108 protein-coding genes and 1 tRNA gene (1 of these 109 only partly in view) are annotated in these 111,949 nt (G+C 62.1%); 49 read left to right on the forward strand and 60 right to left on the reverse strand.

Annotated features, from left to right (window positions below):
- Nucleotides 1-62 precede the first annotated feature (62 nt).
- Nucleotides 63-962: a LysR family transcriptional regulator gene (locus J2X43_RS11315; protein WP_310294023.1), complete on the reverse strand. Its 900-nt coding sequence runs from the start codon at nt 960-962 to the stop codon at nt 63-65.
- A 107-nt stretch (nt 963-1,069) separates the two neighbouring features.
- Here J2X43_RS11315 and J2X43_RS11320 point away from each other — a divergent pair, with 107 nt between their 5' ends.
- Nucleotides 1,070-2,083, forward strand: coding sequence for an NAD(P)-dependent alcohol dehydrogenase (locus J2X43_RS11320; RefSeq protein ID WP_310294025.1), 1,014 nt, complete (start codon nt 1,070-1,072; stop codon nt 2,081-2,083).
- Nucleotides 2,084-2,120: 37 nt separating this feature from the next.
- Here the strand turns inward: J2X43_RS11320 and J2X43_RS11325 are convergent, their stop codons facing one another.
- Nucleotides 2,121-2,528, reverse strand: coding sequence for a rhodanese-like domain-containing protein (locus J2X43_RS11325; protein ID WP_310294027.1), 408 nt, complete (start codon nt 2,526-2,528; stop codon nt 2,121-2,123).
- Nucleotides 2,529-2,596: 68 nt separating this feature from the next.
- On the opposite strand from J2X43_RS11325, the gene ftrA reads away from it, so the two are divergent.
- Nucleotides 2,597-3,577, forward strand: a complete 981-nt coding sequence (gene ftrA / locus J2X43_RS11330; protein ID WP_310294029.1) for a transcriptional regulator FtrA — start codon at nt 2,597-2,599, stop codon at nt 3,575-3,577.
- 83 nt (nt 3,578-3,660) lie between these two features.
- Here the strand turns inward: ftrA and preA are convergent, their stop codons facing one another.
- From preA to J2X43_RS11350, 4 genes are all read right to left on the reverse strand, one after another.
- The gene (gene preA / locus J2X43_RS11335) at nt 3,661-4,974 is read right to left on the reverse strand and encodes an NAD-dependent dihydropyrimidine dehydrogenase subunit PreA (RefSeq protein ID WP_310294030.1); all 1,314 of its coding nucleotides are present in this window, start codon (nt 4,972-4,974) and stop codon (nt 3,661-3,663) included.
- Between the two features lie 15 nt (nt 4,975-4,989).
- The gene (locus J2X43_RS11340; protein ID WP_310294031.1) at nt 4,990-6,351 is read right to left on the reverse strand and encodes an NAD(P)-dependent oxidoreductase; all 1,362 of its coding nucleotides are present in this window, start codon (nt 6,349-6,351) and stop codon (nt 4,990-4,992) included.
- Between the two features lie 417 nt (nt 6,352-6,768).
- Complete coding sequence (locus J2X43_RS11345; RefSeq protein ID WP_310294888.1) at nt 6,769-7,764, reverse strand: HWE histidine kinase domain-containing protein; 996 nt, start codon at nt 7,762-7,764, stop codon at nt 6,769-6,771.
- A gap of 193 nt (nt 7,765-7,957) precedes the next feature.
- Nucleotides 7,958-8,752: a response regulator gene (locus J2X43_RS11350; protein ID WP_112390455.1), complete on the reverse strand. Its 795-nt coding sequence runs from the start codon at nt 8,750-8,752 to the stop codon at nt 7,958-7,960.
- Between the two features lie 36 nt (nt 8,753-8,788).
- Here J2X43_RS11350 and J2X43_RS11355 point away from each other — a divergent pair, with 36 nt between their 5' ends.
- From J2X43_RS11355 to J2X43_RS11365, 3 genes are read left to right on the forward strand one after another with little or no spacing between them, the layout of a single operon-like run.
- Nucleotides 8,789-9,019: a hypothetical protein gene (locus J2X43_RS11355; RefSeq protein ID WP_310294034.1), complete on the forward strand. Its 231-nt coding sequence runs from the start codon at nt 8,789-8,791 to the stop codon at nt 9,017-9,019.
- The gene (locus J2X43_RS11360) at nt 9,019-9,222 is read left to right on the forward strand and encodes a NepR family anti-sigma factor (protein ID WP_112390456.1); all 204 of its coding nucleotides are present in this window, start codon (nt 9,019-9,021) and stop codon (nt 9,220-9,222) included. Before J2X43_RS11355 ends, J2X43_RS11360 begins: the two co-directional genes overlap by 1 nt.
- Before the next feature lie 9 nt (nt 9,223-9,231).
- Nucleotides 9,232-9,786 (forward strand): RNA polymerase sigma factor, encoded by a 555-nt coding sequence (locus J2X43_RS11365; RefSeq protein WP_112390457.1) that lies wholly within the window; start codon nt 9,232-9,234, stop codon nt 9,784-9,786.
- A gap of 333 nt (nt 9,787-10,119) precedes the next feature.
- Here the strand turns inward: J2X43_RS11365 and J2X43_RS11370 are convergent, their stop codons facing one another.
- The 7 genes from J2X43_RS11370 to hemP form a co-directional block, all read right to left on the reverse strand.
- Nucleotides 10,120-10,521, reverse strand: coding sequence for a hypothetical protein (locus tag J2X43_RS11370; RefSeq protein ID WP_112390095.1), 402 nt, complete (start codon nt 10,519-10,521; stop codon nt 10,120-10,122).
- 8 nt (nt 10,522-10,529) lie between these two features.
- Nucleotides 10,530-10,880: a YqjD family protein gene (locus J2X43_RS11375; RefSeq protein WP_112390096.1), complete on the reverse strand. Its 351-nt coding sequence runs from the start codon at nt 10,878-10,880 to the stop codon at nt 10,530-10,532.
- A gap of 148 nt (nt 10,881-11,028) precedes the next feature.
- A complete protein-coding gene (locus J2X43_RS11380; RefSeq protein ID WP_310294038.1) occupies nt 11,029-11,814 on the reverse strand; it encodes a heme ABC transporter ATP-binding protein in 786 nt (261 codons plus the stop codon).
- A 10-nt stretch (nt 11,815-11,824) separates the two neighbouring features.
- Nucleotides 11,825-12,943: an iron ABC transporter permease gene (locus J2X43_RS11385; protein WP_310294039.1), complete on the reverse strand. Its 1,119-nt coding sequence runs from the start codon at nt 12,941-12,943 to the stop codon at nt 11,825-11,827.
- Between the two features lies 1 nt (nt 12,944).
- The gene (locus J2X43_RS11390) at nt 12,945-13,877 is read right to left on the reverse strand and encodes a hemin ABC transporter substrate-binding protein (protein WP_310294041.1); all 933 of its coding nucleotides are present in this window, start codon (nt 13,875-13,877) and stop codon (nt 12,945-12,947) included.
- 10 nt (nt 13,878-13,887) lie between these two features.
- A complete protein-coding gene (locus tag J2X43_RS11395; protein ID WP_310294043.1) occupies nt 13,888-14,937 on the reverse strand; it encodes a ChuX/HutX family heme-like substrate-binding protein in 1,050 nt (349 codons plus the stop codon).
- Nucleotides 14,938-14,946: 9 nt separating this feature from the next.
- Nucleotides 14,947-15,126 (reverse strand): hemin uptake protein HemP, encoded by a 180-nt coding sequence (gene hemP / locus J2X43_RS11400; protein ID WP_112390101.1) that lies wholly within the window; start codon nt 15,124-15,126, stop codon nt 14,947-14,949.
- Between the two features lie 144 nt (nt 15,127-15,270).
- Here hemP and J2X43_RS11405 point away from each other — a divergent pair, with 144 nt between their 5' ends.
- The 8 genes from J2X43_RS11405 to J2X43_RS11440 all read left to right on the forward strand — a co-directional run bounded on the left by J2X43_RS11405 (nt 15,271) and on the right by J2X43_RS11440 (nt 19,970).
- The gene (locus J2X43_RS11405) at nt 15,271-15,723 is read left to right on the forward strand and encodes a hypothetical protein (protein WP_310294045.1); all 453 of its coding nucleotides are present in this window, start codon (nt 15,271-15,273) and stop codon (nt 15,721-15,723) included.
- A gap of 61 nt (nt 15,724-15,784) precedes the next feature.
- Nucleotides 15,785-17,071, forward strand: a complete 1,287-nt coding sequence (locus tag J2X43_RS11410; RefSeq protein WP_310294047.1) for a TonB family protein — start codon at nt 15,785-15,787, stop codon at nt 17,069-17,071.
- Nucleotides 17,072-17,183: 112 nt separating this feature from the next.
- Nucleotides 17,184-17,594, forward strand: a complete 411-nt coding sequence (locus J2X43_RS11415) for a DUF2325 domain-containing protein (protein ID WP_112538962.1) — start codon at nt 17,184-17,186, stop codon at nt 17,592-17,594.
- The gene (locus tag J2X43_RS11420) at nt 17,591-17,851 is read left to right on the forward strand and encodes a hypothetical protein (RefSeq protein ID WP_112390105.1); all 261 of its coding nucleotides are present in this window, start codon (nt 17,591-17,593) and stop codon (nt 17,849-17,851) included. The genes J2X43_RS11415 and J2X43_RS11420 overlap by 4 nt, the downstream gene beginning before the upstream one ends.
- Nucleotides 17,852-17,861: 10 nt before the next feature.
- Nucleotides 17,862-18,176 carry an antibiotic biosynthesis monooxygenase gene (locus tag J2X43_RS11425; RefSeq protein WP_112390106.1) on the forward strand — a complete coding sequence of 105 codons (315 nt, stop codon included), beginning with the start codon at nt 17,862-17,864 and terminating at the stop codon, nt 18,174-18,176.
- Between the two features lie 3 nt (nt 18,177-18,179).
- Complete coding sequence (locus J2X43_RS11430) at nt 18,180-18,539, forward strand: VOC family protein (RefSeq protein WP_310294049.1); 360 nt, start codon at nt 18,180-18,182, stop codon at nt 18,537-18,539.
- 82 nt (nt 18,540-18,621) lie between these two features.
- Entirely contained in the window at nt 18,622-19,395 is a 774-nt protein-coding gene (locus J2X43_RS11435) for a sugar phosphate isomerase/epimerase (RefSeq protein ID WP_310294051.1), read from the forward strand.
- Nucleotides 19,396-19,592: 197 nt separating this feature from the next.
- Nucleotides 19,593-19,970: a pentapeptide repeat-containing protein gene (locus J2X43_RS11440; RefSeq protein WP_310294053.1), complete on the forward strand. Its 378-nt coding sequence runs from the start codon at nt 19,593-19,595 to the stop codon at nt 19,968-19,970.
- Between the two features lie 70 nt (nt 19,971-20,040).
- Here the strand turns inward: J2X43_RS11440 and J2X43_RS11445 are convergent, their stop codons facing one another.
- The 3 genes from J2X43_RS11445 to J2X43_RS11455 are packed head-to-tail and all read right to left on the reverse strand — an operon-like array spanning nt 20,041 to nt 21,333.
- Nucleotides 20,041-20,565 (reverse strand): GNAT family N-acetyltransferase, encoded by a 525-nt coding sequence (locus tag J2X43_RS11445; protein ID WP_310294055.1) that lies wholly within the window; start codon nt 20,563-20,565, stop codon nt 20,041-20,043.
- Entirely contained in the window at nt 20,562-20,936 is a 375-nt protein-coding gene (locus J2X43_RS11450) for a DUF423 domain-containing protein (protein ID WP_310294057.1), read from the reverse strand. Before J2X43_RS11450 ends, J2X43_RS11445 begins: the two co-directional genes overlap by 4 nt.
- A gap of 7 nt (nt 20,937-20,943) precedes the next feature.
- Nucleotides 20,944-21,333 (reverse strand): group II truncated hemoglobin, encoded by a 390-nt coding sequence (locus J2X43_RS11455; protein WP_310294060.1) that lies wholly within the window; start codon nt 21,331-21,333, stop codon nt 20,944-20,946.
- A gap of 158 nt (nt 21,334-21,491) precedes the next feature.
- Here J2X43_RS11455 and J2X43_RS11460 point away from each other — a divergent pair, with 158 nt between their 5' ends.
- From J2X43_RS11460 to J2X43_RS11475, 4 genes are all read left to right on the forward strand, one after another.
- The gene (locus tag J2X43_RS11460; protein WP_310294062.1) at nt 21,492-22,055 is read left to right on the forward strand and encodes a TetR/AcrR family transcriptional regulator; all 564 of its coding nucleotides are present in this window, start codon (nt 21,492-21,494) and stop codon (nt 22,053-22,055) included.
- Nucleotides 22,056-22,074: 19 nt separating this feature from the next.
- The gene (locus tag J2X43_RS11465; RefSeq protein ID WP_310294064.1) at nt 22,075-22,416 is read left to right on the forward strand and encodes an SMR family transporter; all 342 of its coding nucleotides are present in this window, start codon (nt 22,075-22,077) and stop codon (nt 22,414-22,416) included.
- Between the two features lie 198 nt (nt 22,417-22,614).
- Entirely contained in the window at nt 22,615-23,400 is a 786-nt protein-coding gene (locus tag J2X43_RS11470; protein WP_112390114.1) for a ThuA domain-containing protein, read from the forward strand.
- Between the two features lie 9 nt (nt 23,401-23,409).
- Entirely contained in the window at nt 23,410-24,453 is a 1,044-nt protein-coding gene (locus tag J2X43_RS11475; RefSeq protein ID WP_112390115.1) for a Gfo/Idh/MocA family protein, read from the forward strand.
- Nucleotides 24,454-24,526: 73 nt separating this feature from the next.
- Here the strand turns inward: J2X43_RS11475 and J2X43_RS11480 are convergent, their stop codons facing one another.
- The 6 genes from J2X43_RS11480 to J2X43_RS11505 form a co-directional block, all read right to left on the reverse strand.
- Nucleotides 24,527-24,922 carry a DUF1236 domain-containing protein gene (locus J2X43_RS11480; RefSeq protein ID WP_310294067.1) on the reverse strand — a complete coding sequence of 132 codons (396 nt, stop codon included), beginning with the start codon at nt 24,920-24,922 and terminating at the stop codon, nt 24,527-24,529.
- A 119-nt stretch (nt 24,923-25,041) separates the two neighbouring features.
- The gene (locus tag J2X43_RS11485) at nt 25,042-26,232 is read right to left on the reverse strand and encodes a glycosyltransferase (RefSeq protein ID WP_310294069.1); all 1,191 of its coding nucleotides are present in this window, start codon (nt 26,230-26,232) and stop codon (nt 25,042-25,044) included.
- A 218-nt stretch (nt 26,233-26,450) separates the two neighbouring features.
- Complete coding sequence (locus J2X43_RS11490; protein ID WP_310294071.1) at nt 26,451-27,092, reverse strand: response regulator transcription factor; 642 nt, start codon at nt 27,090-27,092, stop codon at nt 26,451-26,453.
- Between the two features lie 368 nt (nt 27,093-27,460).
- A complete protein-coding gene (locus tag J2X43_RS11495; RefSeq protein ID WP_405049592.1) occupies nt 27,461-28,138 on the reverse strand; it encodes a Crp/Fnr family transcriptional regulator in 678 nt (225 codons plus the stop codon).
- Between the two features lie 212 nt (nt 28,139-28,350).
- On the reverse strand, nt 28,351-29,577 hold the full coding sequence (locus tag J2X43_RS11500; RefSeq protein WP_310294074.1) for a polysaccharide pyruvyl transferase family protein: 1,227 nt from the start codon (nt 29,575-29,577) through the stop codon (nt 28,351-28,353).
- On the reverse strand, nt 29,574-31,004 hold the full coding sequence (locus J2X43_RS11505; RefSeq protein ID WP_310294076.1) for an O-antigen ligase family protein: 1,431 nt from the start codon (nt 31,002-31,004) through the stop codon (nt 29,574-29,576). The genes J2X43_RS11500 and J2X43_RS11505 overlap by 4 nt, the downstream gene beginning before the upstream one ends.
- Before the next feature lie 144 nt (nt 31,005-31,148).
- On the opposite strand from J2X43_RS11505, the gene J2X43_RS11510 reads away from it, so the two are divergent.
- The 5 genes from J2X43_RS11510 to J2X43_RS11530 all read left to right on the forward strand — a co-directional run bounded on the left by J2X43_RS11510 (nt 31,149) and on the right by J2X43_RS11530 (nt 46,703).
- Nucleotides 31,149-32,006: a glycoside hydrolase family 16 protein gene (locus J2X43_RS11510; RefSeq protein ID WP_310294078.1), complete on the forward strand. Its 858-nt coding sequence runs from the start codon at nt 31,149-31,151 to the stop codon at nt 32,004-32,006.
- 282 nt (nt 32,007-32,288) lie between these two features.
- Complete coding sequence (locus J2X43_RS11515) at nt 32,289-34,208, forward strand: non-ribosomal peptide synthetase (protein WP_310294080.1); 1,920 nt, start codon at nt 32,289-32,291, stop codon at nt 34,206-34,208.
- Nucleotides 34,205-42,286, forward strand: a complete 8,082-nt coding sequence (locus J2X43_RS11520; protein ID WP_310294082.1) for a non-ribosomal peptide synthetase/type I polyketide synthase — start codon at nt 34,205-34,207, stop codon at nt 42,284-42,286. The genes J2X43_RS11515 and J2X43_RS11520 overlap by 4 nt, the downstream gene beginning before the upstream one ends.
- Complete coding sequence (locus J2X43_RS11525; RefSeq protein ID WP_310294083.1) at nt 42,286-45,081, forward strand: condensation domain-containing protein; 2,796 nt, start codon at nt 42,286-42,288, stop codon at nt 45,079-45,081. The genes J2X43_RS11520 and J2X43_RS11525 overlap by 1 nt, the downstream gene beginning before the upstream one ends.
- Before the next feature lie 29 nt (nt 45,082-45,110).
- The gene (locus J2X43_RS11530; RefSeq protein WP_310294085.1) at nt 45,111-46,703 is read left to right on the forward strand and encodes a hypothetical protein; all 1,593 of its coding nucleotides are present in this window, start codon (nt 45,111-45,113) and stop codon (nt 46,701-46,703) included.
- Here the strand turns inward: J2X43_RS11530 and J2X43_RS11535 are convergent.
- Nucleotides 46,673-47,419, reverse strand: coding sequence for a 4'-phosphopantetheinyl transferase superfamily protein (locus J2X43_RS11535; RefSeq protein ID WP_310294087.1), 747 nt, complete (start codon nt 47,417-47,419; stop codon nt 46,673-46,675). The genes J2X43_RS11530 and J2X43_RS11535 overlap by 31 nt on opposite strands.
- Entirely contained in the window at nt 47,409-48,587 is a 1,179-nt protein-coding gene (locus J2X43_RS11540; RefSeq protein ID WP_310294089.1) for an aminotransferase class I/II-fold pyridoxal phosphate-dependent enzyme, read from the reverse strand. Before J2X43_RS11540 ends, J2X43_RS11535 begins: the two co-directional genes overlap by 11 nt.
- A gap of 232 nt (nt 48,588-48,819) precedes the next feature.
- On the opposite strand from J2X43_RS11540, the gene J2X43_RS11545 reads away from it, so the two are divergent.
- A complete protein-coding gene (locus tag J2X43_RS11545; RefSeq protein WP_310294091.1) occupies nt 48,820-50,517 on the forward strand; it encodes a GMC family oxidoreductase in 1,698 nt (565 codons plus the stop codon).
- Between the two features lie 69 nt (nt 50,518-50,586).
- On the opposite strand, the gene J2X43_RS11550 is transcribed toward J2X43_RS11545, so the two are convergent.
- Together J2X43_RS11550 and J2X43_RS11555 are read right to left on the reverse strand one after the other, a co-directional pair.
- Nucleotides 50,587-51,408 carry a methyltransferase, TIGR04325 family gene (locus tag J2X43_RS11550; protein WP_310294094.1) on the reverse strand — a complete coding sequence of 274 codons (822 nt, stop codon included), beginning with the start codon at nt 51,406-51,408 and terminating at the stop codon, nt 50,587-50,589.
- Nucleotides 51,409-51,438: 30 nt separating this feature from the next.
- Nucleotides 51,439-52,899, reverse strand: a complete 1,461-nt coding sequence (locus J2X43_RS11555; RefSeq protein ID WP_310294096.1) for an oligosaccharide flippase family protein — start codon at nt 52,897-52,899, stop codon at nt 51,439-51,441.
- A gap of 245 nt (nt 52,900-53,144) precedes the next feature.
- Here J2X43_RS11555 and J2X43_RS11560 point away from each other — a divergent pair, with 245 nt between their 5' ends.
- Nucleotides 53,145-53,342 carry a hypothetical protein gene (locus J2X43_RS11560; protein WP_112390127.1) on the forward strand — a complete coding sequence of 66 codons (198 nt, stop codon included), beginning with the start codon at nt 53,145-53,147 and terminating at the stop codon, nt 53,340-53,342.
- Here J2X43_RS11560 and J2X43_RS11565 read toward each other — a convergent pair.
- From J2X43_RS11565 to J2X43_RS11590, 6 genes are all read right to left on the reverse strand, one after another.
- Nucleotides 53,332-54,024: a sugar transferase gene (locus J2X43_RS11565; RefSeq protein ID WP_112516396.1), complete on the reverse strand. Its 693-nt coding sequence runs from the start codon at nt 54,022-54,024 to the stop codon at nt 53,332-53,334. The genes J2X43_RS11560 and J2X43_RS11565 overlap by 11 nt on opposite strands.
- 134 nt (nt 54,025-54,158) lie before the next feature.
- Nucleotides 54,159-55,415, reverse strand: a complete 1,257-nt coding sequence (locus J2X43_RS11570) for a glycosyltransferase family 4 protein (RefSeq protein WP_310294098.1) — start codon at nt 55,413-55,415, stop codon at nt 54,159-54,161.
- A gap of 3 nt (nt 55,416-55,418) precedes the next feature.
- Nucleotides 55,419-58,631, reverse strand: coding sequence for a glycosyltransferase (locus J2X43_RS11575; protein WP_310294100.1), 3,213 nt, complete (start codon nt 58,629-58,631; stop codon nt 55,419-55,421).
- An 18-nt stretch (nt 58,632-58,649) separates the two neighbouring features.
- Complete coding sequence (locus tag J2X43_RS11580) at nt 58,650-59,972, reverse strand: polysaccharide biosynthesis/export family protein (RefSeq protein ID WP_112516398.1); 1,323 nt, start codon at nt 59,970-59,972, stop codon at nt 58,650-58,652.
- A 535-nt stretch (nt 59,973-60,507) separates the two neighbouring features.
- Nucleotides 60,508-61,929, reverse strand: a complete 1,422-nt coding sequence (locus J2X43_RS11585) for an efflux transporter outer membrane subunit (RefSeq protein ID WP_310294103.1) — start codon at nt 61,927-61,929, stop codon at nt 60,508-60,510.
- Between the two features lie 121 nt (nt 61,930-62,050).
- Nucleotides 62,051-62,371, reverse strand: a complete 321-nt coding sequence (locus J2X43_RS11590; RefSeq protein WP_148194284.1) for a hypothetical protein — start codon at nt 62,369-62,371, stop codon at nt 62,051-62,053.
- A 237-nt stretch (nt 62,372-62,608) separates the two neighbouring features.
- Here J2X43_RS11590 and J2X43_RS11595 point away from each other — a divergent pair, with 237 nt between their 5' ends.
- Entirely contained in the window at nt 62,609-63,004 is a 396-nt protein-coding gene (locus J2X43_RS11595) for a hypothetical protein (protein WP_310294106.1), read from the forward strand.
- A gap of 6 nt (nt 63,005-63,010) precedes the next feature.
- Here J2X43_RS11595 and J2X43_RS11600 read toward each other — a convergent pair whose 3' ends face one another.
- Nucleotides 63,011-63,886, reverse strand: a complete 876-nt coding sequence (locus tag J2X43_RS11600; protein ID WP_310294108.1) for a LysR family transcriptional regulator — start codon at nt 63,884-63,886, stop codon at nt 63,011-63,013.
- Nucleotides 63,887-63,980: 94 nt separating this feature from the next.
- Between J2X43_RS11600 and J2X43_RS11605 the strand changes: the two genes are divergently transcribed.
- The 3 genes from J2X43_RS11605 to J2X43_RS11615 all read left to right on the forward strand — a co-directional run bounded on the left by J2X43_RS11605 (nt 63,981) and on the right by J2X43_RS11615 (nt 65,036).
- Nucleotides 63,981-64,196, forward strand: coding sequence for a DUF1127 domain-containing protein (locus tag J2X43_RS11605; RefSeq protein ID WP_310294109.1), 216 nt, complete (start codon nt 63,981-63,983; stop codon nt 64,194-64,196).
- Between the two features lie 83 nt (nt 64,197-64,279).
- Nucleotides 64,280-64,615, forward strand: coding sequence for a metalloregulator ArsR/SmtB family transcription factor (locus J2X43_RS11610; RefSeq protein ID WP_310294111.1), 336 nt, complete (start codon nt 64,280-64,282; stop codon nt 64,613-64,615).
- Nucleotides 64,608-65,036, forward strand: a complete 429-nt coding sequence (locus tag J2X43_RS11615; RefSeq protein WP_310294112.1) for an SRPBCC domain-containing protein — start codon at nt 64,608-64,610, stop codon at nt 65,034-65,036. The genes J2X43_RS11610 and J2X43_RS11615 overlap by 8 nt, the downstream gene beginning before the upstream one ends.
- A gap of 45 nt (nt 65,037-65,081) precedes the next feature.
- On the opposite strand, the gene J2X43_RS11620 is transcribed toward J2X43_RS11615, so the two are convergent.
- Entirely contained in the window at nt 65,082-65,912 is an 831-nt protein-coding gene (locus J2X43_RS11620; RefSeq protein ID WP_310294114.1) for an SDR family oxidoreductase, read from the reverse strand.
- 89 nt (nt 65,913-66,001) lie between these two features.
- Between J2X43_RS11620 and J2X43_RS11625 the strand changes: the two genes are divergently transcribed.
- On the forward strand, nt 66,002-66,925 hold the full coding sequence (locus J2X43_RS11625) for an AraC family transcriptional regulator (RefSeq protein WP_310294116.1): 924 nt from the start codon (nt 66,002-66,004) through the stop codon (nt 66,923-66,925).
- Here the strand turns inward: J2X43_RS11625 and J2X43_RS11630 are convergent.
- The 5 genes from J2X43_RS11630 to J2X43_RS11650 all read right to left on the reverse strand — a co-directional run bounded on the left by J2X43_RS11630 (nt 66,913) and on the right by J2X43_RS11650 (nt 71,708).
- Complete coding sequence (locus tag J2X43_RS11630) at nt 66,913-68,283, reverse strand: MFS transporter (protein ID WP_310294890.1); 1,371 nt, start codon at nt 68,281-68,283, stop codon at nt 66,913-66,915. The two genes, J2X43_RS11625 and J2X43_RS11630, sit on opposite strands and share 13 nt — an antisense overlap.
- Before the next feature lie 92 nt (nt 68,284-68,375).
- Complete coding sequence (locus J2X43_RS11635) at nt 68,376-69,392, reverse strand: amidohydrolase family protein (RefSeq protein WP_310294118.1); 1,017 nt, start codon at nt 69,390-69,392, stop codon at nt 68,376-68,378.
- Nucleotides 69,393-69,427: 35 nt separating this feature from the next.
- Nucleotides 69,428-70,213 carry a class II aldolase/adducin family protein gene (locus J2X43_RS11640; RefSeq protein ID WP_310294120.1) on the reverse strand — a complete coding sequence of 262 codons (786 nt, stop codon included), beginning with the start codon at nt 70,211-70,213 and terminating at the stop codon, nt 69,428-69,430.
- Nucleotides 70,206-70,799: a hypothetical protein gene (locus J2X43_RS11645; protein WP_310294122.1), complete on the reverse strand. Its 594-nt coding sequence runs from the start codon at nt 70,797-70,799 to the stop codon at nt 70,206-70,208. The genes J2X43_RS11640 and J2X43_RS11645 overlap by 8 nt, the downstream gene beginning before the upstream one ends.
- A 15-nt stretch (nt 70,800-70,814) precedes the next feature.
- Complete coding sequence (locus J2X43_RS11650) at nt 70,815-71,708, reverse strand: LysR substrate-binding domain-containing protein (RefSeq protein ID WP_310294124.1); 894 nt, start codon at nt 71,706-71,708, stop codon at nt 70,815-70,817.
- Between the two features lie 164 nt (nt 71,709-71,872).
- Here J2X43_RS11650 and J2X43_RS11655 point away from each other — a divergent pair, with 164 nt between their 5' ends.
- From J2X43_RS11655 to J2X43_RS11675, 5 genes are all read left to right on the forward strand, one after another.
- Nucleotides 71,873-72,649 (forward strand): methyltransferase domain-containing protein, encoded by a 777-nt coding sequence (locus J2X43_RS11655; RefSeq protein ID WP_310294125.1) that lies wholly within the window; start codon nt 71,873-71,875, stop codon nt 72,647-72,649.
- Nucleotides 72,650-73,002: 353 nt separating this feature from the next.
- Nucleotides 73,003-73,212: a cold-shock protein gene (locus tag J2X43_RS11660; RefSeq protein WP_112390220.1), complete on the forward strand. Its 210-nt coding sequence runs from the start codon at nt 73,003-73,005 to the stop codon at nt 73,210-73,212.
- Nucleotides 73,213-73,322: 110 nt separating this feature from the next.
- Nucleotides 73,323-73,607 carry a cold-shock protein gene (locus tag J2X43_RS11665; RefSeq protein ID WP_112390221.1) on the forward strand — a complete coding sequence of 95 codons (285 nt, stop codon included), beginning with the start codon at nt 73,323-73,325 and terminating at the stop codon, nt 73,605-73,607.
- Between the two features lie 27 nt (nt 73,608-73,634).
- Nucleotides 73,635-73,877, forward strand: coding sequence for a 30S ribosomal protein S21 (gene rpsU, locus J2X43_RS11670; RefSeq protein WP_112518562.1), 243 nt, complete (start codon nt 73,635-73,637; stop codon nt 73,875-73,877).
- Nucleotides 73,878-73,919: 42 nt separating this feature from the next.
- Nucleotides 73,920-74,129: a hypothetical protein gene (locus J2X43_RS11675; protein WP_112390223.1), complete on the forward strand. Its 210-nt coding sequence runs from the start codon at nt 73,920-73,922 to the stop codon at nt 74,127-74,129.
- A gap of 56 nt (nt 74,130-74,185) precedes the next feature.
- On the opposite strand, the gene J2X43_RS11680 is transcribed toward J2X43_RS11675, so the two are convergent.
- Entirely contained in the window at nt 74,186-74,626 is a 441-nt protein-coding gene (locus J2X43_RS11680; RefSeq protein ID WP_310294128.1) for a hypothetical protein, read from the reverse strand.
- Nucleotides 74,627-75,011: 385 nt separating this feature from the next.
- Between J2X43_RS11680 and J2X43_RS11685 the strand changes: the two genes are divergently transcribed.
- Together J2X43_RS11685 and J2X43_RS11690 are read left to right on the forward strand one after the other, a co-directional pair.
- Nucleotides 75,012-75,404, forward strand: a complete 393-nt coding sequence (locus J2X43_RS11685) for a FliM/FliN family flagellar motor switch protein (protein WP_310294130.1) — start codon at nt 75,012-75,014, stop codon at nt 75,402-75,404.
- A 103-nt stretch (nt 75,405-75,507) separates the two neighbouring features.
- Complete coding sequence (locus tag J2X43_RS11690; RefSeq protein ID WP_310294131.1) at nt 75,508-75,690, forward strand: hypothetical protein; 183 nt, start codon at nt 75,508-75,510, stop codon at nt 75,688-75,690.
- 33 nt (nt 75,691-75,723) lie between these two features.
- Here the strand turns inward: J2X43_RS11690 and J2X43_RS11695 are convergent, their stop codons facing one another.
- The gene (locus tag J2X43_RS11695) at nt 75,724-76,833 is read right to left on the reverse strand and encodes a helix-turn-helix transcriptional regulator (protein ID WP_310294133.1); all 1,110 of its coding nucleotides are present in this window, start codon (nt 76,831-76,833) and stop codon (nt 75,724-75,726) included.
- A gap of 260 nt (nt 76,834-77,093) precedes the next feature.
- Here J2X43_RS11695 and J2X43_RS11700 point away from each other — a divergent pair, with 260 nt between their 5' ends.
- Nucleotides 77,094-77,309 (forward strand): DUF6719 family protein, encoded by a 216-nt coding sequence (locus tag J2X43_RS11700; protein WP_112518557.1) that lies wholly within the window; start codon nt 77,094-77,096, stop codon nt 77,307-77,309.
- A 13-nt stretch (nt 77,310-77,322) separates the two neighbouring features.
- Here J2X43_RS11700 and J2X43_RS11705 read toward each other — a convergent pair.
- From J2X43_RS11705 to xylF, 4 genes are all read right to left on the reverse strand, one after another.
- A tRNA-Arg gene (locus tag J2X43_RS11705) sits at nt 77,323-77,399 on the reverse strand.
- Nucleotides 77,400-77,569: 170 nt separating this feature from the next.
- Complete coding sequence (locus tag J2X43_RS11710; RefSeq protein ID WP_112390230.1) at nt 77,570-78,352, reverse strand: ATP-binding cassette domain-containing protein; 783 nt, start codon at nt 78,350-78,352, stop codon at nt 77,570-77,572.
- 14 nt (nt 78,353-78,366) lie between these two features.
- Nucleotides 78,367-79,677 (reverse strand): sugar ABC transporter permease, encoded by a 1,311-nt coding sequence (locus tag J2X43_RS11715; protein ID WP_112515554.1) that lies wholly within the window; start codon nt 79,675-79,677, stop codon nt 78,367-78,369.
- Nucleotides 79,678-79,929: 252 nt separating this feature from the next.
- Entirely contained in the window at nt 79,930-80,970 is a 1,041-nt protein-coding gene (xylF, locus tag J2X43_RS11720; protein WP_310294136.1) for a D-xylose ABC transporter substrate-binding protein, read from the reverse strand.
- Nucleotides 80,971-81,195: 225 nt separating this feature from the next.
- Between xylF and J2X43_RS11725 the strand changes: the two genes are divergently transcribed.
- The 4 genes from J2X43_RS11725 (at nt 81,196) to J2X43_RS11740 (ending at nt 85,876) form a co-directional block, all read left to right on the forward strand.
- Nucleotides 81,196-82,431: an ROK family transcriptional regulator gene (locus J2X43_RS11725; protein WP_112515555.1), complete on the forward strand. Its 1,236-nt coding sequence runs from the start codon at nt 81,196-81,198 to the stop codon at nt 82,429-82,431.
- Between the two features lie 255 nt (nt 82,432-82,686).
- A complete protein-coding gene (locus J2X43_RS11730) occupies nt 82,687-84,096 on the forward strand; it encodes a circularly permuted type 2 ATP-grasp protein (RefSeq protein WP_310294138.1) in 1,410 nt (469 codons plus the stop codon).
- The gene (locus J2X43_RS11735) at nt 84,096-85,040 is read left to right on the forward strand and encodes an alpha-E domain-containing protein (RefSeq protein ID WP_310294140.1); all 945 of its coding nucleotides are present in this window, start codon (nt 84,096-84,098) and stop codon (nt 85,038-85,040) included. Before J2X43_RS11730 ends, J2X43_RS11735 begins: the two co-directional genes overlap by 1 nt.
- An 11-nt stretch (nt 85,041-85,051) precedes the next feature.
- Nucleotides 85,052-85,876 (forward strand): transglutaminase family protein, encoded by an 825-nt coding sequence (locus J2X43_RS11740; RefSeq protein WP_310294141.1) that lies wholly within the window; start codon nt 85,052-85,054, stop codon nt 85,874-85,876.
- Here the strand turns inward: J2X43_RS11740 and J2X43_RS11745 are convergent.
- From J2X43_RS11745 to chvE, 9 genes are all read right to left on the reverse strand, one after another.
- Entirely contained in the window at nt 85,824-86,717 is an 894-nt protein-coding gene (locus J2X43_RS11745; protein ID WP_112515561.1) for a transglutaminase family protein, read from the reverse strand. The two genes, J2X43_RS11740 and J2X43_RS11745, sit on opposite strands and share 53 nt — an antisense overlap.
- Before the next feature lie 89 nt (nt 86,718-86,806).
- On the reverse strand, nt 86,807-87,691 hold the full coding sequence (locus J2X43_RS11750) for a transglutaminase family protein (RefSeq protein WP_310294142.1): 885 nt from the start codon (nt 87,689-87,691) through the stop codon (nt 86,807-86,809).
- 43 nt (nt 87,692-87,734) lie between these two features.
- On the reverse strand, nt 87,735-87,977 hold the full coding sequence (locus J2X43_RS11755) for a hypothetical protein (RefSeq protein WP_112516086.1): 243 nt from the start codon (nt 87,975-87,977) through the stop codon (nt 87,735-87,737).
- Nucleotides 87,978-88,094: 117 nt separating this feature from the next.
- Nucleotides 88,095-89,834 (reverse strand): L-arabinonate dehydratase, encoded by a 1,740-nt coding sequence (gene araD / locus J2X43_RS11760; RefSeq protein ID WP_310294143.1) that lies wholly within the window; start codon nt 89,832-89,834, stop codon nt 88,095-88,097.
- A 60-nt stretch (nt 89,835-89,894) separates the two neighbouring features.
- Nucleotides 89,895-91,328 (reverse strand): aldehyde dehydrogenase family protein, encoded by a 1,434-nt coding sequence (locus J2X43_RS11765; protein WP_112537981.1) that lies wholly within the window; start codon nt 91,326-91,328, stop codon nt 89,895-89,897.
- A 69-nt stretch (nt 91,329-91,397) separates the two neighbouring features.
- Entirely contained in the window at nt 91,398-92,393 is a 996-nt protein-coding gene (gene araD1, locus J2X43_RS11770) for an AraD1 family protein (protein WP_310294147.1), read from the reverse strand.
- Nucleotides 92,394-92,512: 119 nt separating this feature from the next.
- Entirely contained in the window at nt 92,513-93,724 is a 1,212-nt protein-coding gene (gene mmsB / locus J2X43_RS11775) for a multiple monosaccharide ABC transporter permease (protein ID WP_112390243.1), read from the reverse strand.
- Entirely contained in the window at nt 93,721-95,259 is a 1,539-nt protein-coding gene (gene mmsA, locus J2X43_RS11780) for a multiple monosaccharide ABC transporter ATP-binding protein (RefSeq protein ID WP_310294149.1), read from the reverse strand. The genes mmsB and mmsA overlap by 4 nt, the downstream gene beginning before the upstream one ends.
- A 96-nt stretch (nt 95,260-95,355) precedes the next feature.
- Nucleotides 95,356-96,420, reverse strand: a complete 1,065-nt coding sequence (gene chvE, locus J2X43_RS11785; RefSeq protein ID WP_112390245.1) for a multiple monosaccharide ABC transporter substrate-binding protein — start codon at nt 96,418-96,420, stop codon at nt 95,356-95,358.
- A gap of 273 nt (nt 96,421-96,693) precedes the next feature.
- Here chvE and J2X43_RS11790 point away from each other — a divergent pair, with 273 nt between their 5' ends.
- A complete protein-coding gene (locus J2X43_RS11790; RefSeq protein ID WP_310294151.1) occupies nt 96,694-97,698 on the forward strand; it encodes a LysR family transcriptional regulator in 1,005 nt (334 codons plus the stop codon).
- Between the two features lie 60 nt (nt 97,699-97,758).
- Nucleotides 97,759-98,256: a hypothetical protein gene (locus J2X43_RS11795; protein WP_310294153.1), complete on the forward strand. Its 498-nt coding sequence runs from the start codon at nt 97,759-97,761 to the stop codon at nt 98,254-98,256.
- On the opposite strand, the gene J2X43_RS11800 is transcribed toward J2X43_RS11795, so the two are convergent.
- Nucleotides 98,257-98,502: a hypothetical protein gene (locus J2X43_RS11800; RefSeq protein ID WP_310294893.1), complete on the reverse strand. Its 246-nt coding sequence runs from the start codon at nt 98,500-98,502 to the stop codon at nt 98,257-98,259. It lies immediately after the preceding gene.
- A gap of 154 nt (nt 98,503-98,656) precedes the next feature.
- On the opposite strand from J2X43_RS11800, the gene iolG reads away from it, so the two are divergent.
- On the forward strand, nt 98,657-99,649 hold the full coding sequence (gene iolG, locus J2X43_RS11805; protein ID WP_112537975.1) for an inositol 2-dehydrogenase: 993 nt from the start codon (nt 98,657-98,659) through the stop codon (nt 99,647-99,649).
- A 171-nt stretch (nt 99,650-99,820) separates the two neighbouring features.
- On the forward strand, nt 99,821-100,711 hold the full coding sequence (locus J2X43_RS11810; RefSeq protein ID WP_310294155.1) for a DMT family transporter: 891 nt from the start codon (nt 99,821-99,823) through the stop codon (nt 100,709-100,711).
- Here the strand turns inward: J2X43_RS11810 and J2X43_RS11815 are convergent, their stop codons facing one another.
- The 3 genes from J2X43_RS11815 to dctP form a co-directional block, all read right to left on the reverse strand.
- Nucleotides 100,712-102,496, reverse strand: a complete 1,785-nt coding sequence (locus J2X43_RS11815; protein ID WP_310294157.1) for a radical SAM protein — start codon at nt 102,494-102,496, stop codon at nt 100,712-100,714.
- A 261-nt stretch (nt 102,497-102,757) separates the two neighbouring features.
- Nucleotides 102,758-104,413 (reverse strand): DEAD/DEAH box helicase, encoded by a 1,656-nt coding sequence (locus tag J2X43_RS11820; protein ID WP_112537972.1) that lies wholly within the window; start codon nt 104,411-104,413, stop codon nt 102,758-102,760.
- A gap of 365 nt (nt 104,414-104,778) precedes the next feature.
- A complete protein-coding gene (gene dctP, locus J2X43_RS11825) occupies nt 104,779-105,867 on the reverse strand; it encodes a TRAP transporter substrate-binding protein DctP (RefSeq protein ID WP_310294159.1) in 1,089 nt (362 codons plus the stop codon).
- Between the two features lie 108 nt (nt 105,868-105,975).
- Here dctP and J2X43_RS11830 point away from each other — a divergent pair, with 108 nt between their 5' ends.
- Together J2X43_RS11830 and J2X43_RS11835 are read left to right on the forward strand one after the other, a co-directional pair.
- Nucleotides 105,976-106,605 (forward strand): TetR/AcrR family transcriptional regulator, encoded by a 630-nt coding sequence (locus J2X43_RS11830; RefSeq protein WP_310294161.1) that lies wholly within the window; start codon nt 105,976-105,978, stop codon nt 106,603-106,605.
- A gap of 70 nt (nt 106,606-106,675) precedes the next feature.
- Nucleotides 106,676-107,077, forward strand: a complete 402-nt coding sequence (locus J2X43_RS11835) for a GFA family protein (protein WP_112515585.1) — start codon at nt 106,676-106,678, stop codon at nt 107,075-107,077.
- Nucleotides 107,078-107,120: 43 nt separating this feature from the next.
- Here the strand turns inward: J2X43_RS11835 and J2X43_RS11840 are convergent, their stop codons facing one another.
- Entirely contained in the window at nt 107,121-107,423 is a 303-nt protein-coding gene (locus J2X43_RS11840) for a hypothetical protein (RefSeq protein ID WP_310294166.1), read from the reverse strand.
- A gap of 322 nt (nt 107,424-107,745) precedes the next feature.
- On the opposite strand from J2X43_RS11840, the gene J2X43_RS11845 reads away from it, so the two are divergent.
- Nucleotides 107,746-111,126: a response regulator gene (locus tag J2X43_RS11845; protein ID WP_310294167.1), complete on the forward strand. Its 3,381-nt coding sequence runs from the start codon at nt 107,746-107,748 to the stop codon at nt 111,124-111,126.
- Here the strand turns inward: J2X43_RS11845 and mnmD are convergent.
- A complete protein-coding gene (gene mnmD, locus J2X43_RS11850) occupies nt 111,121-111,840 on the reverse strand; it encodes a tRNA (5-methylaminomethyl-2-thiouridine)(34)-methyltransferase MnmD (RefSeq protein ID WP_310294169.1) in 720 nt (239 codons plus the stop codon). The two genes, J2X43_RS11845 and mnmD, sit on opposite strands and share 6 nt — an antisense overlap.
- Between mnmD and J2X43_RS11855 the strand changes: the two genes are divergently transcribed.
- Nucleotides 111,839-111,949, forward strand: the beginning of a protein-coding gene (locus J2X43_RS11855; protein ID WP_310294171.1) for an FAD-binding oxidoreductase. It continues 1,065 nt past the right edge of the window; 111 of the gene's 1,176 nt are visible here — the first part of the coding sequence; it begins with the start codon at nt 111,839-111,841; its stop codon lies beyond the right edge, outside the window. The two genes, mnmD and J2X43_RS11855, sit on opposite strands and share 2 nt — an antisense overlap.

Consider the following 111,949-nt stretch of genomic DNA (forward strand, 5'->3'; position numbering starts at 1 on the left):
TGATTTCCAGTGAATACAATAAAAAATTCAGCCACTTCAGCGGCTTGGTAAATTTCAAAACGTCACTCCATCAGGCCGGGCAATCTCGCAACCAGCGCATCGATGGCGAGGCGGACTTTCGGCAGCATGACGGGCGAGCGCGGCCATATCGCATGCGACTGGAAAATGACCGGGCGCACGTCTTTCAGCACCCGCACCAGGCGCCCGGCGGCCACATGCTCGCGCACCATCCAGCAGGGCAGCCAGACGAGGCCGGCACCTTCGATCGCCACGTCGCAGATGGTGGCGAGATCGTCGAGCCGCATCCGCGATTTCGGCTGAACCTGCCGCCAGGGTTCGTCGTCGGTCGGGAACACCCAGGTGCGGTGCTTGTCCTGCCGGCCATAGATGATGCCGACGTGTTTGGGGATATCTTCCAGCGACTGCGGCGTGCCGTGTTTGGCGAGGTAATCGGGCGAGGCGCAGACGGTCAGCCGCTGGTGGGCGACGAGTCGCGCCATCATGTCCTGATCGTCTTTGAGCGGCCCGTTGCGGATCGCCAGATCGTAGCCGTCTTCAAGAAGATCGATGATCCGGTCGTTGAAGGACAGGTCGAGTTCCAGTTCGGGATGGTCGTCGAGCAGTGAAATCAGGATCGGCGCAATGCATTGCCGACCGAAGATAACTGGCATGGACACCCGCAGTTTGCCGCGCACGGTCTGCTTGCCGGCCTCCAGAAGCGCTTCGCCGATCTTGATCTCTTCCAGAGCCTTCAGGCAGCGCTCGTAAAAGAAGCGGCCTTCCTCCGTCAGGCTTTGCGAGCGGGTGGTGCGGTGGAAGAGACGGACGCCGAGGCGCTCTTCGAGCCTGGCGATCGTCTTGCCGACAGCGGATCGCGTCAGGTTCAGGCCGCTGGCGGCGGCTGAAAATCCGCCTGCTTCGACGACCTCGACGAAGACGGAGATACCACCAAGCTTTTCCATAATTGTATCCTCAAGGGAACCTATCTTGGGAATTTATATCGCAACTGCCGCCATCATTTCAACGATAGCATGGCTCTCTTCGCTGAATATGCAAAGGAGCACATGCGATGACCAAGATAAGGCGGTGGACGATCGACGGCATCGGTCCGCAGAACCTGACGATATCGGAAGGACGAATGGACGATCCCTCGGGGCGCGATGTCCTGGTGCGGACCGAGGCCGTCTCGCTGAATTATCGCGACAAGCTGGTGCTCGAAACCGGCATGGGGCTGCCGCTGCAATTTCCCTTCGTACCGGCCTCCGATATGGCGGGTGTCGTCGAAGCCGTCGGCCCCGGTGTGACGCGCTTCAAGCCGGGAGACCGGGTGATCTCGACCTTCTCTCCCGGCTGGATCGACGGCACGAATGCCGGGAATGCGCGCAACCCGCCCTACCGCACGCTCGGCGGCTTCTATCCCGGCGTGCTCTCCGACTATCTGACCTTTTCCGAAGACTGGTTCGCCAGGGCGCCGGACAGCCTCGATGCGGCCGAGGCCAGTACCTTGCCCTGCGCCGGCCTGACCGCCTGGTTCGCGCTGATCGAGCGCGGCCATCTCAAGGCCGGGCAGAAGGTGCTGATCCAGGGGACCGGCGGCGTTGCGCTGTTCGGCGTGCAGATCGCCAAGGCGCATGGCGCCGAGGTCTTCATCACCTCAGGCAGCAAGGACAAGCTCGAGCGTGCCCGGGCGATCGGCGCTGATCACGGCTTCGGACGTGAGAACTGGGTAGAGACGCTTTATGGCCTGACAGGCGACTACGGTGCGGATCACATTCTGGAAATTGCCGGTGGCGCCAATTTTGGCGAGGCGCTGAAGGCGGTTGCCGTCGGCGGGCATATCCATGTCATCGGCGTGCTCGACGGGTTCGAAGTGTCCGGCCCCGTCGGGCCGCTGCTTCTGAAATCACCGACGGTGCAGGGCATCAGCGTCGGCCATCGCCGGGCTCTCGAGGATCTCGTCCGCGCCGTCGATGTTTCAGGCATCAAGCCGGTCATCGATCATCGCTACGCTTTCGAGGAACTGCCGGAGGCGCTGGCGCATCTCGACCGCGGCCCGTTCGGCAAGCTCGTTATCGAATTCTGAAAACCGGCTCCCGCAATCGCGCGGGAGCCTTCCATCCTCACGCCGCGGCCGCTTCGCTCTCGAAGCGGAAGCCTTCATCGGCCCAGCCGGTCATGCCGCCGATCATCACCTTGACCTGCTTACCGAGCCGGGCGAGGCGGAGCGCTGCCTTGTCGGTGCCGTTGCAATGCGGCCCGGCGCAATAGACGACGAAGAGCGTATCCTCCGGCCATTCCGACATGCGATGCGCCGTCATCTTGCCATGCGGCAGGTTGATGGCGCCGGGGATGTGCGAGGCGGCAAACATTGCGGGCGAGCGGACGTCGAGCAGCACGAAATCGGCATTTCCTGCAGCAAGCGATGCGTGGACATCCCAGCAATCCGTCTCGAAAGCGAGCTTGCGGGCATAATAGGCGGTGGTGGCTTCCCGCGAGGCGGCTGGGGTTTCGCTGACGTGGCTTGGCATGGGCGGTTCCTTTCGTTCGGGTTGCCGCCCGTTATCGCCGATGCTATGGCTTGGCGAAATTGGCCAGGATGACGATGAGCGTAAAGATCATGCCAAAAGGACCCCATGTCGCAGTGCTGGCCTATGACGGGCTCTGCACCTTCGAATTCGGCATCGCCTACGAAGTCTTCGGCCTGCCGCGTCCGGAGATGGGTGAAGGCTGGTACCGCTATTCGGTCTGCGGCATCGAGCCGGGGCCGCTGCGGGCTGCCGGAGGCCTGACGGTCTCTACCGATCACAGCCTCGACGTGCTCGAACATGCAAACCTGATCGTCGTGCCCGGCTGGCGGGCGATCGATGCGCCGGTTCCTGCCGGTCTCGTTGCGGCACTGCGGGCTGCCCATCAGCGCGGCGCTCGCATCATGTCGCTCTGCTCCGGTGTCGCGGTGTTGGCGGCATCAGGGCTGCTGTCCGGGCGCCGGGCGACGACGCATTGGCGCTATGTTGCCGCGATTGCGGCGCGCTATCCCGATATCACCTTCGACGCCGGCGTTCTCTACATGGACGAGGGCAGCATTTTGACGGCGGCGGGAAGCGCGGCAGGCATCGATCTCTGCTTGCATGTGGTGCGGGGCGATTTCGGTGCGGAGGCGGCCAACAGTGTCGCCCGCCGCCTCGTCCTGCCGCCGCATCGCGAGGGCGGACAGGCGCAGTTCATCCATGCGCCGGTGCCGCAGGAGCGCGAAGGCATCCGGCTCGGGCCGCTGATCGAATGGATGCGCGAGAGGCTCGATACCGAACAGCCGATCACTCTGCTCGCCGAAAAAGCCGGCATGAGCCAGCGCACCTTCCAACGGCGTTTCGAAAAAACGACAGGCCTCAGCGTTGGCGAATGGCTGCTGAAGGAGCGCCTGCGTCACGCGCGCGAACTTCTGGAAAAACCGGCCGCAGTCTCACTCGACGACATCGCCGCCGCCAGCGGTTTCGGCACGCTGGCGACGATGCGGCATCATTTTCGCAGGCGGCTGGGAACGAGCCCGGGGGCGTACCGGAAGACGTTTGCGGGGTGAGCGCCTCCGCCCTGTGACGAGCACAGGAATGAGGGAAGGGGGTAGGCAGCGCCGCGGAGCAAAATTCTACGCGGCGCCAATCTCTATTCCGCGGCCTGTCTCGCCATCGGGTTGTTCGGATGCGTCGTCCAGTTCGCGTAGTTCGGATCGACGGTCTTGCCGGTGCGTTCGTCCAGCGCGCCGGCGGGCAGGGCTTCCATCGTGATGCAGTTCTCGACCGGACAGACGTTGACGCAGAGATTGCAGCCGACGCATTCGTCTTCCATCACCTCGAAGTGGCGGACGCCGTCAACGAACTGGGTGATCGCCTGGTGCGAGGTGTCCTCGCAGGCGATGTGGCAGCGGCCGCACTTGATGCAGGCGTCCTGGTCGATCTTCGCCTTGGCGATGTAGTTGAGGTTCAGATACTGCCAGTCGGAGACATTCGGAACGGCGCGGCCGGTGATGTCGTCGAGGTTGCGGTGGCCCTTGGCGTCCATCCAGTCGGAGAGGCCGGAGATCATCTCCTGGACGATCTTGAAGCCGTAGGTCATCGCTGCCGTGCAGACCTGCACGTTGCCGGCGCCGAGAACCAGGAACTCGGCGGCATCGCGCCAAGTCGTCACCCCGCCGATGCCAGATATCGGCAGGCCGTAGGTTTCAGGATCACGGGCGATTTCGGCAACCATGTTGAGGGCGATCGGCTTGACGGCCGGGCCGCAATAGCCGCCATGGCTGCCGCGTCCGTCGATCGAGGGTTCCGGCGAGAAGGTGTCGAGATTAACAGCGGTGATCGAGTTGATCGTATTTATCAGCGACACGGCGTCGGTGCCGCCTTGCTTTGCAGCGCGGGCCGGTTTGCGGATGTCGGTGATATTAGGCGTCAGCTTGGTGATGACGGGCATGCGGGTATATTGCTTGCACCAGCGCACCACCATCTCGATATATTCCGGCACCTGGCCGACCGCGGCGCCCATGCCGCGCTCGGACATGCCGTGCGGACAGCCGAAGTTGAGCTCGATGCCGTCGGCGCCGGTTTCTTCGACCAGCGGCAGGATCGCCTTCCAGCTCTCCTCCTCGCAGGGAACCATGATCGAGGCGATCAGCGCCCTGTCCGGCCAGTTCATCTTCACCTGCTTCATTTCGCGCAGGTTGGTGTAGAGGTCGCGGTCGGTGATCAGCTCGATATTGTTGAGGCCGAGCAGGCGGCGGTCGGCGCCCCAGATCGCGCCGTAGCGCGGGCCGTTGACGTTGACGACGGGCGGGCCTTCCTCGCCGAGCGTCTTCCAGACCACGCCGCCCCAGCCCGCCTTGAAGGCGCGCTCGACGTTATAAGCCTTGTCGGTCGGCGGAGCGGACGCCAGCCAGAACGGGTTCGGGGACTTGATGCCGACGAAATTATTGCGGAGATCAGCCATTGTTCATTCTCCCCTTCACGCGACGGCGACGGCCGGCTGCAAACCTGCAGTCAGCATGCGGTTGATCGATTCGGCGGCATCGCGGCCCTGCGCCACGGCCGAGACGGTGAGGTCGTCACCGCCGAGCACGCAGTCGCCCCCGGCCCAGACGCCTTCGATCGAGGTCTGGCCCTCGGCATCGATGGCGATGCGACCGTTTTCCATGCGCAGAGCGCCGAGGCCGGAGGCCTCGAAGGTCTGGCCGATAGCCTTGAAGATCTGATCGGCGGCGATGACGCCGGTTTCGCCTGTGGTCACCAGACGGCCCTCGGCGAGCGCGGTGTATTCGACTTCGATGCCGGCGACCTTGCCGTTGTTGGCGACGATCGATTTCGGCGCCAGCCAGTGGCGGATGATGACGCCCTTGGAGGCGGCCAGATCCTGCTCGAATTCCGAGGCGTTCATGTGTTCCTTGCCGCGGCGGTAGCAGATCGTCACTTCTTCGGCGCCGAGCAGCTTGGCCTGGACAGCCGCGTCGATCGCCGTCATGCCGCCGCCGAGAACGACGACGCGGCGGCCGATGGCGATCGCACCCTTGTCTGCAGACTGGCGCAGACCGGCGATGAAATCGACGGCGTCCTCGATACCCGGCAGGCTTTCGCCATCGACCTTCAGGGCGTTGACGCCCGCCAGGCCGAGGCCGAGGAAGACGGCGTCATATTGCTGCTGCAGATCGGAGAGCGAGAAGTCGCGGCCGAGCTGCTCGCCGTTCCTGACCTCGATACCGCCGATCGAAAGGACGTAATCGACTTCCTTCTGGGCGAAGTCGTCCACCGACTTGTAGGTGGCGATACCATATTCGTTGAGGCCGCCGGATTTCGGCTTAGCGTCGTACATGACGACGTCGTGGCCCTTGACCGCGAGGCGATGGGCGGCGGCAAGACCGGCCGGGCCGGCGCCGACGACGGCGATCTTCTTGCCGGTTGCGGCGGCGCGATCATAGAACTGGCGGCCGGCGTTCATCGCCGCATCGGTGGCGTAGCGCTGCAGGCGGCCGATTTCCACGGGCTTTTCTTCTGCCGTGTTGCGCACGCAGGCCTGTTCGCAGAGCTCTTCGGTGGGACAGACGCGGGCGCACATGCCGCCGAGGATATTCTGATCGAAGATGGTCTTCGCCGAACCCAGCGGGTTGCCTGTCGATATCTGCCGGATGAACAGCGGGATATCGATGGAGGTGGGACAGGCCGTCATGCACGGCGCGTCGTAGCAGAAATAACAGCGGTCGGAAGCAACCAGCGCCTCATGCTTGTCGAGGCGCGGATGAAGATCGGAAAAGTTTGCGTCATACTCGGCGGGCGAAAGCCGGCCGGCATGAATCCCAGTTTCCAGACGTTCCATTGAAGTTCCCTCATTATTGGTAAACGGCCTGTGAGGGAAAGCGTAACTCAGGTGTAAAAATTTATCAAATGGTAAAATTTTGGAATGTTTTGTAGCCTATCAGGCTGATTTCATGTTGTTTTTTGTTTTGGCATCGTGAGCTGAAATGCTGCCTGGGGCTGGGCGCTCAGGGCCAGGCAAAAAAAGATTCACAAAAGTCCACTTTTTTTCCGCAGCGTTGGAACCAAAGGTTAACGGCGCCGTTATTGGGATATCCAGATGATGACCGCATCGACCCAACATGCGCGCCCCCAACCCATCATCCGGATCTTACTCACGGTCCCCTCCCGGTGAGTAAAAACAGCCAGTGCGCCGCCCTCGCACTGGCTGTTTTACTTTGTCCGGTTTGCAGCGCTGTAACGGGAGACGGGCGCTATCTCACGCCCGCTTGAGGATTTCGAATTCGGTCTCGGGGACGAGCAGCGAGTATTCGATGCGGCCGGGGATCAGCTTCAGTTCTGCCTTGCCATTCATAGAGGAAGGCACCACGCGTTCCAGAACTGTCTTGCCGAAGCTGTTTTCGCTGAATTCATGTATCTCGGTCTTGTCGGGCAGCGCTTCCGCCCAGGTGACTTCTATCGCTCGCCTGCCGTTCAGTTCCGCCTCGCGGCAGTTCAGCGTGATCGACGCCGCGCCGCCGGCGATGGCGCCGAAGGAGGCGGAGTTGACGATCAGCTCGTGCAGCGCCAGTCCGAGATGGACGGCGGCGTTCGGCGTCATATGGGCGTTGATCCCATAGATCGGCAGCGAGCCAGCAGTCTCCGGCCAGTAGGGCGCGAACTGCTTTTGGGCGAGTTCGAACAGATAGGCGCCGCGCCAGCTGGAATCGGTGATCAGGTCCTGCGAATTTGAGAGAGATTGCAGGCGGCCGCGGAATTTTACCAGGAAACCATCGAGCGACAGCGTGTTGCGCGCCGTCTGCGTGGCGATGCCCTGGATGATTGCCAAGAGATTCTTGGAGCGGTGCGAGAGTTCCCGCAACAGCGACTTCAGCACCTTCTCGCGGTGGCGGGTTTCGGTCACTTCGGAAAGCACCGTCAGCACGCCATGGCTGTCGCGTTCGCTGGCGCGCTCGACCTTCAGCTCGTAGCTGCGCATCTCGCCGCCGACATTGACTTCGATCTCCGCGGTCGTGGCGAGCCCGGTGTCGAGCACCTTCATTTTCAATGCATGCAGATACTCGCCATAGGCGCTGCCGAACAGATCGGCGTCCGTCATGCCGGGTCTGAATAAATCCTGGAAATGAGCGGGGAGATTCTCGGCATAGGCCATCTCAAGCCTTGAGTCCTGGAAGACAATCGAGATTCCGGCGCTGCGCAGCGCCCGCTCCATCATTGCGGCCTTGCCATCGGTGCGGAACGGCTTGCCGGTCAATGGTTCTGTCGTATTCACCAAGCCGCCTTTCCTTCGATCCGTCTGGTGCAGCTGGATAGAAGTTGGCCCATCAGCCAACCCGCCGGTCAGTTTATAACCAAGCGTTGCAGAAACAGTTAAAGCCGCCGGAGCGCACCAGTCATGCTGGAACGCCCCGGCTATTGCTTTGTTCCGTCATCCGGAAACCCGGGTTTCAGGCTGCAACCTTGGTGGATTCATTGAAGAACAGCGCCTGGCTGATCAACGCCTTGACCATGTCGGGGTTGAAGGGTTTCGTGACAAGGAATGTCGGCTCCGGACGCTCGCCGGTGAGCAGGCGTTCGGGGAAGGCGGTGATGAAGATCACCGGCACGTTCGAGGTCTTCAGGATGTCGTTCACGGCATCAATGCCGGAGCTGCCGTCGGCAAGCTGGATATCGGCGAGAACCATGCTCGGCTTGGTCTTGTTGTAAAGCGCAACCGCCTCGGTATGCGTGCGGGCAATGCCGGTAACGCGGTGGCCGAGGCTTTCGACCATCTGCTCGATATCCATGGCGATCAGCGGTTCGTCTTCGATGATCATGATGTCGGTCGCCACCTGGCGGGAAATTTCCTGCGAGGCAGTGTCCAGAAGGCCCATCACGTCCTGTTCGGCGATCTCGAGGATCTCGGCGATTTCGCCGACGCGGAAGTTCTCGACCGATGCGAGAATGAAGGCTTGGCGGGCGCGGGGAGAAACCTTGGCAAGATTGACGGTCGCGCGCTGTTCCCAGGCGTAAGGAGACGCAGGTTCCGGAATCTGGACTGCCGTGGAACCAAACAGTTTGGTGAACAGTTTGTAGAGTGCAACACGGTCGTTCGCGGTATCCGGGAAAATGGATAGGTCGGCGATGATTGCCTCAAGCACGGCGGCTACGTAGGCGTCGCCAGAGGTCTGAGTGCCGGTAAGAGCCCGGGAATAGCGACGCAGATAAGGAAGGTGCGGCGCAATTCGAGTAGAAAGTGTCATTAAAAACTCCCGTCTGTAGGCCGGTAACTGGCGCTAATGAGGCAGAAACGTGAGACGGGTAAAAAAGTTCCGGAGCTTGCGGAACTTTTTTCAGACAGCCGCATTATCCTGCCGACGAATAAAGGGCGCACCAGCTTGAAGCAGGACTTAGGCAGCGTATCGGCATCAACTGCCCAACAGGCAGCTGGTGCTATCGGTGTCGATAGCCGCTTTCAACGGAAAAGCTGCCCGGTTTTTACAGACAACAGGCGAGAAGTGACGATTTGATGGCTACACAGCAGAATGAAGAAAGAGATCAGCAGCGGCTGGATGTAAGGGCGAGCGACATTCTCGATCCCAACAACCAGATCGGTGTGAAGCTTCGCTCGCTTTACGCGGCGGCGCAGGATGAGGCCATTCCAGACCGGTTCCTTGATTTGCTCGAAAAGCTCGACCAGGCCGAAATGGCCTCGGCGAAGCTGGCAGAATAGGGTGAGCTGATGGAAAAAGAGCAACCGAGCTTCAAGCGCGAGATGCTGGCAGCCCTGCCAAGCCTGCGTGCATTCGCCATCTCGCTGACCGGCCGCCACGACCGCGCTGACGATCTCGTTCAAGACACCATCATGAAGGCCTGGGCCAAGCAGGACCATTTCGAGATGGGCACCAACATGAAGGCCTGGCTGTTCACGATCCTGCGCAACGAGCTTTATAGCCAGATGCGCAAGAGCGGCCGCGAAATCCAGGACAGCGACGGCCTGTTTACCGAGTCCATGGCGATGCATCCGTCGCAATATGGCGCGCTCGATCTGCAGGATTTCAAGAAGGCGCTCGATCAGCTGCCGCCGGACCAGCGTGAAGCGATCATTCTCGTCGGCGCTTCGGGCTTTTCCTACGAAGAGGCCGCGGAAATCTGCGAATGCGCCGTCGGCACGATCAAGAGCCGCGTCAACCGCGCCCGCCAGCGGCTGCAGGAACTGCTGCAGATCACCGGCGAAGCAGACTTCGGCCCGGATGCAACATCGGCGCCACTGACATCGAAGGCCTTCGCTTTCTAACCAAGGGATACTTGGGAGGAAAAAGCCGGTCGCCTGAAAAGGCGCCGGCTTTTTTGTTTTGCGTCGATTTGGAAAGGTTTGCGCCCGGAGGCTCCTCATCCGGCTGCCGCAACCTTTCCCCGAGGGGAGAAGGTGCCCGAAGGACGGATGCGGGGGCCGGAGCCTTTATTTTTCCCTCATCCCTGTGCTCGTCACAGGGATCCAGCCAAGCCCAAGTCCTTGGGCTGAAAAGACTCTTCCTGCCGCGCCGACGCGCGGCAACTGGATTCCTGTGACGAGCACAGGAATGAGGGTGGAGAGGGGTGTGGCCGTCAACTAACCCCGCGCCCTGAACTAATCGTCCTTCTTGGACCCAACCAAATTCGATGCCACAAGCGCCATCAAGATCCCGGCCGTCAGAAGCGGCTGCGAGCGGATCAGGCCGATACCGGCGGCGGCTGCGGATTCGAGCGCTAGGCGCCGATCCCTGGCCTGACGTTTTTCCTGCGCATTCATGATCACCATGGCGATCAGCGCCACCACGGCTATGAAGACGGCGCAGGCGGCCAGGAACAGGGCTGCCCCGACCGGCCCATAGATACCCGCAAGCCAGATCGCGCCTGCGGTGACCGCAAGCGCATAGGCCGTCAGCAGGAACAGGGCTGCAATGGCAATGAAAATACCGTTGCGCTTGGTCCGCGCAACGGTACGGTGAACGCCGTTTCCTACCAGCATACTGAGTAGAGGAAAGAGCATCGAGCCTCCTAGCGGCGGGCGAGGAGAGCAAGGACGAGGCCGAATGCGGCCGCAGCCCCAATGGTCGCAACCGGATGCTTGCGCACCGTGTCGCGCACTTCGGATGCGCCGCGCAGGTAGCCGTCCTGCAGATCGCGCAGCAAGTCTTCACCACGGCCGACAATCTCGTCGTAGCCTGCGGAGGCCTGATAGCGCAGCTTGTCAGACTGGCGGCGAGAGCTCTTGGCGGCCAGCTTGGTCAGGGCGTCGATCTCGTCGCGGAGGTGCTCGATCTGATCTTCGATCGTGCTTTCGATGCTGTGAAGCGTGCCATTGCCCTTGCGGCTGCCGCGAACGGATTGGAGGATGGATGAAGCCATGATTTTCTCCATGTTTTTGGGCGTGCACATGCGCCGCCTGTTTGAAATCACAGGCCGTCACCGTTGCTGTCTTGAAGAAGCGCCCGGCAATGACCCAAATCATCGACACGGAGAACGCGAAAGACCGGGAAAGGTTCCCGGAAAAGCCTCAGAGCGCGCTGTGGGCAAGCACGAAGGGCGTGCCATCTGATGGCACCTGATTGATGCGCAGCGGGCAGCCGAAGACCGATTGCATGTTCTGATCCGTCAGGACCTCGCGCACGCTGCCTGCGGCTGCCAGCCGCCCGGATTTCATCAGGACGATCTGATCGGCAAAAAGCGCCGTCAGGTTGAGGTCATGCATGACGGCGATGACGCCGCCGCCGGCCTCACAGAACTGGCGGGCGAGCCGCATGATCGTCAGCTGATGGCTGATGTCGAGGCTTGAGACGGGTTCATCGAGCAGCAGCCAGCAGGGCTTGCCGTGAGCTACCGGTTCGGCGATCTGGCAGAGAACGCGGGCGAGCTGGACGCGCTGCTGCTCGCCGCCCGACAATTCCTGATAGTAGCGGCCTTCGAAGCCGTGGAGATCGACGGCGCCGAGCGCGCGGGCGGCGGTTTCCTCGGCGCGTTCCGGGTGGAGGTTGACGCCTGTCGTCAGGCCCATGCGGACGATCTCGCGGACGGTGAAGGGAAAGGAGATGGCGCTTGCCTGTGGAAGCACGCCGCGGATGGCCGCGAGCTTCCAGGGTGCCATATCGCTGACTTCGGCGCCGTTGATCTTCACCGATCCCTGGGCGGGCAATTCGCCCGATACCGCCTTCATCGTCGTCGTCTTGCCGGAGCCGTTCGGGCCTGCGATCGCCGTCAGCTCGCCGGCGCGGGCGGTGAAGCTGACGCCGTGGACGATGGTCTTGCCCGACAAATCGACGGAGACGTTGGAAAGCTCGATCATGGAAATGCTCTCAGAGGGCGAGCCGCGAGCGCTGGCGCAGCAGGATCCAGAGGAAGAAGGGACCGCCGACGGCCGCGGTGATGATGCCGATCGGCAGTTCGGCCGGGGCGACGATGGTGCGCGCCAGAACATCGGCGAAGATCAGCAGCGAGCCGCCGAGCAGGGCGGAGGCGGGCAGCAGATAGCGGTGGTCGGGGCCGATCACCATGCGCAGCACATGCGGTACGACGATGCCGACGAAGCCGATGCCGCCGCTGACGGCAACCGAGGCGCCGGTCGCGGCGGCCACGGTGACGATGGCGATATTCTTCAGCCGCTGGACCGGCACGCCCATGTGGAAGGCGGCTGCCTCGCCAAGCGTGATGGCGTTCAGGCCGCGGGCCATGAAGGGAAGCACGATGTAGGAGGCTAGGATGATCGGCGCGGCTGCGGCGATCTTCATCCAGGTGGCGCCCGCCAACGAGCCCATGCCCCAGAATGTAAGGTCGCGGAGTTGCTGGTCGTTGGCCATGTATGTCAGAAGGCCGGTCAGGGCGCCGGTGAGAGCGCCGAGCGCGATGCCGGCGAGCAGCATGGTGCCGATCGAGGTCTGGCCGTTGCTAGTGGCGACCCTGTAGAGCAGCAACGTCGTGACGAGGCCGCCGCCGAAGGCTGCGAGCGGTAGCGCATAGATGCCGAGCAGATTGAACACCGGCATGGCAATCGAGCCGCCGAGCACGATCATGATGACGGCGCCAAAGCCTGCGCCCGAGGAGACGCCGACGAGGCCGGGATCGGCCAGCGGATTGCGGAACAGGCCCTGCATGACCGCTCCGGATACGGCGAGCGATCCGCCGACCAGGAAGCCGAGGATGGCACGCGGCATGCGGATATCGAAGATGATGATCCGGTCGCGGGTGGTCAGCGCATCGGCCTGGCCGCCGAGATTGGCCAGCACGTCGAACATCGAAGCATCCGACGCGCCTGTGGTGACCGAGAACAGCAGCGAAAAGACGGAACCGATGACCAGCAGGGCGATGACGAGGGCGGCGATCCGGGTACGATCGCCAACCCGGTGGCTTTCGCGCAATGCGGCGATCGAAAACATGGAACGCTTGCCGTCCGTCGTCATCACATCCTGCACTGCCATGTCAGCCGCCGTAGATCGCCGTGTTGAGTTCGCGGACGGCGCTTGCCGTGCGCGGGCCGAAGCCCAGCAGATGCAGGCCGTCCATACGGATGACGGCCTTCTTCTCTGCCGCAGGTGTCAGCGCGATCGCAGGCTGCTTGAAGAGATCGTCATTGGCGGCCGCATGACCGCCTTCGCGGTCCATCATCAGGATGACGTCGGGCTTCGCCTCGATGATCGACTCGTCGGTCAGCGGCTTGTAGCCCGGGAAGGTGCCGACAGCATTGACGGCGCCGGCGAGCTTGATGATGCCATCGGCAGCCGTACCAGTGCCCGAAGCCATGATCTTGCCGCCCTGCATGCTGAGGATGAAGAGCACGCGTTTGCGCTCGCCCTCCGGACGCTTTTCGGCATCGGTGATCGCGGCATCGAGATCGGCGCCGACCTTGGCTTCCAGCGCCTTGGCCTTGTCCTCGACGCCGAGCAGGGAGCCGACGCGATCGATCTTCTTCAGGATGCCTTCGCGGTCGTAGGTGTTCGGCACCGTCTCGAAAGGAACACTGGCATTCTTCAGAACCGTCAGCGCTTCCGGCGGACCGGCGCCTTCGACGGCGATGATTGCCGACGGATTGACGGCGAGAATGCCTTCAGGCGACAGCGCCCGCATGTAGCCGACATCCGGCAGCTTCATTGCCGCTTCCGGATACATGCTGGTGGAATCGCGGGCGATGATGCGGCCTTCCTCACCAAGCGCGTAGATGATCTCGGTGACGTCGCCGCCGACCGAGACGACGCGCGAGGTGTCGAGCTTCTTCGGCTCGGCCGCATGGGCGGCGCGGACGAAGGAATAGCCGGGCGTGGCGACTGGTGAGGGGATCAGCGGCAGGGCCATGACAGCAGCCGTCAGCGCCAGTTCCCGGAGGCGGATGCGGCGCAGGCTTGAAGGCATTCTCATGATCGGCTCCTTATGCGGCGACGCTCGCCGCGCGCGGCAGGTTTTCCATGATCTCGCGCCAGTCGCCGCGCTCATCCGTGCCTTCCTTCCGTTTGCCGAAGAACTGGATGATCATCTCGCCATTGGCGTCATAGGCTTCGAGCGAGGTGACATGGCCGTCCTTGGTCGGCTTGCGCACCGCCCAGGTTTCGGCGATGTGGTCCTGGCGCAGATGCAGGTGGAAGGTTTCGTCGAGAACGTTGATCCACGGACCCATCGGCTGGACGTTGTGGATCGGGCCGGAATGGATCTGGACGATGCCGTTATTGGCGACGAAGCACATGATCGGCAGGCCGGCCTTGACCGAAGCATGCATCATGTCTGCGGTGGCGGTGTTGTCGAGCTTCCAGGCATAGTCGTCGCCGACGGTACGCACGGCGGCCTGGCGGCCGATCTTCAGGCGCTTCAGCATGCCGAAGAATTCGTGCGTGTCGGTCAGCTTGCTCCAGCTATCGCGCAGTTCGTTCTGGTTGACGTCGCCGGTTTCATCGGCACTGAAGCTTCCTTCCTGCTCGACGAATTCCTGCGACTGGTCTTCGAGCGTCAGCTCGGCGACGATAGCGTGATAGGCTTCGGCATTGGAGGCCGGGCGCAGGTGGATCTTGTGGACGGCATTGCCGGTCTTGTCGAAATACTGGAGGCTGAGGCGCTCGGTGTCGCCGTCCTTCTTGGTGACGGCGAAGGCGTGGGCCCAACGGCTCGGGAAGACGCGCAGGTCGATGTTTTCGCCGAGAACGATGGCATTGTGCTGGCCGACGCTGATGTTCTCGTAAACGCCGATCTTCTCGTGCACGGCGCTTTCGTTGCGCGACAGGGCCATGACCTCGCCGAGTGTCGCCACGCGCTCGAGAAGCTTGGCGGCGCTGGCATCGATGCGGGTGGCGGAAATGCCGACTTCGGCGGCAACGAGCGCTGCTTCCGAAATCTTCAGCTGAGCGGCGATATCGCGCTCGCGCATCTTCGGATTCTCGGCGCGGAACGCGCGAATTTCGGCCGGTGCCGGTCTGGTGTTCTCGGTCATGGTCTACCCTTACTTATTGAGAATGAGCTTGCCCTGGCGGGTAATTTTCATGCGATAGACCACGCCGTCATGCCGGATCATGATCTCGTTCGCGCCGCGGAAGATGTCTCCGCTTTCGATCGTGCGCACTTCCGCCGCGTCCTTGACGAACGGCGCATGCTTAAAGGTGTCAGGCTTTTCAACCATCATTTCGGTTGGCAATTTCCGCTTGTGCCGCGGCTTGTTTTCCGGCGGCCTAGATACATTTATCTTGACTTTCATAGTCACCATTTTTTAAAGACGCAATAGAAGAGTTATCAACTCAAGTTTTCGAAATCGCATGGAGAAGTGGTGATGGCGGCACGCAGTTTTGCAGCGTTTGTGGCGTGCGGATTGATGGTCGTTGGAAGCGTTCTTCCTGCCTATGCACAGGATGCCGCCGCTGCTGCTCCGGCCGCTCCGGCCAACGCTCTCGAAGTCGAGCTGAACGCGCTGGCGCCATCGCAGAAGGGCTGCATGATGACCTTCGTGGCGCTGAACAAGCTGGCTGCGCCCGTCAACAAGATCTCCTTCGAGCTGGCCTTCTTCAACGACAAGAACGCGGTCGACAAGATCACCGTTCTCGATTTTCGCGATCTGCCCGAGGGCAAGAAGCGCGTGCGCCAGTTCGACATGCCCAACATGAAATGCGAGGCGGTGACCCGCATCATCATCAACGACACGCCGGTTTGTGATGGCCCGGCTGCCGGTGCATGCATGAAGGGTCTCGTTACCCGCTCGCAGATTTCTGTGCCCTTCGAAGGGTAAGACAGACCGCCGGAGATGATTTCCGGCAGGCTTCAGTTTCAAACTGGCCGAGGCAAGGCAGATGGTAGTTTCAGCGAAATCCACATTGCGGCACGCGTTCCTTGCCGAGCAGGATGCCGGCACGTCGAACGATAATCTGCCGGGGCTGCATCCCGGACACGAGATGCCGGAACTGCGCAACGCGCCGCGCCAGCCGGCCGCCGAAACCGTCGTCCACTATGCCCGCTTCGCCCATATCGGCTCCTTTCCGGAACATGCGCAGGGACCGAAGGCCGGTGCCGCCGACGCTCCCGCGATGGACACGTCGGCGATCGAAAAGCAGGAGGCCGGCGCCAAGCCTGCCAAGCGCAACGTCGTCGTCGCCTGCCTGACGTCCTTTGCCTTCCATGCCATTCTCTTTACCGCTCTCGCCGTCGGCTTCGTCGTCGCGCCGCACGAGCCGGAAGAGGAAGCCGGCGAGGCGGTCAGTGTCATCATTCTTGGTGACTCCGAAGCCGACCAGGCTTCTGCCGGTGATCCCGATCTGCAGGTCGAGCCGCAGCCGGAGGAGGTGGTCGCCGAAAGCGTCCAGCCGGAAACCGTGCAGCCGACAGCGGTTCAGCCGACCGAAGTGCAGCCCGAGATGGCGCAGCCGGTTGAAGCGCAGCCTGTTCCGCCAACAGAGGAAGTCACACGCGTTTCGCCTGAAACGGTGACGGCCGCCGAGCCCGAGGTTCTGACCTCCAACGTTCCGGCCGAAACTTCCGTCGTCCAGCCGATGGCGACCGAGATCCCGGAAGAGGTGAAGCCGGTCGACCCCGTCGAGACGGCCGAGGCGCTGCCGGATCCGGTGCAGCCCGAGGAAGCGCCAACGCCGATCGCCAAGCCGAAGGCGGTGCAGCCGGTCGAGAAGCCCAAGGTCGAGAAGAAAGAGCCGCCGAAGAAGGTGGTGAAAAAGGCTGCGGGATCGCAGGGCGAGAACAAGCAGGATTCTCGCCGCGGCGCCAGCGACGGCGAAGAAGTCGCCAATGCCGACCGGAATTCGCGCTCGGCAGGAAGCTCGGGCGGGGCAGGCAGTGCGGCCGTCGCCAACTATCCGGGCAAGGTTCGATCGCGCATTCACCGCGCCGTGAAGGTGCCGTCCGAATACAAGCGGATGAGCGCGTCGATGAGTGTCAGGGTTCGCCTGACGATCGGCGGCGACGGCTCGCTGAGCGGCCTGTCAGTTGCCCGCAGTTCCGGAATTCCCGAGCTCGATCAGGCGGTTGTCTCCGGCGTTCAACGCGCTTCGCCATTCCCGCCGCTGCCGTCGGAATGGGGCAAGCCGAGCTGGACATTCACCCAGGAAGTCCAGGTTACCGGCCGCTGAAATAAATATGATCAAAAGAGTCAACTTTATACTTTACTCTAAAAATCAAGTTTAATAAGGTCCCGCTCGCACACTGGAATCGTGTGACGATCAACGAGCGAACGGGTGGTAAATGGCTCGGAAGGCGAAGAAGGGATCTAACCGGGACATCCGCGTCAGCGCGGATGCGGCAGCGCAGACGCAGCAGCCGTCCGGACGATCCAAATTGGACGGCCGCAGTTTTCTCTATGTCGGCGGCCGGGATTGCCAGGTGGCACATCTTCGCGAGATCGCCAGCAGCTTCGGCGCCGAGCTGATCCACCACGACGGGGGCTTGCGCGAAGCGGTCTCGCGCATCGACACCGTTCTGCCATCGGTCGACTGCGTGTTCTGCCCGATCGACTGTATCAGCCACGATGCCTGCGTGCGCGTGAAGACCGGCTGCAAGAAATTCGGCAAGGCCTTCATCCCGCTGCGCAGCGGCAGCAAGTCCAGCCTCGAGCGGGCCTTGAACACCATGAACGAACGAGACACCGCCCGATGAAAGACCAGCGCCCCGAGGGCTTCATGATGATCGGCCTGCACAAGCTGGCCGCACAGAACGGCGACGGCCTTGTGCCCGAACTCTATGAGCTTCTGATGAAGAATGCAGAACGCCAGGCCGACTACCCGAATGTCACCGAGTTCCCCTATTGGGAAACGCGGATGCCGGGCGTGGAGCCGGAAAAGCCGCTTGGCCGCGAAGCCGCCAACGGCAATAATGTCGTCGCTTTCCCAAGCGGCAAGCGTGCCAAGGGCTGAGGACGGCGCAATGTATATCGCAATGAACCGCTTCAAGGTGACCGAGGGATCGGAGAGCGAATTCGAGGATGTCTGGCGCAACCGCGATTCCAGTCTGTCCACGGTTCCCGGTTTCGTCGAGTTCCGCCTGCTGCGCGGCAAGGCGAATGTGGAAGAGGGCTATACGCTGTTTTCCTCGCATACGCTTTGGGCGAGCGAAGAGGACTTTCTGAACTGGACGAAGTCCGAGAGTTTTCGCGCTGCGCATCGCAATGCCGGTGACCGCAAGGCGATGTACAAGGGGCCGCCAGTTTTCGAAGGTTTTACCGTCGTCGAGGGTATCTGAGACATGGACGATCCGCAGCGCATCGAAGTTCTGCCGATCCTGCCGTCGCTTGATATTGCGGAAACGTTGGCCTTCTACCGCGACCAGCTGGGCTTTGCCGCGACCTATGAGACGGCAGACTATCTGATCGTTCGCCGGCAGGACATGGAGCTGCATTTCCGGCTGACCGGCAATCGTGCATTTTGCGAAAGCAGCGCCGTCTATCTCCGAGGCGGCCGGATCGGCGCGCTGCACCGGGAATATTCCGAAAAAGCCGTACCAACGCTGACGGCTCTCGATGTCCGGCCGTGGAACATGGAGGAATTCTTCGTCCATGATCCGCATGGCAACCTGCTGCGGTTCGCCCGTATCCCGGGGCGCTGAGGCGTAAAACCAGCCCTGCGGCATGTTTGTCCGGGCAAGGGTTCGCTATGGCCGAGCCCACTTGCCGTGCTATCCTGTCACAATGACCAAGCCGACCCTCTCCCTGCAACTTTTCTCGCTGCGTGAACTGGGATCGCTCGATGCCCAGCTTTCGGCAGCCGCCAGAGCGGGTTTCCAGTCGGTCGAGCCGCTCGGTCATCATCTGCGCGAAGCCGATGATCTCGGTGAGGCGCTTGCCCGGCACGCGCTGACGGCGCCGACAGCCCATATCGGCTTCGAATTCCTGCGCGACGAGCCCGGCCAGGTCACCGGGGCCTGTCAGGCCTGCGGCATCACCCAGCTCTTCGTGCCGCAATCCTCAAGTTTCCTGCCGCCGGAGACCACTGGCGGCTGGCAGCGGCTCGGCGCCGAACTCGGGCGGTTGGCGGAGCAATACAGGCCGCACGGCATTTCCATCGGCTATCACAACATGACGGCGGGCTTTGCGCTGCTGTCGACCGCCCGCTACGGCTTCGAGGTGATGTTCGAAGCGGCGCGCGGCAGCCCGCTCGTCTGGCAGGCCGATATCGCCTGGATGTCCCGCGCCGGCGTCGATCCGGCAGAATGGCTGCAGCGCTATGCCAAGGTGCTGGTCTCGGCGCATGTGAAGGACCGGGCGCCCGAAGGGGCAAACGCCGATGAGGACGGCTGGGCCGATGTCGGCGCCGGCACGCTGATGTGGCCTTCGCTCTGGCGGCTGGCGCTGGCGAAGGGCGCGCGGACACTGGTGGTCGAGCACGACAGTCCGCGCAAACCGTTCGAATTCGCGCAGACGAGTTTTGCCTATCTCAGCCGGTTCATGGCGCATTCGGGGTGAGGGGTTCGCGCGATTATCGAGAAGTTGCGTTGGCGGTTTTTCGTCGATTTCGGATACGCCTGTACTGCGAAACAGCGAGCTATGCGGCGTTGTAAAAAAAGTAGAACAACAAGTTTTGCTTTCATCGAGAGTGTTGAAGCTCCACCAAAAGTATGCACTCTCTGAATGGTCATCAGGATCGGCTGGAGGAGACGGCAATGACTGATCAGCAAGGAAGCAATCCCTTTGACGGCCCTCAAATGCAGGGGGTGCGCTACGAGCGGGCAGATATGTCGGGCGCCAATTTCGATGGCGTTTATCTCGCTGACGCACGATTTTATGCTGTTCTGACGAAAGCAAAATTCATCGACACCAATTTAGGCGAAGCTGATTTCGACGACGTCAACCTTCAAGCCGCGCGCTTTAATAACGTCAATCTGTCTGGAGCGGCTGTCACCAATGCAAACCTGTCACGATTGACCATAAGCGGTGCCACATTGGCGAATTCGGAGATCAGGGACGCCGATTTGACTGGGATGCGGATCAACGGGATTCTGGTAACCGATCTCTTCGACGCCTATGAAAAGGCGAAATGACGAAGGTCCGTTGTCAGGTCTGAGATGCGTGTAACTCGTTGCGCCGGGGATGAGGGGCGCCGAGTTAAAATCAAATACCCGGAAGCCGCAGCACCATACCCGCACGCCTCTCCGGATCCATGCCGTTCGCAACCTCAGCGTCAAGGATCGCCCGCAGATACGCGAGCATATCCTTAGTCTCAGGCTCCACGAAGCCCAACGACCGGTAGAACGGATAATTGAACACCACGAAGCGGTCTGTCGTCAGCGCCACAGCCGACAGTCCGCGGCTTCGCGCTGCATCGATCGCAGCCTGCATCAGCGATCGCCCGATGCCCTTGCCTTGCAGCCGCCTGATCACGTCGACCTCGGCGATGTAAAGCATGCCGCCGATCTCCTCCGCCGCAACGAAACCCACCGGCGTGTCCTCCGCGCCGGCGGCCACGATCAACAGACCATCCGCGAGATAGGCGGCAAGCTGTTCCGAGGATAACGGGTGCGGCTCGCCGGAAAAGGGGACACCGGCGTCGATAAGCGCGGCCACCGCGTCCATTTCGATGGCGCGCAGCGCTTCGAGCTCGCCGGCGCGGGCGTTGCGGATGGTGACGCCGTTCACCGGACCGGCCGGCGCAGGAAGCCGCCGACGGAAATGGCCAGCCAGCCGAGCATCATCGCCCAGCCGCCGGTTGGGGCAGCGTAAGGAAACAGGCCGTGGCCGGCGAAACGCAAGGAGACGAGATCGCCGGCGAAGAGGGCGGTGCCGATGATCATCAGCAAACCGGCCAGCCAGGCGGTTTTGAGCTTCTCGCCTGCGAGTGCGAGGCCGAGAAGGGCGGGTGCATGCGCCAGGCACATGGCAGACGCCGAGGCCGCGAGGCTGGCATCGCCGCCGCCATGGGCCGCGACTGCGGCCAAGCCGACGCCTGCGACGCCGAAGAGGCCGGCGAAAAGGAAGAAGAACGGCGCGATGCGTTCGTTGCTGATCATGGCGGCGCTAGTCCTTGTTCTGCATGTGGAAGGCCAGCCTTTCGATCGGCGGCCATATGAGGTCGCGAAGTTTGGGATTGGCGATGGTCTCGTCCATCGCCCAGCGGAAGCAGAGCAGCCACTCGTCACGCTCGGCGGGGCCGATTTCGGCGACGAAATGGCGGCTGCGCAGGCGGGGATGGCCGCGCTTGTCGGTATAAAGCGGCGGGCCGCCGAGATAGCCGGTCAGATATTCGTAGAACTTCTCCTCGCTGCCCGTCAGGCTCGGCGGGTGAACGGCGCGCACGTGCCTGGCCTCCGGCAGCGTATCCATCAGCTGGTAAAAGCGATGCGCCAAAGCCTTGACCGTCTCGTCGCCGCCGATCGCCTGATAAAGCGTGATCGCCTCTTCCGTCACTGACCCATCCCTCGATACCCGCAGTCTTCATGCACCGGCATGCATCAGCGCGCAACACGGCAAGTGCGTAGCGCGGCATTTCGTCCAAACGGCTGCGATACCAAGGGGCTGAAGCGATTTGGATTGACAAAACCGTCCAGACGGTATTTTTAGAACGCATGGCACTCGCACATCACCGCAGGAAACAACCCGAACTCGTCCGCCGGCAGCTGCTGGATGTCGCCGCACGTCTGGCAACAGAGAGCGGCATGGCGTCGGTAACGCTGGATGCGGTGTCTGGCGCCTCAGGCGTCAGCAAGGGCGGGTTGCTGCATCATTTCCCGACGAAGAATGCGCTGCTCGATGCGCTGTTCGAAAGTCTGCTGGAGCGGTTCGATGCCGATATCGAGGAGCTGATGCGCCGCGATGCGGTCTCGCATGGCCGCTTCACCCGCGCCTATCTTCTGGCCGTCGCCGATATCCAGAGCGATCGCGACGAATCACGGCACTGGGCGCAGGTGACGATTGCGATGCTGGCCGAGCCTCGGCTTCGCCAGCGCTGGCGCGAATGGGTGCAGGCGCGCGCCGACGAATATGTCGGAACCGACTCGTCCGTCGATGCGCAGATCGTCCGCTTTGCGGCCGATGGCCTCTGGCTCTCCGATACGACCGAGAGCCACGATCTCGGGCTTGCCGAGCGCCGGGCGCTGATTGCGCGCCTGACCGAACTGACCAAGCGATAATTCCAGGGGACAGAAGACCATGAGCCCGGCTGCCGTCTATGCGCTGCTTTTCTTTGCGATCGTGCTCGAAGTCATCGGCACGACGGCGCTGCAAATGTCGCAGCAATTCACCCGCCTTTTGCCAACGGCCGTGGTCGTCGTCTGCTATGCGGCGGCCTTCTATGTGCTGTCGCTGACGCTGAAATCGATCCCCGTCGGCATCGCCTATGCCATTTGGAGCGCTTTGGGAATCGTGCTGATTTCCGCCGTCGGGCTGATCTATTTCAAGCAGCGCCTCGACCTGCCGGCGATGATCGGGCTCGGCCTGATCATATCGGGCGTTCTCGTCGTCAACCTGTTCTCCAAGTCCGTTTCCCATTGATTTTTATAGGGTTGGTCCGACGTCCGGCGGCCTGTCGCAGGATCTAATTTTCCCCTTTGTCAAATTGCGGCCAAAGGTCTATGTCTTCTTGTAACTTGGAGGAGGCAAGGCGCAGATTTGTTCAATTTCCCAAAGCGCTTTGAATTCTTCTCGACCCGCCAGTTTTGACAACCCCCGAAGCCTAGAGGAGCACCGGCAATGGCCATTCGTACCGTCGTCTGGGGAGAGAATATCCACGAGAATACCAACGAGATCGTCAGGGGTATCTACCCGGAAGGCATGCACACGACGATTGCCAAGGCGCTGAACAGCGACCCGGCGATCAGCGCCACGACGGCGACGCTGCAGGAAGCCGAGCATGGGTTGCCGCAGTCGCGCCTCGACGAGACCGACGTGCTGCTCTGGTGGGGCCACAAGGATCACGGCGCGGTGTCCGACGAGGTGGTCGAGCGCGTTGCCAAGCGCGTCTGGGAGGGTATGGGTCTGCTCGTTTTGCATTCCGGCCATTTCTCGAAGATCTTCAAGCGGCTGATGGGCACGCCCTGCGCGCTGAAATGGCGCGAGGCGGGCGAGCGCGAACGCCTGTGGGTCATCAACCCGCGCCATCCGATCGCCGCCGGTCTGGATGAGAATTTCGTGCTTGAGAACGAGGAAATGTATGGCGAGCAGTTTTCCGTTCCGGAGCCACTGGAAACGGTGTTCATTTCCTGGTTCCAGGGCGGTGAAGTGTTCCGCTCCGGCATGACCTGGCGCCGCGGCGCCGGCAATATCTTCTATTTCCGCCCGGGCCACGAGACCTACCCCACCTATCACGACGCCAACGTCAAGAAGGTGCTGATCAATGGCGTAAAATGGGCGCATAACCCGGCTGGTGCGTTGACTGCCATCCACGATGCCCCAAATGTGCCGGTTGAGAAGGCCCTGGAGCCGATCGAAGAACGCGGCCCGAGACTGCACCAGGCCGGCGAAGCCGGTTACCGCTGAGGAAAATCCATGCGACTACTCGTTCTCGGAACGGGCGTGATGGCGAAAAACCAGCTCGACCACTTCACCCGCATTGACGGTGTGACGGTGGTCGGCGCTGTCGATACCGACACCGTCCGCCTTGCGGCCTTCGCCGACAAGTTCAATATCGAAAAGCGTTTCCTGACCCTCGACGAAGCGATCGCCTGGGGCGAATTCGACGCGGCGACCAATGTGACGCCTGACAGAATCCACCACCCGACGACCATGGCGCTGATCGCCGCCGGAAAGCACGTCTTCTGCGAAAAGCCGCTGGCGGAGAATTATCCGAAGGCGCTGGAGATGACCGAAGCTGCGGAAGCCGCCGGCGTCATCAACATGGTGAACCTCACCTACCGCAATGTCGCGCCGCTGCAGCGCGCCCGCGAAATGGTGCTGGCCGGTGAGCTCGGCACCATCAAGCATGTGGAAGCGTCCTATCTGCAGAGCTGGCTGGTGTCGCGCGCCTGGGGCGACTGGCGCACGGAATCGACCTGGCTCTGGCGCCTTTCGACCGGCCACGGCTCGAACGGCGTGCTCGGCGATGTCGGCATCCACATTCTCGACTTCGCGGCCTATGGTGCGGCAACCGATATCGACCATGTCTTCGCCCGCCTGAAGACCTTCAACAAGGCGCCGGGCGGCCAGATCGGCGAATATATGCTCGATGCCAACGACAGTTTCACCATGTCGGTCGATTTCGCCAACGGTGCGCTCGGCGTCGTCCATGCCAGCCGCTGGGCGACCGGGCATCTGAACGAGCTGAAGCTGCGCATCTATGGCGAACGCGGCAGCCTCGAGGTCAATCACAACCCGAACGGCTCGTCGCTGCGCGGCTGCTTCGGCGATGATGTCGAGACGGCCACTTGGAAGGATATCGAGGTTCCCGCGGTTCCGACCAACTATCAGCGCTTCGCGGAAGCGGTGATGACCGGCGTCCAGCCCGATCCAAACTTCCGTCATGCCGCCAACCTGCAGAAGGTGATCGACCTGTCAGTCGTCACCGAGCGCGAGCGGCGGGAATTGAAGGTCTGATTTCCGCGCCACAAACAAAAAAAGCCGCCCGGATTGAGGGCGGCTTTTCTGTTTCCAGCTTAGGTCTTCGCGATTACTGGATCACCTGCACGACGCGGTGCGTCTCGGGCTCGACGATCACACGCTGGTTGTTGACAACGGTATAGGCATATTTCGGGTTCTCCGGCACCGGAACGACCTGGACCTCGGCCGGAAGCGGCTTGCCGACGACGATCGGCTGCTGAACGATGACGGCCTGCGGCGGAGCGGGCTGGGCCTCGACATAAGTCACGACTTCGCGCGGCGGCGGATCGATCACGGCACCGGCGACGGCGCCTGCGACACCACCCACGGCAGCGCCGATCGGGCCGCCGACAATCGCACCTGTCACGGCACCACCGGCAGCGCCGGTGACCGCACCATCAGCCAGCGCATTCGTGGCCAGGGACGACAGCGCCAGTGCACTGGAGACAAGTAGAACCTTGTACATTGTATTTCTCCTTAGCTCGGTTTGCGGGGGAGAAACGGCGCATCCTATTTGTTGTTCCGCGCAGGGGGTCACGCTTTCCGTGCGGTGGTCATATGGCGTGAGGATCGGGATATGGGAGCCTAGTGCACCCGGTCGGTCTCCGGGGCAGGTACCGGGAAGACCGTGTCGAAGGGGAAGCGGCGGGCTTCGCCGTGGGGGGCGGGCTGCAGGGCGGCGGTCTTGCGGGCGCGCAGTTCCTCCTGGATGATCAGTTCCATGCTAAGCTTAAAATTGCGGGTGCTGAAGCGGGCGGCGTGGGCGCGGATGGCTTGCGGGTCGAACATCGCGGCCTGCGCCTCGAAGCTTTCCACGGCATCGATGATGGCTTCCGGTGTCTGTTCGTTAAAGAGCATGCCGCTCAGGCCCGGCACCACCGTTTCCAGCGCGCCGCCACTGCCGAAGGCGATGACCGGCCGCCCGCTGGCCATGGCTTCGACGGGAACGATGCCGAAATCCTCTTCGCCGGGGAAGATCAGGGCGCGGCAGCGGGCAAGTTTTTCCTTCATCACCGGGAAGGGCGTGCGGCCGAGGAAGGTGATGGTCGGACCAGCGATCGCCTTCAGTGCCGCAAGTTCCTTGCCTTCGCCGATGACGACGAGGTTGCGGCCCATCTTGGTGAAGGCGCGCACGGCAAGGTCTATGCGCTTGTAGGAAACGAGCTGTCCTGCGCAGAGGTAGAAGTCGCCGATGTCGTCAGAGACGGCATAGTCGTCGACGGCAACGGGGGGGTGGATGACCGTCGCCGAGCGGCCGTAATATTTGCCGATGCGCGCCTTGACGTGATGCGAGTTGGCGACGAAGCGGTCGACGCGCAGGCTGGTGCTGACATCCCAGGACCGGAGCAGCGGCGCCATGACGGGCAGCATCATCCGCGAGGCGAGACCTGCGCGGGCGCGATAGACATGATAGTGGTCCCAGATATAGCGCATCGGCGAATGGCAGTAGCAGACATGGGTCGAGTGCGGTGGCGCGATGATGCCCTTGGCGGGGCCCGACTCGCTGGAGATGATCAGGTCGTAGCCGCTGAGATCGAGGCTTTCGAGCGCAAAGGGCATCAGCGGCAGCAGCGACTGATAGTGCTTCACGGCGCCGGGGATCTTCTGCAGGAAGGAGGAGGTGACCTTGTGGCGCTTGATCGTTTCCGACATCCGGCTTTCATCATAGACAAGCGTGAAGATATCCGCGTCCGGATACATGTCGCAGAGCGCTTCGACGACCTTTTCGCCGCCGCGCATGGACACGAGCCAGTAATGTACGATCGCGACGCGCATAATTATCCCCTCAAGTGAAGCGGTGCCATCATCGTTGAGTTCGGTTGCGGGCCCTAGCGCCTTCATCGGCGCGGACCGGCGTCAATTGGGGGTAGGAGCCTAGCCGAAAGTCTTACGCGGCCGGGAAACTGGCTCCTCGTGCAGGAGGCCGGGTGGCAGGCATGCAAAAGAACCGGAGCGCGTTGGCGCTCCGGCTAGATCTTCGGAGGAATGGGAGATTATTGAGCGAACTCGCGGATCTTGTAGGCAACTTCCGTCCGGTTGGTCGCGTGCAGCTTCTTCATGATATTGCGAATATGCACTTTGACTGTGCTTTCGCAGAGGTTCATCTCGTAAGCGATGATCTTGTTCGACTTGCCGCGGCGAAGTGCATCCGCCACCGACATTTCGCGTGGCGTGAAAGAATGATCGCCGCATTTCGCTGCCGTGGTGCTTGAGGTGATCATCTCCTTGGCGGCGAGCAGACTGCTTGCCGGAACGAAAACACCACCGGCACGGGCCAGAGCGATTGCCTCGGCGGCAACGCCGATGCCGATATTCGCGGGGATGTAGCCCTTGGCGCCACATTCCAGTGCCTTCAGCACCTGCTGGATTTCGTCGCCCTCTGCGCCGACGATGACAGGTACGGACGGGAATTTCTGCGCCAGCTTGGCAATCTTGTCGCTGACATCCGGTTCGGAGACATGCTTTCCGCCGATCATGTAAAGGATCAATGCCGGTTCGAACCGCATGCGCTTGCGCTGCCACTCCTCGATCGAGGTCGCGGTGATGACCTTGAGATCCTCGTCGTATTCGGAAAGGCTTCTGGAAAGGCACTCGCTCTGCAGCGAGCGGGGATCCAGCAGCAGGACATAATCCATCAGCTCTTCCTGGGAATCTGCCCGGGAGGAAACCTGATAATGTCTCATGGAATCGGATGTGCGAAGAGAGATAAGGTGAGCTGTATCAGATCTGATCTGCTCACTCGATGTTGTTAGACCTTCCATTTCACGCCCCTACATTGGTTGAACTCAATACTAAACGTGTAAGAGAAGTAAGCCCGAGAATTATTACTTAGCACTAGGTGCTATGTCTGTTTGAATTCCATGGCTCCGGAATTGATCTCTTGTATGTAAATATGGAGGAAGCCAAATGAGGCGGCATTAACATAGGTTAATGTTCTGTTAAAATATCAGCGTCTGAAATAATTAGCCCAGAAATGGGCGACTAATTACTTTGAACTATCACTTTATCTCGGAATTATCTGCGGTTGTGTAGCAAGGTAACTATCGTCGAATTCAACAAGTTCTTCGAGCTTTCTACGATTGAGAAACTCGACGGTCCCGTTTCTAAACGACAGTAGTCCATTGACCCGGAGATCTTTCAGGACACGGTTGATATGCACCGTGGAGAGGCCGACGGCATCGCCGATGTCGGATTGGGTCAGGGGGCACAGGAAGCCATCGAGGCCCGGCCGTTTGCGGTCCGGCCCGATACGCGCTGCGAGCTCGAGAAGAAGGTGTCCGGTGCGGGCCAGCGCGTCGCGGCGGCCGACATTGGCGAGACGCTCGGACATGCGGGCATGACAGCGCATCATCTCGGAGAGAATGATGTTCTGGCCGGTGTTGCTGTCGAGATAGCGGGCCAGAACATGGCCGCTGAGCTCATAGAATTGGACATGGGAAATGGCTTCGATCGTTTCCCGGGCGGTCGCTACCGATGGCGTCCAGATGATGTCGCCGGGAAGGATGAATTCGAGCACGACGCGGGTGCCGTTCGGCAGCGATTTGCAGGACACGGCCCAGCCGCTTACAAGAATAAGCAGCGCCGCCTTCCGGGCTTCGGGGTCGAATACAATATCGCCGTCATCATACGCGCGGTGAGAACCGCCCGATAACGTGAATCTTTGCCCCTGTATTCTGACCAGCCCAAGATTTTCGTGGTCCGACCCTTCGTATATCGCCACGCCCCGCCTCCAGCAAACTTCGTGGTTTTATTTCCCCTTAGACACCTGTTAACCATTAAATATGAGCACATCGTAACATGAATATTTCATGTTGTCTCGGAATCGGGATTGTTGAAGAGGATAGATTTGCCGGAATGGTTATTTTCAATATTGGTGCAGAATAAATCTCATTTTTATACGTTATGTACCAATTTATTACGTTTTTTGGAGCGGGAAATCGTGTCTGGCCGGTTCAGCCCAAATAAAGTCGAGCACACATTCGTTAGTGCGGACCTGGCCGCAGTCACTTGTTCGTGATGGACCTCGGAAGAGAGCCCTTCCTGATCTGCGCGCATGACCATTGCGGCAATCCCGGCGGGGCTGGTTCCAGCGGCGGCGAAGGCGCCGGAGCGGTTCATCTCACGGAAGAAACCCTCGACCTTGCCATCCCAGGCAAGGCCCACCGCCGGGATACGCATGGCGTGTGCGGCGATGCAGGCATGCAGCCTGTGGGCGGCGATGACACTGTTTTGCCTGAGGATCGCCAGCAGCTGCTGCGGATCGCGCGGGCGGTCGGCCAGGCGTAGCGTCTCCGCGGTGCCGATACCGGCAGCCCTGCAGGACGACAGCACGGTTTCTGCCAGCTTCTGGTCTTCACCGGCCCCATTCGAAAACAGCGTGACGCGGTAACCGGCGCCGATCAGATGGCTGATAAGGTCGCGGTAATCGGAGACCGTGGTCAATGGAATGGAGAGCGCCGGGCGCGAAGCGTGTCGTGCCAGGATCTTCGGCTCGGTGACGCAGAGGCCAACGGATTTATGGACGGCAGGAAGATCCCTGGAAAAGAGGCTTGCGGCGAGCAGGCCGGGGTCGGGCTCGATCTGCGGCACCGGGCCTGAGGGGAAATATTCGAGCCAGTTGCGATAGGCAAAGCCGTCACGGACGGAGAGATGTGCGAGCCGGGTGTCCTGCAGCCGCCGGAACAGGCGTTTTGCCGATTCTGACCAGTGCGGGCCGACGCCGACGGCATAGATGGCAAGGGGCTTTCCCTGCCGTGCGGCGCAATCGAGCAGCGTGCCGACCTTCAGCGGAAAGTTCAGGTCGTCGTCCTGAAACAGATTGCCGCCGCCGAGAATGACGGCATCGGCGGCCGCGATCTTCGCGTCCCAGATGCGGCTGCTTTCGCGCAACTGTTTGGCCAGTGCCTTCGTGACGACGGCGCGTCGCAGCCGTGCGGGGAGGTGGCGCAGGATATTGAGGATCAGGCTGCGGTTCCTGCTGGTGCCGACGGCGGTGCGGCCGGCCAGATCGAGCGTCTCGACCTCTATGCCTTCGGCGCGCAACGTGGTTTCGATGCAGTCGGCCAGCAGGCCGTCTCCAAGGTTCTCGCTGTATTTGACGTTGAAGACGACGATTTTCATGAGTGAGCCTGTGCTGCGTCCTGGCTGCTTCGGAAGCGGAAGGCCGGTGCGGCCTGTGCCGGGCGGCTGACCGCCCGCGGCAGCGTCAGGGCTGCGACGCTGCCTGCGAGGATATAGAAGGTGAGGCCGAGATCGTAGACGGTGCCCGAGATGGTGGCCGTCACCAGCACCGCGAAGAAGCCGAGCTTGGCGGCGCGTACGGCGGCGATATCTTCCGGACGTTCGGCATCATGCTGCGGCAGGCGCGCCAGGACGACGGCGAGCGAGAAGATCACGAAGATCGCCGTCCCGGCAACGCCGAGGTTCGACAACAGCACGAGCACGAAGCTCGATGCGCGGGCGCTGCCCAGTCCGGCGCCGAAGCCATAGGTATTGACGAAGCTTTCGTAGGCGACCGAATTCCACATGAACCGCTCGCGGCCTGACTGGCTGTCGGCCTTTGAGAGGACCATTTCGTCGAGGAAGTCATGCAGGCCGGTGGCGAGATCGGGAAGCGCGACAACAACAATGACCGCCAGAAGCGGCAGGGCCGCAGCACCAAGGGTGATCGCCAGTGCGTGGCGGCCGCGGATCGCCCGGATCAGCAGGAACGGCATGATTGCCGCGACGCCGACGAGGGCGGTTGCCGATGTCGAGAGCAGCAGCGAGGTAAGCAGCGCCAGGGAGAGGATGCCGGTGATCTTCTTGCGCACGCCATCCAGCCAGAGGCTGGAGACGGCGGCAAATAGCACCAGCGTATAGTCGGCAAAGGCGGATGCTTCCGGGAAGGTTCCGGAAATACGCTTCAGTCCGCCTTTTTCCGAGGCTGTCAGAAGCGCGTAGTTGGCGGTATGCACGAAGCTCATCAGCCATTCGGTATGCGAGTAATAGGTGATGATGTCGGCGACAGCGAAGGAGAGATCGACCACGGTCGTGACGATCAGCGCGGTAACCAGCGAGGTGGCGATGCCTTCGCGGCGGAACCAGGCAAAGGTGCAGGCAAAGCAGAGCAGCCCACCGACGGCATAGACTGACTGGGTGATATTGTTGGACGAGAAGCGCAGCGGCTGCAGCGCGATGAAGCTGCGCGCGCCGACCTGGCGCTCGACGATCATCGTCTCGGCCATGCCTTGGAACAGCCGTGGGAAGAAGACGGCGGTGACCAGTCCGAAGACGGTCAGCGCCAGGAGATAGAAGCCGATCCTGGAGGGTGCGAAGGCCGCCAGTATCCGGCCTTCGCCGCAGCTCATCAGCACGCGGATGAAGAAGAAGACCAGGAAGAGATTAGGAACCAGAACCGATGCGCCGCCGAGACCCGACAGGTTGAAGGCGGCGGCAGAACCGAAAACCGTCGAAACGAAGATCAGCAGGAACGACCAGACCGGCGGCATGTAAAGTGCCGCCGCGCCCAATACCAACGTCAGAAATCCCATGATCTGAAAGTGCATGGAAGTCGTTGCCCAGCCCTATTTTCAGAAACAGTAGCATGCAGGAAAGCACCGCGTATTTACGCCCGCGGCTACTTCTTTCGGGCAGGGGCTCGGCCGAACGTGGTTCTTCACCCGGTTTCAGGGTCTGCCTATCGTTGCGCCATGTTCAATATATTCAAGACATCTCGCAACGAGCATCTGACCGGCGGGCGGCGTCCGTTGCTGCTGGCCATGTGCGCGGCCGCCCTCGCTGCAACCACCGCGGCACCGATCTTTGCAGACGACGCGGCGTCCGGCGATACGGGCGACGCTCTCGACCTCGACAAGATGAAGATCACCTTCGCCGACGAGTTCGACGATCTCAGCGTCTCGGCCTGGGGGCCGGGAACGCGCTGGATTGCGCATACGCCGTGGTCGGGAGATTTTGGCGGCGCGCGCTTTGCCAATCCCAAGGATGGCTTCCCATTCACCATCGATGATGGTGTGCTGCGCATCGAGTCCTCGAAGGACGGTGAGGGCGAATGGCGCTCGGGGCTGCTTGCCTCGGTTGATCCAAAAGGCAACGGCTTTGCGCAGCAATACGGCTATTTCGAAACGCGCGCCCAGCTGCCGACCGGTCCGGGTCTGTGGCCGGCCTTCTGGCTGATCGGCAAGGACCGCTCGAAATCGACGGCCGAGATCGACGTCATGGAGTATTACGGCGACAAGCCGGACGGTTATTCGTCGACCGTGCATGTCTGGTACAAGACCGGCGAGCACTATTCGAAATTCTCGCGGATCAACGCCTTCCTGAAGGCCAAGCCTGGAGACTTCCATACCTATGGCGTGAAGATCGACCCGAAATACATCCGCATGTATTTCGACAGGAAACTGGTCTGGAAGACCGAGACGCGGCCCGAGCATCAACAGCCGATGTATGTGCTGCTCAACCTCGGCCTCGTCGATAATGTGACGAAAGCCAGTGCACCCGATCCGTCGCATATGTTCGTCGATTACGTGCATGTCTACGGGCTGCCCTGAGCGGCAGCTTGGAAAGCAGGTCAACAGCACCAGAAATGGATAGCGGGAGCGGCAGAGATGCCGCTCCCGCTGCGTTTTGCCACCAGCGGCAAACCTAATTCTTTCGGCTAGGTCCGGTGCGGCCGCCTAGCCCTTTGCGGCCACTCCTCTACGCCCTCTACCGCCAGATAGCGCCGATTTCATCCCAATGATCATCTGGCGGAATCCCTGTGAAATGGGAAGGTCGGCTCACGGATGCCGCTCAGCAGACACCCGCCAGCGGGGTATGAAGGGGAAAAGGCGATGACGGGCCTTGCTTACACAGAAACGGCCGAGACGCAGGACATCGGCCACTACGACAGGGATCGCGGACTGCCGGCGATCGTCCACGGTCATGCGCTCAGAAATCCGGCCGCTACCGCGCTGGTTTTCGGCAACAGCCAGCTGAGCTATGGCGAGCTCGATACCATTTCGGATGCGCTCGCCGTCATGCTCCAGGAGCGCGGCGTGGTCCGCGGCGATGTCGTCGGGCTGCTGCTTCCCCGCAGCCTCGAAACCGTGGTCTGCATGCTGGCCATTCTCAAGGCGGGTGCCGCCTATCTGCCGCTCGATCCGGCCTATCCGGCCGAACACCTCGATTATGTGATTGCCGAATGCGCGCCGAAGATCATCTTCGCCGAGACGTCCTCTGTTCCGAAGCTGGCGCTGATCCCGGGTCTCGAGACCAAGACGCTGGATGCCCGCGCGGCGATTGCCGACGCTTCGGCCGCGCGCCCGGCTGTTCAGCCGGCCGGCCAACCCTGCGGCTGCGATGCCGCCTATGTCATGTTTACCTCCGGCTCGACCGGCCGGCCAAAGGGCGTCGTCGTCCCGCATCGTGGCCTCAGCAATCTGATCCTCGACCAGCGCCACAATATCCTCACCACCAAGGATGTGGTGCTGCATGCGCTGACGATCTCCTTCGATGCGTCGATGCTGGAAATCTGGAGCGCGTTGCTGAACGGCTGCAAGCTGGTGGGCATGCTGGATGTCAATTTCTCGGTCAGCCGCCTCTGCGAGCTGATCGAAGAGCACGGCGTCACCTTCCACGCCTCGACGCCGGGTCTCTTCAATCTCATGGCCGACTATGGGCAAGAGCGCATGCAGTCGCTGCGCCATGTCATCTATGGCGGCGATGTCGGCTCGGTCACCCATTCGCTGCGCTTCATGCAGTCGCATCCGAACTGCCGCGTCTCGAATGTCTATGGACCGACCGAAGCGACCGTTCTCGTCACCGCCTATTCGATCCCTGCCGATTTCAAGGGCTCGGAGCTGCCGATCGGCAAGGCGATCGCCCATACCGAGATCCGCATTCTCGATGACGAGCTCCGCGAAGTCGCTTACGGAACGGAAGGGCAGATCGCGATTGGCGGCGATGGCCTGGCGCTCGGCTATTTCAACCGCCCTGAGCTGACACGCGAGCGTTTCGTCATCGTCGATACGCGCGACGGCCCGGTGCGCTGCTATCTGACCGGCGATCTCGGCACGATGGACGCCGATGGGATGGTCTATTTCCGCGGCCGCCGCGACCGGCAGGTCAAGATCAACGGCAAGCGCATCGAGCTCGACGAGATCGAGACCGCGCTGCGCAGCGACACCCGGCTCGCCGAGGCGGCCGTTGTCTGCCAGGTGATGGGGCCGGAACTGAAGCAGATGATCGCCTATCTCTGCCCGCGCGAGGATCTGCGGGGCAGGGACCAGGAGCTGACTCGGGACGTGATGGCGGCTTTACGCGGCCGGCTGCCTGCCTTCATGATCCCGAATTCTATTGTCGTCATCGATGAGATGCCGCTCACCCGCTCGGGCAAGATCGACCGTTCGAAGCTGCTTGCACCGCCACCCGAAGCCGTCCCCGGCAGTCTCGACCTGACCGCCAAGAGCGGCGGCGAGGCGATGCTGACGCGGCTGTGGCGTGAGGCGCTTGGCAACAAGCCGGTCGATGCCGACACCAATTTCTTCGATCTCGGCGGCACCTCGCTGCAGCTGATGCAGGTGCACGCGCGGATCGAGGCCGAACTCGGCCGGGCGATCCCGGTCGTCCTGCTCTTCAAACATTCGACGATCCGGGAACTGTCCCGGTTCCTGGACGGCAAACTCGACAGTTCGGCCCGGGGAACCGCCGCAGCCCAGCGCGCCGAGCAACAGCGCAACAATATGGCTCGCTTCCGGAGGAATACGAAATGATGGGGGATCGCGGGGGCGATGCTGACGAAGCCTTGCAGGACGCAGGGCAGATCGCAATTGTCGGGATGTCGGGACGGTTTCCAGGGGCCAAGAACGTCGATGCGTTGTGGCAGCTGGTAACATCGGGCCGGAATGCCTTTTCCAAATTCACGCCGGAAGAACTCGAGGATTCGTTCACGGATGAAGAGCGGGCTCTTCCGAATTTCGTTCCGGCACGGCCGAACCTGACCGATGTCGACATGTTCGATGCCGAGTTCTTCGGGATGTTTCCGAAGGAGGCGGCGGTCACCGACCCGCAGCACCGGATCTTCCTGGAAATCTGCTGGGAAGCGCTCGAGGATGCGGCCTATGATCCGGCCGCCTATGACGGCCTGATCGGCGTTTTTGCCGGCGCTTCGATGCCGACCTATCTGATCAACAACATTCTCCGCGACCGGGCGACGGCCGAGGAAATGACCTCGAACTACCAGATCGGCTTCTACCAGCAGATCGTCGGTTCGCTGAACGATGCGCTGGCAACACGCATCGCCTACAAGCTCGACCTGCATGGCCCGGCCTTCTCGCTGCAATCGGCCTGCTCGACCTCGCTGCTCGCCGTATCCCAGGCCTGCCAGAACCTTCTGACCTATAGCTGCGACATGGCGCTGGCCGGCGGCGTGTCGATCACGCTGCCACAGAAGCGCGGCTACATCTACCAGGAAGGCGGCATGGTTTCCGCCGACGGCGTTTGCCGCCCGTTCGATGCCGATGCCACCGGCACCGTATTCGGCAGCGGCGCCGGTGTCGTGGTGCTGAAGCGTCTGGAAGATGCCCAACGTGACGGCGACGACATCTATGCTGTCATCCGCGGCTATGCCGTCAATAATGACGGCTCGGAGAAGGTCGGCTTCACGGCACCGAGCATTGCCGGTCAGGCGAATGTCATCTCCTCAGCCATCGCCAATGCCGGCGTCGATCCGGAGACGATCGGCTATATCGAATGCCACGGCACGGCGACACCGCTCGGCGATCCGATCGAATTTGGCGGCCTCAGCGAAGCCTTTTCCGGCATTGCCGGGCACCGGCGCAATGTTGCGCTCGGATCGGTCAAGGGAACGGTCGGCCATCTCGATGCGGCCGCCGGTGTCTGCGGCCTGATCAAGACGGCTCTGGCGCTGAAGAATGCCAAGATCCCGGCGATGCCGAATTTCCGGGCGCCGAACCCGCGCATCGATCTTGCCAATAGCCCGTTCTATATCCTGAGCGAGACCGCCGACTGGCCGGTCTCCGAGACGCCGCGTCGCGCCGGTGTCAGCGCCTTCGGCGTCGGCGGCACCAATGTTCACGTCGTGCTGCAGGAAGCCCCGGTTGCCGAGACGGTGCCGGCTGAGGGCCCCTTCATTATCCCGCTGTCGGCCCGTTCGCCGGAGGCGCTTTCGGCGATGCGCGGCAAGCTTCACGCGCATCTTGAAACCCATCCGGACACTGCGCTCGCCGATGTCGCTCACACGCTGCAGAGCGGCCGCCGCACCTTCAATCACCGCAGCGCTTTTGCTGCCGGCAGCCGCGACGATGCGATCGAGCGGCTGAAGTCGGAGCGCTATACCTCGATGGTGGCCGAGGACGCGGCACCGCCGATCGCCTTCATGTTTCCGGGGCAGGGCGCGCAATATGTCGGCATGGGTGCGGCGCTCTACAGCCGCGAGCCCGAATTCACCCGCTGGATCGACCGCGGCGCCGAGCTATTGAAGATGTCGCTGAATGCGGATCTGCGCGAATATATCTGCCATTCCGGCGCGGTGACGCAGGCGATGATGGACGAGCAGCGCGAGACGCAGATCGCCCAGCCTTGCCTTTATCTCGTCGAACATGCGCTGGCGCGCCTCTGGATGAGCCGAGGCGTACGCCCCTTCGCGATGATTGGCCACAGCGTCGGCGAGTTCGTCGCTGCAACACTTGCCAATGTCATATCCTTCGAGGACGGGCTGCGCCTGGTCGCCACCCGCGGGCGGCTGATGCAGAACCAGCCGCATGGCGCCATGGTTTCGGTCCGCTCCGATGTCGATACGGTCTCGGCCTATCTTCGCGAAGGCGTCGAGATCGCTGCCGTCAATGCGCCGAAGCTCTGCGTCATCTCCGGCACCTTCACGGCCGTCGATGCCGTCTGCGCCTCGCTCGACGGGGCCGGGATCGCCTATAGCCGCCTTCACACCTCGCATGCCTTCCATTCGGCGATGATGGACAATGCCGCCGATGCGCTGCGTGACGAGACGGCGCGGGTGACCTACGGCACGGCGACGCTGCCTTACATCTCCTGCGTCACCGGCGACTGGCAGACCGGCGAACGCGGCACGTCCCCGGACTATTGGGCACGCCACTGCCGCGAAACCGTTCGCTTCTCGGCCGGCCTCGAAACGCTGTGCCGCGGCGTCAAGCCGGTGCTGATGGAAATCGGCCCCGGCCGGGCGCTCTCGACCTTCGCATCGCAGACGCTGCCCAAGGAAGGCGTTGCGACGATCATCCAGTCGCTGCCGGAACATGACCGTGCCGACGCTGCCGCCGAAACGCTCGGCGAAGCCGTCGGCAAGCTGTGGATGGCCGGCTGCAATATCGACTGGCAGGCATGGTCGCATGGCGGCAGCAAAACGCACCTGCCGACTTATCCCTTCCAGCGCAAGCGCCATTGGGTCGATGCACCTCCTTCCACGCGGCGGGCAGCAACAACTGCCCCCGTACAAGCCCAACCAGCAACCGTATCAGCCCCCGCTGCGGTGACGGCATCCGTCGCCGGAGTTCAAGAACTGCAAACGCAACCTACCGGTGAGAGTAAATCCATGACCGTTTCTTCCGTTGTCGATCGTGTTCCTGTTCTCGAAGCCTCGCTGCTTCGGATTTTGAGCGACATCTCGGGTGAGTCGCTCAGTGCGAACGAGACTGCTGCGACCTTCCTCGAACTTGGCTTCGATTCACTGCTGATCGGCCAGTTCGCTCAGAAGGTGGAGCGCGAATACAAGGTCAAGATCTCGTTCCGCGAGTTGCTGAGCAACATCCCGTCGATCGCCGATCTTGCCCGCCATCTGGACCGCGAAATGCCGGTGCAGGCCGCACCTGTTGCCGCTGTTGCTGCAGCCCCTGCCGCAGTAGCCGCACCGGCACCGGTTCAGGCTACCGCACAGCCGGTGATGATCAGCGCTCCGCCGCTTGCCAATCCACTCTCTGCCGCACCCGGTACCCTCGAAGCCCTGATGCAGTCCCAGCTGCAGGTCATGCAGTCGCTGTTTGCGCAGCAGATGAGCCTGATGCAGGGCGGCACGGCGCTGGCCGCACCGGCGCCGGTCCAGAGTTTCGCGCCAGCCGCTGCCGCAGCACCACAGCCGGTCGAGGCCGCACCGGCACCTTCAGCGGCACCCGCTGGCGAAGGCGCGCCCGCCGATGCACCGGTGGAATCCCGGCGCATGAAGCTCTACAAGCCGGGCACGAAGAGCACCGTCAACGAGCTCTCGCCCGAGAAGCGCCAGTTCATCACCGATCTGATCGCCGCATACGAAACCAAGACACGCCGCTCCAAGTCCTCGACCGCCCGCTATCGCCGCCGCCTCGCCGATCCGCGCACCGCCTCCGGCTTCCGTCCTGAATGGAAGGAAATGGTGTTCCCGCTGGTCTGCGACCGGTCCAAGGGTTCGCGCATCTGGGATATCGACGGCAACGAATATATCGATCTGGTCAACGGCTTCGGCCAGACGGCCTTCGGTCACGCTCCCGATTTCGTCGTCCGTGCCGTCAAGGACCAGGCCGACGATGGCTTTGCGATCGGACCGCAGACGCCGCTTGCCGGCGAAGTGGCCGACATGATCGCCACGCTGACCGGCCATGAGCGCGTCACCTTCTGCAATACCGGCTCGGAAGCCGTGATGGCGGCCATGCGTCTTGCCAGAGCGGTCACCGGCCGCGACAAGATCGTGGTGTTCTCGAATGACTATCATGGCCAGTTCGATGAAGTGCTGGTCAAGGGCCGCAACCGCGCCGACAATCCGACGGCAATTCCGGTTGCCTCGGGCATTCCGGCGGCGTCGGTTTCGAACATGATCGTGCTGCGCTACGGCGCCGCCGAGAGCCTCGAATATATCCGCTCCAACGCAGACGATATCGCTGCCGTCATCATCGAGCCGGTGCAGAGCCGCCATCCGGAACTGCGCCCGGTCGAATTTGTCCGCTCGCTTCGCCAGATCGCCACCGATGCCGAATTCGCGCTTGTCTTCGACGAAGTCGTCACCGGCTTCCGCGTCGATCCGGGCGGCATGCAGGCCATCTGGGGCATCAAGGGCGATATGGCCACCTATGGCAAGGTCATCGGCGGCGGCATGCCGATCGGTATCCTGACCGGCAGCAGCCGCTTCATGGACGCGCTCGACGGCGGCAACTGGAATTATGGCGATGACTCGGTTCCGATGACGGCACCGACCTTCTTCGCCGGCACCTTCGTCCGCCATCCTCTGGTTCTGGCCGCTATGCGTGCGGTCATCGACCATATCAAGGGCGATGGTGCCATTCTTTATGATTGGGTTGCCGAACGCACCCAGGCGCTGATCGCCGAAATGAACGCCGACCTTGCCAAGCGCGGCATCGGCATTGTCATCCAGGGCTACAAGAGCTGGTTCATCACCGATTTCGGCAGCGAGGATCCGCTCGGTTCGCTGATCTATGCCCATATGCGCCTCAACGGCATCCATATCCAGGAGGGTTATCCCTGCTTCCTGACCACGGCGCATGTCGAAGAGGACTTCAACGCCATTGCCGCCGCCTTCCGCAAGAGCCTCGATGCCCTGCAGGGTGTCGGCATCCTTGCACCGGCGGAGCGCAAGACCAACGGCGCTTCCAACCCGTTCTACAAGTCGGAGACCGAAAGCCAGCCGAAGCTGCAGTCCGCACCGCTGACGGAAGCACAGAAGGAAGTCTGGCTCGCCGCCCAGGCCGGTGACGAAGCCTCCTGCGCTTTCAACGAATCCTTCCTGCTGACGCTGGAAGGCGAGTTCGACCATGCGATCTTCCAGCAGGCGGTCGATCGTGTCACGGCACGCCATGACGCGCTCAGCATCCGCTTTGCCCGCAGCGGCGAAAGCTTCGAATTCATCCCGAACTTCCGCCTCGAAGTGCCGCTGATCGACATGTCCGGCGACAGCGATCCGGACGCGCGGCTGCAGGAAATTCTCGACGGTGAGGCGCGCACGCCCTTCGATCTGGTCGAGGGCTATCTTGCCCGGGCCGCCATCATCAAGCTTGCCAAGGACAAGCATGTCTTCGTCTTCACCGGCCACCACATCATCTGCGACGGCTGGTCGCTGAATATCTTCGTCGGCGAGCTGTCGACCGTCTATTCGGCAATCAAGGAAGGCACGGACGTGGCTCTGCCGAAGGCCATGTCCTTCGCCACTTATGCGACGCAATATGCGCCGACCACGGAAAGCTCGGCTGCGACGGAAGCCTTCTGGCTCGATCAGTTCAAGACCATTCCGGGCCTGCCGGAACTGCCGCTCGACCGTCCACGCCAGGAGCCGCGCACCTTTGCGGGCGGTACCTGCACAGGCTTCATCAACACCAAGCACTACAAGGCGCTGAAGAAGGCCGGCGCGAAGTCGGGGGCGACATTGTTCTCGACGCTGCTTGCCACGCTTCAGGTCATGGTCTCCCGCCTCTCGGGCGAGCAGGATATCGTCATCGCCATCCCATCCGCGGGCCAGACGCTTGCCGGCGACGACGTGCTCTTCGGCCATTGCGTCAACCTTCTGCCGCTTCGCCAGATCGTCGATGCGCATGAAAGCTTTCTGACGCATCTGAAGGCCACCCAGCAGCTGGTGTTCCAGGCTTTCGAAAACCAGGGCTACACCTACGGCACGCTGGTCCGGAAGCTCGGCGTCAAGCGTGACGCCCGCCGCCTGCCGCTGACCGAAATCCAGTTCAACCTGGAGCGTGTCGCCGGCGGCGAGAGCTTCGGCGATCTTAAGGCGCAGATGGCGCCGAATGCCAAGGCCTTCTCCAACTTCGACCTGTTCTTCAATATGATCGAAGGCCGCGACGGCGTGCGCATCGACGTCGACTACAATGCCGATGTCTTCGACCGCGAAACGGTCGAGCGCTGGATCGGCCATTTCGATACGATGGTCAGCGCGCTGGCCGACGATCTCACGCTGTCGATCGAGAACGTGCCGATGCTGACGGCTGCCGAACGCTCCTGGCTGATCGGCGGGCTCAACGACACGGCCACACCCTACGACCAGGAAGAGCTTGCGGTCTCGCTGTTTGCCAAGCGCGCTGCCGAGCAGCCCGATGCAACGGCGGTCCAGTATGGCGCCGAGACGATCAGCTACCGCGACCTCGAGGCCCGCTCCAACGCTCTGGCGCTGGATATCCAGATGGCTGTTCCGCAGCCCGGCCAGCGGGTGGCGCTGCTCTGCGAACGCTCGATCGGCATGGTCGTCGCCCTGCTTGCGATCATGAAATCGGGACATGCCTATGTACCGATGGATCCCGGCCATCCCGTCGAGCGCCTGCGCCAGACGATCGATGCAGCCCGGATCGGCGGCATGGTCTGCGACAGCGACGAGCTGGCGGCCCTGGCATCCGGTGTCCCGGTCATCCGCCTCGACAAGCCGCAGACTGCGTCTATGACGGAGGCGGTCCTAAAAAACTCCGTTGAGGCCGGCGCGGCCGCCTATGTGATCTTCACATCGGGTTCGACCGGCGTGCCGAAGGGCGTCGAAGTCTCGCATGGCGCTCTGGTCAACTTCCTCTTGTCGATGCAGCGCGAGCCTGGCTTCACGGCCGATGACAGCATCGTTGCCGTTACGACGATCTCCTTCGATATCGCCGCGCTGGAGCTTTACCTGCCGTTGATTTCGGGCGGCAAGGTCATCATCGCCGATCGCCAGACGGTTCAGGACGGCTTTGCGCTGGTCGATCTCGTCAACAAGAGCGGCGCGAATGTTCTGCAGGCAACGCCAACCCTCTGGCAGATGCTTGTCGAGGCGGGGCTGAAGAACAAGCCTGCTCTCAAGATGCTTTGCGGTGGCGAACCGCTGCCGAAGGATCTGGCGAAGTCGCTGCTGTCGATCGGTGGTGAGCTCTGGAACATGTACGGCCCGACCGAAACCACCATCTGGTCGTCCGTCCAGCAGGTCGCCGACGCGGCAAAGCCAATCACCATCGGCCATCCGATCGCCAATACGCAGCTCTACATCCTCGACGATACCGACCAGATCGCACCCATCGGAGTTACCGGTGAGCTCTGCATCGGTGGTGACGGCCTGGCAAACGGCTACTTTGACCGTCTCGATCTGACCGAGAAAGCCTTCGTCCCGGTTGCCTTCGATCAGGGCAAGCCACAGCGTCTCTACAAGACGGGGGATGTCGGCAGGCGTCTGGTGGATGGTTCGCTGCAGCTGCTCGGCCGCCGCGACCAGCAGGTCAAGCTGCGTGGCTTCCGCATCGAGCTCGGCGACATCGAATCCGTCGTCGGCCAGGTCCCGGGGATTGCGCAATGCGCGGTGGTGGTTGCCGAGAACGACAAGGGCGACAAGTCGCTGGTTGCCTATGTGGTGCCGGCAGCAGGTGCAGGCGAGCCGTCTCCGGCAGAGCTTGCAGCCCATGCCAAGGCCAAGCTGCCGGGCTACATGGTGCCGTCCTTCTGGGTGCCTGAGGCTCAGCTGCCGCAGACGGCCAACGGCAAGCTCGACCGCAAGACACTGAAGCTGCGGGGCGTGCCGAAGCGTGAGGCGCAGATCATCACCGTGCAGCCGCGCACCGAGATGGAGCGCAAGCTGCTCGCCATCTGGCAGGATGTTCTCAACCTTCCGGATGTCGGCGTCGAGGACAACCTCTATGCGCTCGGCACCGACTCGCTCGCCATCTTCCGCATTGCGGCCCGCATGCTGGATGCCGGCCTGCCGCTCGAAGCCAAGCACCTGCTGCGCCACCCGTCGATTGCCGAACTTGCGGCTTTCGCCGAGCAGCAGGACGTGATGAGCCAGACGGCGGCGCAGTACCACGTCCCTTCACTGAAGGATTTCCGTAATGGCGCACGCCGCGGCTTGGGGAGAGCATGATGAGCGCATTCGAAAAGACACCTGCGCAGCCTGAGGACGGCCAGCAGATCATCGGTGAGTTTCCGTGCACGCAAACGCAGCTGCGCTGCTGGATCCTGAACCAGCTCAATCCCGGCAATCCGGGGCTGAACGTCGCGGTGCGCTGGGAAATCCGCGGCAACTTCAAGGCGGCAACACTGGAAGCGGCATTCCGCAAGATCATCCAGCGCCATGAAGTGCTGCGCACAAGGATTGTCGAAAAGGACGGTCGCCCCTATCAGCAGGTCGTCGACAGCGTCGACTTCAAGATGCCTGTGATCGATCTGCGCAACATGCCGCCGGAAACCCGCAAGAGCCGCGTGCCGTCGATCGGCGAGGAAACCGCGCGGGTGCCCTTCGATCTCAGCAAGGCGGGGCTCTTCCGCGTCACCCTGCTGATGATGGAAAACGATGTCGGCGTTCTCCTGATCACCGCGCATCAGAGCTGCTTCGACGGCTGGTCGATCCGCGTGCTCGGCCGCGAACTGGGCGAGATCGCCTCGGCAATCGATGCCGGACGCCAGCCCGACGTGCCGGAGCTTGCCCTGCAATATGGCGACTACGCGCTGTGGCAGACCGAATATCTGGCGAGCTACGGCTTCGAGACGGAAAGCACCTTCTGGCGCGAGAAGCTGACGGATGCGCCGTATTTCGAAGTCTCTCCCGACCGGCCGCGCGGCCCGGTCAAGACCACCAGCGCCGATCTGATCTCGGTCTTGCAGCCGATGGATTTCGGCGACAAGATCGATGCCGCCGCGCGCAAGGCACGCGTCTCGCTCTACAGCTACGGCACCGCGGTGATCAGCGCCATGCTGCAGCGGCTGACCGGGGAAAACTGCGTTCTGTTCGGCTCGAACGTCGCGGGACGCGAGGATACCGACCTTGAAAACCTGATCGGCGTCTTCATCAACACGCTGGTCCTGAAATACGACATGGGCGGCGATCCGACCTTCGCCGAACATATCCGTTCGTCGAACGAGATGCTGGAAGGGGTTCTCAACCACCAGCGCATGCCGTTCAACGAACTGGTCGGGATGATCAATCCGCCGCGCGATCCGTCGCGCAATCCGCTGATTTCGGTCAATTTCAACCTGTCCAAGGCTTTCCTCGAAGACCGCCGCTATGGCGAATTCGAGCTGATCAGTGCTCCGTCGCAATCGCCCGGTGTCATCTACGACCTGAGCTTCATGATGGTCGGCCGTCCGAGTGGCTGGCGCATGTCGATCGAATACAACACCGATCTGTTTGACAAGGAAACCATCGAGCTCTTCCTGCGCTACTGGAAGGAGACCTACGATGCGGTGCTTGCCAATCCCGACATGCCGCTTTCGGCACTGACGGTGCCGCGCCGCGGGGCTGCTCCGGTTGCGGTTCACCGCTTCGATCCGCATGATGTCGAGGGCGTGCTGCGCGCGCATCCTTCCGTCGGCGAGGCTGCCGTCGTTTCCGGTGGCGGGCAGATCGGCTCGCAGGCCTTCGTCGTTCCGTCGCCGAGCTGCGAGGATGCGCTCGACCGGCTGCCGGCGATCCTGATGCGCCATCTGGAAGCGCATGTCCCCGGTGACAAGCTGCCGAAGGAAATCAGCGTGCTGATGCGGCTTCCGAAGTCGGCCGATGGATCGATCGACCGTTCGGCGGTGCGTCTACCGGCGTCCGCTCCGGCCAAGGCTGTCCAGGCCGTTGCCACCGGTGGTGCCGCTATGAAGGCCGATCCGGAAAAGATGGCGGCGGTTGCCGCCCTCTGGAAGCAGATCCTCAATGTTCCCGCAGTGACGCCTGAGAGCGATTTCTTCGCGCTTGGCGGTCATTCGTTGCTGGCGCTGCGGATGCTCGCCGCCGTGCGCGAAAAGTTCAACGAAAAGCCGAACCTCGAGCTGCTGTTCCGCGAACCGACGCTCGAGCGGTTTACCGCATCGGTGTTCGGCGTCTCGACGGCGCCTGTGAAGGCAGAGGTTCAAGCTCCTGAAAATCCTTGGGAAATGATCACCTGCAAGCCGGGAACGGGAACGGAAGCGGTCTATACGCTGAATCACCCGTTCCTCTACTACCGGCTGGCAAGCGAGCTGCCGGAGACCGTTGCGGTCTACAACGTCAACATGTTCAACGCGCGGCTCGATGATGCGCTTGACAGCAAGTCGTTCGAGGAGATTGCCGCCCTTGCCATCGACGCGATGCAGATCCCGCCGCAGGTCACCTCGGTTTCCATCGTCGGCCTTTGCGTCAACGGCGTTCTCGCCTTCGAGATCGCCAGGCAGCTGCGCGAAGCGGGCAAGAACGTGCAGTTCACGGCGATGATCGACGCCTGGGCGCCGGGCTATTTCCGCTCGCAGCCGAAGTTCCGCCAGAAGCGCTGGACGATAGAGCGGCGCGTCAAGCGGTCGATCTACTTCACGCAGAAGGTGCTCGGTGGCCGCATGCCTGTCATCGATTACCTGAAGGAGTTCAACGTCACGCTCGGTCTGCTGCGTCTCTTCGGCGTCCGCAAGGGCGAATATTCGCCGGAAGAAGTCGCCAATGAGGCGGTGACCGGCCTGCTGGTGCGCGCATCCAGGCAGTACAAGCCGGCGCAGACGCAGGATCCGTCGATCGTCTTCCTGCGTAGCCAGGCACATCACCCGCGCGCCCGCAAGTTGCGGTTCGGCTGGGGCGAGGCGGTTGCCAAGGATACGGCATGCGTCGATCTCAGCGGCTGGCATGAGGACTCGCTCAGCAGCGACGGCATCCGCGAACTGGCCTCGGCAATCTCGAGGAAACTGCAGTCAGCAGATCAGAAATGACCCGCAACCCGTTGAAACGGAGCGACATCATGGGGCAAGACAGACCGCTGAGGATCGGCGTTCTGGCCGGAAGCAAGGACGGGCTGGAAAGCTGGCAGCTGGCCGTGCTCGACCGGATCAAGGCCGACAGCCGTTTCGTGCTCGAGACCGTCATCGTCCACGATCGTCCCGACGGCACGGCGAGGGCATCGCGCCTGTTCCGGCTGCAATGGCAGATCGAGAACCGGCTTTTTGCCCGCCAGCCCGCCTATCTGCCCGGCAGCTTCCAGGCTGCCGAGCAGCGCTTCGACGTCATGCATGCGATGTCCGACGATGCGGCGCGGGGCAATTATGTCGCGCGGCTCGCGGTCGAACTCGGGCTGGATCTGATCATCCGGATGACACCGGCATCGCTGCCGGCAACGGTGGCGAACCTTCTGCCGTTCGGCGTCTGGTCGTTCAATTTCTCCGACGAATGCTCGGCGGACGGCAGCTGGTTCGGATACCGGGATCTGCTGTCGAAGGCACCGGCGACTGAGCTTATCCTGTCGGCCGACCGCGGCGGGGCGGGCAAATCGACGATTGCCGCCTGCAGTTTTAACATCAAGATTTCAGCGGCCCGCAACACCGCCTTCATCAAGGAGCGTTCGGTGACGCTGTTGATGCGCGAGCTGCGCAAGGCGGCTGCCGGCGAGCTCAACATCGAGCCCGCCCGGGTGCGCAAACCTGCGACACCACCGAAGCTTGCGACTGTGCTGCATTATGGCGCGGCTCTCGGCCTGCATCTCCTCGAACGCGCGGCGAGTGCGGCCGGCCGGCGCATGCATCTGCGCGCCGCCGTCTGGACGCTCTATACCGGCCGGGGAAAGATCGACGATTTCGATCCGTCGCAATCGATCGAGGTGCCGCCGACCAAGGACGACATCAAGGCCGACCCCTTTCTCTTCGAGCATGATGGCAACTGCTATCTGTTCTACGAATCCTATTCGACCGGCGGTCACAAGGCGCATATCTCGGTGGGGCGCTTCGAGGGCGACAAGCTCATTCCTGTCGGCATCGCGCTGAATTGCGAGCACCATCTCTCCTATCCCTACGTCTTTCGCGATGGCGACGACATCTTCATGATGCCGGAGACGCATGCCACCAAGCGCATCGAGATCTGGCGCTGCGTCGAGTTTCCGCTGAAATGGGAGCTGCATTCGACGGCGCTCGAAGGGCGGTCCGCAGCGGACAACATGCTGGTCCAGCATGGCGGCAAGTGGTGGCTGTTCAGCAATCTTTCCGACTATCACGCCTATGAGGATCACTGCAGCGAGCTCTATATCTACGAGGTCGATGGCCCGGATCTGAAGGGTCTGAAGCCGCACCGGCACAATCCCGTAGTGATCGGCAGCGTCGCGGCCCGCAATGGCGGGCGGATGTTCGAGCGCGGCGGGCATCTCTACCGGCCGTCGCAGCGCAACACCAACGGCGTCTACGGCTATGGCCTGAATATCATGGAGATCGATGAGCTCAGCGAAGATGCTTATCGCGAGCGGTGCGTCCGGGTGATCACGCCTGATTTCAAGGCCGGCCTGCACGGCTGCCATCATTTCGACGAGGCAGGCGGGCGCTACATACTGGATGCGCGGCTGACGGCGTAAAGCTCCTCCAGGCTGCGCCATTGCAGCCGGGAGTTCCTGCCGCCCGTCAACACTGCCAGGGCGCCGGCAAAGCCTGGCGCCGGGGCGAGATTGAAAAGCTTCCAGTTCCGAAGGCCTGATGGATCGGAGTCCAGCCTCTTGAGAAGAGGCGCGGCTTCCGTGCCGATAGAGACGTCGAAGGATTGCAGCGGCAGCGACAGGCCTTCGCCATGCGCCTTGACGAAAGCCTCCTTGCGCGTCCAGCAGCGATAGAAGCCGTCCAGATATTCGCCCGGCCGCAGGGCTGCGAGATCGCTGCGCTCGGCATCGGAGAAGCAATAGGCGGCCACATCTTCCTTGAGCGGCGCCACCTGTTCTATATCGGCGCCGAGAGAATAGCGGTCCGAAACCGCCAGCAGCGCCAGCCCGGCGCTGTGGCTCAGATTGAAATGCAGAACGCCGTGAAGCCCGGCGTCGAGACCGGGCTTTCCGTATGCGTTGTAGGTAAAGCGGATGTCCTGCGGCGGCAGGCCGAGATAGTGCGCCAGGATTTCGCGCAGCCGGCCGCGCCCGGCGATGTAGCGGTTGCGGTCCTCGTCGAAGACGAAGGCGGCGGCGCGGGTCCGCTCGTCGCCGCTGAGCAGCCGTTCGAGATCGTGGACGTCAGGCAGCGCCGGCTCGAGATCGAACAGCCAGAGGTCGATGATGCCGTCGCTGCCAGCCGTCTCAGGTCGCATAGGCGAGCTGTCCGCCGGCCGGACGCTGCTGCACCATCCGCTTGGCAAGATGGGCCATCAGCATCAGCGGATAGTTTTCGCCGAGGCTGATGCGGCAGGTGCGCTTCAGGATGTCGAGCGACTGGGTGCAGGTGTCGCCGCCGTAATCGACGCTCTTGTCGGCCCACTTGTAGGGGTTCATGCCCGGATGGGCTGTACGTTTCTGCAGGATTGGCTGCCAGTTGGTGAAGACGTGGCGGCTGGAATCGTAGAGGCGGTAAACGCCGCGCTTATGTTCGGCGGCAAAGCGCTTGGCGTCGTCCTCGGTGTCGAACATGACATGCAGACCGGCGGCGTTATTGACGTCGTTATGGGGGCCGACGCGCAGCACGTCGCTATGCGACAGGATGTCGGTCATCACATCATAGCGCCGGCGCATCTTGGCGATCATCGGATCAAGCTTCTTCAGCTGCACGTTCAGCATCGCGCCCTGGATCTGGTTGGCCTTGAAATTGACGCCGAGGATCGGCGGCTCCTTGATGAATTCGAGATGGCCGCGGAACAGCGCGCCGATATCGTGATACATGCGGGCGCGGGCGAACAGGGTGGCGTCATTGGTGGCGAGCGCCCCGCCTTCGCCGATATTGATGTTCTTGAACTGGTTGAAGCTGTAGGCCGCCGCATCACCGAACGAGCCGGTGCGCTTGCCCTTGTAGGTCAGGCCGACCGCCTGGCAGGCATCCTCGATGACCAGAAGATTGTGTTCGCGGGCGATCCGCATGATGGCGTCCATGTCGCAGACCATGTTGGCCATGTGAACCGGAATGATCGCCTTGGTCCGCGGCGTGATCTTGCGCACGATATCGGCCGGATCCATGGTCAGCGTATGGTCGATGTCGACAAGCACGGGAACGGCACCGGCAGCCAGCGGAGCGGCCGCCGTCGCGATCCAGGTATAGGCTGGTACCAGCACCTCGTCGCCGGGGCCGATGCCGGCGGCGGCGATCGCCGAAATCAGCGCTGCGGTGCCGTTGCACATCGTCAGCGCGTGTGACAGGCCGAACTTCTCGCAGAAGTCGGTTTCGAAACGCTTCAGCGGCCCGCCAGTGTCATCGCTGTAGCGGGCGAGCTTGCCTGATAGCATTACCGGCGCAAGCGCCAGCCATTCACGAACTCCGACACGGGCCATCTGCTGAAATCTCCTGCGCTCCCAATTCGCGGCGCTTATAGCCACGCGACACCGAACCTTAAAACGGAGCGCCGGGCCGTTCAGCATATCCTTCCGGCTTAGGAGAGGGTGGCCGGGGGTGGGAGCCTAGCCGAAGTCGGTAGGCGATCTAATCCGCGGGACCTCATTGGACGATTTATGTCGCGGGCGCGGTCTTGCTATCAAAGGGGACGCTATCGAAGGGGAAAAGGCCTTGAGCATTCTCGATCTCAGATCCATGCCCGTGCACACCTTGCTGCAGGTCGATGTCGCCGTCGTCGGCGGCGGGCCTGCCGGGCTTACGATCGCGCGCGAGCTGACCGGGAAGGCGGATGTGCTGGTGCTCGACAGTGGCGGCCCGTCCTACGAACCGGGCCCGCAGGCGCTGAATGCGGTCGAGAATACCGGTGAACCATCCGGCGGCCGTCAGGCGCCCGAAGGACGGGGCTATAACGGCTCTCTTTCCTGGCTGAACGCCATTCCGGCTTTCGAACTTCGCAACCGCATGCTCGGCGGCAGCACCCATACCTGGATCGGCAAATGCGCTGCCTTCGACGATATGGATTTCGCATTGCGGCCGTGGCTCCGGCTGTCCGGCTGGCCTTTCGAGCGCAATGAATTGATGCCGCATCTCGGCCGTGCCGCTGAACTGCTCAATCTCGGGCCCAACGTCTATGACGAGAAGCTGCACGATCTGCTGCGCACGGCGCCGGAAGAGCTGAGGCTCGACGCCAAGAGCCTGCGCTATTTCTTCTGGCAGTTCAGCCATGAGCGGAAGAAGCGCGGCGAGCCGATGCGCTTTGCCAATGTGGCCCGCGGGCTGGCGCAATCGGGCACGAAGTTCCTGACCAATGCCAATGTCACCGAAATCCGTGCCGAACAGCGCGGTTATCATTCGCTGAGCGTCGCCAGCGCCGAGGGCAACACGGCGACGGTGCGGGCGAAGATGGTGGTGCTCTGCTGCGGCGGCGTCGAGAATGCGCGGCTGCTTCTGGCGTCGAATTCGCTGTCGCCCGCGGGTCTCGGCAACAGCCGCGGCACGGTCGGCCGCTATCTCGCCGATCATCCGCGCACGACGCTGATGCGCTTCCGCAAGAGCCGGGATATCGACGCGGTGACGCGTCACTTCAACTTCTACGGCCTGAAGCATGGCGGCGCGCCGCATTTTTATCTTCGCGGCCTGTCTCTGAGCCCGGCGATCCAGGCGCGGGAAGGGTTGACGAACTGTGCCGCCTATCCGGTGCAGATCCACGCTGCCGACGATCCCTGGGCGGCGCTCAAGCGGCTGGCAAAGGGCGGCGGCAAGCGCGCGCTCGGCGATCTGCTGACGGTCGCCGGTTCTGCCGGCATGGTCGCATCGGGCACCTATCAGCGACTCGTCAAGATGCGCGGACTGCCGCATCGCTCCGCCGAGTTGCGCTTCGACGTGATGGCCGAGCAGCAGCTGGATCCGGAAAGCCGCGTGACGCTGTCCGAGAAGCTCGACCGCTTCGGCAAGCCGATTGCCCGGGTTAACTGGAAGATCGGCGAGACGGAAGTCGAGAGCATCGCGCGGCTGGCGCAGACCATTGCCGGCGAGTTCCAGCGGCTCGGATTGCCGGAGCCGGAGCTTGCCGAATGGATCGCCTCCGGTGACCGGTCGGCCGCGGCCTTCATGGACATGGCCCATCCATCCTGCACGACGCGCATGGGCAGCGATCCGGCGACAAGCGTCGTCGATCGCAACGCGATGGTGCATGGCGTCGATGGTCTCTATGTCGCGGGCAGCTCGGTGTTTCCGACAGCAGGGCACGCGAACCCGACGCTGATGCTGGTGGCACTATCGATGCGGCTTGCCGATCATCTGAGCGAACGCCTTGCCGGCGAGCGGCGGCCGGCCTCAGGCGCGGAACAATCGCGCCAGGTGGTCTGAGGTTCCATTTCGATCTGGAAATGAAGACGCCGCGCAATGCGCGGCGTCTTGGATTCGTGGCGATCCCGTTCACATCTTGCGGAAGTAGAAGCCGGCACTTTCGCTGGCGCCGAGTTCCGGATGGGTGTCGATCCGGGACGAGAGCGAGGGGATCGCCCAGCGGTCCACCAGCTCGTATCCGAGGCCCGTGACATGATGCATGAACTCGGCTTCGTTGCGGATCTGGTAGGGCACCTTGGCAGGCCCGATCTGCTCCAGCGTCACGACGGTCGGCCCCTTGCGCAGGGCGACCTTGTTGAGCAGCAGATGTTTCGGGGCTTGCGGCATGTCGCCGATCAGCTTGCCGAGCGGGATGTCGAGATATTGCATCAGCCCGGAACCGAGAAACAGCGGCGCGGGACCGGCGTCGGCCATGCGGTCGACGAAGGAAAGCCGCGTCAGTTTGTCCTTCTCGGCGAGACGCTGCCCGGCACGGATGATCGACGGCAGGTCGTAGACCACCCAGCGGAAATCGGGGCCGAGCGGCAGGTGCGAGCGGAAGGCCCGGTATTTGGTGCCCATATGGCCGCCTGCATCGACCAGGCTGCCGGTCTCGCGGACCAGATCACGCATCCAGAAGAGGACCGGATAATCCCAGGCGGCGATCTTGCACATCTGCTCGAAGGCAACAGGGGCGATCTCGTCGTGATCGTAGCCGGCAAGCGGGCCGGTGCTGGCTGCGGCCAGCGCTTCGGCATAGCTGGAATAGGCGCCGGTGAAGCGGCGCGGGATCGGAAGGAAATATCGCAGGCGCCCGCTGAGGGCTTGCAATGGCACAATAAGCTTTTCAGCACGCCGCCTTGCTTCGCGCAAAGTCGATGTGCGGCCTTTCAGCGTCACAGTCGTCGTCATCGGCTTTTCCCCGGCCTTGATGGATGGTCACTAAGTCTTGTGTTGATCTTTCACCTCCCAGATCGGAACGACGCCGCCGTGGAACCGATGCATCACCCCCAGTGCTGCAAAATAGGTCACGGCGCCTGACAGCACCTGAAAGGCAATCATCTCGATGCGGGTCATCGCCGTCGCTTCGCCGATATAGCCGAAGGCATAGACGATGGCCGACATCGCGAGGATCGCGATGAAGACATAGCCGCAATCGCGGAACACCCGCTTCCAGTCGAGGCCGCCGTAGCGGCCTTGCAGATGGGCGGAGATTTTCAGGCTGATCAGCGCGGCGATGCACTGGCCGAAGGCGGCGGCCTCGACCCCGAAGGGTGCTGCGGCGACTATCAGGGCGATCGCCACGACGCCGTTCAGCAGCATCAGGCGCGGCATCCGGGCAATATTGCCGGTGATCGACAGCAGCGGCTCGGTGACATAACCCGGGATCAGCAGAACCTGCTTGATGGCGAGGATGGAGACGAGTGCCGCGGTCGGCGCCCAGCTGTCGCCGAGCGCGATATCGACGAGAGCGGGAGAGACTAGCGCCAGGCCGATATAGACGGGGGCCGAGACGATCATCAGCGCCGTCATGAAATGCGTTGCGGTGCGGCCAAGCTCCTCGAATTTCTGCGGGTCTGCCGGCTGCCCCTTGATCTTGCGGAAGGCCGTCCAGGCCAGCATGCGGGCCGGTTCGCCGAGCAGCTCGGAAATGGCGCCGACGATCCGTTCGGCAGCGCGGTAGTAACCGGCTTCGGCTAGGCCCAGGAAGCTGCCGAGCGCCAGCGTGCCGGAATAGGAGCGCAGGTAGAAGATGATCCGGTTGGAGAGGATGTGCCGCGAGAATTCGAGGATATCGAAGAGGAAAGCGCGGGTGAGATGGAAGCGCGGATACCAGCGCACGACGATGAAGGAGCCGACCAGGCAGGTGGTCTGCATCACCAGCCGGCCGATGATCAGCGAGGCGACGTGGAAGCCGGCATGCAGACCGGCGATGGTGACGGCGAGCCCGAAGCCCTCGGCGACGATGCGGATGATCGATTGCTGCTTCAACTGCCCGCGATTGACGAGGAGGCCGTCATAGACGACCGACAGCGAGGAGGGCAGGAACCAGCAGCTGTAGAGTGCGATCAGAATGCCGAGCCATTGTTCGTTCCAGACATGCAGGGCGCCGGAAATCAGGAAGCCGACCCCGGTGCAGAGAACGCCAGACATCACCGCAATCGTACCGATCTGGTCGAGCTCGCGGCCGGTGCTGTGGGACTTCATCACATACTCGCCCCAGCCGCCCTCGGCACAAAGCACCAGCAGGATGGCGATCGCCGAACTGTAGGCGTAAAAGCCGAATTGCGCCGATTCGAGGATGCGGGCGGCGAGCAGGAATGCCAGCAGCTGGGCGAGCTGCGAGACGATCTTGGCAGAGAGCGTCCAGAGCCCCGCACCGACGAAGGCGGGCATCTTCATGCGCCTGGCTTTCTGCTGCGGATTCTGGCTGTCCGGTCTTTCCTCCCGCTCCTTCATCTCACCGAACCTCGCGGCGGATTGAACAACAAGGCGGCTGCGGTGTTATTACTGCAGCCCGGAAAGATGCGGCGCTGCTTTGCCAAGCAAAGAAACAATCGTTGGACAAGGTTTGCGCGGTATGCGATTTCCGGCAGGACGGAGAGCTTGTACTGAGTCGGCTGCCGAATAGGTAGGGAGACAATGTCATGATCACAGAGTCAAAGGCGGCACGTAAATCTGCATATGCGCAGAGCGCGGCCAGCTTCAGTGATCTTTCCAAGGATGCCGGTCCCGGCCAGGCGCCGGATGGCCGCCCGTCTTTCCTGAAATACAAGCTCCGCTGGGGCTTGGCGCTGTTCTGCCTCGCCTGCTGGGTCATTCTCGCCGCCATTTTCATTTGGTGAGCCGCTCTTTCTCGTTGTGAGCGAGAAAAACCACCCCGACCGTTTTCCAGAGAATGCTGATATCCGTTGTGAATGAACACGAGCGGTAGTAATCCACGTCATACTGGACGCGTTCCTCGTAGGAGGTGTCCTGGCGGCGGCTGACCTGCCACATGCCGGTCAGGCCAGGGGTCATCGCCAGATAGACATGGGCGTTGGCGCCGTAGCGCTCGATTTCCTCGGCAATGATGGGGCGCGGGCCGACAAGGCTCATCTCGCCGCGCAGCACGTTGATCAGCTGCGGCAATTCGTCGGCGCTGGTCATTCTCAAGAGCTTGCCGAGCCAGTGGACGCGCGGGTCATTCATCAGCTTCTGGGTTTCCTGCCATTCGGCCCGGCGCACCGGATCGGTCGCCAGGATTTCGGCCAGGCGCTCGGCGGAATCGGTGCGCATCGAGCGGAATTTCAGGCAGCGAAACGGGCGGCCGTATTTGCCGACACGGGTATGGCTGAAGGAGATGGGACGGCCATCGACGATCAAAAGGGCGATGACGATCAGGATCAGGGCGGGGGCCAGAAACAGCAGGCCGAGGCTAGCGAAAACGATGTCGAGGGTACGCTTGAGCCGGTAGCCGGCTGCAACGACACGGATCTCCGGCGTGACCTGGTCACCGCGGGCAAAGCCGTCGAAAGCAGATAACATATCAAACCCCATTTACCCTTGAACCCATGATCAGGTTGCCAGCGCCTCTGGCCATTTACAATTCATCCTGAGGGTAGTCGGCTAGTCACATAGAGGTAATCGGGCGCGTCCAATCGTTGCCTTGCGATGCGGGATTACCCAGCAAGTGCAGCTTCTTGGCCAGCATGTGCCCGTTCGAGGATCTCATCGTAGAGTTCGAACAGGGCCTCAGCCCAGGAGAGGGAGGTATGTGCCATGCCGGAGCGCTGGCGCAGGCAGTTTGCACTCATGGTGCGAATGAGGGCGTCATCATCGGCAAGCCGCCGCATGGCGGCTGCCAAGGTTTCGATATTGCCGTTCTCGAAGGTCAATCCGCAGCCGAGATCGGCGATCTCGCGGGCGAGCAGTGCGGCTTGTGGAATGATCACGGGAATGCCGCTGGCGACCGCCTCGACCGCGGCAAGACCGAAGGGTTCCGGCACGCGCGAGGAGATGACGATGCAGCGTGCGTCGGTGACGAGGCCCGCGATCTCTTCCTTGCTCTTCCAGCCGTGCAGGACGGCTTCGGGGTAATCGCGTTCCAGCATCGCGCGGCCGGCGCCATCGCCGATGACATGCAGCGGGACATTGGCGAGACGCGCTGCGCGCGCCGCATCCTCGAAGCCCTTTTCCGGCTCCAGCCTGCCGATGAAGAAGAATTTCTTCGTCTCCGCCGGACTGGGCGGCAGGTGCAGGAAGGGCTCCACCGGGTTGCGGATGGTGCGGATGAATTCGGCATTGATGCCGGCGCGAGTGAAATATTCATGCATGTGCTGGTGCACGATGACGATATTGGCCGGAACGTAGCGCGTCGGGAAGAAGTGCTGGCGGATCAGATGGCGGGTCGAGCGCCAGACTTTCTCGTGATAGCCGCGTTTGTCGCATTGTGTCGTCAGGCACCGCGCCGACATCGGCGTCAGGTTGCAGACACGGTGGCTCTGATAGTTGGCATAGCCGCCGTTCGGGCAGGAGAGGAAATAGTCGTGGGCGTGCAGTACCACCCGCGAGCGGACGCGCCAGAGCGCCCGGAAGATCGACGGCGAGAGGATCTTCGACCAGCCATGAACGTGATAGATCGTGCCGGGTGAATCGGTGCGGGCGATGACGCCGCGCAGGCTGTCGTAGGCGGCCTGATTGTAGAGACCGCCGATCGTTGCCGCCAGCTTGTGCTGGTTGACGAGCGGCATGCCGCCGACGCCGACCATCTCGGCCGAAGCGATACCGTGCTCGACGCCGTCTCCGGCGAAGTAGGTGACCGGGATACCCCGGTCGCGGATCAGTTCGGCGGAGAGGACCGCGAGATTGGAAGCGCCGCCGACCCGTTCGGAACGGTCATTGATGATCACGACGCGATCGGGCCGACGGTGCCGCATCCGCTATTCCAGACTTTCGATCCGGCGCGGGGTCAACCGGCCGCGGAAAAGGTCGAGCATCGCAAGCATGTTGCCCTTCAGCCGGCCGCGGCGATCGACCCAGGGTTCCGGCCGCAGGCATTTGGCGAAGTTCGCCGCGACGTTGCGGCCGATCTGGACTGTGCCGTAACGCGTACCCATCGTCTGCTTTCGCATCAGATAGATCGGGTTGGCGATCTGCGAGTAGCCGAGCTTCAGACCCGCTGTGCGGGCGACCTTGACGCCGAGATGGACGCCTTCGAGGCTATCGGCGGAAACGACGCTGCCATATTCGGCGATGCGGCGGCTGAAATCGACGTCCTCGAGCCAGCCGTAAGCCGGCAGGTTTTCGTCAAAGCGGATATCGCCTGCCTTCACCGCCGACATGCGAATTGCCATGTTGCAGCCGTATGCGTTGTAGATCGGGCTGATGGTCATCGGCAGGTTCGACGATTGCCGGGCGCGGTCGCTGACCAGCTTCAACCCGTCGTGGACGGAGATGCCGGGGCCGATGATGCCATCGGCCAATACCCGGCCGGTGCACATGGCGACATCCGGATGGGTCTGGAAGATGGTTTCCAGCCGCTCGATATAGTTCGGCACCATGATGAAGTCGTCGTCGAGGAAGAGCACCACACCGGCGTTTCCGGCATTGGCGACGATCTCGTTTCGCTGTCTGCAGAGGCCGCGCTCGGAAATGATGATGCGGACGGGGCAGGCAAGCGAGGAGAGCGACACCTGGTCGATATCGGTGGTCGAGGTGACGCAGACGATGACCTCGTCGGGTTGGCGCGTCTGCTTCGAGATCTGCGGCAGAATGGCCGAGAGGATGTCGCGGCGCCCCGAGCTGGCGATCCCAACCACCATGTTCAGCGGTGATGCCGTGGTGCGGTTGATGATTGCCGGTACCGAGGCGGTCCGGGCGGCCCCGGTTGGTTTCAGGAGCTTGTGGCGGCCGCCCGATACTTTCGGCTTTGCGGCGCTGATCTGTGTCGTGACGACGCCGAGAAGATTGATGCGGCCGCTGCTGAATTCGCTGAGGGCGTTCTGGATACGGTCGTTGGTCACGTCGCTGCCATTGTCGAGGACCAGCAGCACGCCGTCCATGAAGCTGCAGATCTGGCGCGTATCAGCCGACCCCTCGAAGGGCGACATATCGACGATGACGATCTTGAACTTGCGGCGCAACGCCTCGATTTCCTGGCGCAAGGCCATCAGGTGGCCGAAGCGCTGATGCGCGCCTGCCGAGCGCATGATGTCGGGTACGGTAACGGTCGCGAGCGCGCCCTCGTTATCCACCACCGGCTCGAGATCGTTCGGACGCTGGTTGTTCTTGCGGGCGGCGTGATCGGAGCCGAGCAGCTTCAGGCCGAAGGCCGGGCCGGAGTCGGCTGCGACTGCGCTCAGGCGTGCGTTGATGAAGTCGGCATCGACGAGAACGACATTGCTGCCTTCATGCTGGTAGACCTGAGCCAGATTGACGCTGAGCGTCGTCTTTCCGGCGCCAGGCGTGATCGAGGTGATGCCGATGACGGTCGAATTGTTGGAGCGGAATGCAGCGTCGATGGCGCCGCGTATGCTGCGCAAGGATTCCGTGAAGCGTGAATAGGGTGCATCGAGAACCCGCCGGTAGGCGACGTCGATGCTGACAGGCGAGACGCTGGCGGCGAGATTGCCATCGCGGCCGATCAACGGGATGGTCCCGAGCGAATTGATGCCGAGCTCGCTGCGCAGCCGCCCGAGGACATTGAGGCGGCGGCGGTAACCGTCGTTGAACAGCGCCATGCCGAGGCCACCGGCAAGGCCGAGCATGGCGGTCAGCGGAATGATGAGGCTGGGTTTCGGCCAGTTCTTGGAAAGCGGAGCGGTGGCCGCCGTGACGATACGGGCGTTGCCGATCGGGAAGGACTGGCGCTGGATGGCGCCGGTCACCTGCTGCAGGATGGTTTCGTAAATCCGGCGGTAGGTGGTGGCCTGGCTTTCCATCTCGGTCAGTTCGACACGCGCAAGGTTCTTGTCGGTCCCGGCGGCGGTCAGCGTTTCCAGCTGGTTCTTCAGCAGCTGCTCGCGGTTCTTGGCGACTTCCAGATTGGTGGCGTAGAGTGACTGGATGCGGGTATATTCGTCGTCGATCGCCTTCTTCAGCCCGGCGACCTCGTCCTGTGCCGCAACGACGGCTGGATTGCCGGCGTCGTAACGGCCGGTCAGATTGTTGAGCTTCGACACGGCGATGCTCAGGTCCTCCTGAAGCTTCTGGATACGCGGATTGTTGACGGCTTCCTGCACCGTCGCATCGGGCTCCCCGCCGTTCTTCAGGCGGGCGAGTGCGTCGTATTTTGCGGCTTCAGCCGCCGTCTGGGTACGGGCGCTGAGTTCCTGGGTGCTGATTTCGGAAAGCTGCTGCTGGTCGAGCGAGGAGGTGGCATTGATCTCCATGATGCCGTTCTTGGCGCGGAATTCTTCCGCCTGCATCGCCGTCTCGCGGGCTTTCCGGCCAACTTCGATCAACCGGCTTTCGAGCCACTTGGCGCCGCTCTGCGCGGCGGCGGCGCGCTCGGCAAGGCCTGAGCGGATATAGGCGTCGGCAATGGCATTGGCGACGCGGGCCGCCTTTTCCGGATCGGTGGAGCTGTAGCCGATTTCGAGAATATAGGACTGGCCGACGCGGGTCACCGTGACGCGGGAGAGGAAAGACGCCATCGTGCGGCGCATCAGGGCTTCTTCAGCCGTCTCGGTTGGGGATTGCGGCGCAGTCTCCGGCTTGTGCATGCCCGGGATGATGCTCTTGATGGCGCCCGTTATCATGCCGCGCCAGGATTCGCCGCCGATGATCTCAGGGTCATGATCGAGCTTCAGCTTGGCGATGACGTCGCGGGCGATCGATTCCGACTTGACGATTTCCACCTGGCTGGCGATTTCGGCGGCTTCGATGATGATGGTGCCGGTGAAGGCGTCCTGCGAGGCGATGCGGCCCTGTTCGGGGTCCATGACCAGGCGGGTCGTTGCCGAGAAGATCGGCTCGGTGCTGAAGATATAGAGCCCGCCGACCGACACGCCGAGTGCCGTGCAGATCGCCAGATGCGCGGCGTGGCGCTTCAGGAATGCCCAGATGTCACGGAAGGATATGTATTCGCGCTGCGTCTCATCGAAAGCGTGATGATTGCCGGGAACGATTTTGCCGATCTCCTGAATGACCATGTCTATCCTCGCAGCTCCCTAGGGCGTTTGTTTTTGTTCAGGTTCCAGGGCGGAAATGACCGTTCCCTGGAAGCTGGTGGATACGTTGTAGCGAACATCGAGAACGTCACCGGGCTGCAGTTCCTCGGTGTCCTGAACTTCGCTCGTCGTCGGAATGTCGCTTGCGGTGCGCGTCACCCAGAATTCCAGCGGTTGGAGATCGACGGCCTTGAGGCTCTGGTAGCGGGACACCGTTGCACCGGCGATCTGCAGGAGCTGGAGCGTGGTTGCCCGCTTCAGCTTGGTATCCTCGATGTCGGACTCGGTGGTCTGCAGCTCCTGGCCGGCTTCGGTGGTGCGCTGGCTCTTCAGGGTTTCGGCGTCTCGCTTGGTTTCGCTGAGCTTCTGCTTGGCCTGCATCGAGGCGACGACGAGGTCGAGCTTGCTGCCCTGCATTTCGGCGACCGTGCGCTCGAGGGCTGTCTTGCGCGAGGTGGTCAGGATCTTGGTATCGACGAGCTTGGAGATGTCGCTCAACTCGTCCTGGGCGATGGTGACCTGCCGGTCCTGCGTCGACATCTTCTCGTCGAGGACGCTGATTTCGCTGGTCAGCAGGGTTTCGAGCTCGGTTGCTGATTGCAGCGCGCGGCTCAGCGCATCGGCACGGGCCTTGAATAGGGCGGTCTCGCTCTGGATGATCTGGCCGATGATCGGATCCTGGCTGGCCGCAGCGATCTCGGGCGGAAATTCGATTGAATCCTTGCCGGAAAACTCGGCCATCAGCCGGGCGCGCTTTGCCATATATTGCTTGAGCTGCAGTTCGAGGCGGCCGAGATCGCCAGCATAGCGGATCTGTTCGGCGTCGGAATATTCGCCCTGCGGGCTGCTGCGGCGTTCCTTGCCGCCGGCCATGGCCATTGCCTGCTTGACGGTCAGTCCGGGGCGGAATTCGAACTCGCCGGAGCGTTCGACGGCACCGCTGACATACACCATGGGGTATTTGACCACCTCGACAGAGGCGGTCGGCGCGGTCGCCAGTCCGGTGATGCGCTTCAGGTTGGCGCCGATCAGCTGCGAGATCTCGTCGACCGTCTTGTCCTCGACATTCATCTGGCCGATCATCGGGATGAAGATGTTGCCGGCCGGCGTGACGGTGAATTCGCCGTTGAGCGCGGTCCATTCCTTGTAGTCGCCGGTCGAGGCCACCCATTCGACCACGGTGACCTTCAGCTTGGTTTCGGGACGGACCTGGTAGCCACTTTCATCAGCCAGAACGCCTGACGGGGCGGCTGCAAGCAAGAGTAGGGCGGCGCCCGCAACCTTCGCGGAGAAACGTCCGCGTCCTTTTGCGCCAATGGTCATCTGACAGCCTCATGGTTCGCATCGTCCTGGCGGAGGGCCGCCGGGCATACTGGCACGGATGATCAGGCGAAACGCCCGCGAGCGAAATCCCCTGGAGGCGGTAGGCGCAGCTAGTTCTTTTGGCCGCTGGGGTAGCTCGCGCGCATGGGACGCACTGAAGCGTCCGCGCGGCGGGCCCCGGAATGCTTCATTCGGATTAGCGTGAAAAAGGAGAGGCGGACAGCATCACGAAGCGGGCCCAAACCGCACCCGCCGCGCAAGATTCCTGGATATCAACGAAACCGGGCTCGCTCCGTGTTCCGAAGCGAGCCCTTCCGCAAGGAGCCAGGTCGCGGCTCTATAGTCCGCGAGTATTAGCTGCCGCATTTGGAATAGGTTCTACTCGCTACTTTCCCCAATCCCGAGGTCAGGATGCCATATCGATGGTCGAAATCAACTAATCCCTTTGGGTTAAGGGCTTAAACTGGGGCGAAATAGCCGGTTTTCGGGCAGATAAGGCGCTTTTTAGCGCCTTCTGTTGCACGCTTGCCGCGGTTCAGCTTCCCTTTGGCGGGGCGATTGTTTCCACCTTCGCGACAGCACTCGGCTTTGCGCCATCGGGCGCATAGCCGCCGCCGACGGCGACGTTGAGCGAGACGTAGTCCTTGGCCATCTGCTGGACGGCAGCGGCCAGGCTTGCCTGGGCCGTCGAGACGTTGCGCTGGGCATCGAGAACGTCGAGCAGCGAGGACGCGCCGTCCTTGTAGCTGGCGGTCGAGAGCTCAAGCGATTCCTGGGTGGTCTTCACCTGGGCACGCAGAGCCTGAACCGTCTGCGCATCGCGGCGGACCGCCGAGAGTGCGTTCTCGACCTGCTCGACGGCGCTCAGCACCGCAGACTTCCAGGCGAGATAGGCAGCCTTGGCATCCGACTTGGTGATGTCGACATTGGCGCGCAGGCGGCCGCCGTCGAAGATCGGCAGGTTCAGCGTCGGGCCGAAGGACCAGGTGGTCAGGCCGCCATTGCCGCCGACCGGGCGGACATAGGAGGGCGAGATCGAGCCGGACAGCGAGATCGACGGATAGAGCTGTGCCTCGGCCACGCCGATATTGGCGGTGGCGGCGGCCAGATCCCGTTCGGCCTTGCGGATATCGGGACGGTTGCGGATCAGGTCAGCCGGCATGCCGGCCTGCAGGCCACCACGGAACACCGGCTGATGCGAGCCCTTCTGCAGATCGCTGACCAGCGAGGAGGCGGGCAGGCCGAGCAGGGTGGCGATGTGATGGGCGGCAACCCGGAAGTTGGTTTCGAGACCGGGGATTTCGGCCTGGGTCGACTGCACCAGACCTTCGGCCTGGACGACGTCGAGGCGCGAGGCGGCACCGGCTTCGAGCTGGAACTTGGTGAGGTCGAAGGTTTCGCGGCGCGACTTCAGGTTTGCCTGGGAGAGCGCGATGCGTTCCTGGTAGTAGCGGGCGTCGATATAGCTGTTGACCAGATCCTGGAGGAAGGTGAGCTTGGCGACATCGGCGGTGGCATAGGCCGAATCCAGCGATGCCAGCGCACTTTCCTTCGAACGGCGGTATTCGCCGAACAGATCGAGCAGCCAGGAGACATTGGCTTCACCGGCGGTGGTGTTGGTGGCGCCGGAGCGGGTGCGAAGGTTGCCCATCTGGCCGCTGACGGTATGGGAAGCACCGACGACGAGGCTGGGCAGCGCGCCTGCACCGGCGACCGTCACCTGGGCTTCGGCAGCGTTGATGCGCTCCAGCGCCTGCAGCACGTCGAGGTTCTGGCCGATGCCCTGGGCCACCAGCGAATTCAGCCGCTGGTCGCGATAGGCCGTCCACCACTGGGCGGTCGCAACATCACCATTGCTCTTGACCCCGCCTTCACCGAACTTCGCGGGAAGCGGCATCTCCGGGGGGACATGATCCGGACCGCTCACGCAGCCGGCCAGTGCGGAAGACATCAGCATGCATGCTGCAACCCGCGCGATTATCGTCTGATGCTTCAACGGCCCTCTCCGTGTTTATATCGACGATGCCTAATTATGGTTAATGGATGGTTGATTTTGCGCGATGCAGCCGAACGCGGCGTCACAGCGCCTTCTCCTCATGACGCCCGGTTCTGCCGTCGAGCTCGAGCGGCGGCTGTGGAGGAACGGCATGCATATCGGCCGACGGGAAGCGTGCTGCCAGCAGATCGGCAAGGCTTTCGGAGGATGCATAGGCGGCGCATTCGGTCGGCGCCACGCAGCTTTGGCGGACGCGGAATGTCTTTGCTGTCGTCTTTGGAGCGAGGTTGACTGTGCCGGTTGCGGACAGTCTGGTTACCGGGTCGAGCGGCGGCGCGAAAAATGGATAGATGACGAACCCCGTTGCCAGGCTCACCGTTACGCACGCTACGATATAAATCAACACAAACCTCATGAGCCTATAACGTCAGCCGCATCACCCCATATCAACCTGCCAATTAGGATTAGAATCCACTGCCGGATGTAGGCCGCGCGCCTCCGCAGGTGCCAAGCGGGGTAGAAAAACAGCCGGATTTCGCTGAAAAGCGGTGAGCGCCCGATCTTCGCGAAACTTTTCGCCTGTCCGGGAGTTTCCGTCTTCAGCAGCAGTGGGTTGAGACCGCAAACGCAGGAGAGACAGATGCCAGACAGATCACGGCCCGGAGCAGACGCAACCGAAGCGGACCTTCAGGCGCATCTGGCCGAGATGGAAGCGGAGGCGATGGCCGATGATTTCGTCCGGGACAATCCGGAGGAGGATGCGGCCCTTGAGGCCGATCTCCACCGGCTGCAGGCAGAGCTCGAAGCACTACGGGCGCGCCTTTCGGTGATCAAGGAGCAGAGTGCTGCCGTAGTGCGCAACAATCTGGAATGGGCCGACAGAAGCGCCCATGACCAGCTCGGCGACTACCCGTGGCTGAAGCTCGCGGGCGCGATGGGCGGAACCTATGTGTTCGGCCGCATGCTGCGCAACGCACCGGTCGCCGCCATCCTGACGGCGGTCGTACCGTTCGTTCTCTCCAAAGCCGAGAAATAGCCGCCATCAGTCCTTGAAGTCGCGCAGGCATTTGACGATTTCGCGCAGGCCGCGGGTCAGGTGCTTGTCGCGGCGCATGACGATGCCGAGCTGGCGGACCAGACGCGGTTTCACCGGCGACGTTGCGAGATAGCCGGCGCGGTCGCGGCGCAGCGCCAGCGACGGCAGCACCGACCAGCCGAGACCGGCCGCCACCAGTTCCTTGATCGCCTCGACGCTGCCGAATTCCATGACCGGCTGGGCACGGATGCCTGCATCGGCAAACCATTTGTCCGTCGCCTGGCGGGTATTACCGCCGTCATAAAGCATCATCACCTTCTGCTGCAGGAAAGCAGCATCGGGGCCGCCTTCCGGCATGTCGCTGCCGCGCGGGGCGACGGCCAGAAGCTCGTCCTCGTAGAAGATCTCGACCTCCAGCGACCTTGCTGCGGCGGGAAGGGTGACGACGGCGAGGTCGAGCGCGTTGGATTCCAGATCGCGGAGGATCTCGTCGGTATTGCCGATCTTCACGGTGATCTCGAGACCCGGCATGCGCTTCTTGGCGGCGGCGATGGCGCGAGGCAGCAGATGGATGGAGGCTGTGCCGCCGCTGCCGATCCGCACACGGCCCGCAGCCCCTTCCTTATAGGGCGCCATGGCATCGAGCGCCGTATCGCATTGCTCGATGATCTTTCGCGCATGGGCGAGGAACTCGACGCCGGCGGCCGAAGGCTGGGCACGGCGTCCCACGCGTTCGATCAGCCGCACGCCCAATCGCTGTTCCAGCAGCTTGATCTGCAGGCTGACTGCCGGCTGCGTGACCCCGGCGCGGTCAGCGGCCGCCGTGAAGCTGCCGAGTTCGGCGACGCTGACGAAGGCCGCCAGCTGATCGAGATTGATCATCAAAGAAATCCTTATGCATTGCATAACAATGATAAGCTTCTTTCACTGCTCCTGCCAGGCCATCCTCGCGCCTTCAAAACGGCAGGAGACTGGCATGACGATCGAGACTGAAGAGAGCGCCGGACGCAGGGCAGACGCGGGGCGATGGAGGCTGGCGTCAGGCGGGCTGGTAGCGGCGTTGAAACATTGGCTGGAAAAGCGCCGCACGCGCAGAAACCTGCTTGAGCTTTCGGTTAGTGAGCTCAGCGATATCGGCATGACTCGCGAAGCCGCCCGCGCCGAGGTGCGAAAGTCGTGGTTCTGGGACTGATGCTCTTGCCTCGTGCGAAAACATTCATCCATATGGTTGACTATCGATTCGAATTTTGTATATTCAACCATACGGGTGAATAAATGGACGACGACGCTCTGTCACGTATTCTGAAGGCCGCGGGTGACACCACGCGGCGGCAGATCCTTACGCTTCTTGTTCAGGAAGGGGCGCTGAGAGTGACTTCGCTTGCCGCTCATTTCGACATGTCCCTGAATGCCGTTTCTAAGCACATCAAGGTGCTGGAGGAGGCGGGACTTGTGACCCGCAGGACTGTCGGCCGTGAGCATTTCATGGCCGCGGAGCTCGAACCACTAAAGCTGACTGAGGGCTGGTTCGCGCAACTGAAGTCCATCTGGGACCTGCGCCTTTCGGCGCTGGAGGCTATTCTCGTTTCAAAGGATGACGGACATGAGTGAACTGGAACTAACAATCAACCGCAAGATCGCAGCGCCCCGCCAGACGGTCTTCAACGCCTGGCTCTCGCCGGAAATCCTGGCGCAGTTCATGCGCACGCCGACCGGCGGCAGCGATGTATCGAAGGTGTCGAACGACCCGGTGAAGGGCGGCCGCTTCTCGATCGTGATGAAGACCGCCGAGCGCGAAATCCCGCATGCCGGCACCTATCTGGAGATCGATCCGCACGCGCGCCTCGCCTTCACCTGGGAGTCGCCCTATTCGCTCGACGACAGCGTCGTGACGATCGATCTCGCCGAGGTCGATGCGAACACGACCGAAATCACCCTGAAGCAGGTGAAATTCCGCAGCGAAGAGGCCCGCGACGGCCATCGCGGCGGCTGGAATGCGATCCTCGACAACCTGCAGGGCATCATCGCCTGATGTTCATGGCCGCCGCGCTGGTCGGCTGCGGCGGCCATGCTTTTGCTACTCGCCGCCCTGCGGGCTGAAGGTTTTCCGCATCGTCTCAGTGTAGTGGGCGTCTGATGTCGTCCAGCGGAGATCGGCGACCATCCTGGTATCGGCTCCAGCCAGGTAGCGCACTTGCCTTGCCTCGTCCGTCGCCGCCGCGAAGATCGCCTCGGCCACTTCCTGCTCGTTGCAGTAGGGCGTCGGGTAGTTTGCCATCTTCTGGAAATAGGTCTGCGCATATGTGCCGTAGTCATCCGGGATCAGGCCGTTCATGCGGTCGCCGCTATTGGCCGTGAAGCTAGTTGTCGGCGCATAGCCGGGCTCGACGAGGCGAGCCTTGATGCCGAAGGGTTCGAGTTCGTAGGCAAGCGATTCCGTGAAACCCTCGACGGCCCATTTGCTGGCGCAGTAGACGGCGACCATCGGCATTGGGCCGATGCCGGCGCTCGATGTGACGTTGATGATGGTGCCGCCGCCCTGTCTGCGCATCACCGGAATGATCGCCCGGCAGGCGGTGAAGACGCCGAAGCTATTGGTTTCGAAGATTTCACGGGTGACCGCATCGGGTGTTGCCTCGAAGGCTGAGGCGAGGCCGATCCCGGCATTGTTGACGAAGGCGTCTATCGTGCCGAAGGCTTCGATGCCGGAGGCGATCGCCGCGCGGATGCTGTCGTCGCTGGTAATATCGAGCGGCAGGACCTTGAGGCGGCCGGTTTTATCCGCGAAGGCCGCCTTCTCCGGCTGTCGCATCGTCGCCAGCACGTTCCACCCCTTGTCGAGGAAGAACTCTGCTGCTGCCTTTCCGTATCCTGTCGAGCTTCCTGTGATCATCATCGTCTTGGCCATGTCGGGCTCCTTTCGTTGTCAGGGAGCATAGACAAGTCTCAAAGACGATCTATAATCAGAAATCCATAAAACATTGTAGATCGTCCATCATGGATCCTTTCAGCGACCTCATTGGCCTGCTTCGGCCGCATGCCGCCGTCTCCAAGCCGATCACCGGCCGCGGCAAATGGGGCGCGCGCTACCGTCCCTATGGGGCGCCTGGATTTGCCATTGTACTCGAGGGTGCCTGCTTCCTTCAGTTTGACGAGGAAGCGCCGATCCGGCTTGCAGCCGGCGATTTCATTCTCATTCCATCGACGCCGGCGTTCTCGCTGTTCAGTCATGCCGAGGCAGAGCGGCTGCCGCGCGAACCCACCGATCAGCCGGTGCGGCATGGCGAGGCGGAAGGCGAGGCGGATTTCCGGATGCTCGGCGGCGGCTTCCAGATCGAGCCGGTCAATGCAGGGCTGCTGCTGGCACTGCTGCCCGGGATCATCCATATCCGTGCCGATGAGGGCGAGGCCGACCGGCTGAAGCGCATCATCGCGCTGATCATGGAAGAGAGCGTGGCCGACCGGCCGGGCCGCGAACCGGTGGTCGAGCGGCTGCTGGAGGTGATGCTGGTCGAGGCGCTGCGCTGGGGCGGCGGTATGGATGCCGGGCCGGTGACATCGGGCATGCTGCGTTCGATGCGTGATCCCTCGCTCGCCCGTGCTTTGCGGGCGATGCATGCCGATGTCTGTGCGCGCTGGACCGTCGAGGGGCTGGCGAAGCTGGCGGGCATGTCGCGCTCGGCCTTTGCCGCCCGCTTTGCCGAGGCTCTTGGCACGACGCCGATCGACTATCTCGCGCAGTGGCGGATGGCGCTGGCGCGCGATGCGCTGAGCCGTGGCGATATCAGCCTCGAGCGTCTTGCCGGCGACATCGGTTATGACTCTGCCAGCGCGTTCAGTACCGCGTTTCGCCGCCACAACGGCTGTTCACCGCGCGAGTTCGGCCGTGCGCTAGGGGATAGATCAGCTCAATCGGCGTGACGCGGACGGCGGCGGACGAGGTCGTCGCCGGCCTGTGGCGGCAGGCGCCAGAAGGTGATGACGCTGGAGGCGGAGACCAGACCGACGACGGCGAAGGCGATGTGGAAATCCGAGAGCAGCAGCCCGCCGCCATGCAGGCTGCTGGTGATATCGAGCGAGGCGCCCGCTACCGCCACGCCCATGGCCATCGAGACGCGCTGGGCCACCGCATTGATCGCCGTCGCCTGGCCGGTATCGGCCTCGTCGACATCGCCGAAGGACATGGCGCTGATGCCGGAGAAGGCCATCGAGCGCAGGATGCCGCCGATCAGCAGGCAGCCCATGATTAGCCACATCGGCGTGCCCGGATGGAAGAGCGCGTTGATGCCGAGCAGAATGGCGGAGATGAAGGTGGTGACGATCAGGATGCGGCGGAAGCCGAAGAGCGCGAAGGTGCGGGCGGCGCCGAATTTCGAGCTCAGCGATCCCACCGCGGTGATGAAGGTCACCATGCCCGACTGGAAGGGTGTCAGCCCGAAGCCGAGCTGCAGCATCAGTGGCATCAGGAAGGGCAGGGCGCCGAGCCCCATGCGGAAATTCGAGGCGCCGATGATGGAAGCGCGGAAGATCGGATAGCGGAACATCCGCGGGTCGAGCAGCGGATGCTCGGTGCGCTTGGCATGCCAGAGATAGGCAATGCCCATGAGTATGCCGATCGCGATCGTCGTATAGCCGTAATACATCGGCAGCGCCGGCAGGCTGACGACGGAAATGCCGAAGACGAAGGCGCTGAAGCCGATCCCCGAGAGAAAGAAGCCGGTAAAATCGAGCGGCTTCGGTTCACGCGGCTCGACGGGTGGCAATAGCTTCGTGACGAGAATGGTGCCGGCTATGCCGATCGGCACATTGATCCAGAAGATCCAGTGCCAGCTGAGATAGGTGGTGAAGAAGCCGCCGACGGGCGGGCCGAGGATCGGGCCGACGAGAGCGGGGATGGTGAGCCAGGCGAGCGCATCGACCAGCTGGTGTTTCGGCGTTCCGCGTACCAGCAGAAGGCGGCTGACGGGCGTCATCATCGAGCCGCCGGCACCCTGCACCAGCCGCCAGAAGACGAAGGCGCCGATCGAGCCCGAGAAGGCGCAGCCGATCGAACCGATCATGAAGACGCCGATGGCGGTGCGGAAGATGTTGAGAGCGCCGAAGCGATCCGCCATCCAGCCGCTGATCGGAATGAAGACGGCGAGTGCTACAAGGTAGCTGGTGACGGCCAGTTTCAGGGCGATCGGCGAGGTGCCGATATCGGCGGCGATTGCCGGCAGGCTCGTCGCGATGATCGTCGAATCCATGCGCTCCATGAACAGGGCGATGGCGAGAATGATCGGCGTAAGGCGGGGCAAGGATATGTCCGGTCAATGATGCGCGGCCGTTATAGGACGCATTGCGGCCGCGCACCAGTTCAACTTCTCGCAGGTTATCTGCCCTTCAGCCCGAACAGGGCCTCGGCATTGCGGAAGCAGATCTTTTCCATGTCTTCCTTGGGAAGGTCGAGCGAATTCAGGATCTTCAGCGTGTCACGGATATAGCCCGGACCCTTTTCGGGATCGAAGGGCGAATCCGAGGCGAAGAGGATGCGGTCGCTGCCGTAGAATTCCAGGCCGCAGATGGTGGCTGCCTTCGAGCCAAAGACGGCGGTGTCGGCGTAGAAATCCTTGAAGTAATCGAGCGGGCGCTTCTTCAGGCGCTTCAGCACCAGCGTCAGGTCCTCATCCGTGGTGCGCTTGCCGAGCTGGTCCCAGCCCGGGCCGACGCGTCCTTCGAAATAGGGCACCATGGCGCCCATGTGGTGGGCGAGAACCTTCAGGTTGGGCAGGCGGTCCATGAAGCCGGAGAAGACCAGACGGGCCATGGCGGCGCTGGTCTCGTAGGGCCAGCCGAAGGTCCACCAGATCTCGTATTTCGATTTGTCCTCGGTGGCGTAGTCGGTCATCGAGGCATTGCGCGAGGGGTGCAGCAGCACCGGCTTGTTGTGCTTGGCGGCGACTTCGAAGATCGGGAAGAAGCGCTCCTCGTCAAGCGGCGCGCCGTTAACGTTGGTGTGGATCTGCAAGCCGTTGGCGCCGAGTTCGGTGAAGGCGCGTTCGGCCTCGCGAACGGCAGCGTCGGGCGCGTTCATCGGCAGCGCGGCGACGAAGCCGGCGAAGCGCTCGGGATATTTCTCGACGAGTTCGGCCTGGCCGTCATTGGCGATGCGGGCAAATTCGGTGGCGAGTTCCGGACCGCCCATGGCTTCCAGCGGCGGCATGCCGAGCGAGATGATCTGCCGGTAGTCAGGAAACTCGTCCATGACGCGGAAGCGGGTTTCGAGATCGTAGATGCAGGGTACGCCCTGCATGCGACGGCCGATATCCTTGCCGGCGCCTTCGAGCTTCTGGATGCGCTCCCAGAGCGCCTTCGGGAAGAAATGGTTGAACGCGTCGATATAATACATGGGGACTCCTCCTCAGTCGTCTATGTCTGGCCGCTTCAGCCGCGCTTCAGGCGGCGGACGAGATAGGCGAAGGTCGCCTTGAACATCTCGTCGCGGAACATGTGCTTGCGCTTGGCCTTGATATCCTCGGGCTTGCCGAGCGCCTTGGCGCCGCCGGCAGCCTCGACCCACAGCTGCATCATGCAGGCGTTTTCGAGCGACAGCGCCAGATAGATCGCCTGCTCGATGCTGGCGGCGGCGGTGACGATGCCGTGGTTCTGCAAGAGCATGGCGCCATGCTCGCCGAGGCAGGCGGCAACCGCCTTGCCGCGCTCGGCGGTGGTGATCAACTCCGTGGTTTCCGAGAAGACCGGCAGGCCCTCGGCGAAGATCGAGCCCGGGTGGCCGACCGGCTGCAGCGGCTTGCCGAGCGCCGAGAAGGCGGTGGCATAGGGCGCGTGGGTATGAACGACAGCGTTCAGATCCGGCCGGGCGCGCAGCACCTCGGAATGAATATAGACCTCGTTGTGGCGGCCGAACTCGCCATCGACCTTCTCGCCGTCGAGATCGACGGTGATGATGTTGTCGAGGGTGATCTCCTCGAGGCCGAATTTCGACGGCTTCATGTAGAAGCGATCGGGCTGATCGGGGACGCGGATTGAGACGTGGCCACGGGTCCAGTCGCCCTGGCCGGCGGCTTCCAGAATGCGGCCTGCCTCGATCATCCGCTGCTTCAGGTCTTCATGCATCGTCTTGTTCTCCGAGGAATTGTCGCAGCGGATGCCGCTGCCGGACCAGGCCGGTTCGAATGCGGTGCTGCTGTCGTCGCAGGCGCTACACACGGTGCTTGTCGCCGCGTTTGCGGCCCTGCGAGATGTCGAGGAAGAGATCGGTGGGGGCCACCTTGTGGTCGATCAGACCCTGCTGGTGCGCGTAGCCGATCACGGTTTCCAGCGTCCTGGCGTTCTGGCCGTCGAGGCCGTAGGCCCAGGGATCGTCGCCCATGATCGCCTGCTGTTCCTCCCAGGCCTCGCGATACCAGGCGAGCGGCACGATGCGCGGGTTTTCCATGCGCTTCATGGCGATCTGCTTGGCTTCCTCGAAGGCGATGTAGAGATTGATCGGCACCCAGGGGTGGCGGGCGACAATCTCCGGGCGGATGCCCATGACATGCATAATCGGGAAGATGCCGGTGCGCTCGTAATAGGCGATCTCCTCGGCCTTGTAGTCGGGGAAGAGACGGCCGACGCGCGGGTCGCGCTTCTTGATCGGGGCAATCAGATCAGGGTGTAGCAGGGCGTCGATCTCGCCGTCGACAAGCATCTGCTCGATCGACTTGTCCTCGCCGATCTTGTGCAGCTTCAGGCCTGAGGGAAGCTTGAAATCGACGTCCTCATCGAGCTCCGAATACCAGGTGTTTCCGGACAAGAAGCTCGGCAGCGGCTAGGAACCCGGCGCATCCCGCCTCGGGGCGGGATGTGTCGAGACGAAGGCTTCGGCCTCGGCCCGCAACCACTCGCAGAAGATGACGGATTTGCGGTTCCGCCTCGCGCGGCGCAGCGCCACATATTCGTGGCCGCTGTCGAGAAAGCCGAAGGGGGCCGCCAGCCTGTTGTCGCGGATGTCGTCCGTGACGTAGGGCCAGGGCGCGACGCAGACGCCGAGCCCTGCGCCTGCCGCTTCCAGCATGAAATAGAAGTGTTCGTATTCGACGCGCGGTCCGCTCTCGATGTTTAAACCCGAGCGCGCCAGCCAGTCGCCCCAGGCGCGGAGCCGGGTCTTGGTGTGCAGCTGCGGCAGGCCGCCGATCTGTGCCGACAGGGCCGGAGAGACCACCGGTCCGGTCTGTTCGGGAAAGAGCGGGATGACATCGGCGCCCTCAGGCCAGGGTGCCGTGCCGACACGGATCGCCACGTCGAAGCCGTCGCGGGCAAAATCGACCGGCCGGGACGAGGCCGTCAGCCGTACGTCGATACTGGGATGTTCGGCCTGGAAGCGATAAAGCCGCGGGATCAGCCAGCGCATCGTGAAGGTGCCGGGGCAGGAGACATCGAGCGGGCCATCGCCGGTATCGGCAACGGCGCGCACCGACATGTCGATCTGATCGAAGGCAGCGACCAGCCCCGGCAGCAGCGTCTGGCCAGCCTCCGTCAGCCGCATCCTGTTTTTCGGTCCTTCGAACAACGCTACGCCGAGAACCTCCTCCAGATGCTGGATCTGGCGGCTGATGGCGCTGTGCGTCACGTTCAGCTCTTCGGCCGCCAGCGTCATGCGGCCGTGGCGGCCTGCGGCTTCGAAGGCGCGGAGCGCATTGAGGGAGGGCAGACGTCTTGCCATGTGCGTTTTAGGAACAATCTGTGTTCGAGCTTATCGGTTTTCATCCCGGAGAATATGATGTTTTCTCCAGTTGCAACACTAAGGCAAAGCCGCTGAGCGCACAACAGGTGCTGGATGCCCAGGCATTCGGCAGGGCGAAGCTTTGCCTGCCAAAGGATGGAATCATGAACAGCAGACATGTAGACGGAAGTGCCGGCGACGCCAATTACGGCGTGATCGGCACCAATTATACCCGGTACCGGCAGCCCGATCCCCATATCGCCGCCTTCATCTGGAGCGCGCTGGGGGATGCCCGGACGGTGCTCAATGTCGGCGCCGGCGCCGGTTCCTACGAGCCGACCGATCGCGCGGTGACCGCCGTCGAGCCTTCGGCCTCGATGCGCGCGCAGCGTCCGGCGCATCTGCCGGTGGCGATCGACGCGGTGGCGGAAAAGCTGCCCTTCGCCGATGACAGCTTCGATGCCAGCATGACGACCTTCTCTGTTCACCAATGGTCTGACCTCAAGGCCGGCCTTGCCGCGATGCGCCGTGTGACGCGCGGACCTGTCGCGGTGCTGAGCTGCGACCCGGACGAGCTGCATCGCTCGTGGCTGCACGCCTACGCCCCTGAAATGATCGCAGTCGAGGCCAGCCGTTATCCGCCGCTTGCGGCCATCTCCGGCGCCTTGGGTGGGATGATCGAGATCAAGCCAGTGCCGATCCCGCTTCACTGCACCGACGGCTTCAGCGAAGGCTATTACGGCCGCCCCGAGCGGCTGCTTGATCCCGGCGCACGGCTTGCCAACTCGGCCTGGAGCTTCGTCGATGCTTCCGTTGGCGAGCGCTTCGCCGAAGAGCTCGGCCGCGATCTGAACGATGGCAGCTGGGACAGACGCTATGGCGAACTTCGCTCGCAGCCGTTCTTCGAGGGATCGCTGCGGCTGATCGTTTCGACGCCGTGAACGGATAGCGGCTTACAACTCACAGCTTTCAGGCAGTCCCGTCGCCTATGCAGCGAAGGGGCTGCCTTGCCGGATGGCGATAAAACCGATAGAAGTTTCTTTCAGCTTTCGGATTTTATCGGAAACGAAATTCAACGAAATCAGCAAACTGCGGGATAAAATTTTAAAACCGGCGAAGTTTCTTGCCGTTGCCCGTTGCTAAATTTCAAATTGATCCTATATTGGGTTCATCGACCATTGCTTGTGACGTCGCTCAAGAGCGCTTTTGCCTCTTCAGATTTCCTTCCAAATAATCGATCTAGGTCCGCAAAGTATCGCGGAAAAAACAACGGTTGCTTTGAAAGGAGATCGTTATGAATACAGGTACAGTCAAGTGGTTCAACGCCACCAAGGGTTTCGGCTTTATCCAGGCTGACAACGGCGGCGCAGACGTTTTCGTCCACATTTCTGCAGTTGAACGCGCAGGCCTGCGCTCGCTCGCAGACGGACAGAAGATCCGTTTCGACATCGTGCAGGACCGCAAGTCCGGCAAGAACTCGGCGGACAACCTGCAGGCTGAATGAATTTGTCACGGCTCGCGCGACCACGGATGTACTGGCGCGCTGAGACGATGACGGAGGAAGGTCGGGATTAGTCCCGGCCTTTTGTTTTTTCATCTGATACGGAGAACGGCATGACGAACCGCCACTACCGGCCGGGCGATAGCATCGTTCTGAAGCCGGGAATTCTTGGAAGCGTCCAGCCGGGCGGCGCCGGCCGCGTCGTGTCTGTCATGCCGGCAGCACAGGGCTTCGTCCATTACCGCGTCAGATTCCAGAACGAGAATTGCGAGCGAAGCGTCCGCCAGGACGATATCGACGTTCTGGCATCGTCAGGCCGCCCCGCCGCCGAGGTCAAGGTGACGGAAAGCCCGAAATCGAGCTGGATCAATTCGAACACGATCCGCATCAAGAAATAACGGCCGTTGGCCGATTAAGGAGACGTCTTGCAGGTACTCGTCCGGGATAACAACGTCGATCAGGCTCTTCGCGTCTTGAAGAAGAAGATGCAGCGCGAGGGTGTGTTTCGCGAAATGAAGGCGCGCAGCGCCTATGAAAAGCCTTCTGAAAAGCGCGCTCGCGAAAAGGGCGAAGCGATCCGCCGCGCCCGCAAGCTTGCTCGCAAGCAGGCTCAGCGCGAAGGCCTCCTGCCGGCTCCGAAGAAGAAGATCCTGGCGCGCGCCCGCTAACCGACCGTCATACCGGGACAGGCACTCCTGAAGGAGGAAAGCATGACCAAGACGAAAGACAATCTCTTCAAGCCCGAAAAGCTTTCGGCGCAGGCGAAGGCGGAAAACACCGCCTCGATGGCCAAAGAGATCATGGCCGGCGAGCTCATCGAGCGGCAGAAGAAGACCGAGAGACTGCGGGCGCTGCGTTTGGCGCAGCCCGTAGCCGAGCCGCCCGCGAAGAAAACACGCGCGGCCAGCAAGAAATCCTGAGTTCATTCTCATCTTGAGAACGCCGCCGTCAGGCGGCGTTTTCGCGTCTGGGCATATCAGCCCCGGGCTGTTGTTTTCGGCCGGTGAATGCGCGCCTCAATGGCGCGGGCCGATTGTCCACGCAGCGTCTGCAGCGTGGTCATCGGGAAGGTGATCTCCGCCAAGGCGCGGATGAAGGCGCTCTCCTCAGGCTTCGAAAAACGCACGAAGACGCTGCCTTCCTGCTGCCGGATCTGCGCGCAGGTGATGAAAATTTCCGATGTTCCGAGACAGAGATAGAAGTGCGCGGTCAGCTGCTCGATGCCGCGCGCCTGCAATATGGCGCCGGTCTCGCTGATGCTGACGATGCGCACCTGCCGGGCCGTGAAGGACTTCACGCCCTTGACCGGGCAGAGCGCCCGGGCAGCCAGATTGACCCGATGATAGGCAGGCTCGGCGCTATCGCCCGCAAAGGCAAGCCGCGACAGGTAGTTGCGGTGGGTGTTCGAATTCAACATGAAATGACTGCGAAAAAGATATTAACGAATTTTTAACCATGTAGCCGCCGCAAGCCGGAAAGGCAACGCGCATTGCGTGTGCCCCGATGCAAAGATGTTGATGATTTCCTGCCCGGAGAGCTGCCGGCCGCGGGCAGGGTGAGTCGGGCAGCGGTTCGCCCGAACGCGGCTGCGGTGGGTCGCCGGCGATGGCCGCTGGCCATGCCCGGACAGGTATTCTGTATCGAAACGGAAAGGCTGCAACGTGGCCGCTGTGGACCGTAACCCTTCGTTAAGGTTGATCGCCTGGCAATTGGAATTTCCGGCCCGTGCCAGGGCTCAAGCACCCTAAAATGGCTGGGCGGCTTTTGGCCGACCCTGATGATTTTCCTTAAGATGGTGTTTTATGTCTAATATTTCCGATGACCTGCCGCCGATCGGACCAGATAGCGCCGGTGACGGCGTGGCCAGAACCGGAGCTGCCTGGCAACGCCTGCGTCAGCATGAGGCAGATCTGCTGTTCTCCGCCGTACCGCCGGAAGTTGTGGAGGCGCAGCGTCCGGAGCTGCGCAAAAAGGTAAACGACATTCCTGTCGAAATCGAGGTGGTGATCGGGCGGGCGCGTGTTTCGGTTGCCGAGTTGATGCGGGTCGATCCGGGTCACAGCTTCCGGCTGGATAGCCGTTTCGGCGAACCGGTCGAGCTGCTGGTCAATGGCCGGCTGATCGGCCACGGCGAAATCGTTGCCGATGCCGATGACAATGTCGTCGGCGTGCGGATCGTTCGTCTCGCAGGTTGAGAGCGTTTTCATTGGGGGCAAGTGCATGGGCCATCAGGCCCGCAACGGCGCCGGTCAGGATTGCGGGGGCATCCGGCACGAAGGAAACTGCAAGGAAGACATCATGACGATGAGAGCCTGCATAATGACCGAAAGCCATCTGAAGACTGTGCTCGAAATGCTGCGCGACAAGCCGGAGCTGGGTGCTGCGCGACAGCTGGTGGAAGCGGCGCTCACGGAGGTCGAAACTGTACGGAGGAGCCATGCCGCGGCCTTTCAACAGGCCGGACGGCGGAGGGCGAGGTGAGGTGGCGGCGGGGAACCGAAGGGGCTTGCCCGCTCAACTCCCCAGCAGCAATGCGGCGAGTGCCACCTGCGAATTGACGCCGAGTTTGGAGTAGATATTCCGAAGATGCGTCCGGACCGTCTCGTAGCTGATCTGATAGGCCGTCGCGACTTCCCGTGGCGTGTTTCCCGAGGCGACGCTGAGAGCGACCTTGATTTCGGTCACCGTCAGTTTCGAGGTTTCCATGAGGGCGTTCTGCCGGTCTTTCAACGGGGCGGCCACGATCGGCTCGGCAATGACAGCAACAGTCGGCCCTTCCAGAAATTCCGTGAATGCGCTCGACTGAAGCCTGACGATGGTCAGGCGATAGCTGCCTTCCTTTCCGTCGCCCTGGACGATGGCGGTATAGGGCCCCCTCTGTCCGTCGTGGCGGGATGCGAGCCACTCGAAGGCTGCCGCCGACTTCTGGCATCGAATGCTGATCCGCCCATCGGCGGCGACGCGAAACGGAAACCCGGCGGCGATGATGTTTTCAGCCGTGCGGTTCGACCAGCGCACCTTGCGTTTGTCCGACACGTAGATGAGGCCGGCACCGATGCTGTCGAACAACGTTCGCAGCGCCTGATTGTCAGGCGCAAGCAGGTCGCGCTTGCGGATGAAATCAAACGCGCGCTTCAGGTGAGGGGCAAGCAGGGTGTAGCGCTCGGCGGCCTTCCTGTTGCGCTCGGGATCGGAGGAGGAGGTCGCTGTCGAAAGAATGAAGGTGCGGGCTTCTTCACGGATGATGGAGACGCCGATACTGGTTTCGCAGCCCGCCTGTCGCTTCAGCCAGTCATTGTAGAATTCGGTCTTGACGAGGTTCTTTCGGGCAAAGATATCCTCGCCGCACAACCCGCGGCCGACCGGCACAAGGCCCATGCGCGGGATCCACGGATTGACCGACGCGAAGTGATTGCTGAACTGATCGACCTCGTCCTTGGTGAACCCTGAAATATAGGGAACGTGGGCAACCGGCGAGGCAAGATCGTGGTAGTGCAGAGCAGCCTTGCCGTCGGGAGAAGTCTTGGCGACGGCATCCAGAAAGCCCTGCCAGCTGCATTCGCCGAACAGGCTTCCGTAAATCATATCGATCAGATGAATGGCGGCATCGGCAGGCTGCGGCATTTCTCAGGCTCGCAAAACACAAGAACACGTCTTGGTTGTCGCAAATCGGCACGGGATTGACCAGCCCTTCAAAAGAAGATGGTCACATGGCCGTCCGGTCATCGGATGGCCGCACGGCGCCAGGTGCGCCGCCCATACTCCAGGTGGAGCATGCCCTGCACGCGAAGGCGCTGTAGACCGACAAACGGGCGGGGTTTGCGAACGGACGGGTCTGTCCGGACGCTTCCCTTGCGCCCGTTTATCAAGGGGAAGGGGATACAATGAAACTCAGATATTCGCTCGCCGTTCTGATCGCTTTCGGACTGGCCGGATGCCAATCGATCCTGAAGGAAGAGCCCGCAAAGGGAACGCTACCGACCGGAAAGAAAGTCCTTGTCGATGACGGCACCTGCCCGCCCGGACAGGTGAAACAGGTGACCGGCGCCACAGCCGGAAATCCGCGTATCAAAGAATGCGTGCCAATGCCGAAGGGGTGATGTCAGAAAGGATTGGCGCACCCGACAGGATTCGAACCTGTGACCTTTGGAATCGGAATCCAACACTCTATCCAGCTGAGCTACGGGTGCATGCCGTGGCGGTTTGAATCGCCTGTCCGATGTCGTGGTTCTTAGCCTAGCTTTCGGCGCTCTTCAATCGCCAAATGGTGAAATCGGCGGAATGGCTGGCGGTGTCACCGGAATTCTAAGGAAAAGCCCGCCGGGCCTTGGCGCGGCGGGCTTTCTGTTGTGCTGATGTCTCAGACCTGCATGGCGCCGGGGCCGGGGATGGCCTTGGGCGGGACCTTGCCGAGGATGATCATGCCGAGGACTTCGTCCTTGGTGACGTCTTCGGTGCGGGCGTGGCCGACGACCTGGCCGTTCTTCATCACCGAGACGCGGTCGGCGAGGTCGAAGACGTCGTGGATGTCGTGGCTGATCAGGAAGATGCCGATGCCTTCCTTCTTCAGCTGCTTGATCAGCTCGCCGACCTGCGCCGTTTCCTGGGGGCCGAGCGCTGCCGTCGGCTCGTCCATGATCAGGATGCGGGCGTTGAACAGGATCGCGCGGGCGATCGCCACCGATTGCCGCTGGCCGCCCGAAAGCGCTTTCACCGGCTCCTTGAAGCGGCGGAAGTTCGGGTTCAGGCGTCCCATCACCTCGCGGGCCGAAGCTTCCATGGCGACGTCGTCGAGCGTGCCCCACTTGGTGCGGATTTCGCGGCCGAGATAGAGGTTGGCGGCGGCATCGACATTATCGGCGACGGCAAGCGTCTGGTAGATCGTCTCGATGCCGTATTTCTTGGCATCGCGCGGATTGCGGATATCGGCCGGTTCTCCATTGATCAGGATATCGCCCGAGTCGCGCTTGTAGGCGCCTGAAAGGATCTTGATCAGCGTCGACTTGCCGGCGCCGTTATGGCCGAGCAGGGCGACGACTTCGCCGGGGTAGAGATCGACCGAGGCGTTGTCGACGGCGTGGATGCCGCCGAAGGAGATCGAGATATTCTTCAGTTCCACAAGGGGAGTGCGTTGTTCAGTCATTACTCGTACTCCTCTTACTTCGCACGCGAGCGGTAGACCGTGTCGAGCCAGACGGCAACGACGAGGACGGCACCGACCACAACGTTCTGGATGGGGGTATCCACATTTGCGAGACCCATGCCCGACTGCAGCGACTGCATGACGAGCGCGCCGAGCATGGCGCCGGCGACCGTGCCGGTGCCGCCTGCCAGCGACGTGCCGCCGATGACGGCCGCGGCAATGGTATAGAGCTCGTAGGTCGTGCCCTGCGAATTCGCCGCCGCGTTAAGGCGGGCGGTCGAGATCGCCGCGGCAACGGCTGCGAGGAAGCCCATCAGCGCGAAGATCTTGACGGTGACCCAGCGGGTTTTGATGCCGGCAAGTTCGGCTGCTTCAGGGTTGCCGCCGATGGCGAAGACATAGCGGCCGAAGCGCAGGCGAGTGGCGATGAAGGTCATGACGATGCCGACGAGAACGGCGATCAGCACCGGTACGGCGATGCCGTAGGAGATGAACAGTCCGGTCTCGGGCCAGGCGATGGCGTGGGCTTCGGCATATTTCTTGGCGATCGCCACCGGCCAGTAATAGATGGTCGAGACCCAGATGGCGCCGAGCACGAGGGCGCAGCCGAGAACGGCCAGGAAATACTCCGCCCAGAGCGGGCGGCGCGGGAAATTGAAGCGCTTGCGCTGGTGGCGCGAACCGATGATGCCGATGACGATCAGCAGGCAGGCGATAAGCCCGATGATCCAGCTCCAGGTGGCGCCGACGGCACCTTCCGCACCGCCGCCCATGATGCGGAAAGTGGTGTCGAGGGGCGCGACCGTCTGGCCCGACGTGACATACCAGGCAAGGCCGCGCCAGGCGAGGAAGCCGCCGAGCGTGACGATGAAGGAGGGCACGCCCATGAAGGCGATGATGACGCCCTGGAAGAGGCCGATCAGCGTGCCGGCGATGAGGCCCGCGGCCAGCGTGATCACCCAGGTCCAGGAATTGTCGAAGCCCAGATATTGCGGCAGGAATTTCGCCTGGACGACGCCCATGATCATGGCGACGAGGCCGAGCATGGAGCCGATCGACAGATCGATGTTGCGGGTGACGATGACAAGCACCATGCCGGTCGCGAGAACGGCGATTTCCGTCGTCTGGACCGAGAGGTTCCAGAGGTTGCGGGGGGTGAGGAAAAGCCCGTCGGTATAGAGATGGAAGCCGATCCAGATGACCAGCAGTGCCGCGACCATGCCGAGCAGGCGCGTGTCGATCTCGGTGGCGCGCAGGAAGCGCGTGATGGGGTTTGCGTCCGCGGTGCGCGGATGACCCGGTGAGGATTGCGTGATGTCTGCCATGGGTTTGCCGTTCCCCCATTGTTTGGGCCCTGGCCGGGTGCCCGAAAAGCCCAGCCTGAGATGCCCTGTTCTTCGAAATGACCACCGGGATGCTTCCGGAATAGCCGCGTCGGTGACGGCGTTATTCTGGCAGGGAATTAAAGCGTTCGCGGGGCGTTGCGAGGCGGGGAGGCTTCTGAAAGATGCCTGCATCCGCATCCGGCGCCGCAGCGGAAACGCTGCGGCGCCGGCCTGTTGATCAGCTTACGAGGATTAGTCGCAGGCCTTGACGCTGCCGGCCTTGACGCCCTGGCAAGCTTCAGCCTTCGAGATCCAGCCGGCGTCGATGACGACGTTCAGGTTGTCCTTGGTGATGGCCTGCGGCTTCAGGAAGATCGACTGCATCTTCACCTTCTTCGGGCCGCCGTCGAAGGTGGTAACGCCCTGGATCTTGTCCATGGTCGTGCCGCCAGCGAGGTCGAGCGCGATTTCAGCAGCGCGCTTGCCGAGTTCGCGGCTATCCTTCCAGACGGAAACCGTCTGGGTGCCGAGCGCGATGCGGTTCAGAGCGGCCTTGTCTGCGTCCTGACCGGAAACCGGTACGGTGCCACCCATGCCCTGTGCGTCGAGAGCGGCAACGGCGCCACCGGCAGTGCCGTCGTTCGAAGCAACAACGGCGTCAACCTTGTTGTTGTTCGCGGTCAGGAACTGTTCCATGTTGCGCTGTGCGTTCTGCGGCAGCCAGCCGTCGGTATAGGCTTCGCCGACGTTCTTGATCTTGCCGGCGTCAACCGCAGCCTTCAGAACTTCCATCTGGCCGGCGAACAGGAAGTCCGCGTTCGGGTCCGACGAAGAGCCCTTGATGAAGACGTAGTTGCCTTCAGGCTTGACCTTGAAGACGCCTTCAGCCTGCAGGCGGCCGACTTCCTTGTTGTCGAAGGTGATGTAGAAGGCAGCCGGATTTTCGATCAGGCGGTCGTAACCGACAACCGGAATGCCTTCGGCAGCAGCCTTTTCGATGGCCGGGCCGATTGCGTCGGAGTCCTGAGCCAGAACGATGAGGGCGTTGGCGCCCTGCGAGATCAGCGATTCGACGTCGGTCAGCTGCTTGGCAGCGGAAGACTGCGCGTCAGCGGAAATGTACTTCGCGCCCTTGGCTTCCAGCGCCTTCTTGATGGCTGCCTCGTCGGTCTTCCAGCGTTCTTCCTGGAAGTTCGACCAGGAAACGCCAACGACGAGATCGGCCGCCATGGCAGCCGTGTGCACGGAAACGAGGATGGCGGCACCCGCCATCAGCTTCATAATAGACTTCATAAATTATCCTCCCGAGTGATAAGCGGCCAGCCCCAGCCAGTGGTTCCTCCAGCCGCCGCGGATCACTGTCGAGCAACAATGCATTATTTTCTCGACAGTCGAGAAATTAAGTGTCAGAGATTTTTTCAACTGTCAACAGGCCACTACCGGCAGAATCATCCATCACGCATAAGTTGTTGTAGATGGCCTGTGAAACGAGGGCGGAAGCGGGGGAAGGGCGGCTTTATGCTGACCAAATCGAGCACGGAGTCGGTCCGGCAAAGGAATAGCGGGCTGGTTCTCGCTGCCCTGCGCCGCCACGGCGCGCTCGCGCATACCGAGATATCCGACTTCACCAAGCTGTCTTCGGCGACCGTTTCGGCGATCACCGCCGATCTCGAGAAGTCGGAGATCATCGAGCGTTCCGAGCAGCAGGCGGCCAGCGGCCGCGGGCGGCCGCGCGTGCTGTTCCGGCCGCGGCGCGATTGCGGCTATCTTATCGTCGTCATCATCTCATCCGATGCCGTGCAATTTTCGCTGGTCGATTACGCCGGCAAGCTGATCGACCGTTTCAGCGAGGGGCGCTCGCATGATCCGGCCGGGGCTGCGGTTTTTGCCGAAGCCATCAAGGAAGGTCTCGCCCGCATTCTCGAGCGGTCGCGGATCGCCCAGGAGCGGGTGTTGCTGATCTCGATCAGCAGCAAGGGGCTGGTCAATGCCGCCGAGCCGGTGCTGCTCTGGTCACCGATCTTCGGCACCGACCAGATCGATTTCGAGACGCTGCTGCGGCCGGAATGGCGGGCGCGGGTGATCCTCGACAACGAGACCCTGCTGGTTGCCGCTGCCCTTGGCGCGCATGAGGAGAATGTGAAGGGGGCGGATTTCCGTTCGCTCGCTGCTCTCTCCCTCGGCCACAGCATCGGCCTTGGCATCGTCCGGCGCGGCGCCGATGGCGGGCAGGAAATCTCGGCGCCGAATTTCGGCCATATGCTGCATCTGGCAAATGGCGGGCTCTGCCGCTGCGGGTCCAAGGGCTGTATCGAGGCGCATGCCGGCTTCTACGCCATCCTGCGCACCGCCTTCGAAGTGCCGCTCGATACCATTCCCGCCAAGTTCGTGCCGGTCGGGGAACTCGACAAGATTGCCGCCCGCGCCCGCCAGGGTCACCGCATGTCGGCCTTTGCCTTCCGGCAGGCCGGACTGGCGCTCGGCAATGGCCTGTCGCGGATGCTCAGCCTCACCGAACGCATGCCGGTGGCGATCACCGGGCCCGGGACGCGCTACTACGATCTGTTGCGCCAGGGCATCGAGGAGGGGCTGGGGCAATCGCATGTGGTGCGCATGGAGGGCATGCCCGAACTGCGGGTCGTTGCCGACGAGACCAACCTGGTTTTCGAGGGGCATCTCGGCCGCGCGCTGGCGCTTCTCGACGAGGATATTCTGGGTGGTGTCAGCCAGGTGGGATTGGAGCGGTCGGCTTAGGGCCACCTTTCCCTTTCCTGCTGCTGCCGAGAATTGAATCGGGTTCTCGACCGTAAAATCATCAATTGCTTATATTTTGTGCCGGCGGTGGCGATTGAAACTTTCGCGCATCACGCCATCCTTCTCTAAATGCCCAGTTTTTCGGCGCTTTTCGGGGTTTCAGACGATTTTACGAATCTTGCCCGCGAACTGAGCATGGTTCTTGCATTGCAATTTGCGTTGTATTCAAATGAACAAAAAAGGGGAGCCACACCTTTGGCATTTGATGAAATGATTACCGGGGACGAAAGTCCGCGTCAGCCATATGAGAAATACTTCGAGTGGTACAATGCCCAGGACAGGGCGCATCTGATTGCCAAATCCCGCGATGCGGAAAACATCTTCCGGAAAACCGGCATCACCTTCGCAGTCTACGGACATGCAGACTCCTCCGAAAAGCTCATCCCCTTCGACATCATCCCCCGCATCATCTCAGGAAGAGAGTGGCGCAAGCTCGCGCAGGGCATCGAGCAGCGTGTCATCGCGCTGAATGCTTTTCTCGACGATATCTATCACAAGCAGGAGATCATCCGCGCCGGGCGCATTCCCCGCGAGCTGATCGAGAACAACGTCACCTTCCTGCCCGAGATGATCGGCTTCCGGCCGCCGGGCGGCGTCTATACGCATATCGTCGGTACCGACATCGTTCGCACCGGTGAAGACCAGTTCTACGTCCTCGAGGACAATGCGCGTACGCCATCCGGTGTCAGCTACATGCTGGAGAACCGGGAAACGATGATGCAGATGTTCCCGGAGCTGTTCCACGAGAACAAGGTGCAGCGCGTCGAGGACTATCCCTATCTGCTGCGCCAGAGCCTGGCATCGCTGGCGCCTCCCGGCTGCAAGGGCAGGCCGCGTGTGGCGGTGCTGACGCCTGGCATCTACAACTCCGCCTATTACGAGCATTCGTTCCTCGCCGATACGATGGGCGTCGAGCTCGTCGAGGGGTCGGACCTGCGCGTCATCGACGGCAAGGTGAAGATGCGCACGACGCGTGGCTACGAGGCGATCGACGTTCTCTACCGCCGCGTCGACGACGACTTCCTCGATCCGCTGACCTTCCGCAGCGATTCCGCGCTCGGCATTCCCGGCATCATGGATGTCTACCGCTCCGGCAACATCACCATCGCCAACGCGCCAGGCACCGGCATCTGCGACGACAAGGCGATCTATTCCTACATGCCTGAGATCGTCGAGTTCTATACCGGGCGCAAGTCGATCCTCGAGAACGTGCCGACCTGGCGCTGTTCGGAACCGTCGAGCCTGAAATATGTGCTCGAACATATCGAGGAGCTTGTGATCAAGGAGGTCCACGGCTCCGGTGGCTACGGCATGCTCGTCGGTCCGACCGCATCCAGGAAGGAGCGCGCCGATTTCGCCGAGAAGCTGAAGGCGCGGCCGAACAACTATATCGCGCAGCCGACGCTGTCGCTGTCGACGGTACCGATCCTGGTCAACAAGGGGATTGCACCGCGCCATGTCGACCTGCGTCCCTATGTGCTGGTTTCCGACAAGGTACAGATCATTCCGGGCGGGCTGACCCGCGTGGCGCTGAAGCAGGGTTCGCTGGTGGTCAATTCCAGCCAGGGCGGCGGCACCAAAGACACTTGGGTACTGGAGGACTGATGCTCGGAAGAACTGCAAACGGCCTCTACTGGATGTTCCGTTACATCGAGCGCGCCGAAAATATCGCGCGTCTCGTTGATGCCGGCCTGCGCATGTCGCTGACGCGTAGCGGGACGGGTGATGACAATTGGGATGGCGTGCTGCAGAGCGCGGGCGTGCGCGAGGCCTATGACGAGGGCCATACGAAGCTGACGAGCGCCGATGCGATCGATTATCTGTTGCGCGACCTCTCCAATCCGTCGAGCGTCATGGCCTGCATCGACAGCGGCCGTAACAATGCCCGTATGGTCCGCACGGCGCTGACGCGCGAGACCTGGGAAGCGACCAACGAATGCTGGATCGAGCTGAAAACGCTGCTTTCGAAGCGGCTGAAGGCGGCGGAGCTGCCTGAAGTCATCGATGTCATCAAGCGGCAGGCAGGGCTGATCCGCGGGGCGTTCCACGGCTCGATGCTGCGCAACGAGCTCTACAACTTCGCGCGCATCGGCACCTTCATCGAGCGTGCCGACAACACGGCGCGCATTCTCGACGTGAAATATTACGTGCTGCTGCCGTCGGTTTCGCAGGTGGGCTCGTCGGTCGATAACGTGCAGTGGGAATCGATCCTGCGCTCGGTCTCGGCGCACCGGTCCTACAGCTGGGCTTATGACGACGAGTACCGGGCGGCGAATATTGCCGACTTCCTGATCCTCAACGGGCAGATGCCACGCTCTCTCGCCTATTGTTACGAGAAGGTCGTCACCAATCTCGGCTATATCTCGCGCAGCTATGGCGGCGAGCGGCTGAGGGCGCATGACACCGCGGATGCCATCCGCGCTTCGCTGCATTCGCGGGCGATCAAGGACGTGATCGATCAGGGGCTGCACGAATTCCTCGAGGAGTTCGTCAACCGCAACAATTCGCTCAACGTCGAGATCACCAACGGCTACCGGTTTTATGTTTAGGCGGTGAAGAGATGAGACTGAAGATTAGCCACGTCACCGAATACCGCTATGACGAACCGGCGCAGTTTTCCCTGCAGCGGCTGCGGCTCACGCCGCCGAGCGCTTTCGGGCAGAAGGTGATCAACTGGTCGCTTGATGTCGAGGGCGCGACGCCCGAGGTCGAGTATGACGATCAGTTCGGCAATCATGTGAACCTGGTGTCGCTCGAGGGCGCGCAGAAGGTGACGCGGATCGTTGCCGAAGGCGAGGTCGAGACCGATGACCGCAATGGCGTCACCGGCCCGCATACCGGCTTCTGCCCGCTCTGGCTGTTTCTGCGCGATACGCCGCGCACCAAGCCCGGCAAGCTCATCAGGGAACTGATCAAGGGCGTCAGCGGCGACAACGAACTCGCCCGTATGCATGCGCTGATGGCGGCGATCCATGAGGCCGTCGATTACAAGCCGGGCACCAGCGACAGCGAAACCACCGCCGAGCAGGCGATGGAACGAAAGAGCGGCGTCTGCCAGGACCACGCCCATATCTTCGTCTCGGCTGCCCGCGCGCTGAAAGTGCCGGCGCGCTACGTCTCCGGCTATCTGATGATGGAGGAGAAGGTCGAGCAGGCGGCAACGCATGCCTGGGGCGAGGCCCACATTCCCGGCCTCGGCTGGGTCGGTTTCGATCCGGCAAACGAGATCTGCCCCGACGCCCGCTACGTCCGCACCGCGTCCGGCCTCTGCTACCGCGATGCCGCACCTGTCTCCGGCATGCGTATCGGCATGCCGGGCGAGACGCTGACGGTTACGGTGAAGGTGGAAGATAAGGCGCAGGGGCAAAGCCAGAGCCAGAGTTGATGGCCGCACCCGGTGGCGGCGCGATATCGCCGGCGGCCGGGATCTCGTCGGTAACGACCTCGAATTGCGCCAGCTTCGCGGGACCGAAAGCGGTCGATAGGGCAACGTCGGTCGCGTCACGGCCAGTCGCCATCAGGATTCGTCCGATGCGCGGGGTGTTGTGGCGTGCGTCCACCGTGTGCCAATGGCCGCCGAGATAGACCTCGAACCAGGCGCTGAAGTCCATCGGCGCGGGATCCCTGGGAACGCCGATATCGCCGAGATAGCCGGTGCAATAGCGCGCCGGGATGTTCATGCAGCGGCAGAGCGTGATCGCGAGATGCGCGAAGTCGCGGCACACGCCGGTTCTGTCCGTGTAGCCGCCATGCGCAGTTCGCAAAAGGTCGGCGTTCATGTAGTCGAAGCGGATATGGCCGTGCACGAAATCGGCGATCGCCTGGACCCGCGCCCAGCCGAGCGGCGTGCCGGAAAAGGTCTTCCAGGCAAAATCGGCAAGCCTGTCGGTGTCGCAGTATCGGCTGCCGAGCAGGAAGACCAGGACGTCATCGGGGAGATCCTTGATGTCGTGCTGTGCGGCATCGACAGGCACGAGATCCGGCTGGCCGCTATCGTAGATGTCGAATTCGGTCGAGATCGTCGTCAGCCCCGCCGGGGCGACGATGCGCGTGCAGGCGTTGCCGAACGTGTCGGTATAGCCCCAGGCATCGATCGGCTGATTGAACGATAGCGGTTGCTCCGTCAGCAGGTCACCCCGCCGCGAGGGATGGATGTTCAGCACCAAAAGCATCGGGGTGGGCTGAACGCATTCATAGCCAATCGTAAAACCAGCGTGGATCTTCATGGAATGTCCTTTGCGGAGCGGGTTGACACCCGTCAGCGGGCCATCTGGGAACGCCACTGCAGTCGATCGGTTCCATGGCGCCGATGCTTCTAGGACGATCCGGGCTCGGTGGTGACGTTGACCTGCACGGTCATGTCGCCGAAATCGCCGGCATCGCCATCATAGCTGCCCCATAGCGGGATGGCCTGAACCGGGTCGCGCGCGACGCCGACACGGATGAGATCCTGGTTTCCGACGATGCCGTTGGTTGGGTCGAACTCGACCCAACCGGCGCCCGGGAGATAGACCTGGCACCACGCATGCGTCGAGCCGCCGCCGAGCGTCGTCGAGCCGTCACGGTCGGGCACATAGATATAGCCGGTGACGAAGCGGGCCGCGAAGCCGAGCGAGCGGGCTGCCTCCATCATCAACAGCGCGAAGTCGCGGCATGTGCCCTGGCGCTTCTGCAATGTCTGAACGGGGGTCTGCGTCCCGCGCTCGACGCGGCGCGCGTAGGAGAAGCTCTGGCGGATCGCGTAGCAGAGCGTCATCAGGATATGCCCTGTACGCGCCGCCGGCTCGGTGCCGACGAATTGGCGTGCCCAATGCGCAACCTCATTTTCGGGGTCGGGGTAGCGGCGGATAATCGTGCAATCGAGATCCGGCATTTCCTCCTCGTCATAGGCGAAGGGGTAGGTCAGAGCCTCGGTGTCGATCTCCAGATCGAGAGGGACCTGCGCGGTGTGATCCAGGCGGATGTTGGTCTCGAACCGCAGGTGATCAGACGGTCCGGCCATGTCCACAAGGGCAATGCAATTGCCGAAGACATCGTGGATCCAGCGAATGTTGGCGGGCTTGGGTACGATCGCGATCGTCGCATCGAGGAGGCGCTGATCGAAGCTGTCGCGCGGCCGGAACAGCACGCGATGCTGGCCGAAGGTGACAGGGCGCTTGTAGCTATAGTGCGTTACGTGTCTGACGGCGTAGACGGTCATGGTGCCCCTGTCTGCCGGATGCGAGCAGAGGCAGGAGCCGCCGCTATTCGAATTCCGGTATCTGCCCGGACTGAAACAGGATCACCGAGGGTCCTGCTTCGCCGATCGCCACATTGGATTCGCGCGTCCACACGACCACGCCGGCGTAATCGTTGACGAGCGTCTGGGCGACATAGACGGCCGTGTCTTCCTGTTTCATCCGGCGTGGTTCGAAGGCCGGTGTCAAACCACCTTCGGAATCCCTGTTGAAGGCACTCAGCACAATCAGCTTTCGTATTCCGGGCATGGCGCTCTCCATGACCGCTAACGGTTCTGGCTCTGGTTCGTTCCAGATAGGCTTTCCGCTCACAAAGAAAAGGCGGAGCTTTCGCCCCGCCTTTCATCATGTTCAAGACATGGTTGGCTAGTGGCTGTCCTTGCCGACAGCACTGCCACGACATCCCTTGAGGAAGTCGAGGTCGGCGCCGGTGTCGGCGCCCTCAACGTGCTGCTGGTGCAGCCAGGCGTAACCCGAGGTCGGCAGGTCGTGGTGCGGCTTCCATTCGGCCAGGCGCTTTGCCAGCTCCTCTTCGGAAATGTCGAGGTGCAGGCGGCGGTTCGGGACGTCGAGCTCGATGAAGTCGCCGTTCTTGACGACGGCCAGCGGGCCACCGACGGCAGCTTCCGGCGAGGTGTGCAGGACGACGGTGCCGTAGGCAGTGCCGGACATGCGGGCGTCGGAGATGCGCACCATGTCGGTGATGCCCTTTTTCAGCACCTTCGGCGGCAAGCCCATGTTGCCGACTTCGGCCATGCCCGGATAGCCCTTCGGACCACAGTTCTTCATGACCATGACGCAGGTCTCGTCGATGTCGAGATTGTCGTCGTTGATCTTCGCCTTGTAGTCGTCGATGTCTTCGAAGACGACGGCGCGGCCGCGGTGGACCATCAGGTGCGGGGAGGCGGCGGACGGCTTCAGCACGGCGCCCTTCGGCGCCAGATTGCCGCGCACGACAACGATACCGCCGGACTGCGTCAGCGCCTTTTCAGCCGGCAGGATGACGTCCTCGTTCCAGTTGACGACGTCCTTGACCTCATCCCACATGCTTTCGCCGGAGACGGTCAGAGCATCCTTGTGGAGGAGACCTGCTTCGCCGAGGCGCTTCAGCACGACGGGCAGGCCGCCGGCATAGAAGAACTCTTCCATCAGGTACTTGCCCGATGGCATCAGGTTGACGATTGTCGGCACGCCGCGGCCACAGCGATCCCAGTCGTCGAGCGTCAGGTCGATGCCGACGCGGCCGGCCATGGCAAGCAGGTGGATGACGGCATTGGTCGAGCCGCCGATGGCCGCGTTGGTGCGGATGGCGTTTTCGAAGGCCTGCTTGGTCATGATGTCGGAGGGCTTCAGGTCGTCCTTGACCATCTGCACGATGCGGCGGCCGGTGAGCTGCGCCATCACCTTGCGGCGGCTGTCGACGCCGGGGATCGCGGCATTGCCGGAGAGAGCCATGCCGAGGGCTTCGGCCATCGACGCCATGGTCGAGGCGGTGCCCATGGTGTTGCAGGTGCCGGACGAACGGCTCATAGAGGCCTCGGCCTCGAGGAATTCGGCCTGCGTCATCTCGCCGGCCTTCACCATTTCGGAGAACTTCCAGAGATGCGTGCCGGAGCCGACGCGTTCGCCGCGGAAATAGCCGTTCAGCATCGGGCCGCCGGTGACGACGATCGAAGGGAGGTCGACGGAGGCCGCACCCATGATCAGCGACGGCGTGGTCTTGTCGCAGCCGACGAGCAGCACGCAGCCGTCCATCGGCTGGCCGCGGATCGCTTCCTCGACCGCGAGTGCGGCAAGGTTGCGGTACATCATCGCCGTCGGGCGGAAGGTGTTTTCGGAGGCCGAGAACACCGGCACTTCCATCGGGAAGCCGCCGGCTTCCCAGACGCCGGCCTTCACCTTTTCGGCGAGCTCGCGCAGATGGCCGTTGCACGGCGTCATGTCCGACCAGGTGTTGAGGATGCCGATCACCGGGCGTCCGTCGAACAGGTCGTGGGGATGCCCCTGGTTCTTCATCCAGCCGCGGTGATAGATGACGTCACGGCTGGTGCCGCCGTACCATTCCTGCGACCGAAGCTTGCGCGGCCATTCCGCTTTCTTGAACATAGTCTCTGTCCTTCAAGGGCGCCGGACCGCCTCGCACGGTCCGGAACGCCAATGGATGTCTTAGGCCAGTGTGTAGCTGGTCTTGACGGTTGTGTAGAATTCGGCGGCGTACTTGCCCTGCTCGCGCGGGCCGTAGGAAGATCCCTTGCGGCCGCCGAACGGAACGTGGAAATCGACGCCTGCGGTCGGCAGGTTGACCATCACCATGCCGGCTTCGGCATTGCGCTTGAAATGCGTCGCATGCTTGAGGCTGGTGGTGGCGATGCCCGACGAGAGGCCGAAGGGCGTGTCGTTTGCGGTTGCCAGCGCTTCTTCGTAATCCTTGACGCGGATGACGGAGACGACAGGCCCGAAGATCTCTTCGCGCGAGATGCGCATCTGGTTGGTCGCTTCGGTGAAGAGCGTCGGCTGCAGATAGAAGCCGGGCGTTTCGCGGGTGATGGTTTCGCCGCCGAAGGCGAGCTTGGCGCCTTCCTTCTTGCCGATCTCGATGTAATCGGTATCGGTCTTCAGCTGGCGCTCATCGACGACAGGGCCGATATGGGTGCCGGGCTTCAGAGCGTTGTCGACGACGATGGTCTTGAGCTTTTCCGTCAGTGCGGCAACGAACTTGTCGTGGATGCCTTCGGTGACGATCAGGCGCGACGAGGCGGTGCAGCGCTGGCCGGTCGAGAAGAAGCCGGAGTTGGCGGCCGCTTCGACGGCAACCGTCAGGTCGGCATCGTCGAGAACGACCATCGGGTTCTTGCCGCCCATTTCCAGCTGGAACTTGCGGTTATGCTCGATGGAGGCGGCAGCGACGCGCTTGCCGGTGCCGGTGGAGCCGGTAAAGGTGATGCCGGAAACATCAGGGCTGTCGAGCATGACCTGGCCGACGACCGAGCCCTTGCCCATGACGAGGTTGAGGACGCCCTTCGGCAGGCCTGCGCGGTGCAGGATATCGACGATCGCCCAGGAGCAGCCCGGAACGAGTTCGGCCGGCTTGAAGACGATGGTGTTGCCGTAGCAAAGCGCCGGGGCGATCTTCCAGGCCGGAATGGCGATCGGGAAATTCCAGGGCGTGATGATGCCGATGACGCCGAGCGGGTCGCGCGTGATCTCGACGCCAATATTCGGGCGAACCGAGGGAACGATCTCGCCGGCAAGGCGCAGCACTTCGCCTGCGAAAAATTCGAAGATCTGCGAGGCGCGGATGGTTTCGCCGATGGCTTCCGGAAGGGTCTTGCCTTCTTCGCGGGCAAGCAGCGCACCGAGCTCGTCCTTGCGGGCCATGATCTCGTCGCCGGTCTTCTTCAGGATGACGTGGCGTTCCCAGATGCCGGAGCGCGACCAGGCCGGGAAGGCGGCCTTGGCGGCGGCAATGGCGTTCTTGGTGTCTTCGGCGGAGCCATCAGCATAGAGGCCGACGACTTCGTTGGTGTCGGACGGGTTGATGTTCTTCGTCGCATTGGTGCCGACCCATTCGCCGGCGATCAGGTTCTGATAAATGGTCATGGGCTCGCGAGCCTCCTTTACCTTTTATGAAAAATGACCCGGCCATAGCGGCAGCCGGGTCATGGGAAATTAGAGCTGCTTGACGACGATTTCTTCTTCGGCGTCGATTTTCAGCGGATTCTTCAGCGGCAGGCCGAATTCGGCGACTTCGATTTCGAAGACGTCGCCGGCTTCCGGCTTGATGCCGTCGGCAAAGGACAGTGTCGCCGTACCGAACATGTGGACGTGAGCGTCGCCCGGTACGCGGAACAGGCCGTATTTGAAGTGATGGTATTCGAGGTTCGCGAAGGTGTGCGACATGTTCGCTTCACCCGACAGGAACGGCTTTTCGAAGATCACCTTGTCGCCGCGTTTGATGCGCGAGGTGCCGCGGATATCCTCAGGGGCAACGCCGATGCGGATCTCGGGGCCGAAGCTTGCCGGACGCAGCTTGGAATGAGCGAGGTAGAGGTAGTTGATCCGCTCGGTAACGTGGTCGGAAAATTCGTTCGACAGCGCAAAGCCGATCCGGAACGGGCTGCCGTCTGCCGAGATCACGTAGATGCCGGCCATTTCGGGCTCTTCGCCGCCATCGAGCGCGAAGGAGGGGGAGACGAGGGGAGCGCCCGGTGCCGCAGCGCCGTAGCCGTTGCCCTTGTAGAACCACTCGGGCTGCACGCCCTTTTCGCCAGCCTTCGGCTTGCCGTTCTCGATGCCCATCTTGAACATCTTCATCGAGTCCGTGAGGGTTTCCTCGGCGGCTTCGCTGGTCTTCTTGTGCATGGAGTCGCGGGTGGCGGCCGAGCCCAGATGCGTCAGGCCGGTGCCGGTCAGATGCAGGTGGGCGGCGTCGGGATGGGTGATCGGCGGCAGGAAGCTGCCATCCGCGTAAGCCTTCTCCAGATCGACGGCATCGCCGAGGCCATGCGCCTCGATCACCGAGACGAGGGACTTGCCGGCGTTTGCCGCTTCCATCGCCAGCGCATAGACGCTGCCTGCATTCTTCACGGCTTTCGCTGCACCGCCCGGCTCGCGCACGGCGACGATGATCTCTCCGTTCGAACCCTTGATCTGCGAAATGAGCACGGTCTTCATCCTCTTTGGGTAGCTGCGGATAATGCTCCGCCCGTCCGGCTCCCTGGGGAGCCGGAACTATTCGTTTTCATGACTGCGAATGCGAATGCATGGAGCCGGCGCCGAAGCGCTCAGCCCTTATTCTTGTTATAGACGTCGAAGAAGACGGCGGCCAAAAGGACTGCGCCCTTGACCATCTGCTGGGAGTCCGTGCCGAGGCCGTGGATCGACATGCCGTTGTTCATGATGCCCATGATGAGAGCACCGATCACAGCGCCGGTCACCTTGCCGACGCCGCCCTGGGCGGATGCACCGCCGATGAAGCAGGCCGCGATGACGTCAAGCTCCAGGCCGAAACCGCCCTTTGCCGTTGCCGAGTTGAGGCGCAGCGCAACGATGAGACCGGCGAGACCGGCAAGCAGGCCCATGTTCGCAAAGGTGAGGAACGTCAGCCGCTCGGTGTTGATACCGGACAGCTTCGTTGCCTTCTCGTTGCCGCCCATGGCGTAGATGCGGCGGCCGATCGTCGTGCGGCGGGTAATGAAGGCGTAAGCCGTGATCAGCACAAGCATGATCACGAGCACGTTCGGAAAGCCCTTGTAGATCGACAGCTGATAGCCGAGCGCCAGGATGGCGAGAGCGATGACACCGTTCTGCGCAAGGAAGAAGCCGAGCGGCTCGACGTCGTTGCCATGCTTCTCGTTCGACTTGCGCTGGCGCCAGGCCAGGTAGACGAGGGTAACAGCGCCGACGACGGTCAGGATGAGCGACGTCGAATTAATGCCGCCCATGTCGAAGAGGTTCGGCAAAAAGCCGATGCTGATCAGCTGGAAGGCGGGCGGGAACGGACCGATGCTGGTGCCGGTTCCGGCACCCGTCATCACGGTCAGCGTCAGGCCGCGGAAGACCAGCATGCCCGCAAGAGTCACGATGAAGGACGGGATCTTGTGATAGGCGACGAAATAGCCCTGTAGGCCGCCAACCAGCGCACCCACGGCCAGACAAATAACGGCTGCCAGCACATAATTCATGTGCCACTCGACCGTCATGACGGCGGCGATGGCGCCGATGAAACCGACGACGGAGCCAACCGAAAGATCGATATGGCCGGCAACGATCACCAGCAGCATGCCCAGCGCCATGACGACGATGAAGGAATTCTGCAGGATGATGTTGGTCAGGTTGAGCGGGCGGAAGAGAACGCCGCCGGTCGAGATCTGGAAGAACACCATGATCGCGATGAGCGCGATGAACATGCCGTACTCGCGGATGTTACCGCGAACAAATTCGCCGATGGAGACGACACGCCCTTGTTCGGTGATTGGTTGATTGATCGGCGTCATTGTTTCTTATCTCCTGAACGCATGATGGCGCGCATGATGGTTTCCTGGCTCGCTTCCCCTTTCGGCAGTTCCGCAACGATCCGTCCTTCATTCATGACGTAGATGCGGTCGCACGTACCAAGGAGCTCCGGCATTTCCGATGAAATCATCAGAACGCCTTTGCCGTCAGCCGCGAGCTGGTTGATGATAGTATAGATTTCATATTTAGCGCCAACATCAATGCCGCGCGTTGGTTCGTCCAGGATCAAAACATCGGGATCCGAGAACAGCCATTTCGACAGAACCACCTTCTGCTGGTTGCCGCCGGACAGGTTGACCGCTTCCTGGAAGATACTGGAAGAGCGAATGCGCAGCTTCGAGCGATAGTCGGACGCGACCCGTGTTTCCTTGACGCTGTCGATGACCGTGGCGTTCGACACCGCCGCCAGATTGGCGAGCGTGGTGTTGTGAACGATCGTCTCGCCCAGAACGAGGCCGAGATGCTTGCGGTCTTCGGTCACATAGGCAAGACCGGCGTCGATCGCCTTGCGCACCGTCGTCGTATCGACCTTCTTGCCATCGACGAAGACGTCACCGGTGATCTTGTGACCATAGGTCTTGCCGAACACGCTCATGGCGAATTCGGTACGGCCGGCACCCATCAGGCCGGCGATGCCGACGACCTCGCCCTTACGGACATGGACGTTGATGTCGTGCAGAACCTGACGGTCGCGATGCTGCTGATGGAAGGCGTTCCAGTTCTTGACCTCGAAGATCGTCTCGCCGATCGGCACAGAGCGCGGCGGATAACGGTCGGCCAGGTCGCGGCCCACCATGTTCTTGATGATGATGTCTTCGCTGATCTCGTCCGCATGACAGTCGAGCGTCTTGACGGTCATGCCGTCGCGCAGGACCGTGATCTGGTCGGCGACCTTGCGGATCTCGTTCAGCTTGTGCGAAATGATAATCGAGGTGATGCCCTGCTTGCGGAATTCCATCAGCAAGGTGAGCAATGCGTCGGAATCGCTTTCGTTCAGCGATGCCGTCGGCTCGTCGAGGATGAGCAGCTTGACGCTCTTCGACAATGCCTTGGCGATCTCGACGAGCTGCTGCTTGCCGACGCCGATGTCGGTCACGAGCGTATTCGGAGATTCCGCCAGGCCGACCTTGGCCAGCAATTTCTTGGTGCGATTGAACGTTTCGCCCCAGCTGATGACGCCGTTCGTGGCGTTTTCGTTGCCGAGGAAGATGTTTTCCCCGATCGAAAGCTGCGGTACCAGGGCAAGTTCCTGGTGGATGATGACGATGCCGATTTCTTCGGAATCTTTCAGGACCTTGAAGTTGCGGACGTCGCCTTCGTAGACGATGTCGCCTTCATAGCTTCCTGCTGGATAAACGCCGGAGAGCACTTTCATCAGGGTCGATTTGCCGGCCCCGTTTTCGCCCACCAATGCGTGGATTTCACCTTGGCGAACCTTGAGGTTCACATTCTCGAGCGCTTTCACACCCGGGAACGTCTTGGTGATGTTCCGCATTTCGAGGATTAAATTGTCCATTACTTTAAAACCCAACGCCGCGACCGAAAATGATCTGGCGATCATAGAATCGAAGACCGGAACCCGCAATTGTGCAGGTTCCGGCCATTCATAATATTACTTCAGCTGGTCTTCTTTGTAATAACCGCCATCAACGAGAACTGCCTTGTAGTTCTCCTTGGTGACAGCAACCGGCTTCAGCAGGTAGGACGGAACGACCTTGACGCCGTTGTCGTAGGTCTTGGTGTCGTTCACTTCCGGCTCCTTGCCGGACATGACGGCATCAACCATGGCAACGGTTACCTTGGCGAGATCGCGGGTATCCTTGAAGATCGAGGAATACTGTTCGCCAGCGATGATCGACTTGATCGACGGGATTTCCGAGTCCTGGCCGGTGACGACCGGCAGCGGCTGTGCAGCCGTACCGTAGCCGACGCCCTTCAGCGACGAGATGATGCCGATCGACAGGCCGTCGTAAGGCGACAGAACAGCGTCAACCTTTGCGTCGGTGTAGTTAGCCGAGAGCAGGTTGTCCATGCGAGCCTGGGCCGTTGCCGGATCCCAACGCAGCGTGCCAACCTTGTCCATGCCGGTCTGGCCGGACTTTACGACGAGCTTGCCGCTGTCGATGTAAGGCTGAAGAACCGACATTGCGCCGTCATAGAAGAAGAAGGCATTGTTGTCGTCCGGCGAACCGCCGAAGAGTTCGATGTTGAACGGGCCCTTGCCGTCCTTGAGGCCGAGCTTGTCGACGATCGTGCCAGCCTGGAGAACGCCAACCTGGAAGTTGTCGAACGTTGCATAGTAGTCAACGTTGCCGGAGTCGCGGATCAGGCGGTCATAAGCGATGACCTTGATGCCGGCGTCATGAGCCTTCTGGAGAACGTCCGAAAGGGTCGTGCCGTCGATAGAAGCAACAACGAGAACCTTGGCACCCTTGGTGACCATGTTTTCGATCTGCGAAAGCTGGTTCGGAATGTCGTCGTCAGCGTACTGGAGGTCGGTCTGGTAACCGGCGTCCGTGAGCTGCTTGACGATGTTGTTGCCGTCGTCGATCCAGCGAGCCGAAGCCTTGGTCGGCATTGCGATGCCAACGAGGCCCTTGTCAGCTGCCATTGCAGGCACAACGAACGAAGCGACGCCGAAGGCAGCCGCAGCCATCAATGAGATAATGGATTTCATTTCTCTCTCCCTTGTTAATAGATCGGCGGACGAAAAATCGCCCACCACGAAACTGTGGCAGGTTCCGTAGATCGGATAGTTACTTCAGATGGTGAGAAACGAAGTAGGTCTCCTCCACGATCTCACACGTGTTGAGTGCCAACCAGCACACGGCGGCAAACTCGTACGGAATCCTATAACTGTCAAATAGAATAAGTGGTAAAGTGCATAACAAATTTGGTATATCGTTAAAAAGTATTACTTTTAATGGAAGGCGGAGGGGAGGCCGCAACCATGCCGATTATTTCCGAGCTGCTTTCGCTGGATCAAGTCGATATCCACAGCGAGAATTTTGCCGACGATGCCTTTCTGCGTGCGGGTTTAAAGCTGAATCACCTGCGCATGATCGTCGCAATCGAAGATAGCGGCCAGATTTCGGCCGCTGCGGAGACGCTCGCCATCTCGCAGCCCGCCGCATCGCGGATGCTGTCCGAAATGGAATCAATCCTGAAGACCGCGCTCTATGAGAGGGTGGCACGCGGCGTGGTACTAACGACCTTCGGAGAAGCACTCGCCAGACGTGCACGCAAGATCCTGCTGGAGCTGCGCGAGGCGGGCCGGGAGATCGCCGAACTGAAGAGCGGGAAGGGCGGTTCGGTGTTCATCGGCGCGGTCACCGCGCCGGCCATGAGCCTCGTCGTTCCCGCCATCGACAAGGTGCGAAAGAGCTTCCCGGGGATCGAGGTCAACATCCAGGTGGAGACCAGCAACGTGCTGGCGCGCGAGCTCCTGGCGGCGCGGCACGACTTCATCATCAGCCGTATCCCTGACGATCTCAATCCGCGGCTTTTCGAGGTGCGCGAGATCGGCATCGAGAAGGCCTGCCTGATCGTACGCAGCGGCCATCCGCTGTTGCAGGGCGGGCCGAGCAGCCTGTCCGACCTCAGCGACTATGACTGGGTGTTCCAGCCGCCGGGCACGCTGCTGCGCCGGACGGTCGAGGACATTTTCCTGGGGGCGGGTGTTCCGGTGCCAGGAAATATCGTCAACACCTCATCGCTGCTTCTGACCTGCGCCATCGTCTGCAAGACCGATGCGATCGCGCCGGTGGCGATCGACGTCGCGCAGTTCCTGGCCAGCCAGAATTCGCAGGCCGCTGACGTGCGCATCCTGCCAACCGAATTCGAGATCAACGTGAAGCCTTACAGCCTGATCACGGCGCGAGAGCGGGCGCTGCCGCCGAGCGCGCGGCTGCTCTACGACCTGATCCTCGAGGAGGCGGCGGCACAATCGCCATAGCCGCAAGCCCGGCGCCATGTTGAGACGCGAGACTGCGCCCCTTCGAAACGGGAAGGCGACATGCTGTTCGGACAATCGGTGTTCCAGTCGGTTCTGGAGCGCCTGAAGGCGGAAGAGGGCGAGGAAGACGACGAGGCTGGCGATCAGCCCGCGGCGTATCGCGTTCGCGGCTTCGCGACCGGCCTTGCCTTCGATGTGATGGAAGGGGTGTCGGCTGCGGGGGCGCAGAAGCCCGGCCAGGCCTATTTCGACAATCTCGAATTCGAAGCGCCACCACCCGAGCCGGAAACGCCTGTGGCCGAGCCTGAACCCGCACCGGAGCCCGAGCCGGAACCCGTCATGCCCGAACATCTGTCGCGCACGGCACCCGCCGATATTGCGGCGGAGCTGGCGATCTCATCGACGGATACGGTGCCGTCGCTCGGCGAAAAGCGCCGCGCCTTTGCCAAGGTCAATCATCCTGATCGCGTGCTGCCGCAGTTCCGCGACAACGCGACGCGGCGCATGACATTGGCGAATCTTCTGATCGATGAGGCAGTGCGCCGCCTCAGCCGCTGATTACTCCGGATCCTTGCCGTCGGCGACGGGCTCCGCGCTTTCTGTCTTCTCTTCCGCTGGCGGCTGCGGCTTGAAGGTCCAGAACAGCATATAGAAGGCATAGATGCCCGCTGCGCCCGACAGCACGCCCCAGAAGGGATCGCCGCCGAAAAATTCCACACCCGCCCAGCCAAGGCAGACTGCAACGATGAGCGCACGTACCCGGACGTTGCGATAGGCGGGATGGGTTGGATCAATCAGCTGCATAAGTTCCCCGGTCATATTTCCATCACTTGTCTTTAGGATGGATTTCACAAATGTGAAAGGGTGGCGGGCTTGACGGCTCGCATAGAAAATGGAATGAAAATTCCAGAAATATTGCAATTCGGTCCATTTGTTCCGAATTCTCAGGGAGGTTCTCATGACTGTCAGATTTGGTCTTCTCGGTGCCGGCCGTATCGGCAAGGTGCATGCCAAGGCCGTAAGCGGCGATGCGAATGCCAAGCTCGTCGCCGTCGCCGACGCGTTTCCGCAGGCGGCTGACGCCATCGCATCGGCCTATGGCTGCGAAGTGCGCACCATCGAAGCGATCGAAGCCGCCAAGGATATCGACGCCGTCGTCATCTGCACGCCGACGGATACGCATGCCGATCTGATCGAGCGCTTCGCGCGCGCCGGAAAGGCGATCTTCTGCGAAAAGCCGATCGATCTCGACGTCGATCGCGTCCGGGCTTGCATGAAGGTCGTGGAAGAGAACAAGGGCAAGCTGATGGTTGGCTTCAACCGCCGCTTCGACCCGCATTTCATGGCTGTGCGCAAGACGATCGACGACGGCCGCATCGGCGATGTCGAGATGGTGACGATCACCTCGCGCGATCCGGGCGCGCCGCCGGTCGATTACATCAAGCGTTCGGGCGGCATCTTCCGCGACATGACCATCCATGACTTCGACATGGCGCGCTTCCTGCTCGGCGAAGAGCCAGTCTCGGTCTTCGCAACGGCTGCCGTTCTCGTCGACAAGGCGATCGGCGAAGCAGGCGATTACGACAGCGTTTCGGTTCTCTTGCAGACGAAATCCGGCAAGCAGGCGATGATCTCCAACTCGCGCCGCGCCACCTATGGCTACGACCAGCGCATCGAAGTGCATGGTTCGAAGGGCATGGTCGCTGCCGAAAACCAGCGCCCTGTTTCCATCGAGGTCGCCAATGGCGACGGCTATACCCGCCCGCCGCTGCACGACTTCTTCATGACCCGCTACACCGAAGCCTATGCCAACGAGATCGCCAGCTTCATCGCCGCGATCGAAAAGGGCAGCAAGATCGCGCCGTCGGGTGCCGATGGTCTCGCAGCGCTGGCGCTTGCCGATGCCGCGGTCCAGTCGGTCAAGGAAGGCAAACTCATCAAAATCGGCTGACGGCCTTCTCCCGACCGAAAGCTGACCATGAGATGGCCGGGCAATCGCCCGGCCATTTCGGTCTCTGGGCATCAGCCGGATTTGAATTTAGCATCAATGTTTCGTCTTTGACGCAGCGGAGCGGGGAGGCTATCAGCCGGGGATATTCTTGCTCTTGCCCCGAGCCGCATCATGACCCTCGACCGCTTCGCTCCCGCCATCTTCGTGCTTCTCTGGTCGACCGGCTGGGTCGTGGCGAAATATGCGGCGATGCATTCGGAGCCGTTCACGTTTCTCGTCATGCGCTACACGCTGTCGGCGCTCGCCTTCCTGGCGCTCTGTCTGGTGCTGAAAGCGAAGTGGCCCGACCGCGCGACCATCTGGCGGGCGATCTATTCCGGATTTTTCCTGCACGGCTTTTATCTTGCCGCCATATGGTGGGCGATCGCGAATGGCGTACCGGCCGGCATCTCCGGCGTGATTGCCGCCATGCAGCCGCTGCTGACGGCGATGGCCGCACCCTTCCTGATCGGTGAGCGTCTGCAGCCGGCGCAGAAGCTCGGCCTGGCGCTTGGTTTCCTCGGCATCATCATTGCCGTGTCGCCCAAGATTCTGGAACCGGCGACCGCCGATCTTATGCATGCGGCGGTGCCGCTGACGATCAACCTGATCGGCATGGCCTCGGTCACCTACGGAACGATCTATCAGAAGAAGCATCTTCACAGCGGCGACCTGAAGACCATCGCGACACTGCAATATCTCGGCGCGCTCATCATCACAGTGCCGCTGGCGCTCGCCTTCGAAAGCCTGCATTTCGACGGCACCGCCGAAGCCTTCGCGGCGCTGGCCTGGTCTGTCTTCGGTCTGTCGATGGGCGGCATCGGCCTGTTGCTCTATCTGATCCGCCGCGGTCAGGTGTCGCGCGCCGCGTCACTGATCTACCTGATGCCGCCGACGGTGGCGATCGAGGCCTTTATTGCCTTCGGCGAGCCACTGACATTGCCGCTCATCCTCGGGACTGTCGTTGTTGTCACTGGTGTCTATCTCACCAATCGAAAGAGCGTGCAGACGATCGAGGCCTGATCACTCGGCGGCCGGAGCCGCGTGGGTGAGCTTTGCGATCTTGCGGACGTGGGTGACGGCGGCCGTGCCGCCCGAGGTCTTTGTGAAGAGCTCGAGACGCTCTTCCTCGTTGTCCTCGACCGGCGTCAGCGCCTGGTCCATGTAGGTCTTCGAGGCCGGATTCCTTGCGATCTTGAAGGCGGCATAACTCATCTTTGCGATCACACCGGCAAGCTTCATATGCTTGCTGAAAGTTTCCCAGGCAAAACGCGGCCAGAAAAGCAGCGGATGGACCGGTTTCAGGCCGGGTCGCAGTTCCGAGGGATGCTTCAGGCGCAGCAACCCGCTCTGCAACGGGTGGACGTTTTCGAGCGGGACCGTGGTGGCGAAAGAGACGAGGACCTTGACGAGGCTGACGAGCGGCACACCTGTTGCTACCGCGCGGCGCAGCAGCGTCTTTACATGTTCGGGGGAATAATAGAGCGACCATGCCTCGCGGTAGACGGTTTCCCACTCCTCCCGGCTCATCTTGTCATGGGCGGTGCAGACATGCTCGACGTCGTAGGTGTTGAGGTCACTATCCATCTCGACGCCCTTGCGCCATAGCGTCTGATGGTCCTCTGAACCCGGCAGGGGTGTCAGCACGAAGAACTCGATGACATCGAGTGGCAGTTCATGCTGGATGATCTGGATGTCGCGGCGGATGCTCTCGGGCGTATCGGCGGGGAAGCCCAGAATGTAGCCGGCCAGCGTCATGATGCCCTGCGCCTTCCAGGCGAGCAACATCTTGCGGTATTCGGTGATCTTGTTCTGGTTTTTCTTGGCCGCTGTCAGATTATCGGGGTTGACGTTTTCCAGGCCGATGAAGACGCGGGTGACGCCGGCGCGCTTCGATTTCTCGATGAAGTTCGGGATCTTGTGGCAGAGCGTATCGACCTGGATCATCAGGCCGAGCGGAATGCCGTCCTTCTCCCTCAGTTCGATCAGCCGGTCGAAGATCGCTTCCCAATCGCGATTGCGGGCGAAGTTGTCGTCGGTGATGAAGAACTTGTGGATGCCCTGCGCCCAGTTCATCCGGACCAGCTTTTCGATGTCGTCGGCCGAGCGGAAGCGCGACTTGCGGCCCTGGACATTGATGATCGTGCAGAACGAGCACTGGTAGGGACAGCCGCGTCCGGCATCGAAGCTGCTGGAGAGGCCGAGCGTGTGCTGGATGTTTTCCTTGCGCAGGAAGGGCACGGGCGTGCCGCCGATGCCGGGCAGATCGTTCATGAAATTGTAGACGGGTTCCAGCTGGCCATAGGCTGCGTCCTGCAGCACCTTGTCGAGGCGCCCTTCGGCTTCACCGGCAAACATCGAGATGCCCATTTCACGGCAGGCATCGAGCTCCACGGCCTTGCCGTCGAGCATCGACAGACAGCCGGAGACATGGAAGCCCCCCATCGACACAGGAATGCCGGCGGCGCGGAAGGGGCGGGCGATATCGAGGGCGCGGGGATATTGGTTGGACTGCACGCCGATGAGGCCGACCATGCCAAAATTGCCGTTGCGGGCAAGCAGTGACAGGAGCTCGGGAATATTGACCCGGGTGTTGGTCTCGTCGATCACCTTGATATCGATGCCGACACCTGGGCCGAGCACCTCGCGCTCGCCGCAGTCGGCGGCGATGCCGTAAAGCGCGGCCAGCGAATTGGAGGGGATCATCGCCCGCCACCAGCGGATCACGTAACCGTCGTCGTCATAATGCGACGGTTTGATCAGGATGAACTGGAAGCGGCGCGCGCTCGATCTCGAAGGCAATGACACTGGCTATCTCACTTAATCCAATGGACTTGAAAATAAACACAGTTAACGGCGCACGCTCCTGTCCGGAGCCTGCGCCCAACAATACTGCTTGGATGACGATCCCGGCGTCTCGCATGCAGATTGCAATGTCGTTTTTCACATGTGACCGGTTCACGGCGCTTCAAGGCCGCTTATCCGGATGTAAGCCGTCTCCTGTGTTTTAAAACAAAAAGAGGCCGGAATATACCGGCCTCTTCGTGAATTCAGTATTCGGACAGACGCTCAGGCCTGTTCGCGGCGCTGGCCACCGCCGTTGCGCGGGCCCTTGCGGCGAATGCCGCCGGAGCCATCCTTGCGCTCGCCCTGAGCCTGCTGGCCTTCGCCATGCTTGCGGGCTGGACGGCCGTGGGCATTGCGGGCGCCGCCCGGATGATGGCGGTTTTCGCCACCGCCATGGTGCGGACGCTGCGGCTTCTTGGCGGCAGGACGGAAATCCGACGTCGTTGCGAGATCGTTGTCCGGGCCGAGGTCCGGAGCGACTTCGCCACGGCGCTGGCCGCGGAAGTCCTCGTTGCGCTGGGTCTGGCGCTCGGGACGGGGACGGCGCTCGCGGCGCTCCTCGCCACCTGCACGAACCTCACCGCCTTCACCTTCGCGGCGCGGACGCTGCGGACGGTTGCCGCGGTTTTCGCCACGGGGCTGCTCGCTGCGGCCTTCGCCGCCACGGGCCTGACGCTCGCCACCGCGATTGCGGTTGTTGCCATTGCCGTTGCCGTTTGCACGGCGCGGGGCGGCGCGCATGTCGGCCGGCGCTTCGCCGCTGGCAACGGTGATGCTGATGTTCATCAGCTTCTCGATGTCGCGGAGCAGGCGGGCTTCATCTGGGGCGCAGAAGGCGATCGCGATACCGTCACGGCCGGCACGGGCCGTACGGCCGATGCGGTGGACATAGGCTTCGGCGACTTCAGGCAGGTCGTAGTTGTAGACGTGGCTGACAGCCGGAATGTCGATGCCGCGGGCGGCAACGTCGGTGGCGATCAGCGTCTTGATATCGCCGTCCTTGAAGGACTTGAGGGCGCGCTCGCGCTGGCCCTGGCTCTTGTTGCCATGGATCGAGGCGACCGAGTACCCGACGGAATCGAGATGCTTCATCAGCTTCTCGGCACCATGCTTGGTGCGCAGGAAGACGATGGCGCGGCCATCCGGGTTCTGCGTCAGCGACTTCTTCAAGAGGTCGGTCTTGTCGTTCTTGCCGTTGACGAAGTGGACATACTGCTCGACCTTGTCGGCAGCCTTGCCCGGAGGCGTGACTTCGACGGTAACAGGATCGGTCAGGAAGTCGGCGGCGAGATCGGCAATCGCCTTCGGCATGGTGGCCGAAAACAGCATGGTCTGGCGCTTCTTCGGCACCATCTTGGAGATCTTGCGCAGGTCATGCACGAAGCCCAGGTCAAGCATCTGGTCGGCTTCGTCGAGCACGAGGTAGCGCACGGCCGTCAGGCCGATGGCGCGGCGGTTGACGAGGTCGAGCAGGCGGCCGGGGGTGGCGACCAGGATGTCGGTACCCTTTTCAAGCTGCAGCTGCTGCTTGTTGATCGACACGCCGCCGACGACGACGTTGATGCGCAGATGCGACTTGCGCAGGAAGTTCTTCAGGTTGACGGCGATCTGGTTCACCAGTTCGCGGGTCGGCGCCAGGATCAGCGTGCGGGTCGTGCGGTTGTCGGGGCGGCGCTCTTCGGGGATCAGCTTTTCGATGAGCGGCAGGCCGAAGGCAGCGGTCTTGCCGGTGCCTGTCTGGGCGAGACCGATGAGGTCACGGCCCTGGATGAGCAGGGGGATCGCCTTTTCCTGGATGGGAGTCGGCGTTTCGATGCCGAGCTGGAAAAGAGTGGCGACGATCGGCTTGGAGACACCAAGCGATTCAAAATTGGTCAAGTCATAACCTTTTCAGGGCGCGCCAAAACCAAATCGCCGGAGCGCGGAATGCGGCCCGGTGTTGTTCTGGCGTCAAGAACCCCGCGTGAAGTGGGAACTTGTCTTGTTGGAAAAAGCTTTCCAGCGCTTCTGCCGCGTCTTGGGATGCGGTCAATACGAAATGCGCTTTTGTCCTTCTTCCTGCTCCTATTTGCTGGCAGGGGCACGCTCACGCGGCGGCCGGAAGGTGAAAGCTGGGCTGCATTTGGTCTAGTTCGCGCTGAAAGTCAAGAGGCGATGGCTATATGGCGATTGCGTGCCGATCGCCGGAGCGGCGACCGGCACCTCGATCATGTCACGGAGAAGCAGGGTGGGACCGCTGCCACTCACCCCATGATATCGTTCATGATCGCTGTAACCTCGGCCAGTACGGCACCGGCATTGCCAGTGCCGCTACGCTTCTGCTCTTCCGCCCAGGCCGACTGCACGTCGCGATATTTGGCGGCCGTGCCAAAGCGCACGGGCTCGGCGGGCTCAAGAATTCGCACGGACGCCCCAGCGGTTTTCAGTTCCGCCAGTTGTGCATCGAAGCTGCGATCCATCACCGGGCCGAGAGCCCTGTACGACGTCTCTGTGGCGCGGGCGATCGCATCCTTGTCTTCCTGCGCGAGGGTGTTCCAGACGTCCTTGTTGATCGTCAGCATATAGAGGTGGCCGAGCCACAGATCCTTCGACACCAGCACATTGGGCGCGGCTTCGTGGACCTTCAGCATGTAGCCGCTGTCGACATTCACCATCAGGCCATCAAGCGTTCCGGCTTTCAAAGCATCATAGATTTCAGGTCCCCAATGCATGGTGACAGGGGTTGCTCCGGCATTGCGCAGGAAGTCCAGATGCCAGAAGCTCGCCGAACGCCATTTGCCGCCCTTCAGGCCATCCAGATCCGCCATCGGCTTGGTGCTGAAGAAGGCCACGGGATATCCGGTGCCGCAGAAAAGCGGAACGATGTTGTTTTTCTCCAGCTCCGCGGGGAAGGCCGGAACTTCGGCGTAGACGCGGCGGAAGAAATCGACCTGCTCGCTTCCGGCCGGGCCGGTTGGGAAACTCTTGAAAATCTGGTGCAGCGGCAATTCCTTGGCTGTGTATTCCGGCACGACGATCGCCATGTCGGCTTTGGATGTGCTGACCGCACCGAGCGCGTCATAGGCGGCAGCGATCTCACCGTTCCAGTGATCCTCGATCTTAAGCCGCCCGTTCGATTCCCGTTCGATTGCCGGGAACAGCACATCCTTGAGAAACCGGGTGCGCATTCCGCCGAGCGGCTCGTGATCGCTGAACGTCAGGACGCGGGGCGAGGCGGCCTGCTGGGCCGAGGCATTCGACGGCAAGGATGCCATGGCCGCACCGGCAGCCGTGGCGAGGAACAGCCTGCGGCTGATGCCGTTTTCGCCTGTGGTCATCTGGTTCTCGATCATCGCGATGCTCTTTCCCTGTTTCTGATGCTGCCGGGTGAGGCGCCGTTTGCTTGACCCTCACGTCAGCTGCCAATATACCTGAAGGATCCTTCAGTTCGGTATTCGCATTTGGAAAACGCCATCCCATCACGGCTGAAGCCGAGGAAAACGCCGCTGCAGGCACGATCGGGCGCGACGGTCGAGGCCATTCACGAGGCAGCCATTCAGGTTTTGCTGACGGGCGGATTGGCGCTGTTTACGACAACGCGGGTGGCCGAGCGTGCCGGTGTCTCCGTCGGCACCCTCTATCAATATTTCCCCAACAAGCAGGCGCTGCTCTTCGCAATTCTGCTGCGCCATTTCGAACAGATCGCCGAGGCGATCGAGGCCATACCGGGTGACGGAAAGCCGATTGCGGCGATCGCGGAAGATATTGCGGATGCCTATGTCTCGGTGAAGCTCGCGCGTCCCGACGCTACCACCGCGCTCTACCGGGTGGCTGGCGCGATTGACCAGTTCAGGATGTCGGCCGATGTGCTGAAAAGGCTGGAGGCCGCCGTCGTCAGGCTCCTGACCGATGCGGCGGATGCATCCTTTCGTCAGGCGGAGAAGACCGCCTTCACGCTTCTTTCCTCGCTGGCGGGGCTATCGAGGGGCAGCTTCGGAAAGCTGGCGGTGGCCGACGATGCGCTTGACGGGCTCGGTGCGGAGGCACGCCTGCTGTCGGCGGCCTATCTGCGGGCGGCTGCGGACGCCTGATTTTCGGCGCTGCGTTTGCCGTTGGAGCCTCGCTGAGGCAGAATGCGGTGGATGAAGAGGAGCGGCATCGATGATGATCGGATCATGTCATTGCGGCAAGGCGCACTGGACGCTTGAGGGCGATCCGGGCTCGATCACGGCCTGCAACTGTACGCTCTGCCGCCGCTACGGGACGCTCTGGGCTTATGATTATGAAAATGAGCGGGTTGCTGTCAGCGGACCGGTCGCGTCTTATACGCGTTCCGGATTAGACAAGTCGCCGCTGGAGATCTTGTTCTGCCCTGCCTGCGCCTGCGTTCTCGCCTGGCGCGGTCTGGTATTGGAGCCGGATGGGCGGCGGCGGATGGCGGTCAATGTCAGGCTCGCGCCACCGGAGGCGGTGGAGGATCTGGCGATCGATCATTTCGACGGGCTGGTGACCTTCACCGATCTGCCGTCGAAAGGGCGCTGCGTGCGCGATCTCTGGTTTTAGAGAGAAGACGGCGCCGCCGGGAGGAAGCGGCGCCGCAACTCACTCAGCGTCTGCAGACTTCGATCCGGTAGGGCTGGCCCCAACGGTCATAGCGCCATGCCGGATGGCAGTAGCGGGGAGCGTAGTAGGCCGGGTAGGCAGGCGGCGGGTAATAGGCATAGGCCGGCGGATAATAGGGGCGCGAGGCGATCGCGCCGCCGACCACGCCGCCAACGACGCCTCCGGCAACACCACCCCAGAAGGCGTTGCCGCCGCGGGCGTTTGCGGTTCCTGTGGTGGCGAGGGTGGCGCCGGCAACGATCAGCGCAATCAGGCCCGCCGCCATGGTCTTATGAAGAACGGACATGTCGAATTCCTTTCATGGACAAGGCTTGTCTTGAAGCCGGTCCCAGAATCCGCCCCGATCGCGGCACGTTGATGGTCGCGCAAGCGCCTGCGGGATTAAATTTTCTCCATGATCTCAAGGGCGCCGGGGCAACCAAGCAGCCGGAAAAGAATAAGCAATGGCAAATAGATGAGACGTCCGGCTGGTCTTCTGATTCAACTTTAACATCGCTTTTGGCGCCCGGTGCTCGCGCGCTAAGATTTTATGGTTAAAAGCTTGTTAAGCGGCTTGGCATTATGGTTGCAGTCGTGAATATTTCATTCACAGCGGGAGTGGACGCTTTTTGACATCGGCAGGTAACCTTCTGGAACTGGCATGCAGCCGGATCGCGGATCTGGATACCCCTGCTTATGTCAAGAATAGCGAGCTTCGCTACGTTGCCGTCAACGAAGCCTATGCGCGCTTCTTCGGCATGGAGATCTCCAATTTCATCGGCCGCCGCAGCCGCGAGGTGCATGATCGCCCCGAGGAAGAGGAGCGCGAGGACAAGGAGCGCCGGGCGCTGGTCTTCGGTACCGAGGAAAATGCCATCTGCTTCGACCGGCCGGGGCAAGGCCACGAGCGCGTCCAGATCGAAAGCTTCATGCCGTCGGAAGACCGGGCCTATGTGCTCGGCATCTTCGAGAAGCGGCCGCAGCCCCGCCGCGCTGTTTCCACCGGGCCGGATCAGGCGCTGCTGGCCGATTTCGAGCGGGTGCGTACCGCCCTCGAAACGCTCGATCACCCGATCGGCGTCTTTGCCGCCGATGGCCGCCCGCTCGTCGTCAATTCCGCCTATCGCGGCGATGCGCGGCCGCCCAGCGAAAAGGGCTGGCACGAAAGCGTTGCCGAACTCGATCTTCTGCGCACGATCATGGAGGACCTGCCGGTCGCCGCTTTCGTGCGCGACGAGGCCCACCGGCTCGTCTATGCCAACCAGTATTACGAGACCTTCACCGGACACGAGCGCTCGAAGGTGCTTGGCCTTACCGAATTCGAGATGTTCGGCGAAGAGAGCGGACGCGGCATCTACGAAGAGAATATGCTGGCGCTCAAGAACGGTTCGTTGACGGAGATCGAAGGCCGCGTACCGAGCACCGACGGCAAGTCCTACCCGATCCTGTCGCGCGTCAACCGGGTGCAGACCCCTGACGGCAAGTTTTACGTCGTCGGCTCCTTCTCCGACATTTCGCCGCTCAAGGAGCGCGAAGCCGAGATCATCAATTCCCAGCAGCATGCAGAAGTGCTGCACCGGGATATTGAAAGCATCCTGCGCTCGCTGCCGGTCGGCGTGCTGATCCTCGATAACAAGCTCGATATTCTCTACGTCAACGACGAGTTCTATACGATCAGCGATCTGCCGATCGAGGACCGTTTCGACGGCCGGCCATTTCTCGATGTGATCCGCCGCAATCACGAACTTGGGCGATATGGCTACAGCCAGACGCCGGAGGAAGTGCTGGAATCGCGGCGCCACCATTTCACCGCCGAGGCCGATCCGGAGCCGGTGGAGCTCAACTGGTCGGGCGGCAAGTCGATCATCTTCGACAGCCGGCGGATTTCCGACGACCGCATCCTGCTGACCTATTCCGATATCAGCACCATCCGCCAGCGCGAGCAGGAAGTGCATGACGCACGGGCGGCGATCGAGACGCTCGGCGAATTGATGCGCGATGCAACGCGGGCGATGCCGCAGGGGCTGGCGATCGTTCAGGATGGCATCATCCAGCTTTCCAACGAGGCGCTGGCGCCGGTGCTGCAGATTCCGGCCGAATATCTCGCTGCCGGGCGTGGCTGGATCGATCTCTTCAATTTCTGCGCCGAGCGCGGAGATTTCGACGGTTCGGCCGCCGATACGCTGCATTACTGGCGCAGTTCCATCGCCGCGCGTGAGCCGATCATCACCGTCTTCCATATCCTCGGCGAGCGCTGGGTGAACATGGAGGCGACGATCAGCGAACGCGGCCACTGGATCGCGTTGTTCACCGACGTCACCGAGATGAAGCAGCGAGAAGGCGAGCTGCAGCGGCTCTTGTCGCGCGCCGAAGCCGCCGACCGCGCCAAATCGGAATTCCTCGCCAATATGAGCCACGAGATCCGCACGCCGATGAACGGTGTTCTCGGCATGGCCGAGCTGATGGCGAAGACCGATCTCGATGCGCGGCAGAAGACCTTCATCGATATCATCGTCAAATCCGGCAATGCGCTGTTGACGATCATCAACGACATTCTCGACTTCTCGAAGATCGATGCCGGCCAGATGAAGCTGCGCAAGGCGTCGTTCGATCTCGTCGAGGCGGTCGAGGACGTGGCAACGCTGTTGTCGTCGCAGGCTGCGGAGAAGGATCTGGAACTTCTGGTACGCGCCGATCCCAACCTGCCTGCTGCCGTCATCGGCGATGCCGGGCGGTTCCGGCAGGTCGTCACCAATCTGGTCGGCAACGCCGTGAAATTCACCGAGAAGGGCCATGTCTTCGTCGATATCGGGTTCCGGCAGGGATCGGATGGTGAGGTGATGGTCGAGCTCCGGATCGAGGATACCGGCATCGGCATTCCGGCCGAAAAGCTGCAATCGGTGTTCGACAAATTCTCGCAGGTCGATTCTTCCTCGACACGACGCCATGAGGGAACCGGTCTCGGGCTGGCCATCACCGCCGGTCTCGTCGATCTCTTCGGCGGCTATATCCATGCCGAGAGCGAAGCCGGCAAGGGTTCGGTCTTCACCGTCAATCTGCCATTCGCGGTCGCTGCTGCGAAACTCGATCCGAAGCCGCTGCCGGTCAATGTGCGCGGCGCCCGCATTCTCGTCATCGACGACAACGAGGTGAACCGCGCGATTCTCAGCGAACAGCTGACGCTCTGGGGCTTCGACGGCGTGGCGGCCGAAAGCGGGGCGACGGGGATTGCCATTCTGGAGGCGGCGCATCAGGTCGGCGTCGCGGTCGATGCACTGGTGCTCGACTATCACATGCCGCGCATGAACGGCGCCGAAGTGGCGCGCCGCCTGCGCGCCGATCCGCGCTTCGAGAATCTGCCGATCATCTTCCTGACATCGATGGATATTTCGGGCTCCGAGAAGGAGTTCGCGGCGCTGAACGGCCAGGCGCATCTGATGAAGCCGGCGCGCGCCAATCTGCTGCGCGGCACGATCGTCGAGGTCGTGCGGGCCAAGCGCGTCAAGCAGGCTTCGGAAACCGAGCTCGCACGGCTGCAGGCGGAAGCGCAACTCAAGGAGCCGGAGTTCGAGGAACCCGTGCGCGAGGAGCCTCGGCGCAAGGCCGAGTTCGTCGATGTGCTGGTCGCCGAGGATAACGAGGTCAACCAGATCGTCTTCACGCAGATCCTGCAGGGCACCAATCTCAGCTTCCTCGTGGTCAACAACGGCCAGGAAGCGGTCAATGCCTGGGAAACCCATTCGCCGCGCATCATCATGATGGATGTGTCGATGCCCGTCCTGAACGGTCATGATGCAACGAGGGCAATCCGGACCCGCGAGCGCGGGCAGGGGCATCGCGTGCCGATCATCGGCGTGACTGCACATGCGCTGGAAAGCGACCGCGAGCTTTGCCTCGATGCCGGAATGGACGACTACATGTCGAAGCCGATCAGCCCGGAACTGCTGGAAGAGAAAATCCAGCTGTGGCTCGGCAAGACCGAGCCGGTGCCGGGCCGCTCCGGCCTATAGGCCCCTGGTGCCGCAGAGCATTTCGCGCTTTCCCGCAAAGCCCTTGCGGCGCTCGACGGCAAAGCCTGCAGCGACAAGATTGCGCCGGACGAATCCCGCTGCCGCATAAGTGGCGAAGCTGCCGCCCGGAACCGTCTTCTCGCAGACCAGCCGCATCAGCTCTTCCGACCACATGTCGCCATTACGCGACGGGGCGAAGCCATCGAGATACCAGGCATCGAAGCGCGGCTCTGCGGCCTTCACGCCGTCTAACGCGGGACCGCAGACGACGCTGAGGCGAGTCTCCGGATCGAGATCGAGGCTGACGATACCGGATGGTGCATCCGGCCAGGCGGACGTCAGCCCATCGCGTTCGGCATCGATCTCGGGCCAGTGCGACAGGGCGCGGTGGATCTCCTCGCGCTGCATCGGATAAAGCTCGAAGGACATGAAGTGCAGGTGCTGGCCGTCCGCGCGATGCAGCTTCCACTGGCGCCAGGTCTCGGCGAAGTTCAGGCCTGTGCCGAAGCCGAGTTCGCCGATCTGGAAACTCTGCTTTTTAGCCCAGCGTTCCGGCAGGCCGTTGCCCGCGAGGAAGACGTGGCCGCATTCCAGGCGGCCGTCGGTCTGACAATAAAAGTGGTCGCCAAAGGCCTGCGAATAGGGCATATCGCCGTCTCGCCATTCGAGCGGCTGGCTTTTGCTGCCAATCTGATCGGGATCGATATCTGTCATGCCACAAGCCGATAGTCCGGCTCTTCTCTCCGGTCAATCCGCCGATCTCCTGATCGCCGGCGGCGGCATCATGGGTCTGTGGGCGGCGGTTCACGCCGAGCGGCTGGGC

This window comes from Rhizobium sp. BE258 (assembly GCF_031457345.1).
Taxonomy (GTDB): domain Bacteria; phylum Pseudomonadota; class Alphaproteobacteria; order Rhizobiales; family Rhizobiaceae; genus Rhizobium.

Excerpts from the sequence above, each read along its gene's own strand:
- J2X43_RS11315 (WP_310294023.1), bottom strand. The coding sequence starts at position 962 with ATGGAAAAGCTTGGTGGTATCTCCGTCTTCGTCGAGGTCGTCGAAGCA.
- J2X43_RS11320 (WP_310294025.1), top strand. The coding sequence starts at position 1,070 with ATGACCAAGATAAGGCGGTGGACGATCGACGGCATCGGTCCGCAGAAC.
- J2X43_RS11325 (WP_310294027.1), bottom strand. The coding sequence starts at position 2,528 with ATGCCAAGCCACGTCAGCGAAACCCCAGCCGCCTCGCGGGAAGCCACC.
- ftrA (WP_310294029.1), top strand. The coding sequence starts at position 2,597 with ATGACGATGAGCGTAAAGATCATGCCAAAAGGACCCCATGTCGCAGTG.
- preA (WP_310294030.1), bottom strand. The coding sequence starts at position 4,974 with ATGGCTGATCTCCGCAATAATTTCGTCGGCATCAAGTCCCCGAACCCG.
- J2X43_RS11340 (WP_310294031.1), bottom strand. The coding sequence starts at position 6,351 with ATGGAACGTCTGGAAACTGGGATTCATGCCGGCCGGCTTTCGCCCGCC.
- J2X43_RS11350 (WP_112390455.1), bottom strand. The coding sequence starts at position 8,752 with ATGACACTTTCTACTCGAATTGCGCCGCACCTTCCTTATCTGCGTCGC.
- J2X43_RS11355 (WP_310294034.1), top strand. The coding sequence starts at position 8,789 with ATGAGGCAGAAACGTGAGACGGGTAAAAAAGTTCCGGAGCTTGCGGAA.
- J2X43_RS11360 (WP_112390456.1), top strand. The coding sequence starts at position 9,019 with ATGGCTACACAGCAGAATGAAGAAAGAGATCAGCAGCGGCTGGATGTA.
- J2X43_RS11365 (WP_112390457.1), top strand. The coding sequence starts at position 9,232 with ATGGAAAAAGAGCAACCGAGCTTCAAGCGCGAGATGCTGGCAGCCCTG.
- J2X43_RS11370 (WP_112390095.1), bottom strand. The coding sequence starts at position 10,521 with ATGCTCTTTCCTCTACTCAGTATGCTGGTAGGAAACGGCGTTCACCGT.
- J2X43_RS11375 (WP_112390096.1), bottom strand. The coding sequence starts at position 10,880 with ATGGCTTCATCCATCCTCCAATCCGTTCGCGGCAGCCGCAAGGGCAAT.
- J2X43_RS11380 (WP_310294038.1), bottom strand. The coding sequence starts at position 11,814 with ATGATCGAGCTTTCCAACGTCTCCGTCGATTTGTCGGGCAAGACCATC.
- J2X43_RS11385 (WP_310294039.1), bottom strand. The coding sequence starts at position 12,943 with ATGGCAGTGCAGGATGTGATGACGACGGACGGCAAGCGTTCCATGTTT.
- J2X43_RS11390 (WP_310294041.1), bottom strand. The coding sequence starts at position 13,877 with ATGAGAATGCCTTCAAGCCTGCGCCGCATCCGCCTCCGGGAACTGGCG.
- J2X43_RS11395 (WP_310294043.1), bottom strand. The coding sequence starts at position 14,937 with ATGACCGAGAACACCAGACCGGCACCGGCCGAAATTCGCGCGTTCCGC.
- hemP (WP_112390101.1), bottom strand. The coding sequence starts at position 15,126 with ATGATGGTTGAAAAGCCTGACACCTTTAAGCATGCGCCGTTCGTCAAG.
- J2X43_RS11405 (WP_310294045.1), top strand. The coding sequence starts at position 15,271 with ATGGCGGCACGCAGTTTTGCAGCGTTTGTGGCGTGCGGATTGATGGTC.
- J2X43_RS11410 (WP_310294047.1), top strand. The coding sequence starts at position 15,785 with ATGGTAGTTTCAGCGAAATCCACATTGCGGCACGCGTTCCTTGCCGAG.
- J2X43_RS11415 (WP_112538962.1), top strand. The coding sequence starts at position 17,184 with ATGGCTCGGAAGGCGAAGAAGGGATCTAACCGGGACATCCGCGTCAGC.
- J2X43_RS11420 (WP_112390105.1), top strand. The coding sequence starts at position 17,591 with ATGAAAGACCAGCGCCCCGAGGGCTTCATGATGATCGGCCTGCACAAG.
- J2X43_RS11425 (WP_112390106.1), top strand. The coding sequence starts at position 17,862 with ATGTATATCGCAATGAACCGCTTCAAGGTGACCGAGGGATCGGAGAGC.
- J2X43_RS11430 (WP_310294049.1), top strand. The coding sequence starts at position 18,180 with ATGGACGATCCGCAGCGCATCGAAGTTCTGCCGATCCTGCCGTCGCTT.
- J2X43_RS11435 (WP_310294051.1), top strand. The coding sequence starts at position 18,622 with ATGACCAAGCCGACCCTCTCCCTGCAACTTTTCTCGCTGCGTGAACTG.
- J2X43_RS11440 (WP_310294053.1), top strand. The coding sequence starts at position 19,593 with ATGACTGATCAGCAAGGAAGCAATCCCTTTGACGGCCCTCAAATGCAG.
- J2X43_RS11450 (WP_310294057.1), bottom strand. The coding sequence starts at position 20,936 with ATGATCAGCAACGAACGCATCGCGCCGTTCTTCTTCCTTTTCGCCGGC.
- J2X43_RS11460 (WP_310294062.1), top strand. The coding sequence starts at position 21,492 with ATGGCACTCGCACATCACCGCAGGAAACAACCCGAACTCGTCCGCCGG.
- J2X43_RS11465 (WP_310294064.1), top strand. The coding sequence starts at position 22,075 with ATGAGCCCGGCTGCCGTCTATGCGCTGCTTTTCTTTGCGATCGTGCTC.
- J2X43_RS11470 (WP_112390114.1), top strand. The coding sequence starts at position 22,615 with ATGGCCATTCGTACCGTCGTCTGGGGAGAGAATATCCACGAGAATACC.
- J2X43_RS11475 (WP_112390115.1), top strand. The coding sequence starts at position 23,410 with ATGCGACTACTCGTTCTCGGAACGGGCGTGATGGCGAAAAACCAGCTC.
- J2X43_RS11480 (WP_310294067.1), bottom strand. The coding sequence starts at position 24,922 with ATGTACAAGGTTCTACTTGTCTCCAGTGCACTGGCGCTGTCGTCCCTG.
- J2X43_RS11485 (WP_310294069.1), bottom strand. The coding sequence starts at position 26,232 with ATGCGCGTCGCGATCGTACATTACTGGCTCGTGTCCATGCGCGGCGGC.
- J2X43_RS11490 (WP_310294071.1), bottom strand. The coding sequence starts at position 27,092 with ATGGATTATGTCCTGCTGCTGGATCCCCGCTCGCTGCAGAGCGAGTGC.
- J2X43_RS11500 (WP_310294074.1), bottom strand. The coding sequence starts at position 29,577 with ATGAAAATCGTCGTCTTCAACGTCAAATACAGCGAGAACCTTGGAGAC.
- J2X43_RS11505 (WP_310294076.1), bottom strand. The coding sequence starts at position 31,004 with ATGCACTTTCAGATCATGGGATTTCTGACGTTGGTATTGGGCGCGGCG.
- J2X43_RS11510 (WP_310294078.1), top strand. The coding sequence starts at position 31,149 with ATGTTCAATATATTCAAGACATCTCGCAACGAGCATCTGACCGGCGGG.
- J2X43_RS11515 (WP_310294080.1), top strand. The coding sequence starts at position 32,289 with ATGACGGGCCTTGCTTACACAGAAACGGCCGAGACGCAGGACATCGGC.
- J2X43_RS11520 (WP_310294082.1), top strand. The coding sequence starts at position 34,205 with ATGATGGGGGATCGCGGGGGCGATGCTGACGAAGCCTTGCAGGACGCA.
- J2X43_RS11525 (WP_310294083.1), top strand. The coding sequence starts at position 42,286 with ATGAGCGCATTCGAAAAGACACCTGCGCAGCCTGAGGACGGCCAGCAG.
- J2X43_RS11530 (WP_310294085.1), top strand. The coding sequence starts at position 45,111 with ATGGGGCAAGACAGACCGCTGAGGATCGGCGTTCTGGCCGGAAGCAAG.
- J2X43_RS11535 (WP_310294087.1), bottom strand. The coding sequence starts at position 47,419 with ATGCGACCTGAGACGGCTGGCAGCGACGGCATCATCGACCTCTGGCTG.
- J2X43_RS11540 (WP_310294089.1), bottom strand. The coding sequence starts at position 48,587 with ATGGCCCGTGTCGGAGTTCGTGAATGGCTGGCGCTTGCGCCGGTAATG.
- J2X43_RS11550 (WP_310294094.1), bottom strand. The coding sequence starts at position 51,408 with ATGACGACGACTGTGACGCTGAAAGGCCGCACATCGACTTTGCGCGAA.
- J2X43_RS11555 (WP_310294096.1), bottom strand. The coding sequence starts at position 52,899 with ATGAAGATGCCCGCCTTCGTCGGTGCGGGGCTCTGGACGCTCTCTGCC.
- J2X43_RS11560 (WP_112390127.1), top strand. The coding sequence starts at position 53,145 with ATGATCACAGAGTCAAAGGCGGCACGTAAATCTGCATATGCGCAGAGC.
- J2X43_RS11565 (WP_112516396.1), bottom strand. The coding sequence starts at position 54,024 with ATGTTATCTGCTTTCGACGGCTTTGCCCGCGGTGACCAGGTCACGCCG.
- J2X43_RS11570 (WP_310294098.1), bottom strand. The coding sequence starts at position 55,415 with ATGCGGCACCGTCGGCCCGATCGCGTCGTGATCATCAATGACCGTTCC.
- J2X43_RS11575 (WP_310294100.1), bottom strand. The coding sequence starts at position 58,631 with ATGGTCATTCAGGAGATCGGCAAAATCGTTCCCGGCAATCATCACGCT.
- J2X43_RS11580 (WP_112516398.1), bottom strand. The coding sequence starts at position 59,972 with ATGACCATTGGCGCAAAAGGACGCGGACGTTTCTCCGCGAAGGTTGCG.
- J2X43_RS11585 (WP_310294103.1), bottom strand. The coding sequence starts at position 61,929 with ATGCTGATGTCTTCCGCACTGGCCGGCTGCGTGAGCGGTCCGGATCAT.
- J2X43_RS11595 (WP_310294106.1), top strand. The coding sequence starts at position 62,609 with ATGCCAGACAGATCACGGCCCGGAGCAGACGCAACCGAAGCGGACCTT.
- J2X43_RS11600 (WP_310294108.1), bottom strand. The coding sequence starts at position 63,886 with ATGATCAATCTCGATCAGCTGGCGGCCTTCGTCAGCGTCGCCGAACTC.
- J2X43_RS11605 (WP_310294109.1), top strand. The coding sequence starts at position 63,981 with ATGACGATCGAGACTGAAGAGAGCGCCGGACGCAGGGCAGACGCGGGG.
- J2X43_RS11610 (WP_310294111.1), top strand. The coding sequence starts at position 64,280 with ATGGACGACGACGCTCTGTCACGTATTCTGAAGGCCGCGGGTGACACC.
- J2X43_RS11615 (WP_310294112.1), top strand. The coding sequence starts at position 64,608 with ATGAGTGAACTGGAACTAACAATCAACCGCAAGATCGCAGCGCCCCGC.
- J2X43_RS11620 (WP_310294114.1), bottom strand. The coding sequence starts at position 65,912 with ATGGCCAAGACGATGATGATCACAGGAAGCTCGACAGGATACGGAAAG.
- J2X43_RS11625 (WP_310294116.1), top strand. The coding sequence starts at position 66,002 with ATGGATCCTTTCAGCGACCTCATTGGCCTGCTTCGGCCGCATGCCGCC.
- J2X43_RS11635 (WP_310294118.1), bottom strand. The coding sequence starts at position 69,392 with ATGTATTATATCGACGCGTTCAACCATTTCTTCCCGAAGGCGCTCTGG.
- J2X43_RS11650 (WP_310294124.1), bottom strand. The coding sequence starts at position 71,708 with ATGGCAAGACGTCTGCCCTCCCTCAATGCGCTCCGCGCCTTCGAAGCC.
- J2X43_RS11655 (WP_310294125.1), top strand. The coding sequence starts at position 71,873 with ATGAACAGCAGACATGTAGACGGAAGTGCCGGCGACGCCAATTACGGC.
- J2X43_RS11660 (WP_112390220.1), top strand. The coding sequence starts at position 73,003 with ATGAATACAGGTACAGTCAAGTGGTTCAACGCCACCAAGGGTTTCGGC.
- J2X43_RS11665 (WP_112390221.1), top strand. The coding sequence starts at position 73,323 with ATGACGAACCGCCACTACCGGCCGGGCGATAGCATCGTTCTGAAGCCG.
- J2X43_RS11675 (WP_112390223.1), top strand. The coding sequence starts at position 73,920 with ATGACCAAGACGAAAGACAATCTCTTCAAGCCCGAAAAGCTTTCGGCG.
- J2X43_RS11680 (WP_310294128.1), bottom strand. The coding sequence starts at position 74,626 with ATGTTGAATTCGAACACCCACCGCAACTACCTGTCGCGGCTTGCCTTT.
- J2X43_RS11685 (WP_310294130.1), top strand. The coding sequence starts at position 75,012 with ATGTCTAATATTTCCGATGACCTGCCGCCGATCGGACCAGATAGCGCC.
- J2X43_RS11690 (WP_310294131.1), top strand. The coding sequence starts at position 75,508 with ATGACGATGAGAGCCTGCATAATGACCGAAAGCCATCTGAAGACTGTG.
- J2X43_RS11695 (WP_310294133.1), bottom strand. The coding sequence starts at position 76,833 with ATGCCGCAGCCTGCCGATGCCGCCATTCATCTGATCGATATGATTTAC.
- J2X43_RS11700 (WP_112518557.1), top strand. The coding sequence starts at position 77,094 with ATGAAACTCAGATATTCGCTCGCCGTTCTGATCGCTTTCGGACTGGCC.
- J2X43_RS11710 (WP_112390230.1), bottom strand. The coding sequence starts at position 78,352 with ATGACTGAACAACGCACTCCCCTTGTGGAACTGAAGAATATCTCGATC.
- J2X43_RS11715 (WP_112515554.1), bottom strand. The coding sequence starts at position 79,677 with ATGGCAGACATCACGCAATCCTCACCGGGTCATCCGCGCACCGCGGAC.
- xylF (WP_310294136.1), bottom strand. The coding sequence starts at position 80,970 with ATGAAGTCTATTATGAAGCTGATGGCGGGTGCCGCCATCCTCGTTTCC.
- J2X43_RS11725 (WP_112515555.1), top strand. The coding sequence starts at position 81,196 with ATGCTGACCAAATCGAGCACGGAGTCGGTCCGGCAAAGGAATAGCGGG.
- J2X43_RS11735 (WP_310294140.1), top strand. The coding sequence starts at position 84,096 with ATGCTCGGAAGAACTGCAAACGGCCTCTACTGGATGTTCCGTTACATC.
- J2X43_RS11740 (WP_310294141.1), top strand. The coding sequence starts at position 85,052 with ATGAGACTGAAGATTAGCCACGTCACCGAATACCGCTATGACGAACCG.
- J2X43_RS11745 (WP_112515561.1), bottom strand. The coding sequence starts at position 86,717 with ATGAAGATCCACGCTGGTTTTACGATTGGCTATGAATGCGTTCAGCCC.
- J2X43_RS11750 (WP_310294142.1), bottom strand. The coding sequence starts at position 87,691 with ATGACCGTCTACGCCGTCAGACACGTAACGCACTATAGCTACAAGCGC.
- J2X43_RS11755 (WP_112516086.1), bottom strand. The coding sequence starts at position 87,977 with ATGCCCGGAATACGAAAGCTGATTGTGCTGAGTGCCTTCAACAGGGAT.
- araD (WP_310294143.1), bottom strand. The coding sequence starts at position 89,834 with ATGTTCAAGAAAGCGGAATGGCCGCGCAAGCTTCGGTCGCAGGAATGG.
- J2X43_RS11765 (WP_112537981.1), bottom strand. The coding sequence starts at position 91,328 with ATGACCATTTATCAGAACCTGATCGCCGGCGAATGGGTCGGCACCAAT.
- mmsB (WP_112390243.1), bottom strand. The coding sequence starts at position 93,724 with ATGACGCCGATCAATCAACCAATCACCGAACAAGGGCGTGTCGTCTCC.
- mmsA (WP_310294149.1), bottom strand. The coding sequence starts at position 95,259 with ATGGACAATTTAATCCTCGAAATGCGGAACATCACCAAGACGTTCCCG.
- chvE (WP_112390245.1), bottom strand. The coding sequence starts at position 96,420 with ATGAAATCCATTATCTCATTGATGGCTGCGGCTGCCTTCGGCGTCGCT.
- J2X43_RS11790 (WP_310294151.1), top strand. The coding sequence starts at position 96,694 with ATGCCGATTATTTCCGAGCTGCTTTCGCTGGATCAAGTCGATATCCAC.
- J2X43_RS11795 (WP_310294153.1), top strand. The coding sequence starts at position 97,759 with ATGCTGTTCGGACAATCGGTGTTCCAGTCGGTTCTGGAGCGCCTGAAG.
- J2X43_RS11800 (WP_310294893.1), bottom strand. The coding sequence starts at position 98,502 with ATGCAGCTGATTGATCCAACCCATCCCGCCTATCGCAACGTCCGGGTA.
- iolG (WP_112537975.1), top strand. The coding sequence starts at position 98,657 with ATGACTGTCAGATTTGGTCTTCTCGGTGCCGGCCGTATCGGCAAGGTG.
- J2X43_RS11810 (WP_310294155.1), top strand. The coding sequence starts at position 99,821 with ATGACCCTCGACCGCTTCGCTCCCGCCATCTTCGTGCTTCTCTGGTCG.
- dctP (WP_310294159.1), bottom strand. The coding sequence starts at position 105,867 with ATGATCGAGAACCAGATGACCACAGGCGAAAACGGCATCAGCCGCAGG.
- J2X43_RS11835 (WP_112515585.1), top strand. The coding sequence starts at position 106,676 with ATGATGATCGGATCATGTCATTGCGGCAAGGCGCACTGGACGCTTGAG.
- J2X43_RS11840 (WP_310294166.1), bottom strand. The coding sequence starts at position 107,423 with ATGTCCGTTCTTCATAAGACCATGGCGGCGGGCCTGATTGCGCTGATC.
- mnmD (WP_310294169.1), bottom strand. The coding sequence starts at position 111,840 with ATGACAGATATCGATCCCGATCAGATTGGCAGCAAAAGCCAGCCGCTC.